Below are 115,343 nucleotides of genomic sequence, written 5' to 3'. Positions count from 1 at the left end.
GTGAGACGCTCGAATATGCCAAACGGCTCGAAGGAAATGTCCGCAACACCGGCGTTCATGCCTGCGGTGTGATCATCTGCCGCGACCCGATCACCGACTGGGTGCCTGTGGCTACGGCCGTTGACAAGAGCGTCGACTCGAAGGAGAACGACAAGATGATCGTCACCCAGTATGAAGGCTCGATCATCGAGGACACAGGCCTGATCAAAATGGACTTCCTCGGCCTGAAAACCCTCTCTATCATCAAGGAAGCGATCTCCAACATCAGGCAGACCCGCGGAATCGAGGTAGACATCGACAATATTGACATCAACGACCCGAAGACATATGAACTCTACAGTCTCGGCAACACGGTAGGCACTTTCCAGTTCGAGTCGGCCGGTATGCAGAAGTATCTGCGCGAGCTCCAGCCCTCTACGTTCGAGGACCTCATAGCCATGAATGCCCTCTACCGTCCGGGACCTATGGACTATATCCCTGACTTCATTGCCCGCAAACACGGCCGCAGCCCCATCACCTATGACATTCCGGTGATGGAAAAGTATCTTAAAGACACTTACGGCGTGACTGTCTACCAGGAACAGGTCATGCTCCTGTCGCGCCTGCTCGCCAACTTCACCCGCGGCCAGAGCGACACGCTCCGCAAGGCTATGGGCAAGAAGCTCATCGACAAGATGAACGAGCTGAAAGGCCTCTTCCTCAAGGGGGGCCAGGCCAACGGCCACGATCCGAAGGTGCTCGAAAAGATCTGGGCCGACTGGGAAAAGTTCGCATCATATGCCTTCAACAAGAGTCACGCCACCTGCTATTCGTGGGTTGCTTTCCAGACCGCATGGCTCAAAGCAAACTATCCGTCGGAATATATGGCGGCGATCCTTACCCGCAACCGCTCTGACATCAACAAGCTCACCGGCTTCATGGACGAGTGCAAGCGCATGAAGATCTCGGTGCTCGGCCCGGATATCAATGAAAGCTTCATGGAATTCGGTGTGAACTCCCACGGAGATATCCGCTTCGGACTTGCGGCCATCAAGGGTGTGGGCGAAGGGGTGGTCAAGGCCATCATAGAAGAGCGCAAGGCCGGCGGTCCGTTCGAGTCGATCTACGACTTCGTGGAGCGAGTGCCCTCACAGGGCATCAACCGCCGCCTGATGGAGAATCTTATCTATGCAGGTGCCTTTGACAGCTTCGAAGGCATCAAGCGCGAGGATTTCTTCGGCACCAACCAGCGCGGCGAGGTATTCGTGGAAAGTCTCGTGCGCTATGGCCAGGCTTTCCAGGCCGACAAGACCAAGTCTGCCATGTCGCTCTTCGGCGATGATGCCGAGCTTTCCACTTCGGGACGTCCGCCGGTGGTTCCACAGGCCGAATGGCCCGCAGCCACCCTGCTTGAACGCGAGCGCGAACTGGTGGGCATGTATCTCTCGGCCCACCCGCTCGACCCTTATTACATGGAACTGAACTATGGAACATCTTGCACCATCAAGGGCTTCAACGAGTTTGCTCCCGTGGAGGGAGTTGACCTGACCTTCGGAGGCATGGTGGTGGAATTCACCAGCCGCCCGTCGAAACGCGGAGGGCAGTTCGGCATACTGAAGATAGAAGACTATACGGGCAGCGCGGAGTTCATGCTGTTTGATGAAAACTACATCAACTTCCACAACTACGGAGTGCCCGGCACACCTATATTAATAAGCGGACGCTACGAGCGCCGATATGCCAACTCCGACCCGCGCTTCAACATCACTAACATACGCCTGCTGAGCACAGTGAAGGGGCAGCTGGTCAACAGCATCACAATCGATCTCCCGGCCGACAAGCTCACCCAGCACCTCAAGGAGCTCATCGAGGAGGAGATCCGCAGCGACACCAATGCCAAGGGCGAACTCTCGTTCCGCATCTTCGACCCAAAGATCAACCGCTCGCTCCATCTTTCATCGTCGCGGCGCATACCGATCTCGCGCAAGCTTGTCGACACCCTGACCGAGGAAGATATCAGCTTCTCCATCAACGATTAGCGGTCTGCCTCAGGACCGCTAAGCAGAATAGTGGCCGCAAAAGTTGGAAATATCAAGGAAATTCCTACCTTTGTATCGGCCAATCCGCTTCCCGGACGGCTTCGTGATCAAAATCCTTAAAACCTTAAAAATCAACTAAAAATAAACTGTCATGACTTTTACCGATCAGAACGTACACGACATTATCGCTTCCGGCAAACCAGTAGTAATCGACTTTTGGGCTACCTGGTGTGGTCCCTGCCAGCGCATGGCTCCCGTGGTTGAAGAACTTGCCGAAGAATACAAAGACACTGTAGCCATAGGCAAATATAACATCGAGGAAGAGAATGATCTTACTACCCAGTACCGCATCATGTCAATCCCCACTATCCTCTTCTTCAAGAACGGCGAACAGGTCCGCGATCTCCGTCTCGCAGGCGCTCAATCAAAGGAGAATCTCGAAAAGCAGATCAAAAAGCTCATCGAGCTCTAAGAAATTATCCAATAGGGTGTTAAAAACCGCACCTTGATTTTACCCGCATGGCGGTCCATCTGCCGACCAACAAAATAACAGTCCGCGGCGACTTCAGTTAGATGAAGTCGCCGCGGTTTTATTTCGGATTCCTGGGCCATCCGGGGCGGTAAATCGGTGTCCTCGACCGGACACCACATTTGTTTGATTGTCTTTCACCCCCGACACCTGCGCGCTTTGCGCTGCGGTGTCGGGGGCTACGAGTAATTCGGTGTCCTGCCGGACACCCGCTAACCTCAGCCCCTCCGGAACCCGTCTTGTATGATCCCTGCCATCCCCGCGACCATGCGGATGCGGTCACGCATTGTACCCGCCGTCCCGCGACCGTGCGGATGCGGGTATGTTGTTCCCCGGCATCCGCGAGATCATGCGGATTCCAGAATGGGATGTCCGTCAGGACATCGGTTTACTCATAGCCCGTGACACCTGCGCGCTTTGCGCTGCGGTGTCACGGGTTTGTCATCTCCCCGGCATGTGGTGTCCGCCAGGACACCGATTTACGGCTCCGGATGGGCTACCATCCGCATTATCGCACTCTTTCGTGGACCGGGTGTTGTATATTTGCAAAAGTTCTTTCCGATATGGATTTTCAGAGGGTGACTCTGACGGGAGCTGAGTCAGGGTTTAGGATGATGAACTGTGCGTGGCCGTTGAAGGCGGGAATGGTGAAGCTTTCCGGGGCGGTTCCGGGGGCGGGACGTTCCTGTCCGCGGAAGGCCGGGTCGCCGTTGCCTGCGCCAAGCAGCCTCAGGCCGTCGGTCAGTGAGATTGTGACCGGCTGACAGGCATCGGGCACGAAGCGGCCTTTGCTGTCGACAAGGCTGACATTGATCACCTGCAGCCCATCTTCAGACCAGGCACATTCCGCAATGGCCTTAACGGCCTGACCGGTGGTCTCGATGCGCTTGGTGAGCACCTTGCGGCCATCTTTATAGCCTATGGCCTCGACGCGACCGGGACGGTAGACAGCTTTCCATGACAGATGGCCGTTGCGGGGCATCGGCTTGCGTCCGAGGCTCTTGCCGTTGACGCGCAACTCCACCTCATCCATGTTGGAATAGGCCCAGAGGTCGATCTCCTCACCTTCATGCCCCCGGAGGTTCCAGTGGGGGAAGATGTGGAGTGTGGGTTCGTCGGTCCACCATGATTTCAGATACATGGCTTCGTCTTTCGGGAATCCGCAATAGTCGAGAATGCCGAATTCCGAGCCTACGGCGGGATATTCGAGCGGGTTGGGCTCTCCGCGGTAGTCAAAGCCGGTCCAATAGAAAAGGCCACCGAGCCAGGGGCGCTCGTCATAGAACTTCCATCCGCGTTCAATGCGGTTGAGACAGCTGTCGGCCGGATCGGGTGTGCGGTTGAGGGAGGCCATGCGCCCGTTGGCGCGGTCGTCGAAATAGACGCCGCGGGTGCCGCAGCCTGATGTTTCCTCAGATCCGTAGGCCGAGCGCGCGGGATAGTCGGCACGGTGGCGGTCGACCGGATTCTGCATCATATAATTGTAGCCTGCCACATCAGCGGGTATCACCGGCTTCGGTCCGCTGCTTGTGGCGACGGTCATCTGCCGTGTGGGGTCAAGCCGATGGGCCACATCGCGCAGTTCATCGACTATGCGGACACCTTTTTCATCCCATTCCACGCCCCACTCCTCGTTGCCTACGCTCCAGAGAATTACGGAGGGATGGTTGCGGTCGCGGTCAATCATGCTGCGAAGCTGGCCGGTGTGATAGCCGTTGATGCCGAGCAGGCGGTTTTCCTCGATGACCAGAATGCCGAGCGAGTCACAGGCGGCGAGTACTTCCGGGGTCATCGGATTGTGGCTGGCGCGGTAGGCGTTGACACCGTATTTCTTCAATTCCTTGAGGCGATAGACATTAAGAGCATCGGGTATTCCGGCTCCAACACCGGCATGGTCCTGGTGCATGTTGACACCCTTGAGTTTCACAGGACGGCCGTTGAGCATGAAGCCTCGGTCGGGATCAAACTCCGCGCGACGGAAGCCTGTGACGATATCTTCGGCTGATACGGAGCGACCATCGTCGAGACGGAGCCGCAGTGTGTAGAGGGTGGGGTTTTCAATATCCCATTCGGTCAGCGAGGCGGGATGCAGGGTGAGCTGCCAGGCGCTTTCGGCTTCAGGAGCGGGGAGATCGGTCAGGGTGATGCGCTCAGAGGCTACGGGAGAGCCCGCGCGGTCAATCAGTTCGGCAGAGAGGGTCCACTTCTCGCCTGGAGCGGGGCTGAGGCCGTGGAGCTTGTTGGCCACGCGGCCGCTGACTTTGATTTCGGGTCCGGCACCGGGAGTATAGACCGTAGCAACGGAGTTGGGGTTGATGTGGCGCGGTTCGCTGATGTCGAGCCAGGCATGGCGGTAGATGCCGCCGCCTTCATAGAACCAGCCTTCCTCCAGAGTGGCGTCGGAGCGGACGGCTATGACATTGTCGCCGCCGAAATTGACATAGGGGGTCACGTCGTAGCGCTGTCCGACATATCCGCTCGGCTCGCCGCCGAGATAGAATCCATTGAACCAGACTTTGCTGTCGCGGAAAATGCCGTCGAACACGAGAGAAATGCGTTTGGCCGAGTCGGCAGCCGCCACGGGGAGCACTTTGCGGTACCAGCCGACAGACGAAGCGGGATATTTATAGCCCACGGTCTTGTAACCGTGGCTGTGGCTTGCATCCTTTTCAAAAGGAAGGTCGACCACGAAGTCGAAGGGGAGGTCGATGCTGACCCATGCCGAATCGTTGAATTTCACGGCGTAAGGCCCCGTGTTATGGATCGAGGCTGCTTTGGTCAGATAGTTGAAATATTCTGTTCCGGCCCCGAAATCCTTGGCCGGGTCGGTGTTGCCGAAGGCGAAGCGCCATCCGCCATCAATATTCACAAGTTCGGCCGCCAGCGGAAAAGCCGTGGCCAGAGCCAATGATACGATCAGTTTCTTCATGAGAGGTTTGCAGTTGCAGAGAGATATATAGAGTAGGAAAAACAGCCTGAGGAGGGAGGAGTGCGAGAGTCGGTGAGTCAGCCCGATCAGTCGTCGTAAGTGACCGGGAGCACCCGCGAGATGCTGTGGTCAAGCGAGATGAGGGTCTCTGTTCCGGTTACGCCGGGTATCATCTGGATCTTGTCGTTGAGGAGTTCCATCAGGTGCTCGTTGTCGCGGGCAAAGAGTTTGATGAGCATGGAGTATGGACCGGTGGTGAAATGACACTCCACGATCTCATGTATCTTTTCAAGCTCCGGCACTACCTCGCGATACATGGCTCCGCGCTCAAGATTGACACCGATATATGTACAGGTGCGGTAACCAAGCACTTTCGGATCGACATTGTAGCCTGAGCCGGTTATAACATTCAGGTCGATCATACGCTGGATGCGCTGGTGGATAGCCGCGCGTGAGACTCCACATTCCGTTGCCACGTCTTTTGAGGCTATCCTCGCGTTTCTCATAATGATCTCCAGGATCTTACGGTCTAAATTGTCAATTTTTTCCATTAGCATGTACTCTATAAGCAGGCTTTGTCCGATCCAAGCGTTGAACAATCCAAATCTTTACTCATGTATCATTCCTATCGGAGACAGCCTTGGCAGATTCTGTGAATTTTTGACAAATATACACATTTTAAAACAATTTTCAAACATTTTGCCAAAAATTACTTTCTATTTATATTAATATTCGGTTTTGATCTTACAAAATGAATCCCCTCGCCGGCCGAAGCCGAGAGGGGATCACTGTTTCTATTTCATGGACTGCATCTCAACAAGCCTCGTGTAGTATCCGTTGAGAGCAAGCAGGTCGTCATGCGTGCCACGCTCCACTATGCGTCCTTCGTGGAGCACACAGATCTGGTCGGCGTTCTTGATGGTCGAGAGGCGGTGGGCTATGACGAGAGTAGTGCGGTCTTTCATCAGCCGTTCCAGGGCTTCCTGTACCAGTTTCTCACTCTCGCTGTCAAGGGCCGAAGTGGCCTCGTCGAGAATGAGCACGGGGGGATTCTTGAGAATGGCTCGTGCTATTGACAGGCGCTGGCGCTGACCTCCGGAAAGACGGCAGCCGCGGTCGCCGATGTTTGTGTCATAGCCCTCTTCGGTGGCCATGATAAACTCGTGGGCGTTGGCAATCTTCGCGGCGGCTATCACCTCTTCTCTGGTGGCGCTTTTCACGCCGAAAGCTATGTTGTTGAAAATAGTGTCGTTAAAAAGAATGGCTTCCTGATTGACATTGCCCATGAATCCTCTGAGCTCATGCACAGGCAGATCACGCAGGTCACAGCCGTCAATCGAGATCGAGCCCTTGTTGATGTCATAGAAGCGTGGCAGAAGGTCGGCGAGGGTCGACTTGCCGCTGCCGCTCTGCCCTACGAGCGCCACGGTGTGGCCGGCAGGAATGTCAAGATCAATATCAGAGACCACCGGCAGTTCCGGATCGTAGCCGAAGGTGACGTTCCTGTAGCAGATATGGCCTTTGAGGTCAGGGATATGAGCCGGGGTCTTCGGATCGGCTATGGGATTGACGGCGGCGAGTATGGCATCCACACGCTCCATAGCGGCAAGGCCTTTCTGGATGGCATAGACCGCTTTCGAGAGATCTTTGGCCGGATTGATGATGCTGTAGAAGATCACCATATAATATATGAATTCCGGAGCTGTGAGCGAGGTCTTGCCGGAAAGGATCAGAGCGCCACCGAAGCAGAGCACTATGGCGATGGTCATTGTGCCGAGCAACTCGCTCATGGGGTGGGCGAGCGACTGGCGCCGCTGTACGGAGGTGGTGATGTTGTAGAAGCGCTGGTTGCCGTTGCGGAAACGGCCTGTGACCTTTGACTCTGCATTGAAGGCCTTGATGACGCGCAGACCTCCGAGAGTTTCTTCGATGTAGCTCATTATTATGCCCCACTGCTGCTGGCCCTGGAGCGATTTCCGCTTCAGGCGCTTGCCCACTCGCCCCATCACCAGTCCGGCTATGGGAAGGAGCACGAGCACGAAGAGGGTGAGCTGCCAGGAGATCATGATCATCATGCCCAGGCAGACTATAATCATCACCGGGTTTTTGAAGAGCATGTCGAGCGAGGCCATGATGGAGTTCTCAATCTCGGCGACATCGCCTGTCATGCGGGCCATAACGTCGCCTTTGCGCTCGGAGGTGAAATAGCCGATGGGGAGGGAGACTATCTTGTCATAGACAAAATTGCGGATGTCACGCACGATTCCGGCCCTCATCGGTATGACGAAGTAGGAACTGGCATAGGCAGTGCCTGTTTTCAGTCCGGTCATGAAGACCAGTGCAGCGGCGAGAGCCACGAGGGTGCCTATCGGGCCCCACTCGCCTATGCACTGCTGGGTGATCCAATAGAAATTGTTGATCAGTGTGTCTTTCAACCCGGCTGATCCCCAGGGCATGAATTCATAATGCGCCTCCTTCACCTTGAAAAGCATTTCAAGAATCGGAATGATCAGCGCGAATGAAAACAGTGTGAGAAAGGCCGAGAGGAAGTTGAATAATATATTAAGTAGAAGATACTTTTTATATGGTGGCACGAACCTCCGCAGCAGCAGCCATAAATCTTTCATATAGAATCAAATCAAGCCTGCACCGACTCGAAGGTCAGGGCAGGCCGGTAAGGGGGGGATGGAGTAGATAAAATGTGATTCGCGTGTTGAAATCCGCAGATCGGGTTTATTCTGCGGGAGCTTCTTCAGCAGCGGGAGCCTGCGCGGGAGCCTGGTCAGCGGCAGGAGCGGGAGCCGCTACGGGAGCTGCAGGAACTTCAGTGTTGAAGTCGGCGGGGACAGCCTGCTCGGCGGGAGCTGCGTTCACACGTGAAGAAGAAGCATTGATGGCTTTCGGCATTGTGAATGTTGCAAGAATGGAGAGGAGGCAGATGGCTCCGGCGAGGCCCCAGGTGAGCTTTTCGATGAAGCTGTTGGTGCGGCGCACACCCATGATCTGGTTTGAACCGGCGAATGAGGAAGAAAGGCCTCCACCTTTTGACTTCTGAACGAGCACTACGCAGATGAGAAGAAGAGCGCAGATGAGCGTCAGGATAATCAGTACGATATACATAATTATTGTATGGTTTATTAATTTAGAAATCAGGTGTTATAGCGGGAATTGATCATCAATTTCTGCAAAAACCGCAATTGGTCTGCAAAGTAAACACTTTTTTTTGGATTTTTCAAACTCAAATTGTGAATTATTTCAAATGCCTTGTCGTAGCGGCGGCGGCGTATGTAGATTTTGGCCAGGCTTTCGCTCAGCGAGGAGTCGTCGGCGGTGTCTTTGACGGCCACCGGATGGTCTTCGGGAGCGAGTGCGGCTGGCGGTTCGGAAGCCGCTTCATCATCGGCCTGCGGAGCCGGCTGATGCGGGGCTTTGTTCTTGAGTATGAAGGCGTTGATCAGAGCGTCCTGCGAATTATCAGTCGGAGCAGGCTCCGGCGGCAGACTTTCTTCCTCCTCGCGGGCAAGGAGCATCGAATAGTCGGCCGTGGGGTTGAAAATAAGTTTTTCAAGCAGGGCGTCCTCTTCAGGGGTAGAATGGCCGTAAGTGGCGAGGAAGGTGTCTATGGCATTGTCAGTTGTGACCTCCGGTTTCTTTTCTGACGGATAGAAATCAAGCCACACGTCGCTGCGCGGATCGGTCATGATGGCCAGAGCGGCCTGGTCAGCGGCATTGAGCGCCAGACCATCCATCAGCCGGCGGCGTGTGTCGGCCGGAAGCGAAGCGCCCTCCCGGCGCATCAGCGTCAGGGCCGGAAGCGTAAAGAAGGGGTATTCCCTGAGCAGATGCTCGACGTCTGAAATGCTGACCGGCACTTCAGGGTCGGCAAGAGCGCGAAGATAATGACTGAGAGCTTCTTCCATAAATGACAGTACGGATGAATGTTGGTTACCAGTCACCAAGGGTGGCGTTGAAAATAAGGTCGACAAGCTCTTTGGATATTTCGGAACAGAGCTGATCCTGGACGTCGGTCAGCATCTCTGAGCTGTCAAAGTCGCGGTAGGCGCTGAAGGTCTGACTGATGTCCTTGCCCTCCTGCCGGTTGTCGGTGTAGGTGATCTTTACCTGGATGGTCAGTCGGGTGCGTGAGGCATAGGCGTTTTCAGTCACGGCCTGGGGCGAGAGATTGTAGCCCACAATCTCGCCTTCGAGCTGCAGGTCGGCATTGTTGGTGTCGATGGTCCGCAGGCGTGTGTTTCGCGTTATGTAGTCGAGCAGTTCGTTTTCGAATGTCTGCTGCAGAGGCGGATAGACGAGGGCCGCGCGAATGGGGAAGTTGGAGACGTAGATGGTTTTATAGACCGTGTAGTCAATGGCCGCGCCATTGAGCTTGTAGCTTATACGGCAGCCTCCCGCCATGCAGCTCATGACGAGGACAAGCAAGAAGCGAAGCAGATATGTTGATCCAAATGCTTTCATGGAAGCACAAAGTTACAACATTCTTCGATAAAATCCCAAAAAATACCTAACTTTGCAAGTCGTAGAGATTTTCTACAGACGATCATCATCTCTCGCATATGGATAATTCAGACAGAAGAATCATAACCTCGCCCTACCGCCGTGGCGCCGACTTCGGCTTCCTGTTCGGCATCTACCTGTCAGTGATGTTTTTCAGTTCTATTTTCGGAAAAACGCTGCCTCTGACCGGGCTGCTGTCACTGCTGCTGATGCTCGGAGTGCCGGTGTTCATCTTCATAGTGCTCAGGCGCTATGACCGTGAGCTGCAGGGATGCGCCACATTCCCCATGATGTGGATGACCGGTGTGGTTACTTTCATCTGCGGCATCCTCATTTCAGGAGCGCTGCTGGTGATCTACATGAAATGGATCGAACCCGGATTCGTGCTCAGCCAGCTCGAAGGGCTGGTAGAGACCGGCAAGAAGTTGCCCGGAACTCCCGTGGCCGAAGCCGGCGAGATAGCCGCCCGGATGATCAGGGCCAATTTCATCCCCACCCCGATAGCGATTGTGACCGAGATCATAATGGCCACGATAGTCAGCGGCTCGATACTCTCTATCATCATCTCGGCAGGTTTCGCCCTGCTCCACAAATCGCAGCGCCGCCGCGGAAGCTCCGAATCATAGCCCGCACCTGCCGGCACTCTGATGCACTCACATAAGAAACACCTCCACACAAGACTGATTCACAACTACACAGAATGGACATATCAGTTGTAATACCCCTCTATAACGAAGCCGAATCGCTGCCCGAACTCGCCGCCTGGATCGAGCGCGTGATGAATGACCATGATTTCAGCTACGAAGTCATCTTCGTCGATGACGGCAGCACCGACGACTCCTGGGCCACCATACGCAGCCTCCAGGAGAAAAACCCGAATCTCCACGGCATATCATTCCGCCGCAACTACGGAAAGTCGCCGGCTCTCAACACCGGCTTCAACGCCGCCAAAGGCGATGTGGTCATAACGATGGATGCCGACCTGCAGGACTCGCCCGATGAGATCCCGGAGCTCTACCGCATGATCATGCGCGACGGCTATGACCTCGTGTCGGGCTGGAAACGCAAGCGCTACGACCCGCTGTCGAAAACCATCCCCACCAAACTGTTCAACGCCACAGCCCGCAAGGTCAGCGGCATCAAGAACCTCCACGATTTCAACTGCGGCCTGAAAGCCTACCGGCTGGAAGTGGTGAAACACATCGAGGTCTACGGCGACATGCACCGCTACATCCCCTATCTCGCCAAAAACGCAGGCTTCACCCGCATCGGCGAGAAGGAAGTCCACCACCAGGCCCGCAAATACGGCAGCACCAAATTCGGGCTCGACCGCTTTGTCAACGGCTACCTCGACCTGGCCACCCTCTGGTTCACAGGCAAATTCGGAGCCAAGCCGATGCACTTCTTCGGCCTGCTCGGCTCGCTGATGTTCATCATCGGCTTCATAGCCGTGATGGCTGTCGGCTTCGGCAAGCTCTATGACATGACCCACGGCAATCCCTACCGCCTGGTGACCGACTCTCCCTACTTCTACCTGGCACTGACCATGATGCTCCTCGGCACCATGCTCTTCCTCACCGGTTTCATCGGCGAGCTGATAGCCCGCAACGCTCCCGGACGCAACCACTACGAGATCAAGGAAGAAATCGGCATCGACAAGTAGCAGGGAACAGCCTCACCAGGCATCTCATTCATTTCTAATCAGATATCCAACCACACACCGGATAAACCATTACAGACCCATGCAATCCAACGCCTATCCCCAGTTATACCGTCTGAGCCAGCTGCGCTATTCATGCCGCGACTACTCTGACCGCCCCGTGAGCCGCGACACCCTCCGCTCGGTGCTCGACGTGGCCCGCCTCGCCCCCTCGGCCTGCAACCGCCAGCCCTGGGTATTCCTCGTGGCCGACTCTGCCGAACAGCGCGAAGCCATCACCGGCAGCTACGACCGCCAGTGGATACGCACCGCCCCTGAATTCATAGTAGCCTGCGGCATCCATGACGAAGCCTGGCACCGAGGATGCGACGGCAAAGACCACACCGACGTAGACCTCTCGATAGCCATCGAGCACCTCTGTCTCGCAGCTACAAGCCTTGAGCTCGGCACCTGCTGGGTGTGCAACTTCGTCCCGGCCCCGATAGCCGAAGCTTTCGGACTGCCTGCCGGAGTAGAACCCGTGGCAATAATTCCGATAGGCTATCCCGCCGATCCGCAGGCTGTGCCCGAAAAGAAGCGCAAGAGCCTCGACGAGATCGTCAGATGGGGCAAATTCTGAACATCGGCCGACCGGCATCAGGATCACGCCCGCCACACAAAACCCGATTCAAATTTAGAGGTTGTTTAAAAACAAGAGTTAAAATCTGAGTGGTGTATCTTTTAGATAAATTGTTGCAAATGAGGAAGGAGCATAGCGAGCTATGTGACTGACGAATTTCAACAATTTAGCAAAAGAGACACCAAGGCTCAGGTAACTAAAAAAATACTAAAACATGAAATTACTAAAAGGGAAGAAGACAATACCCTCGCCTGCGAAAGTTTTGGGTGCCTATGGCTCTTCATCTCAGTCACATAGCTCGCTATGCTCCTTCAATTCAGAGCCATATCCACCTCAAAACTTTCGCTCAGATTTTAACTATTGTTTTTAAACAACCTCTTAGCGATACAGGATTGAAATCACTCGTTTACATCTCAGGCCTACTCGCCGCCGGAGCACTGCTTACGCAGTCATGCAGCAACGTGGGCTGCACCGAGAACCAGAACTCCCTACCGCTGGCCGGCTTCTACGCCATGTCGACCGGACAGGCCATAGTCCCCGACTCGATCACCATCGGTGGCGTCGGCGCGCCGTCTGACACCCTTCTGCTGACCCTCGATTCTCGCCAGCAGCAGCTCTATCTGCCCTTCCGCTCCACCAGCCCCTCAACATCTTTCTACATACACTACTGCCAGAAAGCGCTTGACTACCCGGAGCTGAATGACACTCTGAGCTTCGACTACGACGCAGTGCCCTATTTCGCCTCGGAAGACTGCGGCGCCATGTATCACTACCGCGTGACCCGCTACACCTATACCACCCACCTGATCGACTCCGTAGGGATGACCGATTCGCTCATCACCAACATAGACCGCGAGACTATCAGGATATTCTTCCGCACCGCCGACCCCGATAATCCCGATGACAATGACTGATCTCCAAGCCAAAACCACAGCTCCCGGCCTCCGCAGACTGCTGAAGATGCTTCTGCTGACGCTCTTTGTCATTGCCGGAACCGAACTTTCGGCCCAGCGGCGCGTCACACCGGTCAAGACACCCGAACCGGGCACCACTCCGAAAACCGAACGCCCACGCCGGATAGACCGCAGCAAACTGGTGGAGATGACCGATGCCAGCGGCAACACTATCCTCGTCGACACAATCACCGGAACCGAGGTCAAAGACACAGCCCTGATGGCTCCGCCACCGAAGATGATCTATCCGCTGCTCCATGAAGTGACAGCAGGCGTCAACCTGTGGAACCCGATAATGCGAGCCTTCGGGCAGAGCTACGGACTCGGCGACGTGTGGGCCGAGCTCAGCCTCCACAACCGCTATTTCCCCTATTTCGCAATCGGCGTGGACAACTGCAACGACACACCCGACGAGTCAAACTTCACCTTCAAGACCCCGGTCTCGCCATACTTCAAGATAGGCGCGTCCTACAACTTTTTCTACAACTCCAACCCCGACTACAAGCTGCAGATGGGTCTGCGCTACGGCTTTACGTCATACAAATGGAGCGTGGAAAACGTCACTGTCGACGAAGGCTACTGGGACGACCCGTCACATTTCTCCATCATGAACCAGCGCTCCACTTCGGGCTATCTCGAAGTGACATTCGGGCTGAAAGTAAAGGTGTTCAAAAACTGGTCGCTCGGCTGGAACATAATCTATCATTCACTCATACATGACACTAAAAGCTCCTACGGCGAACCGATGTTCATACCCGGTTTCGGCACACGCGGATCAGCCGTTACGGGCAATTTCTCTCTGATGTACACATTACCGATAAACAAAAAGAAGACAAGCGAGGTTAATACTGTAACAGAGGGAGACACACAAACAGAACTACATGATTGAAAGAATCGTAATCATAGACAACGTGGACCCCGTGAGCTTCTACGGAGTCAACAACTGCAACATGCAGCTCATCCGCAATCTCTTCCCGAAACTGCGCATGGCAGCCAGAGGTTCCGTGATCAAGGTCATCGGCGATGACAGCGAGACAGCCCAGTTCGAAAAGAAGATCAAGGAGTTGGAGGAGTATTGCGTGAAATACAACAAGCTCACCGAGGAGGTGATCCTTGACATAGTCAAAGGCAAGTCGCCCGAAACTCCACGCCAGGACGATGTGATCATCTACGGCGTCAATGGCAAGCCAATCAGCGCCCGCAACAAGAATCAGGAGCTGCTGGTCAAGGCATTCCACGAAAATGACCTGACCTTCGCCCTCGGCCCTGCCGGCACAGGAAAGACCTATGTGGCGATCGCCCTGGCCGTGCGCGCGCTGAAAAACCGCGAGGTCCGCAAACTTATTCTCTCGCGTCCGGCCGTGGAGGCCGGCGAGAAACTCGGCTTCCTTCCCGGCGACATGAAAGACAAGATCGACCCCTATCTGCAGCCGCTCTATGACGCTCTCGAAGACATGATTCCGGCCGTCAAGCTGAAGGAATACATGGAGACGAACGTCATCCAGATAGCCCCGCTCGCCTTCATGCGCGGACGCACCCTCAATGACGCGGTCATTGTGCTTGACGAAGCCCAGAACACCACCGTCCACCAGATCAAGATGTTCCTGACCCGCCTCGGCATGAACGCCAAGATGATCATCACCGGCGACGCCACCCAGATAGACCTTCCGCGCTCCGTGCAGTCGGGCCTTACCCAGGCGCTGCGGGTGCTCAGCGACGTCCCAGGAATAGGCAAAGTAGAGTTCGGCAAAAAAGACATAGTGCGCCACTCGCTCGTACAGCGCATAGTGGAAGCCTACGAACACTTCGACAGCCAGCAGAAAGAAACTCCTGACCAGCCAAGCACCACCTTATTATAATAGGAGATTAGTCCAGTTGGACCAATTGCCTAATTCCCGGCCCTTCTCGCCCTGAGATCCGGCAGGAATGCCGCCACCACGCCAAGCAGCGGAGTGTAGGCGCAGAAATTGTAGACAGCCTCAATGCCGTAGCTGTCAGCCAGAGAGCCGAGCACCGCCGAAGCAATGCCGCCCACTCCGAACGCAAATCCGAAGAAAAGACCTGAGATCATGCCCAGCTTGGTAGGCAGCAGCTCCTGGGCGTAAAGCAGAATAGCCGGGAAAGCCGATGAAAGCATAAAGCCCGCACAGAAACTAAGCACCACAGTAAGAGCCAGCCCGACATGCGGCATCAGCAGACTGAAAGGAGCGGTGCCAAGAATAGAGATCCAGATGACAGCCTTACGCCCGTAACGGTCGCCCACCGGGCCGCCCACAAGAGTGCCGATGGCCGTCGATACCACAAAGACAAACAGAAATATCTGCGACTGCGACACGGAGACACCGAAACGGTCTATCAGATAGAACGTATAGTAGCTCGAAAGACTGGCCATATAGATGTATTTCGAGAATATAAGCAAAATTATCACCGCGATGACAAAAATGGTGCGCCGCTTCGAAAGCGGCAGTGAGACACTTGACTCACTGCTATTTTCAGCCGTGCGAAGTTCGCGCAGATAGCGTCCGTACCAGCGGCATATAGGAGTCATGGCCCAGAAGCACAAGGCAGCGAAAATCAGGAAGAAAGCTACGTAACGGCGGCCGTGTGGCGCCACGATGACAGCCACGAGCAGCGGACCGATCGAACCGCCGAAATTGCCGCCCACCTGAAACACCGACTGCGCAAACCCCCGGCGCTCATGGCCGGCAAGCGAGGTGATGCGTGAGGCCTCCGGATGGAGCGTGGCCGATCCGATGCCCACCATGAAGACAGCGGCAAGAATGCCCGGCAGAGTCGAACAGAAGGCAAACATCAGAATGCCGGCGGCAGTGCAGCACATCCCCGCCGGCAGACTCCCCACAAACGGGCGCCGGTCAAAGGCATAGCCCACCACAGGCTGAAAAATCGAAGCCGCAAGCTGATAGACGAGCGTGATCAGACCGATCTGGCCGAAACTCAGACCCAGGTCTTCCTTCAGCATCGGGTAGACAGCCGTTATCACCGACTGCAGCAGATCGTTGAGACAGTGGGCCGCGCTCAGCGCAAGCAACACATGAAAAGCCGGCATCTCCACGAGCCGGTGAAGTTTCTTCAGAAATGACATGTTTCAGATGATAATTTTCAAGGGTGCAAAGTTACTTATATTTTCCCAATTAGTCTCAACTCAAAAAAACAGCCTTATTAATTGGTCAAAAGCGGAAATAATGAGGGGCTTTTAGCCAATTTCACAAACTTTATTATTACTTTTTTCGCTTGATGCAGAAATCCTTGGTAACTTTGCACGTTAAAATTTACGAATACAGTAAAAAATAGGTATATATAAGTAACGAAAAGAAAAGCAATGAAATCCATCGCGTTATCGAAAGGCAGCATCGCAATGATGCTCGCAGCTGTGGCTTTGTTCCCTTCATGTTCAAAGAATCAGCAGCAAATGCAGCAAGGCGCTGCGCCTGAAATCGCCACAATCACCCTCTCTCCGCAGTCAGCCGACCTCCAGTCGACATACCCTGCGACAATCAAGGGCAAGACTGACATTGAAATCCGTCCGCAGGTAACCGGATTCATCACAAAGGTCCTCGTAGACGAAGGCCAGCGCGTGCGCAAAGGCCAGACCCTCTTCACTCTCGACCAGGTAACATTCCAGGCCGCAGTCGATCAGGCCCGTGCCGCCGTGAGCACAGCCCAGACCGCCGTCAACACCGCAAAAATGACCGCTGACAGCAAAAAGACTCTTTTTGACAAGAACATCATCAGCGAATACGAATATCAGCTCTCTCAAAACTCTCTCGCCCAGGCAGAATCCCAGCTCGCAAACGCTAAAGCAGCCCTTGCATCTGCTCAGAAAAACCTCGCCTACACCGTAGTGACAGCTCCGAGCGACGGCGTGGTAGGCTCCATTCCCAACCGCGAAGGCTCACTCGCATCACCCTCGTCGGCACAGCCTCTGACCACCGTCAGCGACAACTCTCAGGTCTATGCCTACTTCTCGCTGACCGAAAAAGACCTCCTCAACATGGTAGGCGAAGGCGAGCGCACTATCGAAGCAGCAATCAAGGCTATGCCTGAAGTGCAGCTCCGTCTCAGCGACGGCTCCCTCTACCCGCTCAGCGGCAAGGTAGCCACCGTGTCAGGCGTGATCGACAACTCTACCGGCGCATCAAGCGTGCGCGCCCTCTTCAACAACCCCTCCGGAGTTCTCCGCAGCGGCGCCACCGGCCAGATCATCCTGCCTGAAAACAAAGAAAACGTGATCATCATTCCCCAGAAAGCCACATTCGAACTTCAGGACCGCCGCTTCGCCTACGTGGTCAACGACTCTAACAAGATCGTATCGACCCCCATCACTATCGAAGCCAACAACGACGGCAAGAACTTCGTAGTGACCTCTGGTCTGCAGGCCGGACAGCGCATCGCCATTGAAGGTGTAGGCACCAAACTCGCCGACGGCATGGCCATCACCCCGGTAGAGCCCAAAGCAGCTCCCGCTGATGCAGCCGCAGCAGCCCAGACAGCCCAGAAATAAAAAACGGATTCAAAAGGATACAATAACGTAACTTCAATGAAATTAGATACATTCATCAATCGGCCGGTGCTGTCGACGGTGATTTCGATCTTCATCGTGCTTCTCGGTCTGATCGGACTCTTCTCGCTTCCCGTCACCCAGTTTCCCGACATCGCACCCCCGACCATCCGCGTTTCAACCACCTACACAGGTGCCAACGCCCAGGCCGTGCTCAACTCCGTGATCGCGCCTCTTGAAGAGTCGATCAACGGCGCCGAAGGCATGACCTACATGGAATCGACCGCCACCAACACCGGCTCGGCCGACATCACCGTATATTTCGAACAGGGCTTCGACCCCGACATGGCTGCCGTCGACGTGCAGAACCGTGTGGCCAAAGCCCAGAACCTCCTGCCCGCCGAAGTAACACAGGTGGGTGTGCTCACCCAGAAGCGCCAGAGCTCAATGCTCCTCATGGTGGCCCTCTATGACGAATCGGGCAACTACACCCAGGAGTTTCTTGACAACTACGCCAAGATCAACATGATTCCGCAGCTGCAGCGTGTGTCAGGTGTGGGCGACGTAATGTCGTTCGGCGCCGACTACTCGATGCGAATCTGGCTCAAGCCTGAGGTAATGGCCCAGTACGGCCTGATCCCCACCGACATCTCCTATGCTCTTGCCGAACAGAACATCGAGGCTGCTCCCGGTGCTTTCGGCGAACAGGGCGACCAGAGCTTCCAGTACACCATGAAGTACCGCGGCCGTCTGACAACCCCTGAGGAATTCGAAAAAATCGTAGTGGCAGCCAAGCCCACCGGCGAAGTGCTCCACCTCGGCGACGTGGCCGAGATCGAACTCGGCCGTGTGACCTACGGCTTCTCCAACTCGCTCAACGGCCACGCCTCCACAAGCTGTATCGTGTTCCAGACAGCAGGCTCTAACGCAACCCAGATCATCAACGACTGTCTCAAGGTGGTCGACAGCATGAAGAAAGAACTTCCGGCAGGTCTCGCAATCGCCGTGCCGATGAACAACAACGACTTCCTCAACGCTTCGATCCATGAGGTGATCAAGACCCTCATAGAAGCCTTCATCCTTGTGTTCTTCGTGGTCTACGTATTCCTTCAGGACATCCGGTCGACCATCATCCCCGCCATCGCCATCCCCGTGGCCCTTGTCGGCACATTCTTCTTCATGAACCTCATCGGCTTCTCGCTGAACCTCATCACCCTCTCGGCTCTCGTGCTTGCGATCGCGATTGTGGTGGACGACGCGATAGTCGTGGTCGAGGCGGTGCACGCCAAGCTCGATGTGGGCTACAAGAGTGCGCGTAAGGCCTCTATCGACGCGATGGGTGAAATCGGTGGCGCCATCATCTCGATCACCCTCGTCATGATGCTCGTGTTCATCCCCGTGTCATTCATGACAGGAACAACCGGTGTGTTCTACCGCCAGTTCGGTCTGACAATGGCAATCTCCATCGGTCTTTCGGCGCTCAACGCGCTCACCCTCTCGCCGGCACTCTGCGCCGTGTTCCTCAAAGGCCATGATGACAACTCCACTCTTAAGGAACGCATGGGCAAAGCCTACGGAGCCGCAGCAGAAGCAGTGGCCGGAAACGCCAAACGTCGTTTCACCCTCAACATGCCCCCTCTGGTGACCTTCGCCTTCCTTGCAGCCACAATCACCTTCATGGTGCTCGGATGGTACAACATCGAACACCCCGTGAAACTGGCCATCGCTTCAGTCGTAGCCCTCATCACCATTCTCGGCATCTTCAACAAGCGCTTCCACAAGGGATTTGAAATCGGATTCGGCCGCATCCTCAGCAAATACAACAAGTGGACATCGTTCTTCATCAACCATAAGATCACCTCGTTCGGCATCGTGGCCGCCACAGTTGCCGTCCTCGTATGGCTCATGAGCATCACCACATCGACCCTCGTGCCCAACGAAGACACCGGAACGCTCTTCTGTATGGTCGACATGCCTCCGGGCACATCTCAGGAACGCACCGAAGAAGTCCTCAACCAGCTCGACGGACTCCTCGCCCAGATTCCCGAAATCGAATACCGCCAGAAGATCGCCGGCTACAGCTTCATGGCCGGTCAGGGCGCCACTTACGGCACATTTATCCTCAAGCTCAAGAACTGGGAAGAGCGCAAGCGCGCCGACCAGACATCAGATGCCATCCTCGGCAAGCTCTACGGACTGACATCGGTGATCAAAGACGGCCGCGTCATGATCTTCGCACCGCCTATGATCTCAGGCTACTCGCTGACCAACGGCTTCGAAATCAAGATGCAGGACCGCACCGGCGGTGACGTCAACGCCTTCTTCGGAGTTGTGCAAGGCTTCCTCGGACAGCTCAACCAGCAGCCTGAAGTGCAGATGGCCTACACCACCTTCAACCCGGCCTTCCCGCAGTATATGATCGACATCGACGCCGCCAAGGCCAAGCAGGCCGGCATCTCGCCCAAGGACATACTCTCCACTCTCCAGGGTTACTACGGCGGTATGTACGTCTCCAACTTCAACCGTTTCGGCAAAATATACCGCGTGATGATGCAGGCAGCGCCTGAATCGCGCGTCAGCCCCGAAACCCTCTCGGCCATCAAGATCCGCAACGGCAACGAAATGGCATCGCTCGCCAACTACGTCACCCTGACCAAGGTCTACGGTCCCGACCTTCTGAACCGATTCAACATGTTCCAGTCAATCTCCGTGACCGGTCAGCCCGCTCCGGGCTACACCTCAGGCGACTGTCTCGCAGCAATCGAACGAGTGGCCGCCGAGACTCTCCCCGCAGGCTTCGGCTATGAATACTCAGGTATGACCCGCGAGGAAGCCTCGTCAGGCGCAGGCTCGACAACCGCCATCATCTTCGGCCTCTGTCTGCTCTTCGTCTACCTGCTTCTCTCGGCTCAGTATGAAAGCTACATCCTCCCCTGGGCGGTTATCTTCTCGATACCCTTCGGCCTCATGGGCACCTTCATCTTCGCTCAGATCTTTGACATCTCGAACAACATCTATCTGCAGATCGCGCTCATCATGCTCATCGGTCTTCTTGCCAAGAACGCCATCCTTATCGTGGAATTCGCCGTTGAACGCCGCCGCACAGGCATGTCGATCGTCAACGCAGCCATCCAGGGTGCCACCGCCCGTCTGCGCCCGATCCTCATGACCTCTCTGGCCATGATCATCGGTCTTCTCCCGATGATGTTCGCCACCGGCGCCGGCGCAAACGGTAACCGCGCCCTCGGCACAGGCTCTATCGGCGGTATGCTAATAGGCATGATCCTCCAGGTGCTCATCGTGCCCGCCCTCTTCGTGATCTTCCAGAAGATCCAGGAAAAGATCACTCCGCTCAAGTGGGAAGACACTGACAATGAAGGCATCGAAAACGAAATCGAGCAGTACACCCCCTCTCATTGATCCCGGCCAAAACAGAGTTACTGATTCTAACAACTCAGACAAATGAAAATCAAACAGCTTTCACTCATTCTTGCAGTCAGCGTGAGCACTTCGGTGCTCACCGGCTGCGGAATCTACAATAAATACAACGCCGAAAAAATCGACAGCGACCTTGTAAAGGAATATGCCGAGGCTCTCAAGCAGCAGGACGACTCCACCGCCTTCGGCAACCTCTCTTGGCGTTCGGTGTTCACAGATCCGGCCCTCGTCGACCTCATTGACCGCGCTCTGGCCAACAACAAAGACCTCCGCAACGCCAAACTCAATGTCGACATTGCCCACGCTCAGCTCAAAGGCGCAAAACTCAGCTATCTCCCATCGCTCACCTTCGCCCCCGGCGTCAACGGAGCCAAATATGGCCACAGCGATCTGAGCTGGAACTACCAGCTCCCGCTCGCCGTCAACTGGGAGATAGACATCTTCGGCAAGATCCTCAACACCAAACGCGGTGCACAGGTGGCTGAGATGCAGACCAGATACTACGAACAGGCCGTCCGCTCGCAGATCATCGCAGGCGTGGCCCAGTGCTACTATTCGATCGCTGCTCTCGAATCACAGCTTAAACTCTCGCGCGAGACTTCCGAACTCTGGAAGGAAAGCGTCAACGTAATGCGCAACCTCAAGGAAGCCGGACGCCTGAGAGAAGACGCCGTGGTGCAGAGCCTTGCCCAGTACTACAGCATCGAGGCCACAATCACCGACATCGAACTCTCGCTCCACGAGGCCAACAACACCCTCTCGCTCCTGGTCAACGAAATGCCTCAGAAGTGGACCATCTCGCCTGACGCCACTCTGAACGTCCCCGTGATGAAGCGCACCGCCATTCCGATGGCAGAACTCGCCGTGCGCCCCGATGTACGCGCCTCTGAAATGACCCTCGCATCGGCATTCTACTCCACCGCATCGGCCCGCGCCGCTTTCTATCCCAGCCTCAACATCACTGCCAACGGCGGTTTCACCGACGCGCTCGGCTCAGCCATCCTCAATCCCCACGGATGGTTCCTCCAGCTTGCCGGAAGCCTCACCGCTCCCATCTTCGCCCGCGGACAGAACATAGCCCGCCTCCAAGCGGCAAAGGCTCAGCAGCAGCAGGCCCTCAACAACTTCGAATATGCCATCATGAGCGCCTCGGCTGACATCAGCGACGCCATGACCGTCTACGAAAAGAGCATGCAGAAACAGCAGTGGCTCACCCTCCAGGTCGAGAACCTCACCAAGGCTGTGGAAGTCACCAACGAGCTCCTGCTCTTCGACGGCTCGACCACATATCTCGAAGTGCTCACCGCCCAGAAGAACCTGCTTGGAGCACAGACCGCACAGATCACCACAAATCTGGCCGCCGCACAGTCTGTCATCAACCTCTATCAGAACCTCGGCGGCGGACGCTGACGAATCCTAACCCTTAACACTGATTACACATGATTAGCGACAAAGCTCACATCGACCCCTCGGCCAAGATAGGCGAGAACGTCACCATCCATCCTTTCGCCTACATCGACAAAGATGTGGTGATCGGAGACAACACCGTGATCATGCCCTTCGCAAGCATCATCCGCGGAACACGCCTCGGCAAGAACTGCAAGGTTTTTCAGAGCGCGATAGTAGGAGCCGATCCCCAGGACTTCCGCTGGAAGGGTGGATTCACATACTGCTACATCGGCGACAACGTGGTAATCCGCGAGAACGTCATCATCAACCGCGGCATAGAGACCGAAGGCGGCACCCGCATCGGCGACGACTGCTTCCTGATGGCCAACTCTCACGTAGGCCATGACTCGCACCTCAAGGGCAAGGACGTGATCGGCAACAACGTATCGATTGCCGGCGACGTGGAGATCGGCGAATGCTCCATCCTCTCGTCAAGCGTAGTGGTCCACGAGAATTCACGAATCGGCGACTGGGTGCTCATCAAAGGCGGATGCCGCATCACCGGCAACGTGCCTCCCTTCTGCATCATGGCCCACAACCCGACATCCTATTTCGGCGTCAACGCCACAATCCTGCGCAAACAGGGCATGGACGAGGAGCGCATTGATGACATAGCCAAGTGCTACCGCCATATCTATCAGACCGGCACCTCGGTGTTCAACGCCATGCGCCGCATCGAAGCCGACGTGGAAGACACTCCCGAACGTGACAACATCCTCTCGTTCATCAACAGTGTCAACCTCCGCATCGTAGCCGTGCCCCGCGACCTCGAACAGTAAGCCGGCACCACGATACCGCAGCATTTCCATAAAACTTGCTTTTCAATAACCCCACTGACGCCCCGCCATGCAACAAGCCGCGGGGCGTCAGTGTTTATATATATGTGGAATTTTATTAGTATATTTGCACTTGCCATGCAGCCTGAGACCTCATCCGGACATCCACGGCCGGAACCGGCTGCTCAATGACACTTTCTGACAGAACGAATCATATACATGACCGGAACCAACACTGAAAATACAATCGACGCCCTGCGGCGCATCTATCACTCCGGGCAAGCGGTGAGAGTGCTCTTCGTCTGCCTCGGCAACATCTGCCGCTCGCCGGCGGCTGACGGCATCATGCACGATATTGTGAAACGCGAAGGCGAAGCCTCAAGATGGGTTATCGACTCGGCCGGAACCGGAGGCTATCACGTGGGCGATCTGCCCGACCGCCGTATGCGCCTCCACGCACGTCAGCGCGGTCTCGACCTGAACCACCGCTGCCGCCAGGTAAGCGAATCGGATTTCGATGATTTCGACATAGTCATCGGAATGGATGCCTCAAACATCTCCAACCTGCGCCGGATAGCCCCCTCGCCACAGGCCGAGGCTAAGATAGTGCCCATGTCAGCCTTCTTCGCCCCGTCGGAGCGCTACGACCATGTGCCCGATCCCTACTATGAAGGTTCCGAAGGCTTCGAACTGGTACTCGACCTCCTGCAGGACGGTTGCCGACGGCTTTTCGACACCGTAAGGACCAATAAAAGACAACAAGAATATATCTGATTCCGACTTATCCTCCCGATTATGAAGACATTTGATATCACCATACCCGTCACCGAGGCCTCTTTCGAGGAACTCAGCCCTGAACAGCAGACACTCGTCACCCTCGCCCGCAAAGCCACTTTCCGCAGCTATGCGCCTTACAGCAAATTCAGCGTCGGAGCGGCCATTCTGCTCGACAACGGCGAGATGCTCAGCGGATCAAACCAGGAAAACGCCGCCTATCCGTCGGGAACCTGCGCCGAACGCACCACTGCGTTCTACGCCCACTCCACCTATCCCGATGCAAAATTCAAGACCATAGCAATCGCGGCCCGCGGAACAGACGGAAAGGAACTCGACTCGCCTATCTCGCCCTGCGGAGCCTGCCGCCAGGTGTTGCTTGAATATGAGACTCTCGCCGGAGCTGACGTGCCCGTCATACTTGCAGGCGCGGGGCGCTGCTTCATCTTCCCCTCGGTCAAGTCGCTCCTGCCCTACTGCTTTTCTGAATTCTGATTACGGCAAAATCCAGTCTGTGAGCCGGTGTATGTGTGGGTGAAGCCGTCAGGCTCTATTTGCGCCGGATTCCGTGAAGATAGCCGTAGACGGTGCCTACAAGCAAGGCGCCACCTATTATATTGCCTATTGTGGCAGGGATGAGATTGCACCACACGGCCTCGCCTATGCCTATCTCAGCCCCCTCCATCATACCGAGCGGAATGAAAAACATATTGGCTATCGAGTGCTCGTAGCCCAGCACCACGAAGGCCATCACCGGAAGCCAGCAGCCGAGAGCCTTCTCGAAGAAGGTCTTTCCGGCCAAGGCAAGCCACACAGCCAGACATACACACCAGTTGGCGCCTATGCCCTTGAGTAGCACTGTGAGCCAGGGCATCGACACCTTGGCCTTGGCAATGCCGGTGATCGCGCTGTGGTAAGGCTCGGCCGCGGTAAGCCCGCAGGCATAGACCATGAGCCAGGTGAACAGAAGCGCGCCGATGAAGTTGCCGATGTAGACAAGCGTCCAGTTGCGCACCACCGTGGCCATCGAATGCTCGCGCTTCATGTAGGAAGGTATCAGCAGAGCGTTGTTACCGGTGAAGAGTTCGGCGCCGAGCACCACCACGAGTATCAGCCCGATCGGGAACATGCACCCGCTCAGCAGTTTCTGCATCGATGGATTGCCGCCGGTGATTTCCGGAAACCCGAAGCCCACCACGAGCGAGAGTATTCCTCCGAGAGCTATGTAGGCCCCGGCGAGACAGGCGGCTGTCAGCAGGCGGCCGGTACTGTTGACTGTAAGCGAGGCCTTGGCGGCGCCGGCCGAGGCGGCGGTTTCGGTGATTTCGCGTGGAACTCTGATCTGCATGGCTGATAATGTCGGTTTTATGTGGGAGGATGGTTACGGTCGCTGCCGTTCGCGCTTCTTGAGGAAGAGATGGAGCAGCGCTATAATAATGAGGGTCAGGCCTATCACTCCGAAATAGTAGAAATAGTGGCCCTGGCGGTATTCGGGGAACCCGATGTAGCTCATCACTGCGAGATAGACAAGCAGAATGAGAGGGATGAAAGTTGAACGGCGTAGTTTCATGCTATACTTAAGATAAGGTTTTATGATCAGTTGTTGCCGCTGTCGGCGACATCGCTGCTGTCGGCTGTGACAATAGGGTGAAGATAGGCCGACTCGGCCGGGTCGAAGCCTCCGTCAGTCAGAAGATTGTAGATCCTCAGACAGGCCCATGCGTCGATCGAGGCATAGTTCTGCTGTCCGGGCGAAAGTTCGGCGGCTTCCCAATTGCTGAGACGCTGACTCTTGGAGATACGCCCGCTGAAGAGAATGCCGTAGATTTTCTGCAGGCTCGAATCGCTTATGCGGAATGTTTTGACCACAGCCTGCAGATCTACGAAATTCTGCGGCTCGAAGGCCGCTATGCGGTGCAGCACATGGAAATCGTCGCGCAGCGACAGCCCTACCTTCACCACATCATCGGCCTCCATGAACTCGCGCATCTCCTGGAAGAAGCCGAGCTTGTTGAGGCGGAACAGGAAGCTGTGGTCGAGGGTCGAGATCTGGATCAGCGACACGGTGTTGGTCTGTCCCTTGCGGAAATTTGGCTTGGTCTCGGTGTCGAAGCCTACGGTGCCGCATTTGCGCAGATAGCGCAGGGCCGCGCGGGCGTCACCTACGTTGTCAAGCACAGTGATCTTTCCTGGAAACTCGACTGTCGGCAGCACCGACAGCTCTTCCTTTGATATGGATATGCTGTATTGGTTGATGTCCATGATGTGGATTAGGGTCTTTTATCGCCGCAAAGTTACGAATTATTTGTGTAATTTCCTCAGTCCTGAAGGCTGGGGACGGTGGCGAAGCGGGCTGCGGGGAAGTGGCGGCTTACGTAGCGGCGCAGAAAGCCCTGGGTGTCTTCGGCTATGACGCGGTCGGTGTCGAAATGCTCGTTGTAGATGAGCGCGGCAAGTTCTATGCCGCGCGCCTTGATGGCCTCAAGCGAGAGCACTGTGTGGTTGATCGACCCAAGCACTCCGTTGGCCACAAGTATGAGCGGCAGTCTGCGCGAGCTTACGTAGTCGATGGTGAAGAAGTCGTCGGTCACCGGGACCATCAGTCCTCCGGCACCCTCGATGAGCACAATGTCATAACGCTCTTTGAGTTTGCGGGTGGCCTCGTCGATCACCGCGAGGTCGATCTCACGCCCGTCAAGACGCGCGGCCAGCTGGGCCGAGGCGGGATAGGAGAAGATAACCGGAGCTGTGGTGTGGTCGAGGTCCTCCGGCAGCATTTCCACTCCCATAATCTTGCGGTGCAGGTCGATGTCTTCCGAAAATCCGGTGTTGCCGGTCTGGATGAATTTCTGGGTGATCACGCTCTTGCCTTCCTTCATAATGAGTGAAGCAAGATAACCGGTGACGTAGCTCTTGCCGGCGTCGGTGTCTATGCCTGAAATGAAATATGCCTGGCTCATAGGTCGGTTTTGAGTTCAGTTTTTTAGAGAGTGTTTAATAACACCCTCTTGAGTGATATATAGATCGGGTTATAGGTCAGCGAGGCGCTTCCGTCGGCCTCGGCGGGATAAAGGCGGAGCACTTCGCGCGCCCGCGCGCCGCCGTTGTCGCTGCTCAGGGCATTGACGCCTGTGAGTTTGACGTGGCGCAGGGCTTCGAGGGGCGAGCCAAAGCGCAGGGTGCGCTCCTCTTCCTCGAAACACAGGGTGTGCAGCGAGGGGGGTATCATGCGCCGGAGGGCTGCGGCAGGCGGATAGTGGGTGGCCTGCGGGAGAATGTCGCGTATCTGGCGCATGGTAGCCGGGCCGAAGGTGGAGATGAAGGCCAGGCCTCCCGGGCGCAGCACTCTTGCGGTCTGGCGCAGGAATTCAGGCAGCGAGTTGAACCACTGGACCGTGGAGGCCGAGAAGATCATGTCGACCGAGGCGTCAGGCAGCTGTCTGATCTGAGTCTCGGCATCGCATTCAAGGGCTTTTATGCGGCCGCAGCCGGCTGCGCGGCTGAAAGCGTGGGGTATGTGGAGGTCCCAGCCCGTGATTTCGGCATCAGGAAAGGCCTCGGCAAGCATGCGGGTGGTCAGCCCGGTGCCGCAGCCTATCTCAAGGATTGTGCGGCAATGCTCGCCACCAGCCGCTATGGCCTTCGAGCAGAGTTTTTCGGCAATCTGGCGCTGGACCACGGCATTGTCATCATAGGTCTCTCCGGCGCGGCCGAATTTTTCAGCCACAAGGCCTTTTTCGGTTATGAATTCATTGATTATAGCCTGAAAATCGGGCAGATGCGGGCCATCAGCTACTGTCAGAGTCTCGACAGCCTCGCCGCCTTGCCATGCGCGCAACTGGTTTTCTGGCGGAATGATGCGGTCGGCTGTGCCTACTATTGCGGTGTCCCAGATGGCTCCGCAGGCATCGCCCGCGCTCTCCACAGCTTCAAGTTCGGCCCGCAGGCCGTCGATGTCGCGCGCGGGGAGGGTCAGGGAGAATCTGCGGTAGCTCTCCGCAGAACCACACATGCGCAGGTTGAATTTCGAGAGGGTCTTTTCGCTCAGTCCGGCGAGAGTGCCGCGAAAAATGGCTTCGGGTATGCCGAGAGAGTCACTGACCGGGTGCATGGTGCCGTTGACGGCTATGCGGGCGCTGACCGGAAGCTCAGGATGGGCGGCCAGAAAGCGGGTGGCGGCCGGAACGCCGAACGACCAGCCTATTACGGCTATCTCGCGATACTGTTCAAGCTCCTCCACAAGGGAGGGAGGAAATGCGGGCTCCCGGTAGTCCCACACGGCAATGATCCTATAGCCTTCCTGCTTCAGCGAGGCAAAAGGCTTTTCGTCCATACCCCATCCGGCAAAGATGAGTATGGCGCGCTCAGGCGCAGTCGGGTCAGTCGGCGGAAATACGTGAAATTTCATTGGCTAAGCGGTCTATGTCAGCGGTGGTCATGGCCGCGCTCAGGCTGATACGCAGGCGTTCGGTGCCGGGAGGTACGGTCGGGGTGCGTATCGGGAGCACTTTCAGCCCGGCGTCGAGCAGCCTGCGTGAAAAGCTGACGGCCTTTTCGGCAGAGCCGAGGACCAGTGGCTGGATGTGGCTTGGAGTTATGGTGAAGTCAGGAGAGAGCGGCTGCAGACTCTCGCGCAGGCGGTGGCCGAGTTGGCGCAGGTGATCGCGCTCGCTGTCCATGAGCAGTATTTTTTCAAGCAGGAAGCGGGTCCACTCTGCCGTAATGGGGGGCAGGGCGGTGGAGAAGATCAGGCTGCGCGAACGGTTGACGAGATAGTCGCGGACCACCGGCGAGACGGCGCAGAAGGCTCCCATCGAGGCGAATGCCTTGCCGAAAGTGCCGACAATGACATCGACATCGGCGTAGCATTCCGAGGCGCGGCAGAGTCCGAGTCCGCCGGGGCCTTCGGCTCCTACTGCATGGGCCTCGTCGATATAGAGCATGGCACCGGGAGTGCGCCGGCGTAGGGCTGCGAGACCGCTGATATCGGCCCGGTCGCCGTCCATGCTGTAGACGCTTTCGGCCACAATGAGCACCGATTCATATTTTCCGGCCGCCTTGGCCAGTATGCGTTCGAGATGGCCGAGATCGTTGTGGCGGAAGCGCTCGAAGGGCGCTTTTGACAGCACTATGCCGTCAATGATGCTCGCATGTACCAGCTTGTCGGCCACGATGAGGGTCCGGCTGTCGGCCAGGGCCGCTATCATCCCCGTGTTGGCATGGTAGCCGCTGTTCATCAGCAGACAGGGGCGGCAGTAAAGCTCGCCGAGACGACGTTCGAGAGCATCATATTCCCGCTGGCGGGCGCTCAGCAGGCGCGAGGCCGATGAGGTCATGGGGATGCGTCTCCGCTGCGGATCGGCAAAGAATTCCTCCTGCACCTCCGGGCGCGCGGCCAGTCCGAGATAGTCGTTTGACGAGAAATCGGTCACGGCTTCCGCGACACATTCCTCAGGAATGGTCCGCAGATTTCCGCCCAGGCGCAGCGAGTCGAGTATGTCAGCGTATTTTTTCACTTTATGCACTCGATCATCTGCTCTATCAGGCGCCGCAGGTCGGAGTCTGATATAATATAAGGTGGCATTATGTAGACATTGCGGCCGAAGGGTCTCACCCAGATGCCGCGCTCCACGCAGCGCTTCTGGAATTCGCCCACGTTGACCGGCTCTTCCATCTCGATCACGCCGATTGCGCCGAGCACTCTGACATCTCTGACACCTGGCACTCTGACGGCGGCTATCAGATGTCGCCGCATGAGGGTTTCTATATGGTTGATGCGAGCTTCCATGTTCTGGCTGCGCAGCAGTTTCAGCGAGGCCACGGCCACAGCGCAGGCCAGAGGGTTGGCCATGAATGTCGGGCCGTGCATCATCACACCGGCCTCGCCTCGCGAGATGGTGTCGGCCACTTCGCGCGATGTCATCACGGCGCTCATGGTCATATAGCCGGCGGTCAGGCCTTTGCCTATACACATGATGTCGGGCTCCACTCCGGCGTGTTCCCAGGCGAAACATTTGCCCGTGCGCCAGAATCCGGTGGCGATCTCGTCGAATATCAGATAGATGCCGGCTTCGTCACAGAGACGGCGCGCCTCGCGGAGATATTGCGGATGGTAGAAGCGCATCCCTCCGGCGCCCTGCACCACGGGTTCGAGTATCAAGGCTGCGAGTTCGTCCCTGTGGCTGCGGATAATCTCGGCCAGCGGCTCAATGTCGGCAGAATCCCAGATGCCGTCAAAAGTCACCTGCGGAGCGGGGGCGAAGAAGCGGATGGGAAGCGCCGGGCCGAAGACTCCGTGCATACCGGTGACGGGGTCGCAGACGCTCATAGCGTTCCAGGTGTCGCCGTGATAGCCGCTTCGGATGGTGACGAAATTGGTCTTCCGATGGTCGCCCGAACGCGATACCGATGCCTGCACCGCCATTTTCATGGCCACTTCGATGGCCACCGAGCCGGAATCGGCATAGAAGATGTTGTTCATCGACGGCGGAGCCATCCCCAGCAGGAGCTTGCCGAGCTCTATTGCCGGCTCATGGGTGAGGCCTCCAAACATCACATGGCTCATCTTCGATATCTGACGCTCTACTGCGGCATTGATCACCGGGTGGTTGTAGCCGTGGATGGTACACCACCATGACGACATGCCGTCAATCAGCTCGCGGCCGTCGGCAAGGCGCAGGCGCACTCCGGAGGCCGAGTCGACCTTATAGGTCGGCAGCGGATCGATGGTCGATGTGTAGGGATGCCATAGATGTTCGCGGTCGAAGCTGTCATGAAGCGAGTCTTCGCCACCACATATATTATATATAGTGTCAGCCGGGCTGACTTCTGTGTCTGATTGCATGGTTTGACTGGATGGTTTTGTTATTGCAAAATTAGCAAATATTCATTGAAATATTGCAAAAACAACTCCAACATCGTATATTTGCAACATACACCAAATTCATTCATCGCATTACCAATGAGAAACAAGATTTTATCGGCTGCAATCGGTCTCGGCACTGCCTTAGGCCTTCATGCAGCAGACAAAGTGACCTTTGCCTATGAAGGCTTAAACTACAATATTCTCTCTGAAGCCGACAAAACCTGTGAAGTAGGCCGACACGACAAAAATGCCCAGCTCAGTTCGGTAGTGATACCAGAAACCGTGGAATACAACGGCACTGCATACACCGTCACAGCTCTTGGCGACAGCGCATTCTACGGCAATGGCTATCTGACCGCGCTAAAAATTCCTGAGACCGTCACTGTCATCAAAAGCTGTGCCATTTCGCAGACACTCAGACTTTTCGAACTCAGGCTTCCCAACAGCGTCACAGAAGTGGAGCCACGTGGAGTATATGGCAACCGGAGTCTCTATGCTCTGTGGATCAGCACGGGAATGCGTGAGATAAACCGCGAGGCATTCAACGCCAACCCAGCACTTACCGCAATAGTGATTCCAGAAGGCATTGAGATTATTCACGATGAAGCTTTCAACTATTGCTCAAGGGCCACAACTCTCATTATCAGCTCCACAGTCACCACGATCAGCAAAATGGCTTTTGCCGGTTGCTCCAGTCTCACTAATGTGAAGATACCCGGAAATGTTCAGGAAATAGGGAATGAGGCTTTCAGCTACTGCGCAAAATTGGCCACCGTAACAATTGAAGAAGCCTCTCAGCCACTGAAATTAGGCTCTGACGTTTTTGGACATGGCATATATACCTCCAATCCGAACAATGACGCATGGTGCCGCCTTAAAACTCTGAATCTCAACCGCTCATGGACCTGCACTGCGACTGATGTCAATGGCCTGCCGTTTTCAAAACGTTCCACTCTCCAGACCATCAATATCGGCGAGGCCGTATCGTCAATTCCTGATAATTCGTTTGCCGGCTGCGACAACGTGACGGCCATCAATATCAACCGCGACACCGCACCCTACGCAAACTCGTCGGTTTTCTCGACCCAAGTTTTTGCCGGAGCAACTCTCACGGTGCCAGAAAGCGCTCTTGAAGCCTATAAGGCCAACAGCCTGTGGGGACGCTTCGCCAAGATCGAGGGCACGGCCGAGTCAGGCATAGCCGATATAGAGGCCGATGCGGCAGGTATTACCGAATACTTCGATCTCTGCGGACGCCGCATAGACGGCACTCCCTCGGCCGGCATCTACATTTTCCGCCGTGCCGACGGTTCGACAGGCAAAGTGCTCATCCGATAAACAATGAGTATATCTGATAACCGGGAGGCTTGCAAATACGAGCCTCCCGGTTATGCCTATCGCCCCAATTACCAACTGTTTATAACCAAAATCAGATCAGACAATTTAAAAATATTATCGAAAAATTTTTAATTTTTATAAATTTTATCATATCTTTGTGACGAAATACTATATCTCACACACGAAATATACACATTTCAACCTAAACAACTCGTTTTCAACCCTTAGAAACAAACACTTTTTTATTACTAACCTTTAATAATTCACATTATGAAAAAGTTCTTAGTTATGGCCGTTATGGCTATTATGGCTCTCGGCGTATCCGCTCAGGTTTATGTAGGTGGTTCACTCGGCTACACTCATGCAAAGACTGACCTTGGCAGTGGCGATCAGTTTACTATCGCTCCCGAAATCGGCTATAACCTCAATGACAGCTGGGCTATCGGCGCAGGTCTTAACTATACTTGGGTTAAGGATGCTTACAACCAGTTCGAAATCAACCCCTATGCCCGTTACACCTACTTCCGCACTGATCTCGTTAGCCTCTTCGTTGACGGCGGTGTTGACCTCGGTTTCTCTAAGCCTGATGAAGGTGACACTTCTGTAGTATGGGGCATCGGTCTCAAGCCCGGCATCTCTCTCAACCTCAACGAGAAGTTCAGCCTCGTAGCTCACATGGGCTTCCTCGGCTATCAGGATCTTAAAGAACGTGGCAAAGTTTACGGTATCGACCTTCACAACAACCTTTCTTTCGGTTTCTACTACAACTTCTAAATCCCGCAACGGTTTAGCCTCCTGAGAGGCTTTGCTACGGAATAAAAAACGCGCGCGGCGTCTGCCCTTCATCCGGGCCGACGCCGCGTTTGTTTCCCCCCGCCATGCCACACGGTCGCGGAGGGCGGGTGCAACATGCCGGATCCACACGGTTGCAGAGGGCGGGTGTCCGGCAGGACATTGATTTACCATCACGATACGGACGTAAGACGCGAACTCCCGGTTAAGCCTCATTTCGACGCCCGCCTTACGGATCCGTAAATCCGTGTCCTCACGGACACGATACGACGGGGGAATCATAAACCCGTGACACCTGCGCGCAAGGCGCTGCGGTGTCACGGGCTATGAGTAAATCGATGTCCTAACGGACATCACCATCCGGTACCACACGCCCACAGGGACGGTGGAAACATCGGAACCGCATCCGCATGGTCGCAGAGGGCGGGTGCAACATGCCGGATCCACACGGACGCAGAGGGCGGGTACAACATGCCGGATCCACACGGACGCGGGGGGCGGGTGCAACATGCCGGATCCGCACGGACGCGGAGGGCGGGTGCAACATGCCGGATCCACACGGTCGCAGAGGGCGGGTGCAACATGCCGGATCCACACGGTCGCAGAGGGCGGGTGCAACATGCCGGATCCACACGGACGCGGAGGGCGGGTGCAACATGCCGGATCCACACGGACGCGGAGGGCGGGTGTCCGGCAGGACACCGATTTAATAGTAGCCCCCGACACCGCAGCGCAAAGCGCGCAGGTGTCGGGGGGGTAGATAGTATCCTTTTTGATAATGTCCGACAGGACATTGATTTACCATCACGCCAAAGCCATATCAGCCCGGCTGCGGGGGATGGAGGAATATAAACGCGGACGTATCCGAATGGTCGTGGGGATTAACGGATCTGGATTTTGGTCACGTTGCCGCCCTGACGGCGGATGTAGATGCCGGGAGTAAGATTGTCGGCATTTACCGGCATACCCTGGATGTTGAAATACTCAACCGGGGCATTGCCGTCGGCTTCGATATCGGTTATGCCGCTGGTGTCGCCGATGGTGAAGTAGACATTCCCAGCTGTGACATACTCTTCTTTGCCTGCATTGTTGACCACAGCCACCACATAGTAGCGCTGTCCGGCAACGGCTTTGGGAAGAGAGAGCGAGACGGTCTCGGTGGCAGTCCGGCCTGCGCTTACATAAACCGGCACAGTCTTTTTTGCTACTACCGTACCCAGGAAACCTGACTGGAATACACGCAGTTCGAAATCACGGTAGACAACTCCGGTAAGACCTTCAACTGAAACAGAGACCTTGATGTCATTGGGATCGACCGCTTCGGCATTGGCTACAGAAACCGTAATCGGACTCTTGTAGGTGGGCTTCGGAACTCTTGAATTGACTGTCACGGGGCAGGTGCCCAGCATGGTGTAGGCTCCGTTTTCAACCATTGCGATGGCAAATGTCCATTCACCGGGATCAACCGATAGCCCCTTGTCATAGAACCAGTCTGTCACAAATTCAAAGGGAGTGCCTTCAGGCGAGAAGTCAAGAGTGATGTTGCTGTTCGAATAGGCGCGTACCGACTTGTCGGGGTTGAGGAGCACGGCCTTGACAGCTGTGCTTGTCTCGGCTCTGCCGGTGAAGCGGGCCACACCTGAGATTTTGACGCTGCTGTCGATATAGAAATCGCCGTGGGTGTCAATGTTCTCCACAATCAGATCGCCGGCCTTGGGAATTGAAGATTCCACAATCTGTCCGCTTTTGACGGTGATAAGCACATAGCCGGCCACAGTGGGAGGACACTGGAAGTTGTATTCCTCGCCATCGATACGCACAGCCGGATAGACACGATAAGTACCGTCGGGAAGGCCTGAGATCTTGGCCATCATCGAACGGGCAGTCACGGTATTTCCGGTAACAATGTCAATGCCCCAGTTCCTGCACACAGGCGAAACTACGGTGCTGGTGGATATCTTTTTGCTTCCGTCCTCGCTGAATATCTGATAGATGAACTCACCGCTGACAGTATAGGGTGAGCGGTTTACGAAGGTGCCGTGTATGTTGAAATATGTGTTTCCGGCATAGGCGTTCGTAAGATCATCAATGCAGAAAGTGTAGCGGCGGGGAGAGTCAGCGCCGGTGGAAGGCTTTATGCCGAAGAGCGCACCCTGGTTGCTGGTGTAGTCACCTGTACCGCCACCTGTACCGAGGCTGCTCGGCTTGAGCATAGACAGGCTGAAATAGCCGTCGCCGAGGCCGGCCCAGCCCCAGTTGAAGTGGAAATAACCGTCTTTGTCATAGCCGTCGCAGACAAAACAGTGAGCTCCGCCCCAGTAGACCATCGGGCCGCAGTTTTTGAGGTTGTCATAGACCATCTGCTCCCACTCGTCGGTGGTGTGGAAGCTGCGGAACTCGTTGTGTATGTCAAGGTCATATCTGAAATATGACACAAGGGCATTGCCAACCTGCTCTTGGTAGGCGGCCGAGGCATCGGAGGCATATCTCATGCGGAGCGAGTAGCCGCAGGCCTGCATCAGCTTGGCTACGGCGTCGGCCTGGGTTTCGGTGTACTGACCATATGTATATGTGTCGGTCATGCCGGCCCAGTCGAATTCATAGTTGCTGAAGTCCTCGGTGAGGGTTTCGTTGTTCCATTTGTAGCTGAGATTTGCATTTTCAGCCACCTTGTCAGGCCAGTTGTGATATTTCATCACCTGGGCCATAGCGGTAGCAACGCAACCGGTGTAGGTTGGGCGTCCTGATGACTTGGGGCAGAATGTATTGTAAGGCGCTCCCTGGTCCCAGCGGGTGGCTACAAGAGGAGCTATCGGCTCACGGGGATCGCCTGCGCGGCTGACAGAGCGGCTGTAAGGCTCGGCTCCGAAGTCAGAAGCCATACGGATTCCGTCGGCGCAGAGGTCGAGCCAACCTTTGAAATTATCGGGAAGATCAGCGGGATCAATCGAACCGCTGTCACTGTAGCCCACGAGCGGAATGGCCACATCATCAGCCGATACAATCATCCAGCCCCCTTCAGGACGGTTGAACACATAGAGAGCCGGAGCATCGGCCTGACCCACTGTCATCACCGGAGCCACAGAGGCTGATGCCGTTGAGCGTGATACCGATTGACCGGTGACACGCCCCAGCGCTTCGGCAGGGCTGAGACTGCGCGCTGTGGCTGTAGGGCCGCCGAGCATGACGGCCAGAGACAAAAGCAATAGAGGTTTACGCATAAGGTTGTAAAGAATAGAGAATTGTCATTTTACAAGAATTTTGGTCACTTCCGGGCCCTGACGGCGGATGTAGATGCCTGGAGCAAGGTTTTCACCGCTGACCGGCATGCCCTGAAGGTTGAAATACTCGGCAGGGACTTCGGTATCGGCCCCGATTCCGTCAATGCCGCTGGTGTCGCCAAGTATGAAATAAGCGGAGGCCGTTTTGCCGACAGTAGAAGTGCCTGACTGGCGTTCGGCTCTCACAATATGCTGCTGACCGGGGAGAACCATATAGCTTGGCAGCGAAACAGTGTAGCTGATGACCGCGGTCTGGCCTCCGGTGACGAACACCGGCACCCGTCTGTCGGTGTTGAGCGGAGTGATGCTGCGACTGATTTTCACCGTCATGTATTCGTCGATCAGGCCGGAGATACCTTTGACCGTGATATTGAACTTGAGATTCTGCGGATCTACGGCTGACACAACCTCGACGGCAGTGATCTGATATTCCCCTTCAGGGATCTCGTCGGTGATGGTCACAGGGCAGGTGGCTATCGTCTCGAAACCGAGCTGCAGAGCCAGAGTGTATTCGCCCGGAGCGATGTTGAAGCCCGCGCTGACGAAGTCGAAGTCACAGCCCTCGTCAGAAAATTTAATGTTCAGTTCGGTGCTGTAGGCAATGATCTCGCCTGATGGGGAGAGAAGGCGCACACCTATGTAGCGTTCGGTATCGCCTACGCCGCCAACGAATTTCGCGGTTCCGGTGACTCTGAAACGTTTGCCATTATAGATGAGATTGTTGACGTTGGCACAAAGATTTTCAACTTCCAGAGAAGCCGTCTGGTGAAGTTCGGCCTTGTTGACGCCTCCCTCGCGGGTGTAGATCACATAATCAGGATAGCCGGGAGCCGAAGCGAAGACATGTTCCTCACCATCAAACTCAACGGCGGGGTAGATGTGATATGTCCCGTCTTCCAACGACTCAGGGATGTTACATTCGATCATCGACTCATAGTAGGGAGGATAGAATTCCGTACCTGCCGAGGGGATCGAAGCCGTGCATGATGTCAGATATTTTTCCTCACCGTTTACTTCAGCGAAGATACGGAATTTGAAAGTGGCGTTAACCATGTAGGGCGAAAGGTTGCTGAATGTGCCGAACATTGACAGCAGCGAGCCGGAGACAAAGGTCTCGGTGATGCCCTGAGACGCATAGAAGGTGTAGCGGCGCTTGGCCGGCGAGTCATTGCCGGCGGGCTTTACACCGAGGAGAACACCCTGGCCGTTGTTGAAGCCGCCTGTGCCGCCGCCGACCCCTGTCGATCCGGGGTTAAGCGCGTCAAGAAGATAATAGCCATCGCTCAGACCGCCCCAGCCCCAGTTGAAGTGGTAGAATCCGTCGCCACGGTAGCCGTCGCAGACAAAGCAGTGTCCGACACTGCCGGAACCCCACCAGAGCACCGGACCACAGGTTTTCAGGTTTTCATAGATCATATTGTCCCAGGCGGCAGAAGAGTACATCTCGCGCGGTTCATTGTGGAGTCCGGCGTCATATTTGAAATAGTTCACCAGCGCACCGCCCACTTTCGCGCCGAAAGAGCCTGAGGCGGAGGTGCCGTAGTTCATGCTGACGGAATAGCCGCAGGCCTGCATCAGCTTGGCCACAGCGTTGGCCTGTTCTTTGGTGTGGCTGTCGCGGTAATCGTCAATCATGAGATCCCACTGGAACTCGTAGTTGCTGAAATCTTCGCTCAGAGTGACAACGGACGTGCCGTTGTGCCACTGATAGGAGATCATGGCATCTTCCGCCCCCTTGTCAGGCCAGTTGTGATATTTCATGACCTCGGCCATAGCGGTGGCCACACAGCCGGTGACAGTTCTCGCCGATCCAATCATAGGGCAGAGGTCATTGTAGGGTCCTTCCTGGTTCCACATTGTTGTCATCAGCGGACCGATCGGCTCATGATCAGGAATGGCGGCACGCGAATAAGGCGCATGGCCTTCGGCTGAGGCACGGAGAATCTGCTCCTTGTTGAGTTCAAGCCAGAAACGCAGGTTTTCGGGGAGGTTGTCAGGATCGAGGCGGCCGTTGTCGCTGTAGCCTATCACGGGTGCTGCGACATCGTCGGCCGAGAGGATCATATAGCCCTTGCCGGAACGGTTGAACACGTAGATGGCCGGGGCCTCGTCTGATCCGAGAGTCATGATCAGTTCCGGCGATCCGCCGGAGCGTGAGACCGGCATCACGGCCTCAGCCGTAGCCCTGTCAAGAGCTTCCGAGGGGCTCAGGCTGCGGGCCGAGGCTACGGGGGCGGCCATGACGGCGGCCAGCGATATGAATAAGAATGATTTTCTCATCGGTTTATTTTTGGGGGATTGTTTTTTTCAGTCGGTTTATTTCACTATCACTTTCGAGACTTTCGAACCCTGACGGCGGATGTAGATGCCGGGGACAAGATCTGCCGCATCGACGCGCTGGCCGCGGAGGTTGAAATACTCCACCTTGCCGTTGACATCGGCGCCGATGTCTGAGATGCCGCTGGTGTCACCGATGGTGATGGGAAGGTCAGGGAAATCGTAGACCGGCTTCATGCCGCCGGGGAAAGAATATCTTTCATAATAGACATTGGCCGTATAAGCTTCGCCCGCCACGGCATCGGGGATCGAGAGGGTGGCATTGAGAGTGACGGTATTCCCGGCAGACACATAAAGATCTCTCATTAAGGTTGCCACAGTCTCACCTGAGGCGTTCTTGATTTCGAAATACAGCTTATCCTGTGCAATACCGGCCAGGCCGGTCACTGTGGCTGTCATGCTGACAGCAGCCGGATCGACAGCCGAGGGATTGTCTACTTTAAAGCCATTGATCTTATAGTCACCATAAACATACGGGCTCACAGTGGTCTTGCAGGATGCCATGATGTTGTATTCATAGGTTATGTCATTCATATGGACCAGAGCGAATGTGTAGTCGCCGGGCTTGACAGTTGGTCTGAACCATGAGCTGATGAATTCAAAGGGTTTACCCTCAGGGGTGAAGGTTATGTTGGCACCTTCGGCGGTCACAAGCACTTTACCCTCATCGTCGAGAAGCGCGGCAAGAAGATAGAGGCTTGTCTCGGCCTCGCCCGTGAAGCGGGCTGTGCCCGACACCTTGAACTGGCTGTCGACAAAGAGGTCGCCGTTGGTGCTGAGGTTTTCGATTACCTTCTCGCCTACGGAGGGCACTGTGGCTGTGTTCTTATACTGGTTTGTTCCGGTTTTGGTGCGGGTGTAGATAATGTAGTCAGCCTCTGATACCGGTGTGCGGAACACGTAGTCCTTGCCGTCGACACGAATGCCGGGATATATACGGTAGGTGCCCTCGCCGAGCACCGAGTTTGAGATCGACCCCATCAGTTTGAAACAACTTAGCTCCGTACCGAAGTCAGAGAATGACGACGGTGTGGTGAGATCATCGACAGTGGTCACAAGCTTCGAGCCGTCTTCGCTGTAGATCATATAGATGGCCTTCCCGTTGACATTGTAGGGCGAGCGGTTCTTGAATTCGCCCTGAATGGTCAGGAAAGTGCCCAGGACCGTAAGATCCGAAAAGCTGGAGCAAGTGAACGTATAGACCGGTTCAGGCCTGAGTCCGTCAGAAGGCTTGGCACCGAAAAGGGCTCCCTGGGCGTTGTTATAGCCGCCGGTGCCACCGCCGGTACCCACAAACGACGGGTTCAGGGCGTCAAGCAGGAAGTAGCCGTCGCTGTTGCCTGACCACCCCCAGTTGAAGTGGAAATAACCATCGGGACGATAGCCGTCGCAGACAAAACAATGGCCCACGCTGCCTGAACCCCAGTAGACCATCGGGCCGCAGTCGCGCAGGTTCTCATAGACCATCTGCTCCCAGCGGGCAGAGGTGTAGAGCTCGCGGGGCTCGTTGTGGAGGCCGCCGTCATAGTCGAAATATGTCACAAGCGCCCGGCCCACAACTTCATTGAACGCGGCGGATGCCACAGGACTGTAGCCCATTTCGACCGAATATCCGCAGGCCTTCATCAGATTGGCCACGGCATCTGACTGAGCTGAATTGTAGGCTGTGAAATAGCTGTCAAGCATATTGTTCCAGTCAAAGCTGAAGTTGCTGAAATCGGCGCTCAGAGTCGGGGTGTCGGCAGGGCCTCCGCGCCATTTGTATGAGAAGTTGGCGTTCGCACCTGCCTGAGCCGGCCAGTTGAAGAACTTCATGACCTGAGCCATCGCAGTGGCTACACAGCCGGTGTAGGTGGCACGGCCTGATACCTTTGGACAGAGCTTGTTGTAAGGCGCCCCCTGGTCCCAGGTGGTCTTTACCATCGGGGCAATCTCTTCGCGGTCAGGAGTCTCGGATGCAAGATATGGCCCGGCACCGTCAGCCGATGCCGCAAGAATCTGCCGGCTGCAGTCGTCAAGCCATCCTTTCATGTTTTCCGGCAGATTGGCAGGATCAATGGCTCCGCTGTCACTGTAGCCTATGACCGGGGCGGCGACATCGTCAGCCGCAACAATCATCCATCCGCCTTCCGGACGGTTGAACACGTATAATGACGGAGCGTCCGCTGTCCCTACGGTCATGACCGGGGTCTGGGCCGAAGCTCTTGACGAGCGCAATGCGGGCTGGTTGGTCACTCGTCCCAATGCTTCTGCAGGACTAAGGCTACGGGCTGTCGCCGACATGCCGGACATGAGGGCCAATGACAGGAACAATACTGTTTTACGCATAAAAATGTGAAGAATTTAGCAGGGTGTGATTAGTTTATCTGATTGAACTGAGCTTAGGAGTGTCAGCAGACAAGGATTTTCTTATTCTCATACTTTTCATACATCCTATACACCTTAATATATAATGTATGTCAGTTACTTTCTTTTCTTTTTTCATGGTCCCCAATGCCTCAATACCCGTCCTGATACCTGAAAGATCCGGCCGTCAGCTTCCGCGGTCTCTCTGCGGCAGACTGAAAACCAGACGGCAGTCCGGCAATCCGGCCGCTATGAGGCTGTCGCATCTGGCGGCCGCATCCGGAGTGCCGGCAGGAAATGGCATCTGATAGATTTCCGTTACCCGCGCACCCGGAATAATGGCTCCCATTATTTCAGCAGGCAACGGAGCAGACTCCATCGCGGCATATTCCCGATAGGTCCAGCGGGTGAAAGCCGTATTGCCGGAAACACCGCGCCGGTCAAGCAGAAAGCCGTCTGAAAGTCTGACCGGAGCAGCATCAACAAGGTCTGATGGGGCGGGATATGACACAAGCCCGCGGTGCCGGCTGTCAAGAGTGACAGGCACACGGTCGGCATAGTCTCCGTCAGTCTTATAGATCCGAGCCATCGCAACAGCGTTGACCGTGGGTGCGGGCAGCGGTTTCGCCCCTATGACCACAGGCTGTGACTGAGGCGCTGAAACCGCTGCCTGCTCCTTGTGAGAGGAACAAGCTGCCAGGGAGATGGAGAGTATTGGCAGGAGCAGTTGTTTCATACGCGAAAAAGTCACCCTCCAAAGTTACGTAATATACTCTTATCAACCAACTCCCTGCGACTGTTTTAATATACATATTTTTGAAAATCTTCTTACTTTTTCACGATTTTGGCCGAAATGGGGCCTGAATCGGTCTCATTCCGGCTTATGTACATGCCTGGATTAAGAAACACCCTCCAAATTTTAAAGGATGCCCTGGCTGAGAATTTCAATCTCGCCGGGCATCCTTCTGAAGGTGCTATATATCTGTCACTATTGTGTATGGGAGAGAGCATTGCCGGGACCTGCACGACGCCGCCTGCATCTCTCCGGATTCTATTTCTTTATGACCTTGACAGTGCGGACGCCGTCAGCTGTCAGCACTCTTGCTATGTAAAGGCCTGAGGGGAGAGCCGAGAGGTCGACGCGGGCTGTCTGACCGTCAATCTCTGACGGCGCGCCGGTAAGTTTGCCTGACAGCGAGTAGAGGTCCACGCGGCTGATTTCAGCCGAAGCAGAAATCACGGTGTGATCTACTGCCGGATTGGGCGAGAGGGTAACTGCATTCGCGCCATCGGCTATGACATCAGCAATTCCGCTGCGTTCGCCGATTGTAAATGACAGATATTTACCAGACGAAATAAAGCTGTTGCCGTTATAGAGACCCACGTCCACGAGCTCTCCGGCGCTGAAGCCCGTCAGACTTCCGTTGATGACAAATGACTGTGTCTCGCCGGCGTTCATCACAAGCAGAGGAGAATAGAGCTGAGCCGAGGCATACTGGTCATTCTCGCCGAAGAAAACCGCGCGAATCTGTCCGGCCAGATAGCCTGACTGGCATTTCAGAGTCACGTTTATGACAACGTTGTCAGGATCAACCGCAGAGGCATTTTCCACGTTCCAGCCGACAACCTGCAGCGATGGCGCTCCGGGATTGCTGCCTACCGTGACGCTGAGCTGGTCGGAAATCACCTTGTAGCCCGAACCGACCTTATAGCCCATTGCGAATTTATAGGCTCCGGGGGTTACTGAGATTTCATCGCCGTTGTCATTGACAAACCATTCGCTGAAATAGTCAAACGGCTCACCGGCTACGGAGAATAGCTGGTTGAGTTCGCAACCGTGGCCCAGAACTGTTCCGTTATCTCTGAGCAGAAGTCCATAGACAGGCATTGTCGCTTCCATGTCTACTGAAAATTTTGCCAGTCCGGTAGCCCGGAAGCCACAGCCGGAATACATCTGCCGGGAGGTTGTCAGCCCTATAACCGAGTAGTTGCCCAATGAGGGTGTGGACACCGAATAATTCGAACCGCTGCGCGACAGCAGCACATAATCAGGCTGGGAGATGGAACACTGATAAGGATAAACGGCCGATCCGATTTTGAACACCGGATAGATACGATAGGTTCCGTCGCTTATCCCAAGATATGAAAGCGGAATGGAAACAGACGGATAATATGAACCGGGAGAATAATCCGACACAGTATAACGGTCTACAATCTTTATATCCTTGCCGTTCTGATCGGTAATTCTTAAAGACACATAACCTGAAACCTCATCAATCGAGAAGTTGGCAAAATCTCCGTAGAGCACAAAATTAGACCCGCTGATTTCAGCTGAGATATTTCCGAGAGCTACGAATTTGATATCATGGAGAGATGAGGTCGAAGTGGCGGGACGGATGCCTATGAGAATTTCCTGACCGCTGTTGTAGCCTGAAGTGCTGCCTCCGGCTCCCTGCTGGTCTGGGTCAAGCGCATTGAGAAGGAAATAGCCGTCGCTCATGCCTGACCAGCCCCAGTTGATATGGAAATAGCCGTTGCCCTGATAGCCGTCACAGACAAAGCAGTGGCCGCTCTCTCTGTTGCTGCCTGAATAGAGCACCGGGCCGTCGGTCTGCAGGCTGTTGTAGATCATAGTCTCCCAGTCGGCAAGAGTATAGCAATGACGAAGTTCGTTGCGAAGACGGCCGTCATATTTGAAATAATTGGCAAGCGCGCCTCCGACTGCCGCACTTGAAGCGCCTGAGGCGGAGGGACCATAGTCCATCTTAACAGAATAGCCGCAGGCCTGCATGAGCTTGGCCACTGCTTCCTGCTGAGTTCTCGTTGAAGAAACGGCGGAATAGTCAGGGAGCATGTTGGACCAGTCAAAAGCATAGTTGCCGAAACTTGCCGTCAGCGTTTTGCTTTCCCACGTGTAAGAAAAATTCGCATTTGATGCCGCCTTGTCAGGCCAGTTGTGATATTTCATCACCTGGGCCATAGCCGTGGCCACGCAACCGGTGTAGGTCGGATATTCCTCACCTCTGTACTCGTAGATGGGGCAATAATTATTGTAAGGCTCACCCTGGTCCCACTTGGTCTGAAGCAGAGGGCCGATAGGGTCTCGGTCTTCGCGGGCAGTGACCTCATACGAGCCGGCATTTTCCGCTGCCGCAGCCCTTATCTGGGCGCTGTACTCCTCAAGCCACCAACGCATCGACGGTGACATCTTTTCAGGATCGAATATCCCGTTGTCGCTGTAGCCGAGCACCGGCGCCGCCACATCATCGGCCGATACTATCAGATAGCCCGACTCATTGGGTGTGAACACATAGACAGCCGGGGTGTCATCTGCTCCGATGGTCATTACAGGTTCAAGCACTGAATGACCACGGCTTGTGCCTGTCGCAGCGGCCTGTGATGATTTGGCCGCACGGGCGAGCGCCTCGGCGGGAGAAAGTGTGCGGGCCCCGGCTGAGCTTGCAGCCAAGGCTGCCAGAGCTAACATCAGATACGTTTTTTTCTTCAACTTCAATTAGCGTTTTAGCGGTTTTATAGATATGGCATAGCCACCGCCGGCAATGGCGCCGAGTGTCAGTTTCGACTTTGAGGTGACTGTCTTGCGGGTAATATCGTAGCGGGTCTGGCCGTCGACGGTGTTTGCGTCAGGGGCCTCGGCATAGATCGTGGCTTCATATTTCCGGCCCGGATCGAGAAACGAGAGGCTGATGGTGCTCTTGCGGTCAGCGGTGCCGGCGGTAGATCCTACATACCATTCATCTGAGTTCTTGTCTTTGCGTGCCACTGTCACATATTCCATCGGCTCGGCTTCAAGATAGACCGAACGCTCCCATTCAACAGGCACATCTTTGATGAACTGGAATGCATCCATATGCTTTTCATAATGTTCAGGAAGGTCGGCGGCCATCTGGAGGGGGCTGTACATGGTGACGTAGAGCGCCAGCTGGCCGGGAATGGTCGAGGCGATCTTTGAATTGTTGTAGGGAGTGAAGGTCGACAGGTCGAACTCGAAAATGCCGGGAGTGTAGTCCATCGGGCCTCCCTGCAGACGGGTGAAAGGCAGGATCGAGGTGTGCCATTTCTCATTGCCGCCCATAGCCTGATACTCTGTTCCGCGGGCGCTTTCGTTGCCGATGAGGTTGGGATAAGTGCGGGCCAGACCTGTAGGACGGCTTGCCTCGTGGGCGTTGACCATTATCTTATGGTCGGCGGCCTTGCGGACGGCATAGAGGTAGTGGTTGTTGAGCCACTGTGAGTAGTGATATTCGCCGCGGGGAATGATGTTGCCTACATAACCGCTCTTGACGGCATTGTAGCCGTAGTCGTTCATCAGCTTGTAGGCCTGGTCGAGATGGCGCTCGTAGTTGCGCACCGATGCCGAGGTTTCGTGGTGCATCATCAGCCGCACGCCCTTTGACCGGGCATAGTCGGTGAGATATTTCAGATCAAAATCAGGATAGGGGGTGACAAAGTCAAAGACATAGTCTTTCGACTGGCCGAACCAGTCTTCCCATCCTTCGTTCCAGCCCTCTACGAGCACCTGGTCAAAACCATGATCGGCAGCGAAGTCGATGTAACGCTTGACCTTGGCGGTGTTGGCGCTGTGGCGCCCGTTGGGGCGGGTCTTGGTGTAGTCGGTCTCGCCGAGCTTCACGGAGTAGACATCATCGGTATAGTTCCAGGTCCCGGCTCCGGTGATCATCTCCCACCAGACGCCGATGTATTTGACCGGCTTGATCCAGCTGACGTCTTCATAGGCTGTCGGATCATTGAGATTGTAGATCAGCCGCGAGGCGAGGATGTCACGCGCGTCATCGACTATCATCACCGAGCGCCAGGGACTTTTGGCCGGGGTCTGCATGTAGCCTTTGCGGCCCTGATTGTCGGGGGTGAGCCATGAGGAGAATGTCATGGTTGTGTCGTTGAGGTTGAGGTGCATTGTCGGATAGTCGACAGTGGCGGCCTCGTGGATGTTCAGATAGATGCCGTCGTCGGTCTTGAGCTGTAGAGCGGTCTGCACGCCTGTGGGCGAGAAAGGCGTGGTCGAGGCATTGTCAGGATTGATTTTGGAGGGGAAAAGGCCGCGGATCTCGCTCAGGCGCGACCGGGTGTAATTATACTCCTGGGTGTCATAGTCACCGGGAATCCAATAGGCGGTATGGTCGCCGGTCATTGCAAACTCCGTTGCTTCTTCGGCTATTACGAAATAGTTGAGATTTGGCTGTCCGGGGAACTCATACCGGAAACCTATTCCGTCGTCATAGGCTCGGAAGCGTATCTCCATAGAGCGGTCAAATGCCGGCTGACGCAGGCTGACGGTCATTTCATTGTAGTGGTCGCGGATTTCCGACTCTTCGCCCCAGACAGGCTGCCACACGGTGTCGACACTGTCGCGGCTCACTCCGGCAAGCTCGAAGCCGTCTTTGAGCGAAAGAGCGTCGGCTCCGGCCTTTTTGCCCTGTTGCTCGAAGCTGTTGCGTCCCGACTCGCTCGACAGGTCAAAGCCGAGACCCGACGGGGCGATCACCTGCTTGCCTTTGAAGTCGACAAAGTAGGTTGGACGTCCGTCACGGATCTCAAACGTCAGCGCGATGTCGCCGTCAGGCGATTTCAGCACTTCATCTGCTTTTGATGTCCCTGCAGCCATCAGGCCGAGAGCGAGAGAGAGGACTATGTGATGTCTCATAATTGAAATTTGATGTAAGGAATAAAATGTGATAAGTAAGTATGACATATAGAGTTGCAAACTTACAAAATTTTCCTTTCATTATCAATTTTTCACACCACTTTCCTCGGATAGTCAAAAAGAAATTCGTTCAAATCGTCATCAGCACATTTGAACGGTTTTATATCGGAGTCCTCAAGGTGACAGACGGGCGGCTGTCAGAAGATTGATTCGTGGGTGTAGGAGGTAAGCAGCTCCAGAGCCTTCATACCCATCACGGAGTTGCCTTTTTCGTTGAGGCGCGGGCTCCAGGTGGCCACGGCATAGCGCCCGGGATAGACGGCTGCTATGCCGCCGCCGACTCCGCTCTTGCCGGGAAGTCCGACCAGATAGGAATATTCACCGGCATCGTTGTAGAATCCGCAGGTCTGCATGATGGCGTTGATGCGCTTTACCTGCGAATAGGTCAGGCTGACGCCGCCGAAGGAGAATTCCCGGTTGCGGTCGGCAAAGGGCAGAAACGATTGGGCCAGCTGACGGCAGTCCATCTTGACGGAACACTGCAGGAAGTAGAAGCGCAACACGTCCTCGATGTCGTTTTGCAGATTGCCGTAATACTTGAGCATGTTGGCAATGGCGGCGTTAACATAGCCCGTAGTCCTCTCCGAAGCCGCTACCTCGCGGTCATATCCTACGGTGGGATCGCCGGAGATACGGCGTATGAAGTCTATATATTCACCCTCCGGATCGGAGAGTTCCGAAAGGAGCACGTCGGCCACAACGATTGCACCGGCATTGATGAACGGATTGCGCGGAATGCCGTGGTCGAGTTCAAGCTGTATCAGCGAGTTGAAAGCCGAGCCCGACGGCTCTTTGCCCACTCTCTCCCAAAGAGCCTCGCCTTTGAGCGAAAGGGCCATAGAGAGTGAGAAGACTTTGGTGACACTCTGGATGGAAAAGCGCTCACCGACATCACCCAGCTCGGCTCCGCCACCATCGGTGGTGAGAAGGCAGATGCCGAAACGGTCAGGATTGACTCTCGCAAGCGCCGGTATGTAGGAGGCCTGCTGTCCTACGGTGCGGAGCGGCTCAACTTCGACCGCTATCTCTGTCAGGATTCTATTATAGTCCATGATGATCTGGTGGGATTTGACATGCAAATGTACAATATTTTTATTATCTTTGCAGTCATTATGGGACGATTACTTGCTATTGACTACGGGCGTAAACGCTGCGGACTGGCTGTGACCGACGTGTTGCAGATAGTGGCCACGGCGCTTGACACTGTGCCCTCGGCCCAGCTGATAACCTATGTCAAGGCCTATGTCAGCCGCGAGCCGGTCGATGAAATCATTGTCGGACTCCCCAAAACCCTGGGCGGGGAGCCGTCAGAGTCGATGCGCTATATCACTCCGGCCATCAACCGCCTGCGCAAGGAGCTGCCGGGAGTGGAGATCCGCTTTTTCGACGAACGCTTCACCTCGACCCTTGCCCACCGCGCCATGCTCGATGCCGGAGTCAAGAAAAGCGACCGCCGCGACAAAGGCGCCATAGACCGCATGGCGGCCGTCATAATCCTCAACGGCTATCTCGAATCACGCCGGATCTGACCGCCGCACAGGAAGCAGAGCCGCCCACCCACAGGCCGGCACCTCCCCCTCCTTGCCAATCATCCAGGAATAATCAAAAAAACAGATATATCAATGCGCTTACCAGTCTATCTTTACGGCCATCCGGTGCTCCGCAAGACAGCGGCCCCGATAAGCCGGGACTATCCTGAGCTCAAAAAGCTTATAGAGAACATGTTCACCACCATGTATGCCAGTGAAGGCGTAGGCCTTGCCGCTCCACAGATCGGTCGCTCTGACAGAATCGTGGTGATCGACGCCGACCCCGTCAAAGATTCATTCCCCGAATGCGAGGGCCGCAAATTCGTGCTCATCAACCCGGAGATCGAGGTGCTTGACGGAGAAGCCGTCAGCCGCGGCGAAGGCTGCCTCAGCCTGCCGGGACTTTCGGAAAACGTCAGCCGCGTGGAAAACATCCGCCTGCGCTGGGTCGACGAAAACTTCGAACCGCATGAAGAAGTGATCACCGGCTTCCTGGCCCGCATAGTCCAGCATGAGTGCGACCACCTCGAAGGCAAACTATACATCGACCACATTTCGATGATCCGCAAGCAGCTGATCAAAGGAAAACTCAACAACATCATAGCCGGAAAGACCCGCTGCGATTATCCCGCTAAATATGCACCCAAAAAGCGCTGAATCCTAATATCCTGAATTTCAACAAGCATCAACAACCATCCAATCATGGCTGACGACAAAAAAGTTATATTCTCGATGGTAGGAGTCTCCAAGACCTACCCTCCCCAGAAGCAGGTGTTGAAAAACATCTATCTCTCATTCTTCTACGGTGCCAAGATCGGCATCATCGGTCTGAACGGCTCCGGTAAGTCTTCGCTGCTGAAAATCATAGCAGGCATTGACAAGAGCTATCAGGGCGAAGTTGTCTTCTCGCCCGGCTACTCCGTGGGCTATCTCGAACAGGACCCTCAGCTCGACCCTGAGAAAACTGTCATCGAGGTTGTGCGCGAAGGTGTGCAGCCCATCATGGACCTCCTTGCTGAATTTGACAAGGTCAATGAATCGTTCGGCGACCCCGATGTGCTCGAAGACCCCGATAAGATGGACGCCCTGCTCGCCCGTCAGGCCGAACTTCAGGACAAACTCGATGCCGCCGACGCCTGGAACATCGACTCCAAGCTCGAACGTGCTATGGATGCCCTGCAATGTCCCCCCGACGACCAGAGCGTGACCACCCTCTCCGGAGGCGAACGCCGTCGCGTGGCCCTCTGCCGCCTGCTGCTCCAGCAGCCCGACATCCTGCTGCTCGACGAGCCCACCAACCACCTCGATGCCGAATCGATCGACTGGCTCGAACAGCACCTCCAGCAATATCCCGGCACCGTGATAGCCATCACCCACGACCGCTACTTCCTCGACCACGTGGCAGGATGGATCCTCGAACTTGACCGCGGCGAAGGAATTCCCTGGAAAGGCAACTACTCTTCATGGCTCGACCAGAAGACCAAGCGCATGGCCCAGGAAGAAAAGCAGGCAAGCAAGCGCCGCAAGACCCTCGAACGCGAACTCGAATGGGTACGCATGGCCCCCAAGGCTCGTCAGGCCAAAGGCAAAGCCCGTCTGTCGAGCTACGACCGCCTCCTCAACGAAGACCAGAAGGAACGCGAGGAACGTCTCGAAATCTTCATCCCCAACGGCCCGCGCCTCGGCAGCAAGGTCATCGACGTGCAGGGCTTCTCGAAAGCCTTCGGCAAGAAGCAGCTGTTCAAAGACCTGAGCTTCTCGCTCCCCCAGGGCGGCATTGTAGGCGTGATCGGCCCGAACGGCGCCGGAAAAACCACCCTCTTCCGCCTCATCATGGGCCAGGAGACTCCTGACGCAGGCTCGTTTGAAGTGGGCGAGACCGTAAAGATCGCCTATGTCGACCAGACCCACCACGACCTTCTGCCCGAAAAGAGCGTCTATGAAGTGATTTCGCAGGGAGTGGAAAGCTTCCGCATGGGTGGCCGCGACGTCAACGCCCGCGCCTACTTGTCGCGCTTCAACTTCACCGGCGCCGACCAGGAGAAGAAGATCGGAGTGCTCTCTGGCGGCGAGCGCAACCGTCTGCACCTCGCGATGGCTCTCAAGGAGGAAGGCAACGTGATCCTGCTTGACGAACCTACCAATGACATCGACGTGAACACCCTTCGCGCTCTCGAAGAAGGTCTGGAAGACTTTGCCGGCTGCGCCGTGGTTGTCAGCCACGACCGCTGGTTCCTCGACCGCATCTGCACCCACATCCTTTCGTTTGAAGGCGACGGCAATGTTGTGTTCTACGAAGGATCCTACTCAGACTACGAAGAGTTCAAGAAAGCCCACAACGATGGCAAGGAACCCCCGCGCCGCCGCTACCGCAAGCTCATGGACTGATAAACATCGGTATCTACCACCTATTTATATTATATAGAATCATTTTGCGGTCTCTCTGCATGGATACAAAATGTCAGGAGACCGCAATTTTGCATAAACCGTAAAAGGTTGTTTAAATATGAAAATTCAAATCAAAATTTCGCTAATGGCATTGGCAGCCCTCAGCGCGGCATCATGCACAGGCAACAAAAACGGACAGACCGCCACAAGTGACTGTCAGTCACAGGACGTAGCTGCATATGCCGATCTCAAAGGACGGTGGAATATTGAAAACATAGTTTTCTCCGATTCCGACTATGTCCGTCCCTCCGAAGAAGTGCCCGGATCACACCAATATATAGTATTTGAAGACAGCACATACTTTATCCAGACCAACTGCAACACCGTTTCCGGTCCTTATATGATCAAGGGCGACTCCATAATCCTCGGTGACGGCGCCATGACAGAAAAGGCCTGCGACAACATGGCGACAGAAGACGCACTCCGAAAAATCCTTCCGAATATCGCCACCCTATATATTGGAAACGATTCAACAGCCCGCCTCAACAGCCGCAACCCATCAGAGTACATCGTTCTGCACAAAGCCGCCGCTCAGAAATAAAAGCCGTTTGATTTTGAAGAGTTACTTATGATCCGTATAGGCCGATATGAACTTGGATTCGCTCCGCTGTCGATGATCATTGTCTTCATCGTGCTCTCAGCCTGCGCTGTGGCCGCGGCTTTCCATCAGGCAAGGCCCGAATGGCCAATGCCATTGCCGTCCATTATCATCATCAACGAGGGGATGGCCCTGCTGGCTACCATTGCCTACGGCATATTCGTTCACTTCGCTATTGAAATAATCAACAGGCTCAGAAAATAGACAGACAACTGTTTGTCATAAATAATATCGCCGGCCCCGCATTATCGCATCTGATAACGGGGCCGGCGATTGTATCTTTGCATTGTCTCATCCCGAAAAGAGGCCGGAAGCCCCGATCCAGAAAAAAAATGCGGTCTAATAATGGAACGAACTGCCTCCAAGAAATTCGCGCAGCAGAGAGTTTGGCGGAATCATGTTGGAAGGAATGGACGAGAAGCATGACAAAAACTTGCGCAGACGGTGAGCCTCGGCATATTCCGGCAGATCACGGGGCACGTTGCGCAACACCCGCTCTGCCTCGTCACGCATGACACCTAACTCGAACAGCAGCGAGGAATTGAACATCGAATCGGCATTTTCCTGATAAGGGAAAATCCACTGCTCTTCTCCCCGGCGCACGCTCGGCCAGCGGCGTATGGTGTCGAGAGCACTCGTACCGCGATACTTGTAGTCGCGGATAATGCGCCGCAGCAGGCGGTTGTCAGTGGTCGACACCCAATTGTGGTCATCAATGGCGAGTGTGGTCAGCGCAGAGACATAGATGCGGTATTTCATCTCAGGCACCACATCGCGAGTCAGTTCCGGATTCAGGCCGTGGATACCCTCGATCAGCAATATCGAATGCGAGTCAAGGGCTATGCTCTCATTGCGGTATTCACGCTCGCCGCGCTCGAAATTATAATAGGGCATTTCGATGCGCTCGCCACGGATCAGACGGTTCAGATGGTCGTTGAACAGCTCAAGATCGAGAGCAAAGAGCGACTCATAGTCATAATCGCCGCTCTGGTCACGCGGAGTGCGGTTGCGGTCTACGAAATAGTTGTCAAGCGAGATCATCACCGGGTTCAGCAGATTGGTGAGCAGCTGCACCGCCAGGCGCTTGGTGAAAGTGGTCTTGCCCGATGACGACGGACCGGCAATCAGCACCACCCGCGCGCCCCCTTCATGGTAACGCTCCGTGATGCGGTCGGCTATGGCGCCGATATACTTGGTGTGGAGAGCCTCGGCCACATTGATCATCATCGACGTGCCCGCTCCGGCCACCACCGAATTGACATCGCCCGCATCGCGGATGCCAATGATGGAGTTGAACTTCAGATAGTCGGTGAAGGCCCGGTAGAGCTTGGGCTGCGCAAGCGGAGTGGCCGCACGCGAGTCATCAGCCGGGTCAGGACCAAGCAGCAGAAGCCCCTTCTCATAAGGCACGAGATCAAACACCTGAAGCATTCCGGTTCGAGGCACTAAGTTGCCGTTATAGCAGTCGCAGACACCATCGAGACGATAGTAGACAGTGTACAGTTCATGGAGGCTCTCAAGCAGCTTCACCTTGTCATGCAGACCCTGACGGCGCATTATCTCGATCACGTCAGGCGTCAGGCGCTCCTTGCGCTCGAACGGCAGATCGCGGTCAACCAGCCTGCGCATCTCCTCCCTGAGAGCCGCCGCCACAGCGGCATCAGCCTTGACTCCTTCGAGCCGGCAATAATATCCGCGCGAAACCGAATGGCTGATCACCAGCCGCGCGCCGGGATAGAGCGTCACAAGCGCACGGTAAAGCACCATGCAGAGCGAGCGGATGTAGCATCTGTGGCCCGACGGCGACTTCACCGAGAGAAACTCCACCTGCTTTGGCATGAACACCGGAAAGGCAAGGTCTTCGGTCTTGTTGTTGACCCGCGCGCAGACAGGAGTGAAAGAAAGTCTGTCACGGATCTCCTCATATATCTGATGCAGCGTCTGACCGCCGCTGACAGGAATGTATTCGCCGAGATTGACGCAGTATATCTTCAGTTGGTCGCTCATAATGTGTTGAATTTTAGAAGATTTTTCATTCTTGAATAATTACAGCTTGTGCCCTGGCCTGCCTTGATGGCAAAGATAGCACCATTACATTTCAATCCGGGAGAAGGCCTGATAAAAAATGTTAACAGAAGCCAAAACAATCAGAAATATAGCTCTATATTCCAGCAACGACAGCGGTATTGCTTTTGTTCATTTCAAAAAAAATCCTAAAATCGGGCCGATCACGCCCTCGGAATGACATAAATATCGTAATTTCGTTGAAATAAACCAATTGATCACCCCGATGCACCGCTTTCTGCTCAATATTCTCCTCACCTTCTGCTCGTTCTGTCTGCTGAACTCCTGCGGCGAAGCCGACGAGCCCGCGCCCCCCGCACCGCCCTCTCCATCTGAAGAGGTCCACCGGACTGTGCTTGTCTATATGCTGGCCGACAACAACCTCGGCTGGGCAAACAGCTTCGATGCCTATGACCTCGATGAAATGGTCCGCGGAGCCAAAAACGGCGGTCTGAACGGCGGAAGGCTGCTCGTCTATTACAACCGCCCCTATACCAATGACGGCAATCCGCCCCAGCTGATCGAGATAACAGTCCAAGGACAGAAAATACTGAAAACCTACACCGATGATCCCGACCTCTACTCTGTAGAGATCGGACGCATGCGTCAGGTGCTTGCCGACATGAAGGAGCTCGCGCCAGCCGAAGACTACGGCATGATTTTCTGGGGCCACGCCACAGCCTGGATGACCCACCCCGAAGACATGGACCAATCAAAAGCCTCACGCTCATACGGAACCGACCGCGACAAATGGATGAGCCTCTCCTCACTCGGCAAAGCCCTCGAAGGAGAAAAATTCTCATTCCTATACTTCGACTGCTGCCTGATGGGCACCGTAGAAATCGCATATGAACTGCGCGCTCTGACACCCGTGATAGTCGGCTCGCCGACAGAAGTCGAAGGCGAAGGCATGCCCTATCATCTGAACATTCCGGCATTTTTCGCCGACGGCACCCCAGACCTGGTCGGCGCCGCCACCAACACATTCACCTATCTGAAAGAAAAAGGCCTGCGCTCACAGATGGTAGTGGTCGACACATCAGCTCTCGACGATCTCGCCGAAGCCTCGCGCGGCATCTTAGCCACTCTCACCTCCTATCCCGCGGAACTCACACAGGTACAGGCCCTGTCACAAAGCTTCAACCCCTTCGACCCCGTCTTCCACTCCACACGCCCGGTCTACGACATGGAGGACTACATGAAGAAAATCTCCAAGAACTCCCCCGCCCTGCTCGCCGCATGGCAGGACGCCTTTGACCGCTGCATCCTCTACAAAGCCCACACCGACCGCGACTTCACCGGCATAGCCGTCAGAACCTACGGCGGCCTCGGTTCGTTTATAATCAAACGGCCCGAAGAGACCGCCTACCGCGGCTATGACAAGACCCTTTGGTGGAAAGAAGTAGTCTCGACAGCCCCGGTCTTCAACTGACACCGGCAAATAACCCCGCAGAACATCCATATAGTAATAGTTATCAGAAAAAATGTTTCAACTCGACATCATTCCGACTGACACAATCCCAACCGTTGCCCAGGAGAGCAGCGCAATCAAAAACATCTCCTTCGATCAGCTGATCGACACACTCATCAGTGACATAGTCCACTTCGCCATTTCACTGACTATTGCCATACTTGTCTTCTACGCAGGCAAATACATCATCCGCAAACTCTACAATTTCGTCTACGGCATACTCCACCGGCGGCAGGTCGAAGCCTCGCTGAGCACTTTCGTGCTCTCGCTCGTCAGAATCGTGCTCTACTTCATCCTGATCGTCACCGTCATAGGCATCCTCGGCATAGAGACAAGCTCCTTTCTCGCCCTCTTCGCCTCGGCAGGCGTAGCCATAGGCATGGCCCTGAGCGGCACCCTCCAGAACTTTGCCGGCGGAGTGCTCATACTCCTGCTCAAGCCATTCAAGGTCGGCGACTACATCGAAGCCCAGGGCTTTGCCGGAACCGTCACCCGCATAGAAATCTTCAACACCATAATCTGCACCCCTGACAACAAATCGATCATCATACCCAACGGCGGCCTCTCCACCGGAAGCATCAACAACTACTCCATCCAGCCCTACCGCCGAGTGGACTGGACCGTAGGCATCTCCTACGGCGAAAGCGTAGACCGAGCCCGCACCCTGCTCCTCGACCTGCTCCGAAAAGACCCCCGCATCCTCTGGGAAGAAAAAACCGGAATGCCGTCAGTCAAAGCCCCCGTCGTAGTTGTGGCCGAACTGGCCGACTCATCAGTCAACCTCAGCGTGCGCGCATGGGTAGCCAGCGCCGACTTCTGGGGAGTCTACTTTGACCACAACGAAGAATTCTACAACGCCATCACAGCCGCCCCCGGCCTCTCCTTCCCCTTCCCGCAGCTCGATGTCCACATGACAGCCGCCCCGCAGGAACCCCGCCACTGAACACCCCGGCCATTCCATCTTACTTGCATCACGGGCCCGTTTAAAAACGAACGCTAAAGGATAAATAACATTTCTTATGACAATTTATCCAATTATTCTGCGTACTTTTGCAATTAATAGGGTCGAAGTGCCTTATCTCTTGCAATGATCGCGCACCTCCCCTCTCCGCCTTCTTTTGAAATAAAAAAGAAACAACATAAATGACAAGTAAATGGAATTACTGTCCCCTTACATCCGACGAACAACAAGTGGAGTCCGACCTGGCCAAAAGCTATGCCGGAGTGCCGCCCGTTAGCGAGCTGCTTGTGCAACGGGGCATTTCCTCGGTCAGAGAGGCGGAGAAATTTTTCCACCCCTCGCTGAAGGATCTGCATGACCCGTTTCTCATGCCCGACATGGACAAGGCCGTCCACCGGCTAAACCGTGCTATGGGGGCTAAGGAGCAGATTATGGTCTACGGTGACTATGATGTAGACGGAACCACAGCCGTGGCCCTCGTCTACAAGTATCTCCGTAACTTCTACTCCCATATCGACTACTATATCCCGACGCGCAACGAAGACGGATATGGCATCTCGAAAGCCACCATCGACATGGCCGCCCGTCAAGGGGTCAAACTTTTTATCATCCTCGATTGCGGAATCAAAGCAACCGAAGAGATCGAATATGCCCGCTCTCTGGGCATAGACTTTATTATCTGCGACCACCATGTGCCCGACGAGAAACTCCCGCCGGCCGTCGCAATCCTCAACCCGAAGCTGGATGGGAGCACCTATCCATGTCCCCACCTCTCAGGCTGCGGCGTGGGCTATAAGCTCATGCAGGCTTTCGCCATATCAAACGGACTGGGCAACACCGAACTGGAAGGGCTTCTCGACCTCGTGGCTGTGTCAATCGCCGCAGACATCGTACCGATGGTAGGCGAAAACCGCATCCTCACCTACCACGGACTCAAAAGACTCAACTCCAACCCAAACATGGGTCTGAGAGCCATAATCCGCATCTGCGGCCTCGGAAACCGCGAGATCACCATCAGCGACGTAATCTTCAAGATCGGCCCGCGCATCAACGCCTCCGGACGCATGCAGAGCGGCAAGGAAGCCGTCGACCTGCTCGTGGCCCGCGATGTGGCCGATGCCTACGCCCGCGCAAAGGAGATAGACCGCTACAACCAGGACCGCAAGGAACTCGACAAACAGATAACCGAGGAAGCCAATACGATTCTCGAAGAGCGCGGAGAGATGACCTCAGACCAGAAGTCGATAGTAATCTACAACAAAAACTGGCACAAAGGCATCATCGGCATCGTAGCCTCGCGACTGACCGAGCTCTACTACAAGCCATCGGTGGTCCTCACCTACTCCAACGGACTGGCCACAGGCTCATCGCGCTCGGTGCAGGGCTTCGACGTCTACAAAGCCGTGGAATCAGTGCGCGACCTGCTTGAGAACTTCGGCGGCCACACCTACGCCGTAGGACTCTCGCTCAAGGAAGAGAACATAGCGGAGTTCACACGCCGTTTCGAGCAGTTTGTCAGCGACAACATACGCCCCGACCAGCTAACCCCCCAGCTCGATATCGACGCCTACCTGACATTCGCCGAGATCACCCCCGAATTCCTATCCCTGCTCAAACAGTTCAACCCCTTCGGTCCGGGCAACAGCAAACCGGTGTTCTGTACACGCGGAGTGACCGACTTCGGCACCTCGAAACTCGTAGGGCGCCACAGCGAGCACATCAAACTCGAACTCGTTGACAGCACCTGCGGAAAAGTCATGAACGGCATAGTCTTCAACAGCGCCGCCAGTTTCGACCACATCCATTCGGGCAAACCCTTCAGCATCTGCTACACCATCGAGGAAAACAAACACAAGGGAGGTTCCGCCATACAGCTCTTCGTCAAGGAAATCCATCCCGAATAGCCGATGCCGCTTTCAGTACTGAAAAAATACTGGGGCTATGACGCATTCCGCCCCCTCCAGCGCGAGATCATAGACTCAGTGCTGGAGGGGCGCGACACTCTCGGCCTGCTCCCCACCGGAGGAGGAAAGTCGATCACCTTCCAGGTGCCGGCCATGCTCCTTCCGGGCCTCACCGTAGTGGTCACTCCGCTCATCTCACTGATGAAAGACCAGGTAGACAACCTGCGCCAGCGCGACATCAGAGCCGTCCACTTCCACTCCGGGCTGACCCGGCGCGAAACCGAGCTGAACCTCACCCGCTGCCGCCTCGGCAAAGCCAAACTCGCCTACCTCTCGCCAGAACGCCTTCAGAACGACAGCTTCATGGCCGAACTCCGGACCATGACAGTCAGCCTCATCGTGGTTGACGAAGCCCACTGCATCTCTCAGTGGGGCTACGACTTCCGCCCCTCCTACCTCAAGGTAGTGCGACTGCGCGAGACAGCAGGCGAAGAAGTCCCCATCCTCGCCCTCACAGCCTCGGCCACCCCTGAAGTCACAGCCGACATCATGCGCTCCCTCCGCTTCAGAGAGCCCAAAGTCTATGCCCGCAGCTTCACCCGCGACAACCTCTCCTACATAGTCCGCTATGCCGACTTCAAGGAGAACACCCTTCTGCGTGTGCTCCGCGCCACCACCGGCTGCGGCATAGTCTACGTGCGCTCCCGCCGCCGCTGCCGCGAGATAGCCGATCTGCTCAGGCGCGAAGGCATCAGCGCCGAGTTCTACCACGCCGGCCTCGATCCGGAAGAAAAAGATCTGCGGCAGAACCTCTGGAAAGAAGACAGCGTCCGCATAATGGTGGCCACCAACGCCTTCGGCATGGGCATCGACAAACCCGACGTGCGCACCGTGGTGCACTACGACCTCCCCTCATCGCTTGAGGAATACTATCAGGAAGCCGGACGGGCCGGGCGCGACGGCCGCGAGTCATTCGCCGTGGTCATAACATCGCCCAGAGACAAAGCCACCCTCAGCCGCCGCCTGAGCGAGAGCTTCCCCGACAAAGAATTCATAAGCCACGTCTACGAACTGGCCGGCAACTTCCTCGGCGTAGCCGTGGGCGAAGGCTACGGAATGCTCTATGAATTCAACTTCGACCTCTTCTGCCGCACCTACTCCCTGCCTCCCGCGCCGACAAGGAGCGCGCTGACACTTCTGAGCCGTGCAGGCTACTTCGAATACATCGACGAGACCACCTCGCGCTCGCGCCTAATGGTAATCATGCGCAAAGACCAGCTCTACGACCTTGAGCTCACGCCCGATGCCGAAGAAGTGTTCCAGTGCGTGCTGCGCAACTACACGGGGCTCTTCGCCGACTACGTCTACATCAGCGAGCTTGTCATAGCCCGCTCCACCTGCCTCTCGTCAGAGCGGGTCTACCAGGCGTTGCTTTACCTCGGACGCATCCATGCCGTCCACTACGTGCCGCGCCGCACCACACCTTATATATATTACAGCACCTCGCGCGAACTTCCGAAACACGTGATAATGCCCCTGGAAGTCTACGAGCGCCAGCGCGAACGCATGGCCCTGCGTCTCGAAGCCATGAAATCATTCGCATTCAACACCTCGGAATGCCGGGTCAGAGGCATGCTGCGCTATTTCGGCGAAAGCGATGCCCAGGACTGCGGCAAATGCGACGTGTGTCGCAGCCGCCGGAAGAGCGCAGACACACCTGAAACCACCCGCAGCCTGCGCGAAAGCATTGTCTATCAGGCCTCTCGCGAGGGCGGATGCTCTGTCGAAACCATCATCTCCAACTGCCAGAGTCCGCGCGAGCAGACCATACAAACCATCCGCGACCTTGCCGACAAAGGCATTGTCAGGATCGACGGGCACACAGTGATAGCGGCCAAAATACAATAAGCCCCCGAATTTCCAACAATATGGCTTCTCCGGACTGCACAAACCCGATTTTTTACATTTGATTTCAAAATTTGCGTTTTTTATCCTATTTATTACATTTTTTTGCCTTCACACCGACTTTTTGACTAAAATTTTCGGTTATTTTTGCTAAAATTTCTTTGCAAAATAGATTAATTCCATATCTTTGCAGGTAGTTGATTCACTACTGACCAACCAAAGCAAACCAATATTCTTACCTTTAATCCATCAAAACCATTTTCATTTCATGAAGTGCACAGTAACCTATCTCAGGTCCATAGTACTATGGCTCGTCTGCATGACTCCGCTATGGGCCTTCTCCCAGAACATCACAGTGACGGGAACCGTGCAGGATGAAGCGGGCGATCCGCTCATCGGCGCGACAGTGCAACAGAAGGGCTCCGGCAACGGCATAGCAACCGATGTTGACGGCCATTTCAAGTTGAGTCTTCCCAAAAACGCGACACTAGTTGTTTCCTACGTGGGCTACACCACCCAGACAGTAGCAGTTGACGGACGCACAAACCTGACAATCGTCCTTAAGGAAGACTCCGAAGTTCTTGACGAAGTAGTGGTTGTAGGCTACGGACAGATGAAACGCTCCGACCTCACCGGCTCAGTCACCTCCGTAGGCGAAGACGCCGTAAAGAAATCAATCGCCACCAGCGTCGACCAGGTGCTCCAGGGCCGTGCGGCCGGTGTGCAGATCCAGGCCAACTCCGGAACACCCGGCGCCTCGACCTCAATCCGCATCCGCGGTATCAACTCGCTCAACGCCACCAACCAGCCGATCTTCGTGATTGACGGCGTGGTGATCGACTCCACAACTGACGACGAGACCTCCAACCCTCTCAGCTCGATCAACCCCTCTGACATCGTGTCAATGGACATCCTCAAAGACGCATCGGCAACCGCTATATATGGTTCGCGCGCGTCAAACGGTGTGATCATGATCACCACCAAGCGAGGCAAGGCCGGAGAAGCCACCGTCACCTACGACATGTATCTCGGCTGGCAGGAAATGCCCAAGAAATATGACCTGCTCAACCTCCGCGAGTATGCCGAGCACCACAACTACCGTGCGGAATACATCAGCTCCGTTGACCAGAGCGCAGCCTTCATCCGTCCCGACCTGTTGGGCAAGGGCACTGACTGGCAGGACGAACTTTTCCGTAAGGCTTTCATGATGAACCACAGCATCTCAGTGTCAGGCGGCAACGACAGAACCACCTATGCTTTCTCAGGCGGCTATCTCGACCAGGAAGGTATAGCCCACGGCTCAAGCTTCCAGCGCTTCTCACTCCGCTCCAACCTCGACACCCAGATCAAGAGCTGGCTCAGAGGCGGAGTGAACTTCTCGTTCACAGACTCCAAACAGGTTGTAGGCACTGACAACAACACCATCATCAGCGCCCTCATCCAGCAGCCAACAGTCGCAGTCACCTCGCCCGACGGCTCTTTCGACGGACCGGACGACGTCTGGATGCCTGACAACCCCGTCGGCCTCGCCTCCATAATAACAAACAAAAACAAAAAAACCAACTTCCGCTTCAACGGCTATCTCGAAGCAACCCTCTACAAGGGCCTGACCCTCAAGACCGAAATCTCAGGCGACTACAACCTCAACAAATACTACTACTACATGCCGGACTACACCTTCGGCATCAAAACCCAGGACATCCGCACCTCACGCTGGACCAAGACCGACACCAAATACTGGTCATGGCGCAACATTCTCAACTACAACAATACCTTCGCAGGCAAACACAGCATCAACCTCATGGTAGGCCAGGAAGTCTCGAAAAGCTATTGGGAGACACAGGTGGGCACAGCCACAGGATTCCTCAACAACACCACTCCTGACCTCTCGGCAGGCGACATCAGCGCCTCGACCACAACCGGTTCGAGAAACATCAACACCCTCGCCTCATTCTTCGGACGCGCATTCTACTCGTTTGACGACCGCTACCTCCTGACAGCCACCATACGCCGCGACGGCTCATCGAAGTTTGCCGACGGAGAAAAATGGGGATGGTTCCCCGCCGTGGCCCTCGCCTGGCGCGCATCTCAGGAAAGCTTCCTCCGCGACGTGCAGTGGCTCTACAACGCCAAACTCCGTCTCGGCTGGGGTAAGACCGGTAACCAGAACGTGACTGACTACGCCTACATGGCCCTCCTCGCCAACAAAACCACCCCGTGGGGCGTAGGCGTGCTCACCGGCAACACCGCCAATCCAAAACTCACCTGGGAATCAACCAGCTCCTACAACCTCGGTGTAGACTTCGGAGTACTCCAGAACCGCATCGAACTCGTGGCCGATCTCTACTACAAAAAGACCGACAACCTCCTGCTCCAGCTCCCGCTCCCCGGCTTCCTCGGATCTGCCGGCCACGGCGCAGCCAGCAACCCCTGGGGCAACGTCGGCTCTATCGAAAACAAGGGTATAGAACTCACCCTCAACACAACCAACATCACCAACCGCGACTTCACCTGGACCTCAAACGTGGTCTTCTCGCTCAACCGCAACAAAGTCAAGTCACTTGACACCGCCAACTCCTCGATCGAGAAAACCTATCAGCCAAGCTCTACCAACTACATCGTCACCAAAACAGTAGTAGGCCAGCCCATCGGCCAGTTCTGGGGCTACAAAGTGATAGGCCGCTTCGACAAGCCCGAAGACTTCTACTACCACGACGCCGCAGGCAACCTGCAGCAGGTAGCCATCCCCGAAGGCAACACCATAGCCCAGAGCTCAACCTGGATCGGAGACTACATCTTCGAGGACCGCAACGGCGACGGCAAGATCAACGCCGAAGACTGCACATTCATCGGCAACCCCGAACCCAAATTCACCTGGGGCTTCGGCAACACTTTCAACTACAAAGGCTTCGACCTGAACGTCATGTTCTCAGGCGCCTACGGCAACAAGGCCCTCAACCTCACCCGCATGCGCATCGAAGACCCGCGCCAGAACTCCAACATACTGCGCTCGTCGCTCAACTTCGCAAGAGTAGCCGTCATCGACCCCTCGCTGCCTGACAATGACTACCGCAACCTTCAGGTGGTCAATCCCGGATCGACAACACTTCCAGCCCTTCAGCGCACCGATGCCAACGCCAACTTCACACGCATCAGCGACCTGCTCATCGAAGACGCATCCTACATCCGTCTGCAGAACATCTCGTTCGGCTACACACTGCCCCGCCAGCTTGTCAACAAGCTCTACCTCGACAACGTTCGTGTATATTTCAGCGCCCAAAACGTCTACACCTGGACCAAATACAAAGGTCTTGACCCCGAAGTGGGAGCCATGTACGGCGACGCCCTCATGACCGGCGTAGACTACGGCCGCTACCCCTCTCCGCGCATCTACACGTTTGGTCTAAACGTATCATTCTAACCGAAATTTGCAATGAAGAAAAACATATTGATCTCAGCTGTCCTCGTGGCAGGAAGCCTCTCACTCGCATCATGCGATGACTTCCTGACAACACAGAACACCACACAGGGCAACGACGAAAGCTTCCTCGACAGCGACGCTTCCGTCCTGGCCACCACATCGCCCCTCTACAACTATGTTTGGAACAGCTTCAATGACAAAGCCTACTACAGCATGGGCGACGGCCGCTCCAACAACCTGACCGCAAGATGGTCTGACTACATCTTCCCCTACACCAACTTCACCGAAACAGCCCTCTCGCCCGGTCTTGAAGACTCCTGGAACGCTCTCTACTCCGTAGTGGCCCAGTCGAACAACGTCATCAACCGAATCCAGAAATACAGCAGCAGCGCCGTTTCGGAAAGCGCCAAGACCCAGGGCATGGCCGAAGCCCGCTTCATGCGCGGCCTCGCCTACTGGTACATAGCCTCGCTCTGGAACAAGGGTGTGATCTACACAAACACCGCTGAAGCGGCAAGCAACACCATCACCCCGGCCCACCGCATGACCGACGTGATGGAGTTCGCCATCCGCGACATGGAATTCGCCGCCGCCAACCTCTCGGAAAGCCAGGCCAATCCAGGACGCGTCACCTGCTACAGCGCCTACGGCATGCTCTCACGCTTCTATCTCTCGATGGCAGGTCTAACCACCGACGGCGAATATGACGGCGCCAACATCGCCACCGACTTCGACCGCGGCAACCGCAACACCTACTATCTCGACCTCGCCAAGAAAGCCGCCCTCAAGTGCATGGAAGGCCCCTACAGCCTCCTTGAAAACTACGGCGACCTCTTTGCAGTGAAGACCTGGAACAACAATAACGAATCAGTCTTCCAGCTCCAGTGGCTCTCAGGATCGACTGATGCCATCGGCTGGGGTGCCAACAACCCGATCTCGTCTTATTTCAGCTGGTCGACAATGGTCGGCGAGACAAACTGGGGTAACGCGACATTTGCCTCGTATGACCTTGTCCGCACCTACGACCCGCAGGACCGCATCCGCCGTCACTACACCATCTGCACCGTAGGCGAAGTATATCCCGACCTCAACACCAAGAACGACGGATATATCTACAACGTGACCGAAGCCGACTACGAAAAGAAATGCAACGTCAAGAAACACGTTATCGGCAAACTTGACGACAACGGCCAGAGCTACCAGCAGTCATCAGGCGTCAACACCTACATGATGCGTCTGGCCGAGGTCTATCTGAACTACACCGAAGCCGCTATGGGCAACAGCGCCTCGACCTCCGACACCGAATATTTCAACCGCGTCCGCGAACGCGCCGGAATGCCACGTCTGGGCACCGTCACCTACTCTGACCTGATCTACGAACGCCGAATCGAATTTGCATTCGAAGGCCTCTTCTGGTACGACCTTCTGCGCCGTTCCTACTATCAGCAGTCAGAAGTGGTCAACTATCTCAACCATCAGGATCGCAACGCCTCCTACGAATGGGATGAGAGCGAAGACTGCCAGTATGCCAAGACTGCTGATGCCGACGACGTATCGACAGCCACTGTGGCCCACCTCACACTTCCGATTTCAGACGTTGACCGCGGCCGCAACCCGCTTTTAGGCAAAGATCCTGTGGTCTACGAATTCGGTCCGCGTGAAATCAACGTTAACGACCTCTTTAAATAATTACGACTCCATGAAAAGTTTAAAATATATCTGGCTCACCGCCATAGTCCTATTGTCTGCAGGATTCGCCTCCTGCGACAAAGACGATGAATATTTCGATGACAAATATCAGGGCCGCAAGATCGTGATCGAGAAAGTCTTCCTTGAAGACGTGGAATCATCCGTGCCTGACCGCGAAGTCACCTTCGCGCGTCTCGGCCAGATGATCCGCCTCGAAGGCCACGGGTTCATGGGCATGAAGAAAGTCTACATCAACGGCTATGAGACCTACTTCAACCGCGCCTATGTCTCTGACAACTCAATGCTTGTGACTCTCAACACCAAGACCCCGATCACCAATGCCGACGAGAATGTGCGCAACACCATCCGTCTGGTCAAGGACCGCACCGAAACCATCTACGAATTCGAGATTCGCGCCGCCTTCCCGACCATCACCTCGGTCAGCAACACTCTGCCCGGAGCCGGACAGAAAGTGACCGTCTACGGTTCTTCGCTCCACGAAACCTACCTCGTCACCCTCCCCGGCGGCATTGAAGTGACTGACAATATCGAAAACGACCCCGACGGCGAATGGTATTCATTCGTGATGCCCTCAGGTGTCAGCCAGGCAGGCTGCATCACCTCTGACGGCGCCAATGGCAAAGCCCAGTCGCCCGACTTCTTCAACAACCGCAACTGTATGATCCTCGACTTCGACGGCAACGGCGTGCACGGATTCTGGGGCTCGTCAAACAAAGACGAGAACGACAACATCAAGCCCGGAGTCTCAATGATCTATGACACCGACCTCGTTGACGATCCCTTAGGGACCGGCTACGGCAAAGTCTGCCAGCTCATACCCCAGCGTCTGCTCAACGAAGGAGGCATCTCATCGGCCAAGCCCCGCGCCACCGAAGTCTGGACAACCGGCAACAAGCACGAAACCGAAGACTGGACCCGCATGACCCCCTTCATTCCGGCCACAACACCGCTGACCGAAGTAGCCCTCCAGTTTGAGGTATATGTGCCCAACCCCTGGTCACTCACAGGCCAGATTGTGATCACGCTGGTCAACAACATCTCTTTCAGCGGCTACAACGGAGACGAACGCAACTCCAACACATTCTTCTACATCCCCTGGCTCGTCACAGACAATGAAGGCAATCCGGCAAGCATACCCTTCTTCACCGAAGGCTGGACCACCGTCACAGTGCCTCTGTCGGAATTCAACAACTACAAGGCCATTCTTGAAGACAAGGAAGCTGTAGCCCCGACATTCCAGGACGTGATCACCCTGCGCAACGACGCCTCGAACCAGCAGTTCGGCATGGGCTTCGTCAACTCAGATATCGAAGTGACCTACACCAACGACAAGGGCAAAGAAGCAGTGGCCAAATTCCCCTCGGCGCTCTCTACTCAGGAAATCTACATCGACAACTGGCGCATTGTCCCCTACAAGTTCGTCACCATATCCGACTATCCTGAAGATGAAGAGACTGAAGAATAAATCTTAAATCCAAGAGACCAACATTATGAAACGCAATAAAATAGCATATTCCGCGGCCGCTTTAGCCCTTACACTCCTTACCTCCGGCTGTGAAGAGCAGATCATGGAATGGAAGCCGGGCGATCCGACCGTGGAAATCTCGGAGATACCTCTCCAGCTCCAGGAGCAGATCATGCTCTATAAACCGATCAAAGACTATGTAGCCCAGTATCATCCCCACCTGAACCTTGCCATCGGCATTGGGGCGGACATGTATCTCAGCGATCCCGACTACAAAGCCGTGGTCGACGAGAACTTCACCGGCATCACCCTTGGCAATGCCATGAAAATGGGCGTGCTGATGAAATCAAACGGCACCCTTGACTTCACAACCGTTGACAAGGTACTCGCCTCGCTTCCGCAGGGCATGAAGTTCTACGGCCACAACCTGCTCTGGCACACCCAGCAGCAGCAGGCCTATCTCAAATCGCTCATCGCCCCCCAGATGGTGCTACCCCCTTCAGGCGACAGCGGCATTGCCAACATCATCACAAACTCTGACTTCGAAAACGGCACACGAACCGGCTGGACCGGCGATGGAGGCCACTACACCATGACCGTGGTTTCTCCAGGCCATGATTCAAACTATGCGGCAAAACTCGAATGCGACGACCAGACCTCTGCCAACTACGACTGCCAGCTCTGGTGGGATTTCAACCTTGAAGAAGGCAAGACCTACGCCTACCGCTTCTGGGCAAAATCACCTGACAACATTCAGGTGCAGTTCTTAGGCCAGAATTCAAGCACTTATGACGGTGTTTACTGCGATGTCTTCACTGTCGGCAACGACTGGACACTCTGCGAAGGCTCTTTCGTATATGAACAGTCAAAAGATGTCAACCGCATCGGCATACAGTTCGGCAACTACAAGAACGCCGTGCTCTACATCGACGACTTCGAATTCGGCGAAAAGACAGAAGCTCCGGCCGGACTCTGTCCGAACGGCGACTTCTCAAAAGGAATGGAAGGCTGGACAGCCCAGAATGAAGGCGCAGGAGTGAGTGTCATAGATATGGACGGCACACCTTCGGGCAACAATAAAGTAATGAAGCTCATCTCAAGTGCTGATTCAAAGGAAGCCTACGACCTTCAGGTGCTCAGCCCCGACATGCCTACAATGCCAGGCTCGAAGGTCGAGATATCATTCTTCGTCAAGTCGGAAGGTACAGGCAAAGGCCGCCTGACATTCAAAGGCATGACCAACGAATGGCCCTGGATCAACTGGACCGGCAATCAGTCAAGCTGGGCCGAAGCATTCGAGACATCCGCTGAATGGACGCAGATCAAGTTCGTAATGCAGGACTACAGTTTCGACTTTACCGAAGGTGAATCCATGTGGAACTTCAACCTTGAGTTCGGCTACATCCCTGACATGACATATTATATCGACAACATCGTTGTCACTGATGTCACCGAACAAAGCGCCGCCAAGACCGCATCACGTTCAGGTGTGAGCCGTGCCTCAGGCATCACTTTCATCCCCAAATCGGCCGAAGAGAAGAAAGCAATACTCCTCGATGCTATGGAGACCTGGATCAAGGACGTGATGACCCACATGGGTGACCGCGTGGACGCATGGGACGTGATCAACGAACCTATCGCCGACGGCTACAACAAATGGCGCGGCATCGACAACATCTTCGGCAGCAGCGCCAATGACGGCACTCCCGACTCGGCACCCGTAGAAACCGAAGAAGGCGGACTGAACCTGAACTGGGCCAGCGATGCAGGAAACCAGCACTGGTACTGGGGCTACTACCTCGGCAAGGACTATGCTGTAAAGGCTTTCGAATTCGCCCGCAAACATGCTCCCAACCCCGATGTGAAACTCTTCGTCAACGACTACAATCTTGAGACCAGCCCCGGCAAGCTCGCCGCCCTCATCGACTTCGTCAATTACATTGACAACAACGGCGCGCATGTCGACGGCATCGGCACCCAGATGCACGTAAACATCGGCATCACCAAAGAGCAGGTCGACGCCATGTTCCAGACTCTCGCCGCTACAGGCAAGCTCATCCGAATCACCGAGCTTGACATCGCATTCGGCGTAGAAGACGGCAAGGATATCACTCCATCGGCCGAACAGCTGATCCAGCAGTCAGAGGCCTACAACATGATCCTCACTTCCTATCTGACCAACATCCCCAAGGAACAGCAATCGTCAATCACTCTCTGGTCACTCTCTGACAACAAGAAAGAGCACGAATACTGGCTCAAGGGCGACGCTCCTAACATCTTTGACAAGGACTATGCCCGCAAGGTAGCCTACAAAGGTGTCTGCGACGCTCTCGCCGGCTTCGACATCGGCGCCGAGTTCTCAGGCGATGCCTGGAAAGACCTCTACCAGAAGGAGGAGACCGAAGAATAATCCCTGATCGCACATATTCTTGACAGAATGCGATAACCCCCTACTCCCGCAGCCGACGGCCAGGCTATTGACCCGGCTGCGGGAGTTTTTCTCTAATGATGTTACATATTGACAAGCATTGGCAACAAATCTCTAAGCCTATTCTTAAGACTGTTTGCTAAATTTGCACTGCCCCCGGTCAGACCATCAATCCATTCTTGCCAGATCATTATCCCATGAAACAAAAGACCTCCTTCTTACTGCTGCTCATGCTGCTGATAGCCTCGGCTGCCGCAATGGCCCGCACTGAATCCCGGCTTGAAAAGCAGGGCTGCGCCAAGAGGCTCATTGTTGACGGCAAACCCTTTATTATTATAGGTGGCGAGGCCGGTAACTCTATGGCCTCCTCGCCCGACGACGTGGCCTGCTGCATGGACGTGGCTCTTCGCCACGGCTACAACACCGTGCTGATGCCCGTGGTCTGGGAACTGATCGAACCGCAAAAAGGAACGTTTGACTTCTCAAGCGTCGACGAAATCATCCGTCAGGCCACCGACAGCCGCCTCAAAGTCGGCATCCTCTGGTTCGGAGCATGGAAAAACTCCATGAGCTGCTATGCGCCTGACTGGTTCAAAAAAGACAGCAAGACCTATCCGAGGGCCCGCACACGTTCGGGAAAACCGCTCGAAATCGCCTCGGCATTCTCCGCAAAAGTGGCTGAAGCAGATGCCGCCGCATTCACCCGCCTGCTCAGCCACATCGCCGAGACAGACACCGCAGGCACCGTGATCATTCTCCAGATCGAAAACGAGATCGGAATGCTCGAAGACGCGCGTGACCACTCTCCGCTTGCCCAAAAGGAATATGCCAAAGGAGTTCCCGGAGTTCTCACAGCCAGTCTGAACCTCCTGAACCAAAAGAAATCACTTCACCCGCAGCTCCTTGAGAAGTGGCAGGCCGCGGGCATGAAGCAAAAGGGAAGCTGGACCGAAGTGTTTGGCGACGACATATATACCGACGAGATCTTCATGGCCTGGAACTATGGCCGCTATGTGGAAGGCCTCGCGCAGATAGCCCGCCGAATATTCCCTACAATGCCCCTCTACGTCAACGCCGCCATGAACTCGCGTGGCCGCAAACCAGGCGAATATCCCTCAGCCGGACCTCTCGCCCACCTAAAAGACATCTGGCATGTCGCAGCTCCGACTGTCGACATTCTCGCGCCTGATCTCTATGACTCAGGCTTCACTGACTGGGTGAGAGCCTATGCTCTGGCTGACAATCCGCTCTTCATTCCTGAAATCAAATGTGCTCAGCCCAATGCGGCTCAGGCCTTCTATGCCGTAGGCGAGCACAACGCCATAGGGCTCTGCCCCTTTGCCTACAACGGCCGCACAGCCCTGTCAGAGACCGCCTATCAGGCCGCCGGCACAGCTGCTTTGGGCAATCTGACCCCTCTGATCGCCGCTCATCTCGGCAAGGAGACCATGAACGGCTTCTACTTCGATGCCGACTCGACCGAACGCATACTCCGCCGCGACGGCCTCAGAATCACCGCGCGCCACTACTTCACCCTCCCCTGGGACCCAAGGGCTACCGACGGATCGCCCTGGCCGGCCGCAGGCGGTCTGATAGTCCGCACGGCTCCGATGGAGTATATCGTGGCCGGATCAGGCCTTGTGCTCACCTTCGAACCGGAGGACAGCGGCACAGCGCCTGAGAAAAAACTCGGCGAAGACGGCTTCCTCGCCTCCGGCTCAGACCGCGGTGCCGAAAAAGAGAGCCGCTGGAAGGGCAAGCGCATCGGTCTGGCATCAGTCGAGGAAATCAGCATCGCCGATGACAGATCGCAAAAACGCATACGCACCTTCAACGGCGACGAGACCCACCAGGGGCGCCACGTGCGCATCGGGGTCGACGATTTCAGAATACTCCGCGTAAAACTCTATGAATATGAATAAATTACTGATACTGACGGCTCTGCTCGGAGCCGGTTCATTCTGCCAGGACATAAGGGCCGAGGTGAAACTGCCTCAGATAATTTCTGACGGCATGGTGGTGCAGCGTGACCGCCCGCTGACCCTCTGGGGCACCGCCGATCCGGGCGAAAGCGTGACCGTCAGGGTGGTCAAAGGCAAAAGCGCCACAGTCACAGCCGACAGCCTCGGCCGCTGGCGCGCTGAACTCCCCGCGCTAAAGACCGGCAAGACCTACACTCTGACCGTAGCCGACAAGACGATCAGCAATGTGGCCGTGGGCGATGTGCTCCTCTGCTCCGGACAGTCCAACATGGAACTGCCCGTCAGCCGCGTCACCGACATGTTTGCCGACGAGGTGATGGAATACCGCAATCCCGCCATCCGCCAGTTTCTCGTGCCCAAGGAATTTGATTTCGACGGCGAACGCTCCGACCTGAGCCCCACGTCATGGAAATCGGTAGACGATGACGTGATGGGCTTCTCGGCCCTCGCCTACTTCACCGCCAAGGCCCTCAACAGCCGCACCGGGCTCCCGGTAGGAATCATCAACGCCTCATGGGGAGGCACCCCGGTCGAGTCATGGATCTCCGAAACGGCCATGAGCGACTATCCCTACTATCTGAACCAGAAAGCCGTCTACAGCTCCGAAGCCTACCGCACTGCCCTGAAAGAGCAGGAGTGGCGCAACTATCAGGCCTGGAATTCGGTGATTGATGCCGCCGACCCCGGACTTGCCGGCGCTGCAAAGTATTACTCCCCCGCCCTTGACGACAGCGACTGGCAGGAAACCGATCTCTTCTCCACCTCATGGGCCTCTGACGGCATGACGCCGGCCAACGGCTCACACTGGTTCCGCAAAACCGTCGATATCGACGCTTCACATGCCGGAAAAGCAGCCACTCTGCGCCTGGGCTGCATTGTCGACGCCGATTCTGTCTGGATCAACGGCCGGCTTGTCGGCTTCACCACCTATCAGTATCCTCCGCGCATCTACCCTATTCCCGAAGGCCTGCTGAAAGAGGGCGCCAACACAATAACCGTACGCCTCATCTCGCAGAACGGCGCGCCGCATTTCGTGCCTGAGAAGCCCTATAAGATCATCTTCGGTGACCGCCCCTATGCGGTCTACGGCCGGACATATCCCGATGAAATTCCGCTCGAAGGCCTCTGGCGCTACCGCAAGGGCGCACCCATGCCCGCCGGACCGGCCATGATGTTCTACTGCTACATGCCCTGTGTGCTCTACAACGCCATGATCGCGCCCGTGATCTCCTATCCCGTCTGCGGAGCCGTATGGTATCAGGGCGAGTCAAACGTGGGCCGCAGCAATCAGTATCCGGCCCTGCTCGAAACCATGATAGCCGACTGGCGCAAGGCCTCAGGCAATGCCGGAATGCCATTCTACATCGTTGAGCTGGCCGACTTCCTCCACGAGTCTGACCGCGGAGGCCGCGCCGCCTGGCAGACTATGCGCGAGCGGCAGGCCCAGGTGGCCGACGAGACTCCCGGCGTCAGCCTCATCAGAAATTCCGATCTGGGCGAGTGGAACGACATCCATCCGCTCGACAAAAAGACCCTCGGCAATCGCGTGGCCGAAAAAATCCTCTCAGAAAACAATAACAGACCTTTTTAAAATCCAATTCATGGAAGCAAGCATCAATATGACCAAATCACAGGAATCCAAAGGTTTCTACAAGCTCTCGATGCTCCAATGCATCGGCTTCGGATCGGGCGACCTCGCCCAGAATCTGATCTATCAGACCATCAGCATGTATCTGCTGTTCTTCTACACCAATGTCTACGGCCTCGATCCGGCCGTCGCAGCGGTGATGTTTCTGATTGTTCGCATCGTCGATGTCATCTGGGACCCCCTGGTGGGCACTTTTGTCGACAAACACAACCCCCGTCTCGGTAAATACCGCGCCTATTTGGTGCTCGGAGGCATTCCGCTGACCGGTTTCGCAATACTCTGTTTCTGGAACGGCTTCTCAGGCTCGCTGCTCTATGCCTACATTACCTACGTGGGACTTTCGATGTGCTACACTCTGGTCAACGTGCCCTACGGCGCGCTCAACGCCTCTCTGACCCGCGACACGGCTGAAATCACCAAACTGACATCGGTCAGAATGTTCATGGCCAATGTGGGCGGTCTCGCCGTAGGCATGGGCATACCCTTCGTGCTGCGTATCTTCGACCCGACCGAAAGCACCGACATGTCAATGGACGACGGCGCCTGGTTCCTGACCATGACCCTCTACGGCTGCGTGGGCCTCGCACTGCTCCTCTTCTGCTTCTCCCAGTGCCGCGAGAGAGTGGTGATGGACTCCAGCGAGACCGAAAACGTCAGCGTCTCTGACCTCTGGATGGAGTTTGTCCACAACCGTCCGCTTCGCATCCTCGCCTTCTTCTTCGTGACTGCCTTCGCAATGATGGCCGTAGGAAACGCCGCCGGGGCATACTATATCCAGTACAACCTCGGAGGTTCCGCCGCCGAACTCTCGGTATTCATGGGCCTCGGCTCTATCCCCGCATTCATATTCATGCCCATGATCCCGGCCATCAAGAAAAAGGTCGGCAAAAAGGGCATGTTCTACATCTTCCTCCTCGTGGCCATAATCGGCATGGCCATGCTCTACGCCATCTCCATGATCGACGCTCTCAAGGAACACATGGTCCTCGTCTACATAGCCCAGTTCATCAAATCGACAGGCGTGATCGTAGCCACCGGCTACATGTGGGCGCTCGTGCCTGAGGTCATCTCCTTCGGCGAATACACCCACGGACGCCGCATCTCCGGCATAGTCAACGCCCTGACCGGAATCTTCTACAAGGCCGGCATGGCCCTCGGCGGCGTTGTGCCCGGACTGGTCCTCGCCTTCGTAGGCTTTCAGAAAGAAGCCCTGACTCAGACCCCCTTCGCCCAGCAGGGCATACTGTGGCTCGTGGCCGTTATCCCCGCCATACTGCTCGCCCTCGCCATGTTCATCATCTCACGCTATGAGCTTGATGACGATGTGATTGACCGCATCAACCGTGAAATCGAATCAAGACACAAATAACCCCTGCAACATCCCCCCACTGACTATGAAAAAATTAGCCCTGTGCCTCCCCGTGGCCGCACTGATGGCCATAGGATGCAGCGCTCCAAAGCAGGAGCCCGCACTGAAAGACTATTTCGCTGATGACTTCCTCATCGGAGCCGCCCTGAACGTGGACCATGTCAAAGGACTCGATCCGAAAGCCGACTCGATAGTGCGCCGCCACTTCAACTCGATCGTAGCTGAGAACTGCATGAAAAGCGAAGAGATACATCCCCAGGAAGGGGTCTACTTCTGGGACGATGCCGACGCCTTCGTGGACTACGGCACCCGCAACAACATGGCCGTCATAGGCCACACCCTCATCTGGCACTCTCAGCTTGCCCCCTGGTTTGCAGTTGACTCGACAGGCGCGCCGGTAAGCGCCGATGTGCTCAAAGAACGTATGCGCGACCACATCACCACCATAATGACCCGCTACAAAGGCCGCATCAAGGGCTGGGACGTGGTCAACGAGGCCATTGTAGAGGACGGAAGCTACCGCAGCTCGCCATTCTACGAGATTCTCGGCGAGGAGTTCATCCCCCTCGCATTCCAATATGCCCATGAAGCCGATCCCGACGCCGAACTATACATCAACGACTATGCCATGAACGTCCCGGCCAAACGCGACGCCTACGTCAGGCTCGTCAACGACATGAAGTCAAAAGGCCTGCGCGTAGATGCCATCGGTATGCAGGGCCACATGGGCATGGACTATCCTGATTTCGCTGAATTCGAGAAATCGATCGAAGCCTATGCCTCGACCGGCTGCAAAGTGATGATCACCGAATGGGACATGAGCGCGCTCCCAACCGTCAGCCGCAGCGCCAACATCTCTGACAGCATCGTCTACAACACCCAGCTCAACCCCTACCCCGACGGTCTGCCGGCCGAGATTTCCGAAAAATGGAATGCCCGCATGGACTCGGTGACCGACATACTGCTCCGACACGCCGACGTGATCTCGCGCGTGACCGCATGGGGCACTTTCGACGGCATGTCCTGGAAAAACGATTTCCCCATGAAAGGCCGTGTGGAATACCCCCTGCTCTTCGACCGCGACTATCAGCTCAAACCCTTCCTTGCCAAACGCCTCGCCCCCGCAGACAAAGAATAACAACATCACAGACAAAGTCAATCTCTAACACAAGTCTCTAAAAGCAATACAATCATGAAACTGCTCAATCCCGATAAACGCTACCTCTTCCCCGCTGACTTCATGGCCGATCCGAGTGTCCACGTGTTCAATGGCCGCATCTACATCTACCCCTCCCATGACTGGGAATGCGAAAACGTGGAAAATGACAACGGCGACCAGTACGTGATGAAAGACATGCACGTGCTCTCGATCGACGGCGACCCGATGACCGGCAAGGTCACAGACCACGGAAAAGCTCTCGACATTGCCGACATTCCCTGGGCCGGACGCCAGCTCTGGGACTGCGACTGCGCCGAAAAAGACGGAAAATACTACCTCTACTTCCCGCTGAAAGACCAAAATGACATTTTCCGCATCGGTGTGGCCATAGCCGACCGCCCGGAAGGCCCCTTCATCCCCCAGCCCGACCCGATACGCGGCTCTTATTCGATTGACATCTGCGTGCTTGAAGACAATGGCGAATACTATCTCTACTTCGGAGGCATCTGGGGCGGACAGCTTCAGCGCTACCGCGACAACAAGGCCCTCGAATCGCCCTGCCTGCCCGAAGGCGACGAACCGGCACTCCCCTCGCGCTGCGTGCGCCTGTCAAAAGACATGCTCCAGTTTGCCGAGGAACCCCGCCCCATCCTGGTGGTCGATGCCGAAGGAAAACCCCTCAAGGCCAATGATCCCCACCGCTTCTTCGAGGCTTCGTGGGTCCACAGATACAACGGCAAATACTATCTCACATATTCCACCGGCGACAGCCATCTGCTCTGCTACGCCATAGGCGACAACCCCTACGGCCCCTTCACCTACGGAGGCGTGATCCTCACCCCCGTGGTAGGCTGGACCACTCACCACAGCATCATCGAATTCGGTGGCAAATGGTATCTCTTCCACCACGACAGTGTGCCCTCAGGCGGCAAATCATGGCTCCGCAGCCTCAAGGTCTGCGAACTCACCTATGATGCCGACGGCCGCATCCTCCCCATCGACGGCGGAGGCGATCCCTGGGAGGAATAAGAAAGCCTGACAATAACGGCCTCTAAGAAGCTGTTTACGTATTAATAAACAGCTTCTTAGCCCCGTCACGGCTACCGTCCCGACAGAATGAAAACCTATCAACCCAGCCCCCTGAAATGAACAGACTCATCATCATGGCAGCCGCGCTGCTTTCACTCGTCTCATGCTCGCGCCCCGAACCGTCAACAGCCCGCCGGGAGCTTGACCGCCTGTGGAAAGGAAGCCCCGTGGAGTTCCGCCACACCCCTGAAATGAAAGCCGAGGCCTTCGGCATCGAGCGCGAGGGCCATAAGTTTGTCATCAGCAGCGCCGATGACACGGGTGCCCTCTACGGCGTCTACTCTCTGCTGCGCGACTCAATGCAGATTCCACGCGAGGAATCGCCGGCCTTCCCCCTGCGCCTGCTCAACCACTGGGACAACCTCGACGGCACCGTGGAGCGCGGCTATGCAGGCCACTCCCTCTGGGACTGGGACGCTCTGCCTGATTCCGTATCGCCGCGCTACCTGGACTACGCCCGCGAAAACGCCCGCATAGGCATCAATGGCACCGTGCTCAACAACGTCAACGCCTCGCCGCAGATCCTCTCTCATGACTATCTCGTGAAAGTAGCGCGTCTGGCCGACGTGTTCCGCCCCTACGGCATCAAGGTCTATCTGTCGGTCAACTTCGCCTCGCCGATGGTGCTCGACTCTCTGCCCACGGCTGATCCGCTCGCAGCCGAAGTGACCGACTGGTGGAAAAACAAAGCCGATGAAATCTACTCGCTCATTCCCGACTTCGGCGGATTTCTCGTAAAAGCCAACTCCGAAGGCCAGCCCGGCCCGATGGACTTCGGCCGAAGCCACGCCGACGGAGCCAACATGCTCGCCCGCGCGCTCAAGCCACACGGCGGCATAGTGATGTGGCGAGCCTTTGTCTATTCGCCAATCGACGCCGACCGCGCCAAGCAGGCATACATGGAATTCCAGCCGCTCGACGGAAAATTTGATCCAAACGTCATCATACAGATCAAAAACGGCCCCATCGACTTCCAGCCCCGCGAACCCTACTCCCCGCTTTTCGGCGCCATGCCGCAGACCGACCGGATGGTCGAATTCCAGGTGACCCAGGAATATCTCGGCCACGCCAACCATCTGGCCTTCCTGGCCCCGATGTGGACTGAATTTTTCGAATATGTAAAACCCTCCTCGCTCACAGCCATCGCCGGAGTGGCCAACATCGGCGACTCCGACAACATGACTGGCAATCCGCTTGCCGGAGCCAACTGGCATGCCTTCGGACGTCTGGCCTGGGACCCGCAGCTAAGCCCCGCCCGGATAGCCCGCGAGTGGATCGACGCCAATCTGCTGATACCCGGAAGCAACATCCCTGACAGCATCTACTCCGGCCTGCTCGACATGTTCCTGACAAGCCGAGAAGCGGTGGTTGACTACATGATGCCCCTCGGACTGCACCACATCTTCGCCTTCGGCCACCACTACGGGCCCGAACCCTGGTGTGACATACCCGGCGCCCGCCCCGACTGGCTCCCCAAATACTACCACTGCGCCGACCGCCAAGGGCTTGGCTTCAACCGCACCACTTCAGGAAGCAATGCCGTAGAGCAATATCCCGAGCCCCTGCGCTCTCAGCTCAACGACATCGACACCTGCCCTGAGGAATTTCTGCTCTGGTTCCACCACGTGCCCTGGACCCATCGCCTGAAATCCGGCCATACGCTTTGGGATGAACTCTGCTACCGCTACGAGCGAGGAGTTTCGACAGCCGAAGACTATTGTCGCCGCTGGGAGGAAGCACGCCCATACATCAGACCCGAACTCCACGCCGACGTAGCCGAACGTCTGCGCACCCAGGCCGCCGACGCCCGGTGGTGGAAAGATGCCTGTCTGCAATACTTCCGGGAATACTCACGCCTACCCTATCCCACGGGAGTCACCGCACCAGTCCAACCGCTCGAACAGCTCAAACGCATCAACCTCCCCATCACCAACTTCGAATCCCCCACCCCCGCCCTCCTCGACTCCGTCCGCTACCATAAATCGACTCCCTGCCGAACATCATAGGCAGCATCCCGCCACGACAGCGCGATTTACCATAACACTCCGCGGGATTCCGGGAGGGTGATGTCCGACAGGACATCGATTTACTCATAGCCCGTGACACCGTAGCGCATCGCGCATAGGTGTCACGGGTTATCAGTCCCACCCACGCATGGTGTCCGACAGGACACCGATTTACGGTCCCGGATGGCACAATGACAAAAAAACGCCCCAGCCGCAGTCTGTAAAAAGACTGCCGCCGGGGCTTATATATTGCACGTGAACGCCGATCAGCCGAAACTGATAGTCTGACCCGCCGAACCCGAAGCCTGGCCCGCAGGCTGGAGACCCGACGAACCGTCGAGAGCACCACTGCGCACATCCTCCACAATCTTGCGGTCACGCTTATAGGTAGGATACTTCTCCAGAATATCGCAGACAGCATCGTCATCAAGCTGATTCAGCCCCAGCACGATAGTCGACGAACGGTCCTTACCCTCCGTCAGATCCTTGATCTTGGTCAGGCCATACTCCTCGGCCAGACGCTCGTCAGAAACCTCCGGTTCCTTAGGCTTGGCCGGTGCCACAGGAGCTGCCGGCGCAGGAACAGCCGGTGCACTTGCACTGTTTGAAGCCGCCGGAGAAGAGCTGCGCGAACCCGGAGTACCCATCGAGAAACCGAAACCGCTTGCCGCGCCTCCAGCCATGATTTCCTCCTCCTCCTCGCGCAGAGTCACATCGAAACCGGCCGCAAGGATGGTCATTTTCACGCCATTACCCAGCGACTCGTCGAACCCGACACCCCAGATCACATCCACATCCGTGTTGATCGCACCGATGAAATCCGTGATCTCGCGGGTCTCGCTCATCAGGAACTTCTCTTCGGCGTTCGGGTTGAAATACAGATTGAAAAGCAGCTTCTTCGAGCCCAGGATATCGCGGTTCTTCAGAAGCGGAGAATTCAGAGCGTTATGGATAGCGTTGGTCACACGGTTCTCACCCTCGCCATAGCCGGTCGAGATGATAGCCGCGCCGCCGTCGCGCAGAGTAGAATCAACGTCATTGAAGTCGAGGTTTATCAGACCGTTGCAGGTGATCAGCTCCGAGATAGAACGCGCGGCTATTGACAGCGTATCGTCAGCCTTGCCGAACGCATTCAGGAAATCGAGATCACCGTAGATCTCGCCCAGACGCTCATTGTTGATCACAAGCAGCGCATCCACATGCTTCGCCATCTCGTCGGCACCGGCTATAGCCTTGCGGATCTTCTTCTGCCCCTCGAATAGGAAGGGAATGGTCACGATACCGATGGTCAGCAGCCCGCGCTCCTTGGCAATGCGGGCCACCACGGGAGCCGCACCGGTGCCGGTGCCGCCGCCCATACCGGCAGTGATGAACACCATCTTGGTCTGGTCGTCAAACAGATCCGCAATCTCCTCGGCGCTTTCCTCAGCGAAATCGCGGGCCTTCTCAGGCTTGTTGCCCGCACCCAGACCGTCGCCGATCTCCAGAGTGTGGGGCACACGCGAGTGACACAGCGTCTGATGGTCAGTGTTGATATTGACGAAGGACACATTCTTTATGCCCTGGACATACATATGATTCACGGCATTGTTGCCGCCGCCGCCCACACCGATGGCCATGATGTTGCAGGCGAGATCCGAGCCTTCATTGTTGCTCTTGAAAGCCGAAGTGTCAGAGATGTCCTGATTATAGTTGTTGATCTGATCTTCCATTTTTTGAGTAAGATTTTTGTTACAGCTTCAGGGGAGAGAAATGAGGGGAGTGAATTGCTCTGTAAGTGTGTTATATAAAGAATGTGTTTAGTTATCGTTGTCGATATCATCGTCCTCCACAGGCTCGGTCATGAGGTTTACAAGCCGTTCACGCACAGTGCCCCACAGCGAGAAACCTCTCTTCTTCTCCGGAGCCGGAGCGGGTTCCGGCTTTTCGGGTTCAGCCGGCCTGGGGTTCTGATATTCCGGTCTTTGTGGCGCCGCTGGCTGGGGTTGAGGCTGCTGAGACTGCTGAGGCTGCTGATAACTGTTTTGCTGATATCCGCTTTGCTGATAAGCGTTCTGCTGATAAGCGGGTTTCTGCGGTGACGGCTGCTGACGCACCTCGTCAATTGAGTTATAAATAGGCTCCGGAGCTATCACAACCGGTTCCGGACGGCTCAGACACTCCTTGACCTCGCGGTCTTTGGCAGCCGCGGCAAGAATCGAGATCACGTCCACATGGTCTGAGGCATTGATGCGGCCGTCAAGGATGCGCACACGGTTCACCGGACCGCCATAGCGCACCTTCAGGGTGGTGAGGTTTTCCAGACGGCGGTCAAAACCGTTGAGCTTCGATCCGCGGCCGGTCAGTATGATGCCCGCAGGGAGCCTGTCGGGAGTCAGACCCGCATATTTGATCTGTTCGTTGATATTGGCAATGATCTCTCCGGCGCGCGCGGCCACATAGTTGTTGATCTGGCCGTAGTCAATCAGTCCGTTTGACGGCATCGGAGTCGGCTCCGTAGAGCTCAGAGCGTTTCCGCCGTCGATCTTCAGCTCCTCGGCGCGCTCTTCGAGATAGTTCATGGCGGTAATGTCGCGTGTGATGTTGCGCGAACCCATCGGGATGGTGCTCATGTAGAGCAGCACACCGTTCTTGTAGATCGACACCGTGGTGGTCTCCGCCCCGCAGTCAACCAGCATACATCCCTGGCGCTTCTCTTCGGGATAGAGCACGAAATCGGCTTCGGCTATCTGGCGCACGAACATGTCATGCACCGGCAGATGCAGACGCTCGTCAAGCACATGGTTGAGGTTTCTGACGAGCTGAGTGCGGCAGCTGATCAGATTCAGCCGGGCCGACACGTGGGAGCCGAACATGCCCACCGCGCGGTTTGTCGGCGAATTGTCAACCCTGAACTCCTTGGGAGTAACGTCGACTATCGTGCGTTCGTGCAGCTGATAGTTGAGCGCGTCGCCGGTCATGTCGGCAATCAGCTCGTTGGTTATCTCCATTTCCTGCGGCAATCGGCGTTCAATCTCGATGCCCTGGGCCATCAGCGAGCGTCCGCCCACCGAGACATAGACTCCGGTCACGTTGCGCCCCGGCTCGCGCATCTCCAGACGTCCGATCACGTTGCGGATCGCGCCTGCCGTCTCTACCACATTGCGTATGCAGCCGTAGCGCACCCCGTCATAGAGTTTCTCCTCTTCTACAGCTTTCACACTCAATGTGCCCTGAGGGTCTACGATGCCTATCGCACCTTTTATTTTCGAGCTCCCTATTTCGAGAGCCACTATATATTTTTCTTCCATGGAGATGTATTGGGTTTTCAGTTGATTTTGTTCTGTGTCTGTTGGTTGTCGGCTGCGGTCTTTGGCGCCGCGGCGGCCGGAGCACTCTTCCTTGCGGCCGGAATAGGCTTTTCGGAGTGGGCCTTCATGCCGGGAATGGTCTGGCCGGGGGCCACGTCATCGCCCGCAAGCATCGTGCCGGTGTCCACGCTCTCGTCGTCGTCATACTGCACTGTCTCCATCTTCTGCGGAGCCTTGCGGCGCTTGGTGGCCACTAACTGGCCGTTCCATTTGAGCGAGATCGTGTCATATTTTTCCCAGCCCTGCAGCGGGAGCACTTTTGAATAGAATTTCTTCAGACGTGAGAATTTGTCGTCGAAATGTGAGGGTGTCCCGAAGTTGATCACATGTTCGCAGATCACCGGGACGAGTATGATGTCAGTGGGTGATTTCACCTTGATCATCGAGATATAGGAGTTCCAGACAGAGTCACCGGAAATGTAGTTCAGAAGCGGAAGCAGCGATTCGGGTGTGAACACCGTATCTGACGGATTGAAATGCCCCTCGATCACGGGCACATCCTTGTGGAAGCGCGCGTCGGCTTTCACCCGTTTGCCCGCACGGTTGATGTAGTACGATTCTTCGTCGTCAAACACTCTGGCCACCGGTATGATCGGAGTGACCTTGATGCGGATCGAGCCGTCGGTATAGCGCACCACCTCGGCATCCTCTATCTTGTCCATCTCAAGAAGCCGGCGGCGTATCTGCTGGGTGTTGATGTTGCCCAGAGCCAGACCTACGGCTTTGTCAGGCAGCGAGTCGAGTTCGCGCGAGAGCTCGGCCGGGGTGACGAAACGCTGGTTGCCGTCGGCTCCGGCTATCGTGATCTCCATGCCGCGGCAAGGCTCCGTATCGGCCTCGGTGGCGGTTACGGTCAGGGCTATGACCAGATAGGCCACAAGCAGCAATGAGAATATTATGGTCAGGTAGCGCGACATTGGTTTCTTTCGGGGTGGTGTGATGATTCTGTCAGGGTCAGTGAATTCGTTGATCAGTGGAGATTCTCTATGATGGCGGGGATGAAGGTGTTGATGTCACCCGCGCCTAAAGTCAGGAGGATGTCAAAGTTACGGTTTTTCAGTGTTTCCACCAATTTTTCTTTGTTAATTAAGATTTTATCCTCGCAGCGCACCTTGTCGAAGATGATTTCGGAGCTTACGCCTTCTATCGGCTCTTCGCGGGCGGGGTAGATGTCGAGAAGCACCAGTGAATCGGCTCCGGAGAGGGCGTCGGCGAATTCAGGGGCGAAGTCGCGGGTGCGGCTGTAGAGATGCGGCTGGAAGGCCACGGTCAGTTTGCGGCCCGGATAGATGGCCTTGACCGATTCTATTGACTTGCGCACCTCTTCGGGGTGATGGGCATAGTCGTCTATTATCACCCGTCCGGCTCCGTTGTCCTCTTTAAGGTGGGTCTCGAAACGGCGCTTGGTGCCGCGGTAGCTGCTGATGGCCTCGCGCACCACCTCAGGCTCCCAGGCATCTGTGAGACAGATGGCTGCTGCTGCGGCCACGGCGTTTTCAATGTTGACCTCCACGGGTACTCCGAGATTGATGTTGCGGATGATGCCGCGGGGGGTGATGAGATCGAAGGTGATGGTGCCGTTGGCGCGGCGCACATAGCCGGCGTGGAAGTCGCCGCTGTCACGCGAGTAGGTATAGACTCTGACTCCATCCTGCGGGCGGGGCTTGAGCTTGAGGTTTTCGTGGATGATGAGCGCTCCGTCAGGGCGGATCAGCTCAGTGAACCGGGCGAAGCTTTCCAGATAGGCCTCCTCGGTGCCGTAGATGTCGAGGTGGTCAGGGTCAGTGGCGGTGATGACGGCCACGGTGGGGGTCAGGTGATGGAAGGAGCGGTCAAACTCGTCGGCCTCGATCACACTGTAGGCCGACTGCGGCGCCAGCAGGAAATTGGTGCCGTAGTTGAGCATCTCGCCTCCGAGGAAGGCGTTGCAGCCGAACGAGCCGCTTTTCAGTATGTGGGCGGCCATTGACGAGGTTGTGGTCTTACCGTGGGTGCCGGCGAAGCAGAGCGAGCGGCTGTTGCGGGTGATCAGTCCGAGCACTGCGGCGCGTTTGAGCACCTCGAAGTCGTTGTTGCGGAAATAGCGCAGCTGCGGGAGGCTTTCAGGCACCGCCGGAGTGTAGACCACCAGCGTTGTCTCCGGGTTGCGGAATGCCTCAGGTATGCTGTCGGCGTTTTCGTCGAAGCTGATCTCAACCCCTTCGGCGCGGAGTTCGTCGGTCAGGGCTGTCGGGGTGCGGTCATAGCCGGCCACCTTTTTGCCGGTGGCGAGGAAATAGCGTTCGAGAGCAGCCATGCCTATGCCGCCGGCTCCTACGAAGTATATGTTGCTGATTTCAGATATATCGTGTTTCATTTTCGGTCTTCTATGGTATTGATGATTATGTCGACAATTTTTTCATCGGCGTTGCGGAGCGCCATTTTGCTGATCTCGCTGCTGAGGGCTGCGCGCTTTGCCGGATCGGTGATAAGTGATTCAAGGGTGGCGGGCAGGGTGGCCACGGCCTCGGCGTCGAGGATCATGACGGCTGCGCCGCGGGTGGAGAGGGCTTCGGCGTTGTGGCGCTGATGGTCTTCGGCCACATTGGGCGAGGGCACGAGCACACAGGCTTTGCCGAGGTTCTGAAGTTCGGAGATGGTGCCTGCTCCGGCGCGTGACACCACCAGATCTGCCGCGCGGTAGGCCACGTCCATGTCAGAGATGAACGTTGTGGCCCTTACATTGTCATAGCCGTCGGCGAGTTTTTGGAATTCCGGAGCGCCGTAGCGTCCGGTCTGCCACATGAGGCTCACTCCCTTGTCGCGGAGCATGGGGAGCGAAGCGGCTATGGCCTCGTTGACTGTGCGGGCGCCGAGACTGCCGCCCACGGCGAGCACCAGGGGCTTTTCGGGATCGAAACCGAGCTGCCGTTTGGCCTCGGCCTGGGTAAGGGTGCAGTTTTCAAGGTCGGTCCTGACGGGGTTGCCGGTCTTGGTGATCGAGGAGGCGGGAAAGAAGCGGTCCATGCCGTCATAGGCCACGCAGATGGCTTTGGCTTTCTTGGACAGGAGCTTGTTGGTGACCCCGGCATAGGAGTTTTGTTCCTGCAGCAGAGTGGGCACTCCCTGCTTCTGGGCCTGCTTGAGCACAGGTCCGCTTGCATAGCCGCCCACGCCTACGGCAATGTCGGGACGGAAGTCGCGCACTATGCGGCGCGCCTTGCGCAGTGACTTCCAGAGTTTGATGAGCACACCGAAATTGCGCCAGAGACGTTTGCGGTCAAAACCGGCCACGGGCAGGCCCTCGATCCTGTAGCCTGCGGCGGGCACACGCTCCATTTCCATGCGGCCGAGAGCGCCTACAAAGAGAATTTCGGCCTCCGGAAAGCGGCGTCTGACGGCATTGGCAATCGACAGAGCGGGAAAGATGTGGCCTCCGGTACCTCCGCCGGAGATAAGCACACGGTTTATTTTGGTCTTTTCTTCATTCATGAGGCACAAATAAAGATATGGGGTGAATGGTTGAGGGTTAGAGCATTCTGTGAATGGTTCTGCGGGAGATCAGAGCTGCATCTGGTTTTCGGCGCCGAACTGTTCGGGCAGGGCCTCGATTTCATCGCGGATATCCTGCTTTTTGCCTCCCTGGCGGGTGGCTGTGCGGCTGATGGAGAGCATAATGCCGAATGCTATCGCGGTCACGAGGATCGAGGTGCCTCCTTTGGAGAGCAGTGGCAGCGGCTGACCGGAGACGGGGAAGACACCTGTCACAATGGCTATGTGGAAGAGAGCCTGGAAGGCTATCATCACCGCCATACCTATTACAACAAGCGCGGGGTAGGTTCGGTTGCAATGCGATGCGATTCCTGAGGCGCGACCTAAGAGCCAGAGGTAGAGAAGAAGCACCACGAGGCCGCCTATCAGTCCGAGTTCCTCGACTATTATGGCAAAAATATAGTCAGAGAACGCCAGCGGCAGGCGCGAGGCTTCGCGGGAGTTGCCGGGTCCTACGCCGTGGATGCCGCCGTGGGCCTGGGCCATGTAAGAGAGGATCTCCTGACGGTTCTTGCCTACGGCAGGGATTTCCCATTTGGGTGTCGATTTATCTTTGTGACGCTCCAGGCGTGCCAGCCAGGTGTCTATTCGCGAGGGGCTTTTATCTGCCGTCCCGTCGGCACTTACAAGTTCGATTTTCTGCTCTGCGTCAGCCGGAATTTCACTTGACCGCGAGTCGCTCCACATGAGGTAGGCTACGAAGAGACCGCCGAGGGCCATGTAGGCGATGGTCAGCACAAAGAGGTGGGAGAATTTCACGCCGCCCACTATCATCATCGAGTAGCTGATGGCCAGAAGCAGCAGAGTGTTGGTCAGGCCCTGCTTTATCAGCAGTCCGCTCAGCAGCAGCACTATGACTCCGGAATATTTTACTGCGTTTGAGGTAACGCCCACCTTCTTTGTGTTTGGATTCCAGGTCATCACAAGGGCTATGAGCAGCACGGCCGACAGTTTGACCATCTCGGCCGGATAGATGCCTATTCCGAGTATGGTCAGCGAGCGCCGGGCACCGTTGACTATCTCGCCGAAAAACATGACGTAGACCATCATGGCCACACTGACAAGGGCGAAGCCGAGGGTGAAGGGAATGAAATCGGAGTAGTGGCGCCTGGAGAGGAACCATACCACGAATGTGCCTCCTGCAAGCATTACGATGTGGCGCAGGATCGGTCCCATCACACCGATTGACGAGCCGGCCACCTCGCGCGAGGAGGCGCTGTAGAGCTCGATGGTCGAGATGATGCAGAGGGCTATGAAGATGCCCCAGATGTGTTTGTCGGCTTTCGAGACGGCCTTGGGTTTTGCCGCCGGCTGTTCGCCGTGTGCTGGTATTGTCTGACTCTGGACTGCCATTGGCTGACGGAGAGATTGGAGGGTTATGTGATCGGGATGCTTATATATATTAATTATAGGTGGTGGCTGAAGCCTATTTCGATTCGAGGGCGCGGACCTGCTCCTTGAACTGACGGCCGCGGTCTTCGTAGCTGCTGAAGAGGTCGAAACTTGCGCAGCATGGCGAGAGGAGCACGGTGTCACCTTCGCAGGAGATGGCGGCGGCGGTTGCCACGGCTTCCTGAATCGAGTGGGTGTCATGGATCTCAGGCACCATGCCGGTGAAGAAGTCAAGAAGTTTGCTGTTGTCCTTGCCCATGCAGATGATGGCTTTCACCTTTTCTTTCACGAGGGGGAGGATTTCGGAGTAGTCGTTGCCCTTGTCCTTGCCGCCGAGAATCAGCACTGTGTCAGCGGGCATTGATTCGAGGGCATACCAGCATGAGTTGACATTGGTGGCCTTGGAGTCGTTGATGTAGCGGACGCCGTTGACTGTGGCAGTGTATTCCAGACGGTGTTCCACACCTTCGAAGTCGCCGAGCGCTCCGCGGATCTCCTGCTTGTCGATGTCGAGCAGGCAGGCCGAGAGGGCGGCGGCCATTGAGTTGTAGAGGTTGTGGAGGCCGTTGAGCGAGAGCTCGGCGCGGGGCATTCTGAGCGATGTCTCAGGAGTGTCGATTATGAGCGAAGCCTCGTCGCTGTCATTGTCGACGTAGGCGTGGCATCCCTTTTCGAAGTGTTCGGCGAAGGGATAGAGCTGAGCCTCGGTGCGGATGCGTTCGAGCTGGCTGGTGATCACGGGGTCGTCCTGCCAGTAGATGAAGGCGTCCTGCGGGGTGAGGTTGTTGAGGATGCGGAACTTGGCGTTGATATAGTTCTGCATCTTGTAGTCATAGCGGTCAAGATGGTCGGGGGTAATGTTGAGGATCACGGCGATGTTGGCACGGAAGTCATACATGTTTTCCAGCTGGAAGCTTGACAGTTCGATCACGTAGACATCATGCTTCTCGCGTGCCACCTGAAGGGCCATGCTGCGGCCCACGTTTCCTGCAAGGCCCACGTTGATGCCTGCGTTTTTGAGTATGTGGTAGGTGAGGAGTGTGGTTGTGGTCTTTCCGTTACTGCCGGTGATGCAGACCATTTTGGCGTCGGTGTAGCGTCCGGCCAATTCTATTTCGGAGATCACGGGAATGCCTTTCTCGGTGATGGCCTTCATCACGGGAGTTGTCGGGGCTATGCCGGGGCTTTTGACCACCTCGTCGGCCGCGAGTATGCGGTCCATCGAGTGGCCCCCCTGTTCCCATTCTATACCTTCGTCGTCGAGCATGCGGCGATAGTGTCCGGCTATGGTTCCATAGTCGCTGAGAAACACGTTCATTCCTTTTTCCTTGCCGAGGATGGCGGCGCCTACGCCGCTCTCACCTCCGCCGAGTATGACGAGATTTTTTGCCATTGGTATGCTTGCTGTTGTTTTAGCTTATCGGGTGTCAGGATTGCTGATTACCTGATCTTGAGGGTTACGAATGTTATGACTGCGAGGAAGATGCCGATGATCCAGAAGCGGGTGACGATCTTCGATTCCGGGATAGCGCGCAAGGGGGCCTGGATGATGGCCTCGATGCCTGAGTTGCCGGGCTTCTGATAGTGGTGGTGGAGTGGGGTCATCTTGAAGATGCGCTGCCCCTTGCCGTATTTGCGCCTGGTGTATTTGAAATAGGCCACCTGAAGCATCACCGAGAGGTCTTCAACAAAGAAAATGGCGCAGAGGATAGGGATCAGAAGCTCCTTGTGGATGAGGATGGCGAACACGGCTATGATGCCGCCTATGGTCAGCGATCCGGTGTCGCCCATGAAGACCTGCGCGGGGTAGGCGTTGTACCAGAGGAAGCCGATCAGGGCACCGATGAAGGCCGACATGAACACAACCAGCTCTGACGACTGGGGTATGTACATGATGTTGAGGTAGGTGGAGTAGATGACGTTGCCTCCGAGATAGGCCATGATGGCCAGGGCCACGCAGATGATAGCCGAGGTGCCAGCACAGAGGCCGTCGAGGCCGTCGGTGAGGTTGGCTCCGTTGCTTGTGGCGGCCACAACCACGATGACCACGAGGATGAACAGTATCCAGCCGCCGACCTGGGCGTAGTCGCCGAGCCACTGGGTCAGATAGGCATAGTCGAAGTTGTTGTCCTTGACAAAGGGGATGGTGGTCTGGGTCGACTTCACATCCTGGCTCTCGCTTGCCATGACGGTCTCCACATTGTTCTCCGAGTATGTGACCGGCGTTACCTGGCGCTGAGTGATGTCGGGGCTGAGATACATGGTGAGGCCCACTATGAGTCCGAGGCCCACCTGGCCTATGATCTTGAATTTGCCTTTCATGCCCTCCTTGTCGTGCTTGGCCACTTTGATGTAGTCGTCGCAGAAGCCGAGTGATCCGAGCCATATGGTTGATATCAGCATGAGGATCATGTAGATGTTGCTCAGATCGCCCACAAGCAGGCAGGGAATGAGGATGGCGATTATTATGATTACTCCGCCCATTGTCGGAGTTCCGGTCTTCTGCATCTGTCCTTCGAGGCCGAGGTCGCGGATGATCTCTCCGACCTGCATGAGCTGCAGGCGGTCAATGATCTTGCGGCCGAACACCAGGGCTATGAAGAGCGAGAGCAGCAGCGCGGCTCCGGAGCGGAAGGTGATGTAGGTCATCAGTCGTGATCCGGGTATGTGGCTGTCTTGCAGAAGGTCAAATAGATAATAAAGCACTTGGGATAAATATTTTTAGATCGGTTTATCAATCGGGGGGATTCAATCGGGGGGATTTCTATCGGCCGGAGGCTGATTCGGAGGCTATGATCTCGCGGACCACCTCGCGGTCGTCGAAATGGTGTTTGACGCCCTTGATCTCCTGGTAGTCCTCATGGCCTTTGCCGGCTATGAGGATCACGGAGCCTTTCGAGGCGAGGGTGGCGGCGGTGCGGATGGCCTGGCGGCGGTCGGTGATGTGGAGTGTGCGTGTGCGGGCTTCCTCGTCAAGACCTTCCTCCATGTCGCGGAGAATCTCTTCAGGCTCCTCGAAGCGTGGATTGTCAGAGGTGAGGATGAGGCGTTCGCTGCGGGCTGCGGCCTCGCGGGCCATGATGGGGCGCTTGCCCTTGTCGCGGTTGCCGCCGGCTCCGACCACGGTGATGATCTCGCCCTGACGGCCTATGACCTCGCGGATGGCGTTGAGCACGTTGACCACTGCGTCAGGCGTGTGGGCGTAGTCAACGATCGCCGTGTAGCCCTTGGGCGAATGGAAGGCCTGGAAGCGTCCGGCCACCGGGACCAGGCGCGACATCTCCCGGAGCACGTCATCGTGGTTCCAGCCCAGCAGAATGCAGGCTCCGTAGACGGCCGTGAGGTTGTAGGCGTTGAATTTTCCGGTGAAAAGCAGTTCCACCTCGTGGCCGTTGAGACTCAGGAGGGTGCCGTCGAGGCGTGACTCCACGATGCGTCCGCGGAAGTCGGCCTCGGAGCGCAGGGAGTAGGTGAAACGCCGTGCGCGGGTGTTCTGAAGCATTACGTCGCCCACCTTGTCGTCAGCGTTGGTCAGCGCGAAGGCATCGGCGGGGAGCAGGTCGAAAAATTTCTTCTTGGCGGCGAGATAGGCCTCGAAAGTCTTGTGGTAGTCGAGGTGGTCGCGGGTGAGGTTGGTGAAGATGCCCCCTTCGAAGCGCAGACCGGCAATGCGCTGCTGGTCGGCGGCGTGTGAGCTGACTTCCATTGCGGCATATTCACAGCCGGCTTCCACCATGCGGTGGAGAAGTTCGTTGATGGTCAGCGGGTCAGGGGTTGTATGGCCGGTGGGATAGGCGGTGTCGTCCACGTAGTTGCAGACGGTTGAGAGGAGTCCGGCCTTGTGGCCGAGCAGCCGCGCCATCTCATAGATGAGTGTGGCGGTGGTTGTCTTGCCGTTTGTGCCGGTGACGCCTACGAGGTGCAGTTTGCGCGAAGGGTTGTCCCACCACTGCGATGCAAGATAGCCGAGGGCGAGCGCCGAGGAGGGGACCACGATGTAGGTGACATGCGTCGAGAGGTCTTCGGGGAGCTGCTGGCAGACCACCGCAGTGGCTCCTTTCTCCACGGCCATCGGTATGAACCTGTGGCCGTCGACGCTGACGCCGGGGACTGCCACGAAGAGTGTCCCTTCAGTCACCTGACGGGAGTCGGAGGTCAGACCCGATATCATTTTATCATCACTGCCGATGATCTCGACGGTTTGCACCGGAGCGAGCAGTTCGTTGAGCTTTTTCACCTTTGAAATTATTGATTTGGTTGTTGTTTCGGAAATCTGTAGTGCCCGGAGGCGGTGAGGGAGAGGGGGGTGAGAAGACGGTTTATTATATATATAAGGAGTTTTGGGCTCCGGATGTTCAGTTGGCCAGAACGAGGCGGATGCGGGTGCCTTTTGGCGGATGCGATCCGGCGGTGTGGCTCATAGACCTGACGTAGCCCGAACCGGAGTATTCCACGTTGTAGCCTGCGTTTTCGAGCGCCACGAGGGCATCACGGAGTCCGTAGCCTCTGACGTCAGGCACTCCGGAGGCCGAAGCGGTTTCGGGGGCGCGGAGAGTGCGGCGCGAGGGTATGGAGAATTCGGCTTTGACTCTCTCATATGGATTCTTGCCGGGGGTCACATAGAAGGTTGGGGCGTTGGTCGAGGGGGTGTTGTCGCGGTAGTCCGAGCTGTTGCCGAGCATTCCGCGGGAGTATAGCTTGAGAGCCACGTTGCGCAGCACCTGGCCGGAGGTGGTGGCGGCTCCGAAGAAGTTTTTGGTTGGGTGGCATGTGAGCACCACGCAGGAGTACATCGGGTTTTCTGCGGGGAAGAAGCCACAGAAAGCCAGGCGCTTCTTGCCCTGGTTGTAGGCACCGTTCTCGATCATGTAGCATGTGCCGGTCTTTCCGGCGATGCGCACGGTGTTGTTGCGGAGGAAGCGTCCGGTGCCGTGGTCGCCCCAGACCACGTTGGTCAGCATCTCGCGCACAATTTTTGCCGTTCGTGGCGAACATGCTCGTCCGGAACCCATGTAGCCTATGGGGAGCACCGAGTCGACCTCGCCGCGGATCTCCTTGACCAGACGTGGGCGCACGAAGACACCGTCATTGGCTATGGCGTTGTAGATGGCCAGGGTGTAGAGGGGCGGAATTTCGGTGGCATAGCCGTAGCTCATGCGCGAGAGGGCAATGCGGCCTCCGCGGTCAGAGGGCACACTGTCGATGCGCGGGGGCACCTCGCCGGCTATTCCGGTGTTGAGCGGTTCGAGGAATCCGAGCTGCTTGATGCGCGAGTAGAAGGCTCCGGGATTGTCGTTGTATTTCCGGGTTATGATGCGGGCCATGCCGATGTTTGACGACTGTTCGAGCACGTCGCCCACGCGGATGGCAGTGGAGTGGTGGGCGTCGGTTATGGCACGTCCTCCCGCATAGGCCCATCCGCTGCCGGTGGGGAGCATTTCGTCGAAGTTGGTGACAATGCCGTCTTCAACGGCTATCATCATGGAGAGGGTCTTAACGACTGATCCGGGCTCGTAGCCCATCACTGCCCGGTTGCGGGCCTCGATGTAGCCCGGACCGCGGGGATTGCGCTCAAGATTGGAGATGGCCTTGATGTCGCCGGTTTTGACATCCATGAGCACAGCCACCCCCCAGTCGGCCCCGCAGGTGTCAAGCACGTTGTTGAGCTCGCTCTCCACTATGTCCTGCATGTTGATGTCGATTGTGGTCACTATGTCGCTGCCGGGCACTGCCGGGATGTCTGTCCAGTCTGTGATCTTTTTTGTGAGGTTGATCATCTTGCTGTAGCCAATCTTGCCGTAGAGGAGCGAGTCGAGGGCCTTTTCGAGACCTGAAATGCCGTGGATCTCCTTGCTTTCAGTGGTTTCGCCCACGCCTCCGATGCTTCGGCGTGCCATGTCGCCGTAGGGGTTGAAGCGGCGCATGTATTTTTCGAATGTCAGGCCGTTGCGGTTGCGGTTTTTGATGCTGAAGAATGGGAGGGTACGCATGGTCTCCATGTCGGTGTGCGAGAGTCCGCTGAGGAGTTTGTAGGCTCTGGGGCGTTCGCTGTGCTTCTTGTCGAGGGGTGCGAGGAGGTGTTTTTTCCAGGCCTTTGCGCTGCGCACGGGGAAGAGGCGGGCCATGTCGGCGGCAAGCCAGTCAATGGTGTCGCGCAGGAGTTTTTCGTTGAATTTCTCGGCGCGGTAGTCGATGCGGGCGGTGTAGAAGTTGAGGTTTGTGGCCAGGACGCTGCCGTCAGAGGCGAGGATGTTGCCGCGCGGGGGCACTATGACCTTGCTCTGTGTGAGCAAGGCGTCGGCGCGTTCGTTCCACTTGTCAGCGTCAATGACGGTGTTTTCGACGAGTTTCGATACGATCATCGCCGAAAGAAGCAGAATGAACACGATGACGAGTCCATAGCGCAGAAGTATGTTGCTTCGGTTGTCCTTTTTCACGTTGGTTGGTCAGAGAGTGTTGTGGGCTGTGAGGGTGTTATGAGAGTGGCGGAGGGAGGGTTGAGCGGAGGGTCATTTGGGTATTTTGTAGGGCGGCTGGGCCTGAACTTTGAGGTTGAGATGGAGCGAGTCGACCATGTGTTGCATGGAAGTTTCGCGTTTGCGCCCCATGAAGGCGCTGCGCTCGCGGGCCTTTTCGTTGTTGACTATCTCAAGGGTGCGTTCGAGGGCTGCGATTTTCTCCATGTTGGTCTGGCAGGTGTATTTGGTCGTTATATAGACCATTATCACCACAATGCAGATGAGCACCGGGAGCCAGTGGCGGGCGAAGAAGTCGCTTGAGAGGACTTGGCCGCGGAAGAGGCGAGTGATAATGGAGGCTTTCATATTGTTGATGGGTCCTGGAGTTGCCGGAGGGGAGTTTCCGGGAGATTTTATATGTATTTTTTGCGGGTCAGAGTTTTACGGCTACACGGAGTTTGGCGCTGCGCGAACGGGGGTTGCGCTCGGTTTCTTCGGCCGTGGGGACTATCGGCTTGCCGCCCAAGGGCTTGAGGGGGGCTTCGATGCGCCCGAAGAAATCTTTCTCTACGTTGCCGGCGAAGTTGCCTGTCTTCATGAAGTTCTTTACCATGCGGTCTTCGAGGCTGTGGTAGGTGATTACGGCGAGGCGTCCGCCGGGCTTGAGGACTTTGAGTGCGCCCTGAAGGAGTTCGCGGAGTGCGCCCATTTCGTCGTTGACCTCTATGCGGAGGGCCTGGAACACCTGGGCGAGTTCTTTTTTCTCTTTGCGCTGGTCGATGTGGGGGCGGATGGCGTCGATGAGCCGTCCGATTGTCTGCAGGGGGCTTTCGCTGCGTGCTTTTACGATCGAGCGGGCCATCTGGCGGCTCTGTTTCAGTTCGCCGTAGATGTAGAGTATCTCGGCTATGCGCTCTTCGGGGAGGGTGTTGACCAGATCTGCCGCCGAGCGGCCAGCCTGACGGTTCATCCTCATGTCGAGGGGTCCGTCGAAGCGGAAGGAGAAACCGCGTTCGGTGTCATCGAAGTGGTGGAAGGAGACTCCGAGGTCGGCCAGCACTCCGTCAACTTCAGCCACGTCATAGTAGCGCATGAAGTTTGTGATGAAGCGGAAGTTGGAGTAGACCATCGTGAAACGGGGGTCGGAGGGGGCGCGGCGCACCGCATCCTCGTCCTGGTCGAAGGAATAGAGCATTCCGCCGAGGCCTGCGTCGAGACGCTCCATGATGGCGCGTGAGTGGCCGCCGCCGCCGAATGTGGCGTCGACGTAGATTCCACCGGGCTGAATGTCAAGGGCCGAGATGGTTTCGGGCAGCAGGGCGGGTATGTGGTAAACTTCTTCGGGCATGGGTGCGGAAAGGATCGTCAAAGGGGTTAGCTTTAGAGGGTGTAAAATTACAAAAATTTGCAAAACTAAACAGTAAAAAATCGCCGAAAATTTTAAGAAGTTATTAACATTCGGAAAAATAACTGAAAATCAGGGCTCCGGAGTATTTGCAAATGTAAATTTGCGGGGCTTCCGCATTATCGCATTCACCGGGTTCCTGCGGGCCGTATCTTTGCAGAAAAAAAAGCCATGAAGAAGAGAGTTAAAAAAGAGTGTCGCCGAATTGTTTCGGGCAAGTATTATGACGAACTGATGGGGCTGATCGCCAGGACTCTGATAGCCATAGAGGTGGAGAGAGACGAACTTGACCGCTGCCTGGAGGCTTTCAGCAGCTATCTGACCGTGGGGGTTGTTGATCCGGCGCCTGACGATCTGAATTTCAAGATGATAATGGCTCTGATGGAGCCGGAGATAGAGCGGGCCGCCGAGCGGTCGGCGCGGGCCAGACGACGGAAGAAGCCGAAAAGCGCCGACGAGGGCAATAAAGAGGCTCCCGCACCGTTAAATAATAATATGCAGGAAATAGTATTCGCCACCAACAATCAACATAAGCTCGAAGAGATCCGCCGCATTGTCGGCGACAAGTTCAGAATCCTGTCGCTCAGCGATATAGGCTGCCATGAGGAAATCCCCGAAACAGCCTCTACCCTCAGCGGCAACGCGCTGCTGAAAGCCCGCTACGTGAAGCGGCACTACGGCTATGACTGTTTTGCCGATGACACCGGCCTGATGGTCGATGCGCTTGGGGGCGCCCCCGGAGTCTATTCGGCCCGCTTTGCCGGCCCGGCCCATGACAGCGCGGCCAACATGGAGCTGCTTCTGCGCCGCATGGACGGTGCCGTGAACCGGTCGGCCCGCTTTGTCACCGTCATAGCCCTGCTGCTTGACGGCGAGGAGCATCTGTTTGAAGGCAAGGTGGAGGGCGAGATCCTTTCCGCGCCGCAGGGCACCGCCGGGTTCGGCTATGACCCCGTGTTCAAGCCCGCCGAAAGTCCGGTGAGCTTTGCCTGCATGAGCGCCGATGACAAGAATGCCATCAGCCACCGCGGGCGCGCCACGGCCCTGCTGCTCGACTACCTGTCGAAGCTCTGAGCCGGACACCCCCCACTCCTCTCTTAGAGGTTGTTTAAAAACAATAGTTAAAATCTGAGTGGTGTATCTTTTAGATAAATTGTTGCAAATGAGGATGGAGCATAGCGAGCTATGTGACTGACGAATTTCAACAATTTAGCAAAAGAGACACCAAGGCTCAGGTAACTAAAAAAATACTCAAACATGAAATTACTGAAAGGAAAAAAGACAATACCCTCGCCTGCGAAAGTTTTGGGCGCCTATGGCTCTTCATCTCAGTCACATAGCTCGCTATGCTCCTTCGATTCAGAGCCATATCCACCTCAAAACTTTCGCTCAGATTTTAACTATTGTTTTTAAACAACCTCTTAACACCACCCAACACATCCCCGATGACGCAAATGATAAGAAAACTCTTCGTAATCCTCCTACTGTGTCTGCTCCCGTCCGGGCTTTCCGCACAGCTCGCCACCGGCAGCTGGAAGGTCTACGGTGCTTTCGGTCTGCCTGACAAACTACTGGAAACCCCTCAGTTTGTCTATCTTCTGACCCAGGGCTCGCTCCATTCCTATGACAAGGCCAATGACGAAAGCCGCTCCTATCTGCCCGGCGACGATATAAACGGACACCAGATCAAGAATATCTTCTACAACACCGACAGACGCTATCTGACCATCTGCTACATGGATGCGGCCATTGATCTGCTCTATGACGACGGACGCCTGGTGAGCCTGCCTGACATACGCGATGCAAACCTTACGGTCTCGAAGGTGATCAACGATGTGAAGTTTGACGGCGATCTGATCTATGTGGCCACATCGTTCGGCCTGGTGGTGTTCAGAGAGAGCACCGCCGATGTCAAGGAGTCAGGGGTCTATAATGTCAATGTCGCGGCGATAGCCCTTACGCCTGACCACCTGCTCATCTATCCCCATGACGGCGACAAGGCCCGCCACCTGCTGGCCATCGAGAAGACAGCCCGCATGAATTCACTCGGCAACTACATCTCTGTCGGGGTGCTCCCTGACAACTATGTCGAGATCATCCCCCTTTCCGACGGCTATGCCGCCGACGGGATGACCCACTTCATTCTGCGTGACAACACGCCATATCTGGCCCACGTAGGCGTGAGGTTCGACCCGGTTCCGGAGTCGCACATCTGCTGGGTGGCCGGACAGACGCCGCAGTGCTTCAAAAGCGACGAGGGAGTGGTCTATTATGTGTCGGAGGGCCGGCTTTATGAAGTGGGACTGCCTCAGGAAACCAATCTCCCGGTGCCGGTGAAAGAGGTGGTGAGGATTCCGGAGATCATGAAGGACGATCTGATAGCCACGACTTCAGGAATGTCGTCGGTATGGGTGGCCGGAATGAAAGGTCTGGGCAACTACCGGCTTGACGCTGACGGGGGTGTGACGGTGTTGCGTGACCGGTTCCGTCCGTCGGGAGTGACTACTTTTTCTGATATTTCCTGCTTCTTTCCTTCATCGGACGGACGCGGATTCTATATCTCCAACCTTGGAATCAGTCAGGTGAAGCCTATAGGCAAAGGCGATTTCATGAATACGCGGTTTACCGGCAATTTCATCAGCGGCGGCAAGGTCGAGGATGTGGCGGTCACCGGCAAGATGACCATAAGAAACTCACCCGGAGCGACTTCGGCCCAGCGCTACGGCTACGACAACATTTTCGCGCCGGCCTTTGTGATAGAGGACCCGGATGACCCGACAATCCGCTACATCGGATCGGGTCTCGACGGCCTTTTCGTGGTCAAGGACGGGCAGGAGATAGGCAAGTTTGACGAAAACAGTAGCATCTACAAGTCCGCGAACTGGGCCTGGCGAACCAATGACGCCTGTTTTGACCCTGACGGCAATCTGATAATAGGTGTCTTTACCAACAATGCGAACGAATCGCCGATCGCTGTGCTTCCGGCCGAAAAACGCCGCACAAAAGATCTGCGCTCCATCACCAAAGACGACTGGCTGACTCTCGACATAGGCAACTACATCAGCAACCGCGACGTAGACCTGCTGCTCTGCCGCCATTCGCCCATGATCTTCCTGATCGCCTCGCACTATCAGGGAGGTTTCGCGGCCCTCCACCACGGAGGCACAGTGACCGATCCGTCTGACGACCGCCATGTCACGTTCTCTTCTCTGATCGATCAGGACGGCAAACAGTTTGTGACCAACTATCCGAGATGTCTGACTGAAGACAAGCGCGGCCGCATCTGGTGCGGTACCACTTCAGGCATCTATGAGATCACCAATCCGCTGAGTGTCTTTTCGCCGGACTTCACCATCAATCGCCTGAAGGTGCCCCGCAATGACGGCACTAATCTTGCCGACTATCTGCTGGAGACCGAGGACATCAACTGCATTGCGGTCGACGCCGCCAACCGCAAGTGGGTGGGAACTATGGATTCGGGGGTCTATCTCGTCAGCGAGAACGGCGATGAAGTGATAGCCAACTTCAACACATCGAACTCTCCGCTCAGCACCAACACCATCACGGACATCTATGTGGACCCCAACAGCAATTCGGTCTTCATAGCCACTCTTCATGGACTCTATGAGTATGCCTCCTCAACCAGCCCTGCGCGTCCGGACTATTCCGATGTCTATGCCTACCCCAACCCTGTGGAGCCGGGCTATTCGGGCTGGATCACCATAAAGGGCCTGATGGAGAATTCGCTTGTCAAGATCATGGATGCGGGGATGCACCTTGTCTACCAGACACGCTCCCAGGGCGGACAGGCCATCTGGGACGGCTGCTCGCTCAACGGATCGAGAGTGAAGAGCGGTGTCTACTATGTGCTCGCCTCAAGCGGTGACGATGTCAGCTCAGAGGGCGATGTGGTGACAAAAATACTCGTAGTCAATTAGAGGGCTTGTCATGAAACACCTTCTCAACCGAACATGTAGATTATAACGGACGTTTTCTTGATATGGAAACTTTGAAATATAAAGATGACACAGACCGCAGTTACGGTGCGACCGGAATGGCCATCGGACTGCTGATTTTCGACGGCGAGGATATGCTCGCCTCTATAAACATCGACGGCGATCCGAACGACATGGTGGTCATGTCGCCCGACTTCTATTTCGCCGGCAATCCCGGAGTCTCGGCGAAGACAGCCTGGAACCAGATGCTTAAAAACTATAATCTCGGCATAGGCATGCTGATGTCGAATCTTCTCTGCCGCCACCTTGTCTCTGCCCGCCAGGCTCTTCCGGCGGCTCTGCGCGAACGCCTCCACAGCATCGCGGTGGAGGAGGGACGTGATGCCTGTTCGCTTGAAGACGATGAGATAGACCGTCTTTTCGAGAAGAACATGTCTTATCTGACAAAGGTGTTCTCCCACAGAGGCGTGCAGTCCATAGCCCACGATTTTGCCGCCGAGCTGCTCTCGCGCCGCACGCTTTCGCGCCTCGATGTGCTCGAACAGCTTGAGGCTCTCAGAGTGCTCTGAGCCTTCCGGGCTGTCAGGCTCACACACGCGCACACAGGCGCACACGCATACATATTCAGATCATTATCAAACGTTTCAATAATTGTCAATAATGCTGAACAAACCTATCCATTTCGCGCCCTACCTCAAGTCTGTCATCTGGGGTGGAGAGCGCATCGCACCTTATAAGGGCATTACGACTGACCAGACTGCCATAGGCGAAAGCTGGGAACTGTCAGCCGTGCCTGGCCATATCTCCGTGGTTGACCGCGGACCTCTGGCCGGACAGTCTCTGACACAGCTGATCGAGACCTACAGAGAGGAGCTGACCGGTGCCGATATCTACAGCCGCTTCGGAACCGCTTTTCCTCTGCTTATAAAGTTTATCGACGCCAAGGCCGATCTCTCGGTGCAGGTGCACCCTGACGATGAGCTGGCGGCCCGACGCCACAATTGCCCCGGAAAGACCGAGATGTGGCACATCATCGACACCGAGCCGGAGGCCAAGATCTATGTGGGTCTGAAAGAGAGCATCACTCCCGATGACTATGAGCGCCGTGTGGCCGACAATACCGTCATGGAGGTGATCGATGCCTATGATTCGGCTCCCGGCGATACGTTCTTTCTCCCTGCCGGGCGCATCCATGCCATCGGTGCGGGCAATCTGCTTGCAGAGATCCAGGAGACGAGCGATATAACCTATCGCATCTATGACTATGACCGCCGCGACAAGGACGGCAATCCCCGCGAGCTCCACACGGCCCAGGCGCGCGATGCCATAGACTATACGGTGTATACTGACTATAAGTCACACCCCGAAGGGTCGGTGCTTGCCGATTGCAGCCATTTCGTGACCCGCAAATTTGCAGTTGACGGCAGCGGCGAGGTGGCGATTCCGCGTGACCGCGAGTCGTTTACCATCATCATCTGCCTTGAGGGCGAGACGGTGGTCTCATGGACCGACGGCGCAGGTGTGCGCGGGTCGCAGAAGGTTGTCCGCGGCGAGACGTGGCTCTGCCCTGCCGTGCTCCGTGACCTTGCGGTGTCAGGCAAATGCGAGATTCTATCGGTGCAGGCGTAAGCGTAAATCAATATCCTGACAGACATTACATTCAAATAAATATCTTTGCCCCCTGGCACCCGCGCGCAATGCGCTGCAGATGCCGGGGGCGATTATGTGCACATGGCCATGCGAAGACGGCCCGGCGGATGTCCGTCAGGCAGAGAATTGTAACCAAGTGGGGGGGAAGATCAGACTTCGCGGGAGATGATGAAGTCAAAGAGAGAGAGGAAATGGGCGGTGACGGGGGAGTCGAAGCGCCGGAGGATGGCGGCGGCTTCCTCACGAAGACGCTGCATGGTGGCGTAGGCATACTCAATGCCGCCGTTTGCGCGGGCAAAGGCTATAAGACAGTCAATCTCTTCCTCGCTCAGAGGTTCGCCGGAGCGGAGCAGGGCTTTCATGGCCTCGCTCTCCGGGCCTGTGGTGGAGTTGAGCGCATGGAGCAGCGGGAGGGTTACTTTGCCCTCGCGCAGGTCGTTGCCGGTAGGTTTCCCGATGGCCTTGGAGTCGAAATAGTCAAAAATATCGTCCTTGATCTGGAAACAGAGGCCGAAGAGCTCGGCGAAACGCCGCATGGCTTCGATAGATTCGTCGTCGGCTCCGGTGCAATAGCCACCCATAGCCACGCATGACACGAAGAGCGAGGCTGTTTTGTGGGAGATCACCTTGAAATAGGCCTCTTCGTTGAGTTCGTGGTAGCGGGCATTGTAAATCTGGTCCATCTCGCCGAGCGAGAGGAGCTTTCCGAGGTCGGCAATGGTGTTGATTACGCGCAGATCGGCCGTGCGGGCTGCCAGACGCAGGGCGTTTGACACGAAAAAGTCGCCGACAAGGACTGCCACATGATTGTCCCACATGGCGTTGATGGTCTCCTGGCCGTGGCGCTGGCTTGAATCGTCGACCACATCGTCATGAATGAGCGAGGCGTTGTGGAGAATCTCTACCGAGGCTGCTGCGGTCAGCACATTCTCGTTGACCCCGCCGAAGAGGCGCGCGGTCAGCATGACCAGCATAGGGCGCAGCTGCTTGCCTTTATGGCGTAGATAGGTGCCTATCACTTGATTCATCAGAGTGTTCGATGAATCAAGCGAGCTGCTGATCAGCTCGTCGAGACGGGTAAGTTCCGGCTGAAGTGATTGGCGTATGTCGGCAAATGCGGTCATATTCGAGTTGCAAATTTACAAAATTCTTCTGTAAACCATTCACGTTTGAAAAAATTAATGAAATAAATCCCGACAGCCCCATCCGCAGCCCCATCCGAAAACCGCTGAAAAGCCCGCGATACTAATAAATGTTAACAATAAGGCAATTTTTCTACATTTTTTCACGTTGATTGATTTAAAGTGCCTAATTTTACGGGTGAATACCAACACATGCATCTTCTCTATAACTAATTTATTTCCAATCAAACAGTTTCAATTGCGTTGGAAAAACACATCATAACACCTTGAATATGAATAAACTACCTCCCACAACAGGGATTGCCCGCATAGGGTACTCCGCGTTGCTGGCACTCAGTGCATTAGCATTCGGCTCGTGTGCCGACACTGCTCCTGAGATTCCACAGGAAGAACTTTATCTCAGAGGATTCATCCGCCAGTTCGGAGTTCCCGATCTGGAACGGTCCTGGAGCATGGCCAAGCCCATAAAAGCTACAGTAAATCTCAGATCGAAGACCGACGGAATAGCCCGTATCTATACCGATTCGCCTAATACCCCCGGCTGCCAGATGCTTGCCGCAGTCGAAGTGGCCTCCGGCCGCGGAACCGCATGTTTTGACGCGGACATACGCAGCAATCATGTGTATGTGCGTGTGGAAAACCGCGACGGCCAGGTGGAACTTTCCGGATTCATGCCTGTCAGCAAAGGGGCTGTCAGCATCACCGACAGCCGCAGTTCACGCTCAGGCAACTGCCCGGTCACCAAAAAAGCCGTTGAGCTTGAGGTTGACAGAATAAATGACAAGTGCCTGGAATTTCTCACCGGATTCCTCAGCGAGAACCCTGACAACTATCGCTTGAGCTGGGACGCTCTGGAGAAAGGAGACGACGAGATAGCCCGGAAACTCAGCCAGGAATACATTCTGTCAAACAAGCAGAAAGAGAATGTGCCCAATCTGTATCGTCTGGAGAACTTCGACTATTCACAGCGCTGCCCGGAATTCAGCATCGACGACATAAAACCGATCATACACCAGTACACCACCCCTGACGGAGAAGTGAAACCCGGACTCTTCGCAGAATATTCCGACCACGGAAACGAGATCTCAAACCTGCAGAAATATTATCATGAATTGAAGACTCTTGACCCTGACGTGGAACTGACAGTGAAAGAAGACGGTCCGGTGGTATTCGACCTGATGTGGCGCGCGCTCACCGAAAACGCCTACTGGGGCTATTACTATTACGATGAGGAAGACGCGAAAACCATCCGCACCGATCCCTGGGGCTTCTACAATCGTGTGCCCAAATTCATAGTGCTTGACTATGAAGGCAATGCCGGCAACCGACTTCAGGGTGACAACTCGCTGATGGAGATGAGACTCTGCAAAAACTGGGAACATCACAGTTCGGTGTACTACACAGACCCTGAGGATGACTCCCCAAACCACACTCTGAACGAAACCTGGGAGAAAATGGACTGGAACGCCTGCCGCACCACATACAATGAAGGCAAAAAGCTTCGCGGATGCAAGATCCGCTCCGTCAGCATGAAGCTGGTCTACTTCGGTAAAGACGGCAACGGCGAAGCGACCTACGACTTTCCGGCCGGAACAAGAATCGGTTTCATCTATGGCTCAAGCGGCCGCTCCGAGAAATTCTATCTGAGCGACGCCATACTCTCTCAGGCCATCCACCGCCCGTCGACGACCTATTCAGGTTCAGGTCAGGTCTCCGACGAGATCAAAAAATCGTCTGACTGGTTTCCGACATCAGCAAAGTTCAGCTTCAACGGTGAGAATTATGTGGGGTTTGAGGACGGAGGCCTTGACTGCGACCTTAACGACTTCATGTTCCGCGTCCACAACACATGGCCCCCTGAAACAGACATCACTCCTGACGATCTGCCCCGTCCCGACTCGAAGGAATGGATCATAGCCTGCGAGGACCTCGGAAGTTTCGATGACTATGACTTCAATGACGTAGTGCTGAAAGTAGCTTTCGTGCCAAAAGCCACTGAAGGCGGCAGGAACAAGGTAAGAATCACTCCTGTGGCATGCGGAGGTCAACTCAACAGCTACGTTTATTTTCAGGATCATGTGCTCGGCGAGATCCATTCGCTGTTGGGCTGTCCGGGCGGCATTCCTGCCGGCGTGGGCAACGGCACTCCTGACATAGACCACTCGAAAGTCAGATCATTGGAATTCGAGGTAGATGATGACTGGCTGCTGTCAGAAAGATACGAAACCGACTTCACCGTCAGCACTACCTGGATGAACGGCGAGGAAATCAGAGGCGAATGGATCAAAAAGATCCAGGACGGAATAAACGGCGAACACCTCAAAGCCCCGCAGATACTCCTGCTCCCCACTGAATGGAGCTGGCCGGTGGAACGCTGCGGAATTCTCGACGCTTATCCGGACTTCATAAAGTGGATCGGCAATATAGAGAATTATGACTGGGTTGACAACAAGCCTTATCCCGGAAACATCTATACACGTATCGACTGAGCAACAAATTATTGAATGCACACAGACAGAGAGTCTCTGTCGCAGGGTGTGCCGGAGCATTAGTGTGGTAGCTCCGGCACACCCTTTGCACATTGAAATTCTCGAAATTTCAGCATTCAATCCTTATATGTCAATTTTTTGTTGTATCTTTGTAATCAGACAACTAAAATCCTCAGATATGGCAAGACCAATTAAAGAAACCCCGGTGCTGAAGGGGAAAGACGCAGAGCGATTCGCAGAAAGGATGGAGACTGTCGGACGTGCATCCGCCAAAGAAATTGAGGAGGCCCGCAAAGCATACGAGGCGTTCAAAGCCATCAGCACCTTTCCGATGTGATTATGAATTTTGAAAAGTTCACGTTTCGGCAGATTGAAGCCGACACAGAAATAAAGCCGTTTGATTGTGGTGACCCCGATTTGAACGGCTTTCTTTTTGATGACGCTAAGAATTATCTTGATGTCATGCTTGCCGTAACATATCTGCTTGAAGACAACGAAGCAAATAAAACTGTGGCATACTATTGCCTGTTGAATGATAAGATTGAACTTGACCCCGATGAAAGATCAAAGTGGAACAAGATTAACCGTAAGATCCCAAACAATAAACGATACCATGCTTATCCAGCCGTGAAAATCGGACGCTTGGGAGTATCTCAGGAGTATGCCAATAAGCATATCGGGCAAATGGTTCTTATGCAGATCAAAATGATCTTTTCCCGTATGACATTAAGCGGATGCAGGTTTATTACTGTGGATGCGTATTCAAATGCTGTTCCGTTTTATGAGAAATGTGGGTTCCATTGTCTTTCTGATAAAGATATCAATGAGCCGACAAGAGCTATGTATTTTGATTTGATGTACTATAAGAAATAGAGGTGGATCTCAGAGAGCGTTTAAGTTTATTTGTCAGAGGATTTGAGGGAGTATGTGAAATTTAATCACTAACTTTACCCCAAATTTGACTTTACCAATATGGAAAAACGCCTATTCCTGCTCGATGCATACGCTCTGATCTACCGGGCCTACTATGCCCTGATACGTTCGCCACGCTTTGCCGGCAACGGGTTCAACACCTCGGCTGTGTTCGGCTTCTGCAACACGCTCGACGAACTTCTGCGCAAGGAAAACCCTTCGCACATAGCCGTGTGCTTCGATCCTTCAGGCCCGACATTCCGCCACGAGGAATTCGCCGACTACAAAGCCAACCGCGACAAGCAGCCGGAAGATATCACCGCGTCGGTGCCTTATATCAAGCGTATCCTCGAAGCCTACCGCATCCCGGTGATCGAGGTGAAGGGCTATGAGGCCGATGACGTGATAGGCACTCTGGCCAAGCGCGCGGCCGCCGAGGGTTATGACACCTACATGATGACCCCTGACAAGGACTACGGCCAGCTGGTCGATGACCATATCTTCATGTATCGTCCGGCGCTCCGTGGCGAGGGCTTCGAGATACGCGACGCAGCCAAGGTCTGTGAGCGCTACGGAATAGCCCGCCCCTCGCAGGTGATAGACCTCCTGGCGCTCGAAGGGGATGCCTCCGACAACATTCCAGGCTGTCCGGGTGTCGGCGAGAAGACAGCCCGCACCCTGATCGAGACCTGGGGATCGGTGGAAAACCTGCTCGAAAACACTGACAGCCTCAAAGGCGCGCTGCAGAAAAAGGTCCGCGAGAACGCCGACCAGATCCGCCTTTCAAAATATCTTGCCACGATCAAGACCGATGTGCCCGTGGATATTTCCGTCAGCTCGCTCGAACGCAAGCCGATGGACGTGGACAAGCTGCTTGAGGTTTACGGCGAACTGGAGTTCCGCACTCTGGCCGCGCGCCTCAAAGCCGGAGCCCGCCAGGGGCAGGCCGACACACAGCCGGCTGCCGCCCCCGCCCCGCCACAGCCTGAGGCTGACAGCAGCGGCATGGGATCGCTCTTCGACATGCCCGATGACGGCGCCACGGCTTCCGACACTCCGGCTCAGGCCTGCGAGAGCCGCGACTACCGCCGCATCGAAAGTCCGGCTGAAGCAGCCTCGGTGGTCAGCCGCATTTCCGGTTCGAAATTCATCGGAGCATCGTTCTACGCCATCGGCGAGGACAGCATGACCGCGCGCTGGTCAGGACTCGCTCTTTCAGTGAGCGACTGCGAGGGCTGGTTCATTGATCTCCCCGCCGACTCGCCGGAACGCCGCGCCGAACTACTTGCAGTGATCGAGCCGCTGTTTAGCGGCAGCGCCACTCTGGTGAGCCACGATGTGAAACGCGGCTATCTGCTGCTCAAAAAAGAAGGCGTCAATCTGACAGCCCCCTGGTTTGACACCTCCGTGGCCCACTATCTGATCGATCCGGAAATGAAACACGAGTTGCGCTATGTGGTGGCCAAATATCTCCGCCTCGAACTCGCAGGAGTGGCCCCGGATTCAAAAGCAGGCCACCCGAAGACGGCGCTTGAGCCGGAGGCCGCCGTGGCCCGCTACTGCGAGGAGGCCGATCTGGCCCTGCGCCTGCGCGCTCCGCTCCAGAGCGATGTGGATAGCCGCGAGATGGGCCGGCTGCTGGCCGATGTGGAGTTTCCGCTGATCAGAGTGCTCGCCGAGATGGAATTCACAGGAGTGAGAATCGACTCAAACGTGCTTACCGACCTCTCCGCCCGGCTGAAAGAGCGTATCCGCGCTCTGGAGGAAGAGGCCTATGAAATGGCCGGCGGTCCGTTCAACATCGGCTCTCCCGCCCAGGTCGGCATGGTGCTGTTCGAAAGGCTCAACATCGACCCCAAGGCCAAGAAGACCGCCCGCGGATCCTACTCGACAACCGAGCAGGTGCTTGAGAAATATGCCCCGAAGGTGCCCCTGGTCAGCCTGATTCTGAAGATCAGGCGCCTCAAGAAGTTGGTGACCACCTATCTTGACGCACTCCCGGCGCTGGTCAATCCGCAGACCGGAAAAATCCACACCTCCTATAACCAGACAGTCACTGCCACCGGGCGCATATCGTCGACCAACCCCAACCTGCAGAACATCCCCGTCAGGACTGACGAAGGCCGCGAGATACGCCGCGCGTTCATAGCCGATCCGGGCGACATGATCATGAGCGCCGACTATTCACAGATCGAGTTGCGCCTCATAGCCGATCTGTCGGCAGACCGCGACATGATAGAAGGCTTCCTCTCAGGCGATGACATACACCGCATCACGGCATCTAAAATCTACGGTGTTCCGCTCGAAGAGGTCACTGACGACCAGCGCCGCCACGCCAAGACGGCCAACTTCGGTATCATCTACGGCATCTCGGCCTTCGGTCTGTCGGAGCGTCTGGGAATAGCCCGCGCCGAAGCCAAGAAACTGATCGACGGATATTTCGCCACCTATCCCCACATACGCGAATATCTCAGCAAATCAGTGGAGACAGCCCGCGAGCAGGGCTATGTCAGCACCCGCATGGGTCGCCGCCGCTATCTGCCCGACATCAACTCGCGCAATGCGGTGGTGCGCGGCTATGCCGAACGCAATGCCGTCAACGCCCCCATCCAGGGCTCGGCCGCCGACATCATCAAGGTGGCCATGATCAGCATCTTCAACGAGATGGAAGCCCGCGGCATGAGATCGAGAATGCTGATGCAGGTGCATGACGAACTCATATTCAACATTGTGCCCGGAGAGACCGAAGAGATGCGGAAACTCGTAGTCAGCTGCATGGAAAACGCCTATCACGGCGCAGTGCCACTGACAGTCTCAGCCGGCATAGCCGACAACTGGCTCGGAGCACACTAACAAAAATCACCACCTATATTATATATAGCAAGTGTTATTATAGCAAGTTCACACTTACAAACGAAAACAAGCCCATATATGACTCCCGAAGAGAAACTTCAGATAGAAGAACGCATCGTCACGATGCTCAAAACTGTCTACGACCCCGAAATTCCGGTAGACATCTATAACTTAGGCCTGATCTACAGCATAGACCTCGATGATGACGGTAATCTGAAAATCGACATGACCCTGACCGCGCCCAACTGTCCGGCCGCCGATTTCCTCGTGGAAGATGCCCGCATCAAGCTCGAAAGCATCGAGGGAGTGAAAAGTGTAGATATCCGCATAGTCTTCGAGCCAGAATGGACCAAAGACATGATGAGCGAAGAAGCCAAACTCGATCTCGGATTTCTCTGAGCATAAAGCATCGGACTCAACAGACAGCTACTGAAAGGTGAGCACACGCAACAAAACATATTTCATCAGTGACCTCCATCTCGGAGCCTCCTACATCAGTGACCCCCGGCAACATGAGATGCGGGTGGTCAGCTTCCTGCATTCCATTGCTCCTGACTGCCGGCGGCTCTATCTGCTTGGTGACGTGCTGGACTACTGGTGGGAATACCGCAACGTGGTTCCACGCGGATTTACCCGCTTTTTCGGCGCCCTTGCAGCTCTGGCCGACAGCGGAGTCGAAATCACATGGCTCAAAGGCAACCACGACATCTGGATTTTTGACTATCTCCCGTCAGAAATCGGGCTGAAGGTCCATGACGGAATCCTTGTCACCGAACTTGACGGGCACCGCTTCCTGCTGGAACACGGCGACGGCGTAGGGCGTCTCCCCTGGTCGTTCCGCCGGCTGCGCTCACTCTTCCGCTCACGCACAGCCCAGAGGCTCTTTGCTGCCATCCACCCGCGCTGGACGGTAGGCTTCGCACACTCCTGGTCATCACATTCCCGCAAGCAAGGAGGCTATGTGGCCTCTGACCGTGCGGGCGACTCGCTAATCGAGTTTGCCGAAGAATACAGCCGCAATCCTTCCAATCCGAAAGTCGACTATTTCATTTTCGGCCACTGTCACATTTTGCTTCGAAAGCCAGTAGGAAACGGGGCTGAAATGGTGATCTTAGGTGACTGGATCAGCCGTTTCAGCTATGCCGTATGGGACGGAAACTCACTGTCGACACGCATTTATGAAGAGTGAAAGAATCATGTCGCCCTACTTCTTTAACGTATATTAAATATTATATGCAATATTTTCACATTTACATAATCACCTGACCGACATTGATCTATATGTCAATTCTGCAATAATTGCAAATTTTTCGATATAAAATTATGTTGGAAAACATATAGATTTATTTGTCAGGAGCAGAATCTTGTCCTACCTTTGCACCACGAACCTAAAACAATCTTTTTTACCTTAGAAATTGTACCTATTGGAAACTCATAAACGGGAGCCGCGCGAAGCTGCTCCCGTTTAATTTTATCAAAAGCGAAACAAACCGGCAAAAGCGCAAGCACCGGAAGCCGGATCAGAGAAAGCAGCGAAAGCTCTTTTTGAAAAAATTAACACTTGGTATGGAGATTTCACTTGCATAAGAGAAGTAAATGGTATAACTTTGTATCGAAATTAAAATTGTAATTATTACAACTTAATAATAAATCCAAACCCAAAGTTCCGTTGATACGATGCAATCCTATAGTTTCACCACTCAAGAAGTCCTGGACACCCTCTCAGAAGGAGGCGTAAAACCATCCGCGCAGCGGATGGCCATCCTCAGATTTCTGATGGAAAACCGGGTACATCCCACAGTCGACGAGATATTCAAGGCCCTGCAGCCGGAAAACCCCACGCTTTCGCGCACCACAGTCTACAACACACTGCGACTGCTGACCGAAGCCGAGATAATCCGCTGCATCGAAACCGGAGTCAACGGCGCCCGCTGGGACTACTCTCAGCATGACCACGCCCACTTCCTCTGTACGGAATGCGGCCGAGTGACTGACGTAGCCTTTACGATGCCCTCGTCACTGCCTCTCCCGGAGAGCGGCTATCAGGTAAAGTCAGCGGATGTGATCTTCCGAGGCACCTGCCCCCTCTGTGCCGGATAAAGGCCTCACCTACCCCACTCCGCCCCCGGCGGCGTAAAACGCCGGCAGCAAACACAAAGAAACAAAATAAAATATCGTATAATTATCTAAACAACACAAACTTATGAAAAAGAAATTCATCTGCACCGTATGTGGTTACGTTCACGAAGGTGACGAAGCACCTGAAATCTGCCCCCTCTGCAAAGCACCCCGTTCAAAATTCAAGGAACTTAACGAAAGCGCAGCTCTCGAATTCGTGACCGAACACGTGATCGGCATTGCAAAAGATACCGATGACGAAATGAAGGCTGACCTCCGCGCACACTTCGAAGGCGAATGCGCCGAAGTAGGCATGTATCTGGCCATGTCGCGCCAGGCCGATCGCGAAGGCTATCCTGAAATCGCAGAAGCCTTCAAGCGCTACGCCATTGAAGAAGCCGAACATGCTTCTAAATTCGCAGAGCTCCTCGGCGAATGCGTATGGTCGACCAAAGAAAACCTCGAAAAGCGCATGGCTGCCGAAGCCGGAGCCAATGCCGACAAGATGCGCATCGCACGTCGTGCCAAAGAGCTCAACCTCGATGCAATCCATGACACCGTTCACGAAATGGCCAAAGACGAAGCTCGCCACGGCCAGGGCTTCCAGGGTCTCTACAACCGCTATTTCAAGAAATAAGAGCTTGTCTGAAAACAACTCCTAAGCCCAAAATGGCAGCATAATAGCTATAAGCCTATTTTTCAGAGGCGCACATCTCCATGTGAGTGTGCGCCTTTTTCATTGTCAGACAGTGACCGGGCTCCATGTTATGTTAATTAAAATTAACATGCAAATTATTTTGTAACAGTTTTGTTGGCAATTTGTAACTATGTTGTAACTTTGTCGGACAATACCTCTATTGTGTCGCAAATGGAATGACACAACCGGCACCAAGCCAATCTAATTCAGAGTCAACAAAGGAGAAACATGAAACGAATTTTTTACACCGCAATGCTCTGCATTGCCGTTGTCGTCACAGCCATAGGCTGCAAGACATCTCCGAAGACAGGAAACGACAAAAAAAGCGGCACTGAGAAAAGCCTGAAAGAACCTGTCAAATTCAACCGCGACAGCGCATATGCCTATGTGCGCCGTCAGGTAGCCTTTGGTCCACGCGTTTCAGGCACTCCCGCCAATCTCAAATGCCGCGACTATATAGTCTCCGAACTGACCCGCCACGGAGCCCAGAACGTCAGCGTACAGACCGGCGAAGTCAAGGCCTTCAACGGCGATGTCCTGCCCATAGGCAATATCATGGGCTCCTATCAACCGGAAATCAAAGACCGCATTCTGCTCCTCGCCCACTATGACACCCGCCCCTGGGCCGACTCTGACGCTCAGGAGGAAAACCGCCTGCGGCCAGTACTCGGAGCCAACGACGGTGCCAGCGGAGTGGCCGTGTTGCTCGAAATAGGCCGCCTGCTCAACCAGCACAAAACTCCGGTTGGAGTTGACCTGCTGTTTGTCGACGCCGAAGACTACGGCCAGGCCTCAGGGTTCTCCACTCATGACTCCACCTGGTGTCTGGGCACACAATACTGGATCGAAAACATGCCCTACGCCTCTGACTCTCTGCCCCGCTATGCCATACTCTTCGACATGGTAGGCGGCGTAGGCGCCAAGTTCCACCGCGAATTTTTCTCCGACTCAGAAGCCAGCCAGCTCGTTGACAAAGTCTGGTCCGTTGCCGAGCGCTCCGGCTTCGGCGACCGCTTCATCAACAAAAACGGCGGATCCGTGGTCGATGACCATATCTTCCTCAACAAAGCCGGCATCCCGGCAATTGATATCATCGAGACCAAAAACGACGAGACAGGGTCGTTTGCCCCGACCTGGCACACCGCCAATGACAACCTCGACAACATCGATCCCTCCGCCATGCAGGCTGCAGGCCAGACCGTGCTCAACCTGCTCCACAACGAAATCCAGTGTGTGCAGTGACCGCTCCACACATTCCAAGGCATAAAAAAATAAAACAATTTTTCAAATTTTCCGCCAAAAGGTTGCATAATTAAAAAAAACAGTGTAATTTTGCAACGCAAATTTAGGGAGAGCCCAAAGAAAAATTGCATCTGCTTCAGTAGCTCAGTTGGTTAGAGCACCTGACTGTTAATCAGGGGGTCGTTGGTTCAAGCCCATCCTGAAGCGCAAAACGCCATACTTAAAACAATATCCAAAGCTTCAGTAGCTCAGTTGGTTAGAGCACCTGACTGTTAATCAGGGGGTCGTTGGTTCAAGCCCATCCTGAAGCGCGCATCGAAAGAGGCAGGCGGTTCGACAGATATGTCGGACCGCCTGTTTCTTTCCATATATGCAAAACAGTGCATCAATCGGGCAAAATAGTATCATATCAAGCGTTTAATTTTGCATAAATTTGCAAAAATTGACTGACCTATCAACTTCACCTATCAAACAGCATTACCAATAACATTCGATCAGAAACTCTTAGACCTGACATCACACACGCTGAAATAACCTAAAAAACACCATATCAAAAACATCTTCTTACCTAAATCACATTTTACGCTTATGATCAAACATCTACTCGCATCAGCCGCTCTCGTAGCAGCGCTCTCCGCATCAGCCGCCGAAGTAACCCTATGGGAAGGCAGCTGCAATCTCGGCACAAGCTGGTCAGAGTCATTCTCTATCCCACAGTCTGAGCTCACCGTGCTTGGCAATGAGTCAGCCGTTCTGACTTTCCACTACACTCTTGATCCCAAATGTACCTACTGGCAATACAAACCTTGCTCAGACGTATCCGGCTGGACACCACTTGATGTGGCCACTGAACTCGGCAACGACTACCAGTGCATTTCGGTAGAAGCAGGTTCAAGCAAAACCGACTGCCCCCTTGGAGCCAAAGATATAGCGGCCATCAAGGCTGACGGTCTGCGCGTGCAGGGCTACGGCATGACTGTGACCAAAGTCACCTGCGAGACAGACAAGACCGTTGACGAAAACCTTCTGTGGGAAGGCGAATGCACTCTCTCGTGGAGCTCTCAGGGAGCCATCATCCCAGCCTCCAAACTGAAAGCAGGCGACCTTCTGAAATACACTTTCTCTACCGCCGGAAGCGGTTCTCAGGTCATTGTCAAGGGCGCTGACTGGAACGACCTCCTCGGCTCCGCCAAGATCGCCCAGAAAGATATCGCCACCGGTTCGGCAATCGTGGGCGTTACCCAGGAAATGCTTGACAACTGCGGCGCCAACATCAATGTACAGGGCGAAGGCGGCTGTGTGCTGACCAAAGTTGAACGCGCAGGTTCTTTCGATCCCGCCGGTGTAGTGGCCTATGGCGAACGCTTCTGCGGAACGAACGTATTCACAGTGCTACCCAAAAGTGCTACCCAGCTCGCTGTGACTTTCACCGCAGCCGTTGACTATGCACAGCTGATGAACAGCAGCTGGACCGACCTTGCGGCCACCAGCTCCAGCAAGACCAACGCTGACGGCACCGTGACCTACACATTCGGCCTCACAGCAGATATGATCTCGGCCATCAATGCCAAGAAAGAGCTTATCATCAATTCCAACGGCAAACTCATTTCCGTAAACCTGCCTTCTGGCGATGACAGCGGCATAGCCGATATCGTGGCCGACGAAAACGTTCCCGTTGAATACTTCAACCTCCAGGGTATCCGCGTTGAAAACCCAGAAAACGGCCTCTACATCCGCCGTCAGGGCAACAAGGTTTCAAAAGTTATCATCCGATAAGGCTGCTTATACCTTTTCCGTCTACAATAATCTGAACAAGTTTCAGAAGTCGAGGGGCTGCACCGATGGGTGCAGCCTCTTTGTTATGCTATGACGGCCGGATGGTGATGTCCGCAGGACATCGATTTACTCATAGCCCGTGACACCGCAGCGCACAGCGCCAAGGTGTCACGGGTTCGTGATTTCCCCGTCATGTGGTGTCCGGCGGACACCGATTTACCATCATGCTGCAGGCGGGCGGGGGCCATCCGGGGTCGTAAATCCGTGTCCTGACGGACACGATAATTTGGATGAATGACTTTACCCCCTACACCTACGCGCTTTGCGCTGCGGTGTAGGGGGCTACGAGTAAAACGGTGTCCTGCGGACACCCGCTATCCGTGCGCCATGCGGGGATTACAGATGGAGATGTCCGGCAGGACACCGATTTACCATCATGCTGCGGGGGATCAGGCTATGATTTCGGAAAGGATGGCAACGGCGGTTTCGACGTTGGTGACGTCGGCGATGGCGAATGAGCGCTTGCCGTTGCGCTCACGGATCTGCACCCGGCGCGGATTGGCGGTCAGATAGGCCAGCATCTTGCCGAACATGTCAGACTGATAGTAGGCCTTGTTGCTCTCGTCGACGAAATAAGTGTACATCCGGCCCTGCTTCAGGGCTACTTTTTCTATGCCAAGACGGCGGGCGAGGCTCCGCAGACGCGGAATGCGCAGCAATTCGGCGGTGACGGGCGGGATGGCGCCGAAGCGGTCGGTGAGACGGTTTTTGAAGGCCTGGAGGTCGAGTTCGCGTTCTATGCCGTCGAGTTCCTGATAGAGGGCTATGCGCTCGCTCTCAGTTGGGACATAGTCGGCCGGCAGAAGCAGTTCCATGTCGCTCTCGATTACGCAGTCAGCCACAAAATCAGTCTGTGACTCGTCGAGACGGTCGGCCTGTTCGAGATCCGAGAATTCCTCGGTGCGCAGTTCGGTGACTGCCTCCTTGAGGATTTTCTGATATGTCTCGTAGCCGAGATCGGCTATGAAGCCTGACTGCTCCGCACCCAGGAGGTTGCCGGCTCCGCGGATGTCGAGATCCTGCATGGCTATGTGGATTCCGCTTCCGAGATCGCTGAAACTCTCGATTGCCTGGAGGCGCCGGCGCGCCACGGGGGTCAGGGGTATGTGGGGGGGCACCAGAAGATAGCAGAAAGCCTTGCGGTTGCTTCGGCCCACACGTCCGCGGAGCTGATGAAGCTCGCTGAGGCCGAAGTTCTGGGCGTTGTTGACAATGATGGTGTTGACGTTTGGCATGTCGATGCCGCTTTCGATGATGGTTGTGGCTATCAGCACGTCGTAGTCATGGTTGGCGAAGTCGATGATGGCCTTTTCGAGTTTTTCGGGTGGCATCTGTCCGTGGGCCACGATCACGCGGGCGTCAGGGACAAGGCGTTTCACCTGGGCTTCAAGCTCATATAGTCCTTCGATGCGGTTGTTGATCATGAAGACCTGTCCGTTGCGCGAGAGTTCGAAGTTGACGGCCTCGGCCACAATGTCGTCGCCGCCGGCGCAGACGGAGGTGATGATCGGGTAGCGGTTGGCGGGGGGAGTGTTGAGCGAGGTGAGATCGCGTGCGCCCATGAGAGAGAACTGGAGGGTGCGGGGGATGGGGGTGGCGCTCATGGTCAGGGTGTCGACATTGATCTTCATCTGCTTGAGCTTTTCTTTGACGGCCACGCCGAATTTCTGTTCTTCGTCTACAATCAGCAGGCCGAGATCCTTGAAGCGGACATCCTTGCCGATGAGTTTGTGGGTTCCGATGAGTATGTCGATTTTTCCTTCGGCCAGATCGCTGATTATTTCCCTGACCTGCTTGGGAGTGCGGGCGCGGGAGATGTAGTCGACTCTCACGGGGAGCTCTTTGAGGCGGTCGCGGAAGGTGTTGAAGTGCTGATAGGCCAGCACCGTAGTCGGCACGAGCACGGCTGTCTGCTTTCCGTCGACAGCCGCCTTGAAAGCCGCGCGGATGGCTATTTCGGTCTTGCCGAAGCCCACGTCGCCGCAGATCAGTCGGTCCATCGGGCGGTCGCTCTCCATGTCGGCCTTGACGGCTTTGGTGGCGGTCAGCTGGTCAGGGGTGTCCTCGTAGATGAATGAAGCCTCCAATTCCTGCTGCAGATAGCTGTCAGGGGCAAAGGCATGGCCCTTTTCGTCTTTGCGGGCGGCGTAGAGTCTGATCAGATCGCGGGCTATGTCCTTGAGTTTTGACTTGGTGCGCTCCTTCATCTTGTTCCATGCGCCGGAGCCGAGTTTGTTGATCTTCGGGGGCACTCCCTCCTTGCCTCGGTAT

Annotated in this window: 85 protein-coding genes and 2 tRNA genes (2 of these 87 cut by a window edge); 51 read left to right on the top strand and 36 right to left on the bottom strand. The window is 55.6% G+C overall.

Annotation, left to right across the window (positions count from 1 at the left end; translation table 11 throughout):
* A protein-coding gene (gene dnaE, locus C5O23_RS01425; protein WP_107031170.1) for a DNA polymerase III subunit alpha crosses the window boundary here: on the top strand, positions 1 to 2,018 show its 3' portion. Its footprint begins 1,795 nt before the window's first position; the window shows 2,018 of its 3,813 coding nt (coding positions 1,796-3,813); the start codon falls outside the window, past its left edge; the stop codon is at positions 2,016 to 2,018.
* A gap of 151 nt (positions 2,019 to 2,169) precedes the next feature.
* Entirely contained in the window at positions 2,170 to 2,490 is a 321-nt protein-coding gene (gene trxA, locus C5O23_RS01420) for a thioredoxin (RefSeq protein ID WP_107031169.1), read from the top strand.
* Between the two features lie 628 nt (positions 2,491 to 3,118).
* On the opposite strand, the gene C5O23_RS01410 is transcribed toward trxA, so the two are convergent.
* From C5O23_RS01410 to C5O23_RS01385, 6 genes are all read right to left on the bottom strand, one after another.
* Entirely contained in the window at positions 3,119 to 5,476 is a 2,358-nt protein-coding gene (locus tag C5O23_RS01410) for a glycoside hydrolase family 2 TIM barrel-domain containing protein (protein ID WP_107031167.1), read from the bottom strand.
* An 86-nt stretch (positions 5,477 to 5,562) separates the two neighbouring features.
* Positions 5,563 to 6,027, bottom strand: a complete 465-nt coding sequence (locus C5O23_RS01405) for an Lrp/AsnC family transcriptional regulator (protein ID WP_107031166.1) — start codon at positions 6,025 to 6,027, stop codon at positions 5,563 to 5,565.
* A gap of 243 nt (positions 6,028 to 6,270) precedes the next feature.
* Positions 6,271 to 8,103: an ABC transporter ATP-binding protein gene (locus C5O23_RS01400; RefSeq protein ID WP_107031165.1), complete on the bottom strand. Its 1,833-nt coding sequence runs from the start codon at positions 8,101 to 8,103 to the stop codon at positions 6,271 to 6,273.
* Between the two features lie 106 nt (positions 8,104 to 8,209).
* Positions 8,210 to 8,596, bottom strand: coding sequence for a preprotein translocase subunit SecG (secG, locus tag C5O23_RS01395; protein WP_107031164.1), 387 nt, complete (start codon positions 8,594 to 8,596; stop codon positions 8,210 to 8,212).
* Positions 8,597 to 8,625: 29 nt separating this feature from the next.
* The gene (locus C5O23_RS01390) at positions 8,626 to 9,396 is read right to left on the bottom strand and encodes a hypothetical protein (RefSeq protein WP_107031163.1); all 771 of its coding nucleotides are present in this window, start codon (positions 9,394 to 9,396) and stop codon (positions 8,626 to 8,628) included.
* A gap of 25 nt (positions 9,397 to 9,421) precedes the next feature.
* Positions 9,422 to 9,952 (bottom strand): LptE family protein, encoded by a 531-nt coding sequence (locus C5O23_RS01385; RefSeq protein WP_240597560.1) that lies wholly within the window; start codon positions 9,950 to 9,952, stop codon positions 9,422 to 9,424.
* 98 nt (positions 9,953 to 10,050) lie between these two features.
* Between C5O23_RS01385 and C5O23_RS01380 the strand changes: the two genes are divergently transcribed.
* The 6 genes from C5O23_RS01380 (at position 10,051) to C5O23_RS01355 (ending at position 15,082) form a co-directional block, all read left to right on the top strand.
* The gene (locus tag C5O23_RS01380; RefSeq protein ID WP_107031162.1) at positions 10,051 to 10,617 is read left to right on the top strand and encodes a DUF4199 domain-containing protein; all 567 of its coding nucleotides are present in this window, start codon (positions 10,051 to 10,053) and stop codon (positions 10,615 to 10,617) included.
* Positions 10,618 to 10,691: 74 nt separating this feature from the next.
* Positions 10,692 to 11,654 (top strand): glycosyltransferase family 2 protein, encoded by a 963-nt coding sequence (locus C5O23_RS01375; RefSeq protein WP_107031161.1) that lies wholly within the window; start codon positions 10,692 to 10,694, stop codon positions 11,652 to 11,654.
* 79 nt (positions 11,655 to 11,733) lie between these two features.
* The gene (locus C5O23_RS01370) at positions 11,734 to 12,270 is read left to right on the top strand and encodes a nitroreductase family protein (RefSeq protein WP_107031160.1); all 537 of its coding nucleotides are present in this window, start codon (positions 11,734 to 11,736) and stop codon (positions 12,268 to 12,270) included.
* Between the two features lie 392 nt (positions 12,271 to 12,662).
* Positions 12,663 to 13,184, top strand: a complete 522-nt coding sequence (locus C5O23_RS01365) for a DUF6452 family protein (protein ID WP_107031159.1) — start codon at positions 12,663 to 12,665, stop codon at positions 13,182 to 13,184.
* Entirely contained in the window at positions 13,177 to 14,112 is a 936-nt protein-coding gene (locus C5O23_RS01360) for a DUF6048 family protein (RefSeq protein WP_133166486.1), read from the top strand. Before C5O23_RS01365 ends, C5O23_RS01360 begins: the two co-directional genes overlap by 8 nt.
* Positions 14,105 to 15,082, top strand: a complete 978-nt coding sequence (locus tag C5O23_RS01355) for a PhoH family protein (protein ID WP_107031157.1) — start codon at positions 14,105 to 14,107, stop codon at positions 15,080 to 15,082. Before C5O23_RS01360 ends, C5O23_RS01355 begins: the two co-directional genes overlap by 8 nt.
* 29 nt (positions 15,083 to 15,111) lie before the next feature.
* Here the strand turns inward: C5O23_RS01355 and C5O23_RS01350 are convergent, their stop codons facing one another.
* Entirely contained in the window at positions 15,112 to 16,326 is a 1,215-nt protein-coding gene (locus tag C5O23_RS01350; RefSeq protein ID WP_240597558.1) for an MFS transporter, read from the bottom strand.
* 237 nt (positions 16,327 to 16,563) lie between these two features.
* Between C5O23_RS01350 and C5O23_RS01340 the strand changes: the two genes are divergently transcribed.
* From C5O23_RS01340 to C5O23_RS01315, 6 genes are all read left to right on the top strand, one after another.
* On the top strand, positions 16,564 to 17,745 hold the full coding sequence (locus C5O23_RS01340) for an efflux RND transporter periplasmic adaptor subunit (RefSeq protein ID WP_240597557.1): 1,182 nt from the start codon (positions 16,564 to 16,566) through the stop codon (positions 17,743 to 17,745).
* Between the two features lie 36 nt (positions 17,746 to 17,781).
* A complete protein-coding gene (locus C5O23_RS01335) occupies positions 17,782 to 21,162 on the top strand; it encodes an efflux RND transporter permease subunit (RefSeq protein WP_107031154.1) in 3,381 nt (1,126 codons plus the stop codon).
* A gap of 42 nt (positions 21,163 to 21,204) precedes the next feature.
* A complete protein-coding gene (locus C5O23_RS01330; RefSeq protein WP_107031153.1) occupies positions 21,205 to 22,590 on the top strand; it encodes a TolC family protein in 1,386 nt (461 codons plus the stop codon).
* Between the two features lie 29 nt (positions 22,591 to 22,619).
* A complete protein-coding gene (gene lpxA / locus C5O23_RS01325; RefSeq protein WP_107031152.1) occupies positions 22,620 to 23,408 on the top strand; it encodes an acyl-ACP--UDP-N-acetylglucosamine O-acyltransferase in 789 nt (262 codons plus the stop codon).
* A gap of 216 nt (positions 23,409 to 23,624) precedes the next feature.
* On the top strand, positions 23,625 to 24,179 hold the full coding sequence (locus tag C5O23_RS01320; RefSeq protein WP_107031151.1) for a low molecular weight protein-tyrosine-phosphatase: 555 nt from the start codon (positions 23,625 to 23,627) through the stop codon (positions 24,177 to 24,179).
* Between the two features lie 21 nt (positions 24,180 to 24,200).
* Positions 24,201 to 24,674, top strand: a complete 474-nt coding sequence (locus C5O23_RS01315) for a cytidine deaminase (protein WP_107031150.1) — start codon at positions 24,201 to 24,203, stop codon at positions 24,672 to 24,674.
* A gap of 55 nt (positions 24,675 to 24,729) precedes the next feature.
* Here the strand turns inward: C5O23_RS01315 and C5O23_RS01310 are convergent, their stop codons facing one another.
* Genes C5O23_RS01310 through bioA form a run of 7 tightly spaced genes read right to left on the bottom strand, consistent with a single transcriptional unit; the run spans position 24,730 to position 31,023 of the window.
* Positions 24,730 to 25,527 carry a formate/nitrite transporter family protein gene (locus C5O23_RS01310; RefSeq protein ID WP_107031149.1) on the bottom strand — a complete coding sequence of 266 codons (798 nt, stop codon included), beginning with the start codon at positions 25,525 to 25,527 and terminating at the stop codon, positions 24,730 to 24,732.
* Positions 25,528 to 25,560: 33 nt separating this feature from the next.
* Positions 25,561 to 25,749 carry a hypothetical protein gene (locus tag C5O23_RS01305; RefSeq protein WP_107031148.1) on the bottom strand — a complete coding sequence of 63 codons (189 nt, stop codon included), beginning with the start codon at positions 25,747 to 25,749 and terminating at the stop codon, positions 25,561 to 25,563.
* 26 nt (positions 25,750 to 25,775) lie between these two features.
* A complete protein-coding gene (locus C5O23_RS01300; protein ID WP_107031147.1) occupies positions 25,776 to 26,441 on the bottom strand; it encodes a 3'-5' exonuclease in 666 nt (221 codons plus the stop codon).
* A 56-nt stretch (positions 26,442 to 26,497) separates the two neighbouring features.
* On the bottom strand, positions 26,498 to 27,139 hold the full coding sequence (gene bioD / locus C5O23_RS01295; protein WP_107031146.1) for a dethiobiotin synthase: 642 nt from the start codon (positions 27,137 to 27,139) through the stop codon (positions 26,498 to 26,500).
* Between the two features lie 23 nt (positions 27,140 to 27,162).
* The gene (locus tag C5O23_RS01290; RefSeq protein WP_107031145.1) at positions 27,163 to 28,587 is read right to left on the bottom strand and encodes a pimeloyl-ACP methyl esterase BioG family protein; all 1,425 of its coding nucleotides are present in this window, start codon (positions 28,585 to 28,587) and stop codon (positions 27,163 to 27,165) included.
* Entirely contained in the window at positions 28,559 to 29,695 is a 1,137-nt protein-coding gene (locus tag C5O23_RS01285) for an aminotransferase class I/II-fold pyridoxal phosphate-dependent enzyme (protein WP_161553524.1), read from the bottom strand. The genes C5O23_RS01290 and C5O23_RS01285 overlap by 29 nt, the downstream gene beginning before the upstream one ends.
* Positions 29,692 to 31,023 (bottom strand): adenosylmethionine--8-amino-7-oxononanoate transaminase, encoded by a 1,332-nt coding sequence (gene bioA / locus C5O23_RS01280; RefSeq protein ID WP_107031143.1) that lies wholly within the window; start codon positions 31,021 to 31,023, stop codon positions 29,692 to 29,694. The genes C5O23_RS01285 and bioA overlap by 4 nt, the downstream gene beginning before the upstream one ends.
* A gap of 117 nt (positions 31,024 to 31,140) precedes the next feature.
* Here bioA and C5O23_RS01275 point away from each other — a divergent pair, with 117 nt between their 5' ends.
* Together C5O23_RS01275 and C5O23_RS01270 are read left to right on the top strand one after the other, a co-directional pair.
* Entirely contained in the window at positions 31,141 to 32,382 is a 1,242-nt protein-coding gene (locus C5O23_RS01275; RefSeq protein ID WP_107031142.1) for a leucine-rich repeat domain-containing protein, read from the top strand.
* Between the two features lie 270 nt (positions 32,383 to 32,652).
* Positions 32,653 to 33,156 carry an outer membrane beta-barrel protein gene (locus tag C5O23_RS01270; RefSeq protein WP_107031141.1) on the top strand — a complete coding sequence of 168 codons (504 nt, stop codon included), beginning with the start codon at positions 32,653 to 32,655 and terminating at the stop codon, positions 33,154 to 33,156.
* An 899-nt stretch (positions 33,157 to 34,055) separates the two neighbouring features.
* Here C5O23_RS01270 and C5O23_RS01265 read toward each other — a convergent pair.
* From C5O23_RS01265 to C5O23_RS01235, 7 genes are all read right to left on the bottom strand, one after another.
* Positions 34,056 to 36,395 (bottom strand): C10 family peptidase, encoded by a 2,340-nt coding sequence (locus C5O23_RS01265; protein ID WP_107031140.1) that lies wholly within the window; start codon positions 36,393 to 36,395, stop codon positions 34,056 to 34,058.
* Between the two features lie 24 nt (positions 36,396 to 36,419).
* Positions 36,420 to 38,735, bottom strand: a complete 2,316-nt coding sequence (locus C5O23_RS01260; RefSeq protein ID WP_107031139.1) for a C10 family peptidase — start codon at positions 38,733 to 38,735, stop codon at positions 36,420 to 36,422.
* Positions 38,736 to 38,771: 36 nt separating this feature from the next.
* Positions 38,772 to 41,120: a C10 family peptidase gene (locus C5O23_RS01255; protein WP_107031138.1), complete on the bottom strand. Its 2,349-nt coding sequence runs from the start codon at positions 41,118 to 41,120 to the stop codon at positions 38,772 to 38,774.
* Between the two features lie 205 nt (positions 41,121 to 41,325).
* Complete coding sequence (locus C5O23_RS01250) at positions 41,326 to 41,874, bottom strand: hypothetical protein (protein WP_133166485.1); 549 nt, start codon at positions 41,872 to 41,874, stop codon at positions 41,326 to 41,328.
* Between the two features lie 315 nt (positions 41,875 to 42,189).
* Positions 42,190 to 44,625: a thiol protease/hemagglutinin PrtT gene (locus C5O23_RS01245; RefSeq protein ID WP_107031136.1), complete on the bottom strand. Its 2,436-nt coding sequence runs from the start codon at positions 44,623 to 44,625 to the stop codon at positions 42,190 to 42,192.
* A 27-nt stretch (positions 44,626 to 44,652) separates the two neighbouring features.
* Positions 44,653 to 46,824, bottom strand: coding sequence for a glycoside hydrolase family 97 protein (locus C5O23_RS01240; protein ID WP_107031135.1), 2,172 nt, complete (start codon positions 46,822 to 46,824; stop codon positions 44,653 to 44,655).
* Positions 46,825 to 47,021: 197 nt separating this feature from the next.
* Complete coding sequence (locus C5O23_RS01235) at positions 47,022 to 47,936, bottom strand: glutaminase (RefSeq protein WP_107031189.1); 915 nt, start codon at positions 47,934 to 47,936, stop codon at positions 47,022 to 47,024.
* Positions 47,937 to 47,996: 60 nt separating this feature from the next.
* Between C5O23_RS01235 and ruvX the strand changes: the two genes are divergently transcribed.
* From ruvX to C5O23_RS01210, 5 genes are all read left to right on the top strand, one after another.
* On the top strand, positions 47,997 to 48,413 hold the full coding sequence (ruvX, locus tag C5O23_RS01230) for a Holliday junction resolvase RuvX (RefSeq protein ID WP_107031134.1): 417 nt from the start codon (positions 47,997 to 47,999) through the stop codon (positions 48,411 to 48,413).
* A 93-nt stretch (positions 48,414 to 48,506) separates the two neighbouring features.
* A complete protein-coding gene (gene def, locus C5O23_RS01225) occupies positions 48,507 to 49,070 on the top strand; it encodes a peptide deformylase (RefSeq protein ID WP_107031133.1) in 564 nt (187 codons plus the stop codon).
* 45 nt (positions 49,071 to 49,115) lie between these two features.
* Positions 49,116 to 50,801, top strand: a complete 1,686-nt coding sequence (gene ettA, locus C5O23_RS01220) for an energy-dependent translational throttle protein EttA (RefSeq protein WP_107031132.1) — start codon at positions 49,116 to 49,118, stop codon at positions 50,799 to 50,801.
* A gap of 118 nt (positions 50,802 to 50,919) precedes the next feature.
* On the top strand, positions 50,920 to 51,402 hold the full coding sequence (locus tag C5O23_RS01215; RefSeq protein WP_107031131.1) for an META domain-containing protein: 483 nt from the start codon (positions 50,920 to 50,922) through the stop codon (positions 51,400 to 51,402).
* Between the two features lie 27 nt (positions 51,403 to 51,429).
* Positions 51,430 to 51,663 (top strand): hypothetical protein, encoded by a 234-nt coding sequence (locus tag C5O23_RS01210; RefSeq protein ID WP_107031130.1) that lies wholly within the window; start codon positions 51,430 to 51,432, stop codon positions 51,661 to 51,663.
* A 135-nt stretch (positions 51,664 to 51,798) separates the two neighbouring features.
* Here C5O23_RS01210 and C5O23_RS01205 read toward each other — a convergent pair whose 3' ends face one another.
* Positions 51,799 to 53,466 carry a nucleoside kinase gene (locus C5O23_RS01205; protein ID WP_107031129.1) on the bottom strand — a complete coding sequence of 556 codons (1,668 nt, stop codon included), beginning with the start codon at positions 53,464 to 53,466 and terminating at the stop codon, positions 51,799 to 51,801.
* A gap of 283 nt (positions 53,467 to 53,749) precedes the next feature.
* Here C5O23_RS01205 and C5O23_RS01200 point away from each other — a divergent pair, with 283 nt between their 5' ends.
* The 14 genes from C5O23_RS01200 to C5O23_RS01135 all read left to right on the top strand — a co-directional run bounded on the left by C5O23_RS01200 (position 53,750) and on the right by C5O23_RS01135 (position 78,041).
* On the top strand, positions 53,750 to 54,955 hold the full coding sequence (locus tag C5O23_RS01200) for a clostripain-related cysteine peptidase (RefSeq protein ID WP_107031128.1): 1,206 nt from the start codon (positions 53,750 to 53,752) through the stop codon (positions 54,953 to 54,955).
* A gap of 52 nt (positions 54,956 to 55,007) precedes the next feature.
* Positions 55,008 to 55,937: a mechanosensitive ion channel family protein gene (locus C5O23_RS01195; RefSeq protein ID WP_107031127.1), complete on the top strand. Its 930-nt coding sequence runs from the start codon at positions 55,008 to 55,010 to the stop codon at positions 55,935 to 55,937.
* 200 nt (positions 55,938 to 56,137) lie between these two features.
* Positions 56,138 to 57,859, top strand: coding sequence for a single-stranded-DNA-specific exonuclease RecJ (gene recJ, locus C5O23_RS01190; protein WP_107031126.1), 1,722 nt, complete (start codon positions 56,138 to 56,140; stop codon positions 57,857 to 57,859).
* 3 nt (positions 57,860 to 57,862) lie between these two features.
* Positions 57,863 to 59,767 (top strand): RecQ family ATP-dependent DNA helicase, encoded by a 1,905-nt coding sequence (locus C5O23_RS01185; protein WP_107031125.1) that lies wholly within the window; start codon positions 57,863 to 57,865, stop codon positions 59,765 to 59,767.
* A gap of 265 nt (positions 59,768 to 60,032) precedes the next feature.
* On the top strand, positions 60,033 to 63,185 hold the full coding sequence (locus C5O23_RS01180; protein WP_107031124.1) for a SusC/RagA family TonB-linked outer membrane protein: 3,153 nt from the start codon (positions 60,033 to 60,035) through the stop codon (positions 63,183 to 63,185).
* 12 nt (positions 63,186 to 63,197) lie between these two features.
* Positions 63,198 to 64,874, top strand: coding sequence for a RagB/SusD family nutrient uptake outer membrane protein (locus C5O23_RS01175; protein WP_107031123.1), 1,677 nt, complete (start codon positions 63,198 to 63,200; stop codon positions 64,872 to 64,874).
* Between the two features lie 10 nt (positions 64,875 to 64,884).
* The gene (locus C5O23_RS01170) at positions 64,885 to 66,360 is read left to right on the top strand and encodes a glycan-binding surface protein (RefSeq protein WP_107031122.1); all 1,476 of its coding nucleotides are present in this window, start codon (positions 64,885 to 64,887) and stop codon (positions 66,358 to 66,360) included.
* Between the two features lie 25 nt (positions 66,361 to 66,385).
* Complete coding sequence (locus C5O23_RS01165) at positions 66,386 to 68,770, top strand: endo-1,4-beta-xylanase (protein ID WP_107031121.1); 2,385 nt, start codon at positions 66,386 to 66,388, stop codon at positions 68,768 to 68,770.
* A gap of 215 nt (positions 68,771 to 68,985) precedes the next feature.
* Positions 68,986 to 70,710, top strand: coding sequence for a GH35 family beta-galactosidase (locus C5O23_RS01160; RefSeq protein WP_107031120.1), 1,725 nt, complete (start codon positions 68,986 to 68,988; stop codon positions 70,708 to 70,710).
* Positions 70,703 to 72,361 carry a sialate O-acetylesterase gene (locus tag C5O23_RS01155; RefSeq protein ID WP_240597555.1) on the top strand — a complete coding sequence of 553 codons (1,659 nt, stop codon included), beginning with the start codon at positions 70,703 to 70,705 and terminating at the stop codon, positions 72,359 to 72,361. The genes C5O23_RS01160 and C5O23_RS01155 overlap by 8 nt, the downstream gene beginning before the upstream one ends.
* A 10-nt stretch (positions 72,362 to 72,371) precedes the next feature.
* Complete coding sequence (locus tag C5O23_RS01150; RefSeq protein WP_107031118.1) at positions 72,372 to 73,787, top strand: MFS transporter; 1,416 nt, start codon at positions 72,372 to 72,374, stop codon at positions 73,785 to 73,787.
* Between the two features lie 25 nt (positions 73,788 to 73,812).
* Positions 73,813 to 74,925 carry an endo-1,4-beta-xylanase gene (locus tag C5O23_RS01145; protein WP_107031117.1) on the top strand — a complete coding sequence of 371 codons (1,113 nt, stop codon included), beginning with the start codon at positions 73,813 to 73,815 and terminating at the stop codon, positions 74,923 to 74,925.
* A gap of 54 nt (positions 74,926 to 74,979) precedes the next feature.
* Positions 74,980 to 75,975, top strand: coding sequence for a glycoside hydrolase family 43 protein (locus C5O23_RS01140; RefSeq protein WP_107031116.1), 996 nt, complete (start codon positions 74,980 to 74,982; stop codon positions 75,973 to 75,975).
* Between the two features lie 116 nt (positions 75,976 to 76,091).
* Positions 76,092 to 78,041, top strand: a complete 1,950-nt coding sequence (locus C5O23_RS01135) for an alpha-glucuronidase (RefSeq protein ID WP_107031115.1) — start codon at positions 76,092 to 76,094, stop codon at positions 78,039 to 78,041.
* A gap of 266 nt (positions 78,042 to 78,307) precedes the next feature.
* Here C5O23_RS01135 and C5O23_RS01130 read toward each other — a convergent pair whose 3' ends face one another.
* The 12 genes from C5O23_RS01130 to rsmH form a co-directional block, all read right to left on the bottom strand.
* Complete coding sequence (locus tag C5O23_RS01130; RefSeq protein WP_240597565.1) at positions 78,308 to 79,660, bottom strand: cell division protein FtsZ; 1,353 nt, start codon at positions 79,658 to 79,660, stop codon at positions 78,308 to 78,310.
* Positions 79,661 to 79,840: 180 nt separating this feature from the next.
* Complete coding sequence (locus C5O23_RS01125; protein ID WP_107031113.1) at positions 79,841 to 81,331, bottom strand: cell division FtsA domain-containing protein; 1,491 nt, start codon at positions 81,329 to 81,331, stop codon at positions 79,841 to 79,843.
* 17 nt (positions 81,332 to 81,348) lie between these two features.
* On the bottom strand, positions 81,349 to 82,308 hold the full coding sequence (locus C5O23_RS01120; RefSeq protein WP_107031112.1) for a cell division protein FtsQ/DivIB: 960 nt from the start codon (positions 82,306 to 82,308) through the stop codon (positions 81,349 to 81,351).
* Positions 82,309 to 82,361: 53 nt separating this feature from the next.
* The gene (locus C5O23_RS01115; RefSeq protein WP_107031111.1) at positions 82,362 to 83,747 is read right to left on the bottom strand and encodes a UDP-N-acetylmuramate--L-alanine ligase; all 1,386 of its coding nucleotides are present in this window, start codon (positions 83,745 to 83,747) and stop codon (positions 82,362 to 82,364) included.
* Entirely contained in the window at positions 83,744 to 84,862 is a 1,119-nt protein-coding gene (gene murG, locus C5O23_RS01110; protein ID WP_107031110.1) for an undecaprenyldiphospho-muramoylpentapeptide beta-N-acetylglucosaminyltransferase, read from the bottom strand. The genes C5O23_RS01115 and murG overlap by 4 nt, the downstream gene beginning before the upstream one ends.
* Before the next feature lie 69 nt (positions 84,863 to 84,931).
* Positions 84,932 to 86,275: an FtsW/RodA/SpoVE family cell cycle protein gene (locus C5O23_RS01105; RefSeq protein ID WP_107031109.1), complete on the bottom strand. Its 1,344-nt coding sequence runs from the start codon at positions 86,273 to 86,275 to the stop codon at positions 84,932 to 84,934.
* A gap of 73 nt (positions 86,276 to 86,348) precedes the next feature.
* Positions 86,349 to 87,707: a UDP-N-acetylmuramoyl-L-alanine--D-glutamate ligase gene (gene murD, locus C5O23_RS01100; protein WP_107031108.1), complete on the bottom strand. Its 1,359-nt coding sequence runs from the start codon at positions 87,705 to 87,707 to the stop codon at positions 86,349 to 86,351.
* Between the two features lie 47 nt (positions 87,708 to 87,754).
* Positions 87,755 to 89,020 carry a phospho-N-acetylmuramoyl-pentapeptide-transferase gene (mraY, locus tag C5O23_RS01095; protein WP_107031107.1) on the bottom strand — a complete coding sequence of 422 codons (1,266 nt, stop codon included), beginning with the start codon at positions 89,018 to 89,020 and terminating at the stop codon, positions 87,755 to 87,757.
* Positions 89,021 to 89,078: 58 nt separating this feature from the next.
* Positions 89,079 to 90,551 carry a UDP-N-acetylmuramoyl-L-alanyl-D-glutamate--2,6-diaminopimelate ligase gene (locus tag C5O23_RS01090; protein ID WP_107031106.1) on the bottom strand — a complete coding sequence of 491 codons (1,473 nt, stop codon included), beginning with the start codon at positions 90,549 to 90,551 and terminating at the stop codon, positions 89,079 to 89,081.
* A 118-nt stretch (positions 90,552 to 90,669) separates the two neighbouring features.
* Positions 90,670 to 92,751 carry a penicillin-binding protein gene (locus C5O23_RS01085; protein ID WP_107031105.1) on the bottom strand — a complete coding sequence of 694 codons (2,082 nt, stop codon included), beginning with the start codon at positions 92,749 to 92,751 and terminating at the stop codon, positions 90,670 to 90,672.
* 72 nt (positions 92,752 to 92,823) lie between these two features.
* Positions 92,824 to 93,138: an FtsL-like putative cell division protein gene (locus tag C5O23_RS01080; protein WP_107031104.1), complete on the bottom strand. Its 315-nt coding sequence runs from the start codon at positions 93,136 to 93,138 to the stop codon at positions 92,824 to 92,826.
* 67 nt (positions 93,139 to 93,205) lie between these two features.
* Positions 93,206 to 94,120: a 16S rRNA (cytosine(1402)-N(4))-methyltransferase RsmH gene (rsmH, locus tag C5O23_RS01075; RefSeq protein WP_107031103.1), complete on the bottom strand. Its 915-nt coding sequence runs from the start codon at positions 94,118 to 94,120 to the stop codon at positions 93,206 to 93,208.
* A gap of 552 nt (positions 94,121 to 94,672) precedes the next feature.
* Between rsmH and C5O23_RS01070 the strand changes: the two genes are divergently transcribed.
* From C5O23_RS01070 to C5O23_RS01055, 4 genes are all read left to right on the top strand, one after another.
* Positions 94,673 to 95,251: a non-canonical purine NTP diphosphatase gene (locus tag C5O23_RS01070; RefSeq protein WP_107031188.1), complete on the top strand. Its 579-nt coding sequence runs from the start codon at positions 94,673 to 94,675 to the stop codon at positions 95,249 to 95,251.
* 380 nt (positions 95,252 to 95,631) lie between these two features.
* Positions 95,632 to 98,115 carry a type IX secretion system anionic LPS delivery protein PorZ gene (gene porZ, locus C5O23_RS01065; RefSeq protein WP_107031102.1) on the top strand — a complete coding sequence of 828 codons (2,484 nt, stop codon included), beginning with the start codon at positions 95,632 to 95,634 and terminating at the stop codon, positions 98,113 to 98,115.
* A 62-nt stretch (positions 98,116 to 98,177) separates the two neighbouring features.
* On the top strand, positions 98,178 to 98,702 hold the full coding sequence (locus tag C5O23_RS01060; RefSeq protein WP_107031101.1) for a hypothetical protein: 525 nt from the start codon (positions 98,178 to 98,180) through the stop codon (positions 98,700 to 98,702).
* 91 nt (positions 98,703 to 98,793) lie between these two features.
* Complete coding sequence (locus C5O23_RS01055) at positions 98,794 to 99,762, top strand: type I phosphomannose isomerase catalytic subunit (protein ID WP_107031100.1); 969 nt, start codon at positions 98,794 to 98,796, stop codon at positions 99,760 to 99,762.
* Between the two features lie 170 nt (positions 99,763 to 99,932).
* On the opposite strand, the gene C5O23_RS01050 is transcribed toward C5O23_RS01055, so the two are convergent.
* Positions 99,933 to 100,907, bottom strand: a complete 975-nt coding sequence (locus tag C5O23_RS01050; RefSeq protein ID WP_107031099.1) for a polyprenyl synthetase family protein — start codon at positions 100,905 to 100,907, stop codon at positions 99,933 to 99,935.
* 290 nt (positions 100,908 to 101,197) lie between these two features.
* Here C5O23_RS01050 and C5O23_RS01045 point away from each other — a divergent pair, with 290 nt between their 5' ends.
* The 12 genes from C5O23_RS01045 to C5O23_RS00995 all read left to right on the top strand — a co-directional run bounded on the left by C5O23_RS01045 (position 101,198) and on the right by C5O23_RS00995 (position 113,012).
* Entirely contained in the window at positions 101,198 to 103,414 is a 2,217-nt protein-coding gene (locus tag C5O23_RS01045) for an LruC domain-containing protein (protein ID WP_133166484.1), read from the top strand.
* Positions 103,415 to 103,592: 178 nt separating this feature from the next.
* Complete coding sequence (locus tag C5O23_RS14420; RefSeq protein WP_170068189.1) at positions 103,593 to 103,751, top strand: hypothetical protein; 159 nt, start codon at positions 103,593 to 103,595, stop codon at positions 103,749 to 103,751.
* A gap of 2 nt (positions 103,752 to 103,753) precedes the next feature.
* Entirely contained in the window at positions 103,754 to 104,287 is a 534-nt protein-coding gene (locus tag C5O23_RS01040; protein WP_107031097.1) for a GNAT family N-acetyltransferase, read from the top strand.
* A 99-nt stretch (positions 104,288 to 104,386) separates the two neighbouring features.
* On the top strand, positions 104,387 to 107,179 hold the full coding sequence (polA, locus tag C5O23_RS01035) for a DNA polymerase I (RefSeq protein WP_107031096.1): 2,793 nt from the start codon (positions 104,387 to 104,389) through the stop codon (positions 107,177 to 107,179).
* 78 nt (positions 107,180 to 107,257) lie between these two features.
* The gene (locus C5O23_RS01030; protein WP_107031095.1) at positions 107,258 to 107,578 is read left to right on the top strand and encodes a metal-sulfur cluster assembly factor; all 321 of its coding nucleotides are present in this window, start codon (positions 107,258 to 107,260) and stop codon (positions 107,576 to 107,578) included.
* Positions 107,579 to 107,615: 37 nt separating this feature from the next.
* On the top strand, positions 107,616 to 108,368 hold the full coding sequence (locus C5O23_RS01025; RefSeq protein WP_107031094.1) for a UDP-2,3-diacylglucosamine diphosphatase: 753 nt from the start codon (positions 107,616 to 107,618) through the stop codon (positions 108,366 to 108,368).
* 488 nt (positions 108,369 to 108,856) lie between these two features.
* On the top strand, positions 108,857 to 109,279 hold the full coding sequence (locus tag C5O23_RS01020) for a Fur family transcriptional regulator (RefSeq protein ID WP_107031093.1): 423 nt from the start codon (positions 108,857 to 108,859) through the stop codon (positions 109,277 to 109,279).
* Positions 109,280 to 109,382: 103 nt separating this feature from the next.
* Positions 109,383 to 109,934 (top strand): NADH peroxidase, encoded by a 552-nt coding sequence (locus tag C5O23_RS01015; RefSeq protein WP_107031092.1) that lies wholly within the window; start codon positions 109,383 to 109,385, stop codon positions 109,932 to 109,934.
* 288 nt (positions 109,935 to 110,222) lie between these two features.
* The gene (locus C5O23_RS01010) at positions 110,223 to 111,236 is read left to right on the top strand and encodes a M28 family peptidase (RefSeq protein ID WP_107031091.1); all 1,014 of its coding nucleotides are present in this window, start codon (positions 110,223 to 110,225) and stop codon (positions 111,234 to 111,236) included.
* A 133-nt stretch (positions 111,237 to 111,369) separates the two neighbouring features.
* Positions 111,370 to 111,443: transfer RNA gene (locus tag C5O23_RS01005), tRNA-Asn, on the top strand.
* Positions 111,444 to 111,473: 30 nt separating this feature from the next.
* Positions 111,474 to 111,547 (top strand) — tRNA-Asn (locus C5O23_RS01000).
* 277 nt (positions 111,548 to 111,824) lie between these two features.
* The gene (locus tag C5O23_RS00995; RefSeq protein WP_107031090.1) at positions 111,825 to 113,012 is read left to right on the top strand and encodes a hypothetical protein; all 1,188 of its coding nucleotides are present in this window, start codon (positions 111,825 to 111,827) and stop codon (positions 113,010 to 113,012) included.
* Positions 113,013 to 113,461: 449 nt separating this feature from the next.
* Here the strand turns inward: C5O23_RS00995 and mfd are convergent, their stop codons facing one another.
* Positions 113,462 to 115,343: the 3' portion of a transcription-repair coupling factor gene (gene mfd / locus C5O23_RS00990; protein WP_107031089.1), read on the bottom strand. 1,460 nt of this gene lie beyond the right edge of the window; only the last 1,882 of its 3,342 coding nucleotides appear in the window; its start codon lies beyond the right edge, outside the window; it ends in the stop codon at positions 113,462 to 113,464.

The organism is Duncaniella muris (assembly GCF_003024805.1).
Lineage (GTDB): Bacteria > Bacteroidota > Bacteroidia > Bacteroidales > Muribaculaceae > Duncaniella > Duncaniella muris.
Note: the sequence above shows the minus strand (reverse complement) of the source record. Positions and strands in the feature narration are given on the sequence as shown.

What these genes read in the sequence shown, in the direction of transcription:
- C5O23_RS01410 (WP_107031167.1), bottom strand. Translation starts at nt 5,476, where the DNA reads ATGAAGAAACTGATCGTATCATTGGCTCTGGCCACGGCTTTTCCGCTG.
- C5O23_RS01255 (WP_107031138.1), bottom strand. Translation starts at nt 41,120, where the DNA reads ATGCGTAAAACAGTATTGTTCCTGTCATTGGCCCTCATGTCCGGCATG.
- C5O23_RS01315 (WP_107031150.1), top strand. Translation starts at nt 24,201, where the DNA reads ATGAAGACATTTGATATCACCATACCCGTCACCGAGGCCTCTTTCGAG.
- C5O23_RS01290 (WP_107031145.1), bottom strand. Translation starts at nt 28,587, where the DNA reads ATGAAATTTCACGTATTTCCGCCGACTGACCCGACTGCGCCTGAGCGC.
- bioD (WP_107031146.1), bottom strand. Translation starts at nt 27,139, where the DNA reads ATGAGCCAGGCATATTTCATTTCAGGCATAGACACCGACGCCGGCAAG.
- C5O23_RS01360 (WP_133166486.1), top strand. Translation starts at nt 13,177, where the DNA reads ATGACTGATCTCCAAGCCAAAACCACAGCTCCCGGCCTCCGCAGACTG.
- bioA (WP_107031143.1), bottom strand. Translation starts at nt 31,023, where the DNA reads ATGCAATCAGACACAGAAGTCAGCCCGGCTGACACTATATATAATATA.
- C5O23_RS01235 (WP_107031189.1), bottom strand. Translation starts at nt 47,936, where the DNA reads ATGGACTATAATAGAATCCTGACAGAGATAGCGGTCGAAGTTGAGCCG.
- C5O23_RS01380 (WP_107031162.1), top strand. Translation starts at nt 10,051, where the DNA reads ATGGATAATTCAGACAGAAGAATCATAACCTCGCCCTACCGCCGTGGC.
- C5O23_RS01305 (WP_107031148.1), bottom strand. Translation starts at nt 25,749, where the DNA reads ATGAAACTACGCCGTTCAACTTTCATCCCTCTCATTCTGCTTGTCTAT.
- C5O23_RS00995 (WP_107031090.1), top strand. Translation starts at nt 111,825, where the DNA reads ATGATCAAACATCTACTCGCATCAGCCGCTCTCGTAGCAGCGCTCTCC.
- ruvX (WP_107031134.1), top strand. Translation starts at nt 47,997, where the DNA reads ATGGGACGATTACTTGCTATTGACTACGGGCGTAAACGCTGCGGACTG.
- C5O23_RS01130 (WP_240597565.1), bottom strand. Translation starts at nt 79,660, where the DNA reads ATGGCCATCGGTGTGGGCGGCGGCGGCAACAATGCCGTGAATCATATG.
- recJ (WP_107031126.1), top strand. Translation starts at nt 56,138, where the DNA reads ATGACAAGTAAATGGAATTACTGTCCCCTTACATCCGACGAACAACAA.
- C5O23_RS01115 (WP_107031111.1), bottom strand. Translation starts at nt 83,747, where the DNA reads ATGAAACACGATATATCTGAAATCAGCAACATATACTTCGTAGGAGCC.
- C5O23_RS01340 (WP_240597557.1), top strand. Translation starts at nt 16,564, where the DNA reads ATGAAATCCATCGCGTTATCGAAAGGCAGCATCGCAATGATGCTCGCA.
- C5O23_RS01180 (WP_107031124.1), top strand. Translation starts at nt 60,033, where the DNA reads ATGAAGTGCACAGTAACCTATCTCAGGTCCATAGTACTATGGCTCGTC.
- C5O23_RS01135 (WP_107031115.1), top strand. Translation starts at nt 76,092, where the DNA reads ATGAACAGACTCATCATCATGGCAGCCGCGCTGCTTTCACTCGTCTCA.
- C5O23_RS01205 (WP_107031129.1), bottom strand. Translation starts at nt 53,466, where the DNA reads ATGAGCGACCAACTGAAGATATACTGCGTCAATCTCGGCGAATACATT.
- C5O23_RS01355 (WP_107031157.1), top strand. Translation starts at nt 14,105, where the DNA reads ATGATTGAAAGAATCGTAATCATAGACAACGTGGACCCCGTGAGCTTC.
- ettA (WP_107031132.1), top strand. Translation starts at nt 49,116, where the DNA reads ATGGCTGACGACAAAAAAGTTATATTCTCGATGGTAGGAGTCTCCAAG.
- secG (WP_107031164.1), bottom strand. Translation starts at nt 8,596, where the DNA reads ATGTATATCGTACTGATTATCCTGACGCTCATCTGCGCTCTTCTTCTC.
- C5O23_RS01145 (WP_107031117.1), top strand. Translation starts at nt 73,813, where the DNA reads ATGAAAAAATTAGCCCTGTGCCTCCCCGTGGCCGCACTGATGGCCATA.
- C5O23_RS01390 (WP_107031163.1), bottom strand. Translation starts at nt 9,396, where the DNA reads ATGGAAGAAGCTCTCAGTCATTATCTTCGCGCTCTTGCCGACCCTGAA.
- C5O23_RS01125 (WP_107031113.1), bottom strand. Translation starts at nt 81,331, where the DNA reads ATGGAAGAAAAATATATAGTGGCTCTCGAAATAGGGAGCTCGAAAATA.
- C5O23_RS01405 (WP_107031166.1), bottom strand. Translation starts at nt 6,027, where the DNA reads ATGGAAAAAATTGACAATTTAGACCGTAAGATCCTGGAGATCATTATG.
- C5O23_RS01245 (WP_107031136.1), bottom strand. Translation starts at nt 44,625, where the DNA reads ATGTTAGCTCTGGCAGCCTTGGCTGCAAGCTCAGCCGGGGCCCGCACA.
- C5O23_RS01120 (WP_107031112.1), bottom strand. Translation starts at nt 82,308, where the DNA reads ATGTCGCGCTACCTGACCATAATATTCTCATTGCTGCTTGTGGCCTAT.
- C5O23_RS01050 (WP_107031099.1), bottom strand. Translation starts at nt 100,907, where the DNA reads ATGACCGCATTTGCCGACATACGCCAATCACTTCAGCCGGAACTTACC.
- C5O23_RS01335 (WP_107031154.1), top strand. Translation starts at nt 17,782, where the DNA reads ATGAAATTAGATACATTCATCAATCGGCCGGTGCTGTCGACGGTGATT.
- C5O23_RS01170 (WP_107031122.1), top strand. Translation starts at nt 64,885, where the DNA reads ATGAAAAGTTTAAAATATATCTGGCTCACCGCCATAGTCCTATTGTCT.
- C5O23_RS01175 (WP_107031123.1), top strand. Translation starts at nt 63,198, where the DNA reads ATGAAGAAAAACATATTGATCTCAGCTGTCCTCGTGGCAGGAAGCCTC.
- C5O23_RS01040 (WP_107031097.1), top strand. Translation starts at nt 103,754, where the DNA reads ATGAATTTTGAAAAGTTCACGTTTCGGCAGATTGAAGCCGACACAGAA.
- C5O23_RS01105 (WP_107031109.1), bottom strand. Translation starts at nt 86,275, where the DNA reads ATGGCAGTCCAGAGTCAGACAATACCAGCACACGGCGAACAGCCGGCG.
- C5O23_RS01385 (WP_240597560.1), bottom strand. Translation starts at nt 9,952, where the DNA reads ATGAAAGCATTTGGATCAACATATCTGCTTCGCTTCTTGCTTGTCCTC.
- porZ (WP_107031102.1), top strand. Translation starts at nt 95,632, where the DNA reads ATGATAAGAAAACTCTTCGTAATCCTCCTACTGTGTCTGCTCCCGTCC.
- C5O23_RS01275 (WP_107031142.1), top strand. Translation starts at nt 31,141, where the DNA reads ATGAGAAACAAGATTTTATCGGCTGCAATCGGTCTCGGCACTGCCTTA.
- C5O23_RS01350 (WP_240597558.1), bottom strand. Translation starts at nt 16,326, where the DNA reads ATGTCATTTCTGAAGAAACTTCACCGGCTCGTGGAGATGCCGGCTTTT.
- C5O23_RS01200 (WP_107031128.1), top strand. Translation starts at nt 53,750, where the DNA reads ATGCACCGCTTTCTGCTCAATATTCTCCTCACCTTCTGCTCGTTCTGT.
- murD (WP_107031108.1), bottom strand. Translation starts at nt 87,707, where the DNA reads ATGGCAAAAAATCTCGTCATACTCGGCGGAGGTGAGAGCGGCGTAGGC.
- C5O23_RS01150 (WP_107031118.1), top strand. Translation starts at nt 72,372, where the DNA reads ATGGAAGCAAGCATCAATATGACCAAATCACAGGAATCCAAAGGTTTC.
- C5O23_RS01045 (WP_133166484.1), top strand. Translation starts at nt 101,198, where the DNA reads ATGAATAAACTACCTCCCACAACAGGGATTGCCCGCATAGGGTACTCC.
- def (WP_107031133.1), top strand. Translation starts at nt 48,507, where the DNA reads ATGCGCTTACCAGTCTATCTTTACGGCCATCCGGTGCTCCGCAAGACA.
- C5O23_RS01195 (WP_107031127.1), top strand. Translation starts at nt 55,008, where the DNA reads ATGTTTCAACTCGACATCATTCCGACTGACACAATCCCAACCGTTGCC.
- C5O23_RS01010 (WP_107031091.1), top strand. Translation starts at nt 110,223, where the DNA reads ATGAAACGAATTTTTTACACCGCAATGCTCTGCATTGCCGTTGTCGTC.
- C5O23_RS01310 (WP_107031149.1), bottom strand. Translation starts at nt 25,527, where the DNA reads ATGCAGATCAGAGTTCCACGCGAAATCACCGAAACCGCCGCCTCGGCC.
- C5O23_RS01400 (WP_107031165.1), bottom strand. Translation starts at nt 8,103, where the DNA reads ATGAAAGATTTATGGCTGCTGCTGCGGAGGTTCGTGCCACCATATAAA.
- C5O23_RS01265 (WP_107031140.1), bottom strand. Translation starts at nt 36,395, where the DNA reads ATGCGTAAACCTCTATTGCTTTTGTCTCTGGCCGTCATGCTCGGCGGC.
- C5O23_RS01210 (WP_107031130.1), top strand. Translation starts at nt 51,430, where the DNA reads ATGATCCGTATAGGCCGATATGAACTTGGATTCGCTCCGCTGTCGATG.
- C5O23_RS01320 (WP_107031151.1), top strand. Translation starts at nt 23,625, where the DNA reads ATGACCGGAACCAACACTGAAAATACAATCGACGCCCTGCGGCGCATC.
- C5O23_RS01270 (WP_107031141.1), top strand. Translation starts at nt 32,653, where the DNA reads ATGAAAAAGTTCTTAGTTATGGCCGTTATGGCTATTATGGCTCTCGGC.
- C5O23_RS01155 (WP_240597555.1), top strand. Translation starts at nt 70,703, where the DNA reads ATGAATAAATTACTGATACTGACGGCTCTGCTCGGAGCCGGTTCATTC.
- C5O23_RS01185 (WP_107031125.1), top strand. Translation starts at nt 57,863, where the DNA reads ATGCCGCTTTCAGTACTGAAAAAATACTGGGGCTATGACGCATTCCGC.
- C5O23_RS01240 (WP_107031135.1), bottom strand. Translation starts at nt 46,824, where the DNA reads ATGAGACATCACATAGTCCTCTCTCTCGCTCTCGGCCTGATGGCTGCA.
- C5O23_RS01330 (WP_107031153.1), top strand. Translation starts at nt 21,205, where the DNA reads ATGAAAATCAAACAGCTTTCACTCATTCTTGCAGTCAGCGTGAGCACT.
- C5O23_RS14420 (WP_170068189.1), top strand. Translation starts at nt 103,593, where the DNA reads ATGGCAAGACCAATTAAAGAAACCCCGGTGCTGAAGGGGAAAGACGCA.
- C5O23_RS01260 (WP_107031139.1), bottom strand. Translation starts at nt 38,735, where the DNA reads ATGAGAAAATCATTCTTATTCATATCGCTGGCCGCCGTCATGGCCGCC.
- C5O23_RS01140 (WP_107031116.1), top strand. Translation starts at nt 74,980, where the DNA reads ATGAAACTGCTCAATCCCGATAAACGCTACCTCTTCCCCGCTGACTTC.
- C5O23_RS01300 (WP_107031147.1), bottom strand. Translation starts at nt 26,441, where the DNA reads ATGGACATCAACCAATACAGCATATCCATATCAAAGGAAGAGCTGTCG.
- C5O23_RS01080 (WP_107031104.1), bottom strand. Translation starts at nt 93,138, where the DNA reads ATGAAAGCCTCCATTATCACTCGCCTCTTCCGCGGCCAAGTCCTCTCA.
- C5O23_RS01215 (WP_107031131.1), top strand. Translation starts at nt 50,920, where the DNA reads ATGAAAATTCAAATCAAAATTTCGCTAATGGCATTGGCAGCCCTCAGC.
- C5O23_RS01055 (WP_107031100.1), top strand. Translation starts at nt 98,794, where the DNA reads ATGCTGAACAAACCTATCCATTTCGCGCCCTACCTCAAGTCTGTCATC.
- C5O23_RS01020 (WP_107031093.1), top strand. Translation starts at nt 108,857, where the DNA reads ATGCAATCCTATAGTTTCACCACTCAAGAAGTCCTGGACACCCTCTCA.
- C5O23_RS01160 (WP_107031120.1), top strand. Translation starts at nt 68,986, where the DNA reads ATGAAACAAAAGACCTCCTTCTTACTGCTGCTCATGCTGCTGATAGCC.
- C5O23_RS01370 (WP_107031160.1), top strand. Translation starts at nt 11,734, where the DNA reads ATGCAATCCAACGCCTATCCCCAGTTATACCGTCTGAGCCAGCTGCGC.
- rsmH (WP_107031103.1), bottom strand. Translation starts at nt 94,120, where the DNA reads ATGCCCGAAGAAGTTTACCACATACCCGCCCTGCTGCCCGAAACCATC.
- C5O23_RS01030 (WP_107031095.1), top strand. Translation starts at nt 107,258, where the DNA reads ATGACTCCCGAAGAGAAACTTCAGATAGAAGAACGCATCGTCACGATG.
- polA (WP_107031096.1), top strand. Translation starts at nt 104,387, where the DNA reads ATGGAAAAACGCCTATTCCTGCTCGATGCATACGCTCTGATCTACCGG.
- lpxA (WP_107031152.1), top strand. Translation starts at nt 22,620, where the DNA reads ATGATTAGCGACAAAGCTCACATCGACCCCTCGGCCAAGATAGGCGAG.
- murG (WP_107031110.1), bottom strand. Translation starts at nt 84,862, where the DNA reads ATGAATGAAGAAAAGACCAAAATAAACCGTGTGCTTATCTCCGGCGGA.
- trxA (WP_107031169.1), top strand. Translation starts at nt 2,170, where the DNA reads ATGACTTTTACCGATCAGAACGTACACGACATTATCGCTTCCGGCAAA.
- C5O23_RS01060 (WP_107031101.1), top strand. Translation starts at nt 98,178, where the DNA reads ATGGAAACTTTGAAATATAAAGATGACACAGACCGCAGTTACGGTGCG.
- C5O23_RS01015 (WP_107031092.1), top strand. Translation starts at nt 109,383, where the DNA reads ATGAAAAAGAAATTCATCTGCACCGTATGTGGTTACGTTCACGAAGGT.
- C5O23_RS01375 (WP_107031161.1), top strand. Translation starts at nt 10,692, where the DNA reads ATGGACATATCAGTTGTAATACCCCTCTATAACGAAGCCGAATCGCTG.
- C5O23_RS01165 (WP_107031121.1), top strand. Translation starts at nt 66,386, where the DNA reads ATGAAACGCAATAAAATAGCATATTCCGCGGCCGCTTTAGCCCTTACA.
- C5O23_RS01070 (WP_107031188.1), top strand. Translation starts at nt 94,673, where the DNA reads ATGCAGGAAATAGTATTCGCCACCAACAATCAACATAAGCTCGAAGAG.
- C5O23_RS01250 (WP_133166485.1), bottom strand. Translation starts at nt 41,874, where the DNA reads ATGAAACAACTGCTCCTGCCAATACTCTCCATCTCCCTGGCAGCTTGT.